General features: G+C 72.5%; 72 protein-coding genes (2 of these 72 running past the window's edge). 49 read left to right on the plus strand and 23 right to left on the minus strand.

The features are described from left to right. Positions 1 to 276 carry the 3' portion of a hypothetical protein gene (locus ADL03_RS13590; RefSeq protein WP_053733715.1) on the plus strand. Its footprint begins 243 nt before the window's first position, so 276 of the gene's 519 nt are visible here — the last part of the coding sequence; its start codon lies off the left edge, out of view; the stop codon is at positions 274 to 276. A gap of 95 nt (positions 277 to 371) precedes the next feature. On the opposite strand, the gene ADL03_RS13595 is transcribed toward ADL03_RS13590, so the two are convergent. Continuing rightward, positions 372 to 1,352 carry a zinc-dependent alcohol dehydrogenase family protein gene (locus ADL03_RS13595; RefSeq protein ID WP_053733716.1) on the minus strand — a complete coding sequence of 327 codons (981 nt, stop codon included), beginning with the start codon at positions 1,350 to 1,352 and terminating at the stop codon, positions 372 to 374. Positions 1,353 to 1,440: 88 nt separating this feature from the next. Between ADL03_RS13595 and ADL03_RS13600 the strand changes: the two genes are divergently transcribed. From ADL03_RS13600 to ADL03_RS13620, 5 genes are all read left to right on the plus strand, one after another. Next, positions 1,441 to 1,815: a helix-turn-helix domain-containing protein gene (locus tag ADL03_RS13600; RefSeq protein ID WP_053733717.1), complete on the plus strand. Its 375-nt coding sequence runs from the start codon at positions 1,441 to 1,443 to the stop codon at positions 1,813 to 1,815. A gap of 105 nt (positions 1,816 to 1,920) precedes the next feature. Then, on the plus strand, positions 1,921 to 2,748 hold the full coding sequence (locus tag ADL03_RS13605) for a DUF4097 family beta strand repeat-containing protein (protein WP_053733718.1): 828 nt from the start codon (positions 1,921 to 1,923) through the stop codon (positions 2,746 to 2,748). Positions 2,749 to 2,799: 51 nt separating this feature from the next. After that, complete coding sequence (locus ADL03_RS13610) at positions 2,800 to 5,925, plus strand: BTAD domain-containing putative transcriptional regulator (protein ID WP_053733719.1); 3,126 nt, start codon at positions 2,800 to 2,802, stop codon at positions 5,923 to 5,925. A 116-nt stretch (positions 5,926 to 6,041) separates the two neighbouring features. Next, the gene (locus ADL03_RS13615; protein WP_053733720.1) at positions 6,042 to 7,256 is read left to right on the plus strand and encodes a cytochrome P450; all 1,215 of its coding nucleotides are present in this window, start codon (positions 6,042 to 6,044) and stop codon (positions 7,254 to 7,256) included. A 55-nt stretch (positions 7,257 to 7,311) separates the two neighbouring features. Next, a complete protein-coding gene (locus ADL03_RS13620; RefSeq protein WP_053733721.1) occupies positions 7,312 to 8,100 on the plus strand; it encodes an alpha/beta fold hydrolase in 789 nt (262 codons plus the stop codon). 57 nt (positions 8,101 to 8,157) lie between these two features. Here ADL03_RS13620 and ADL03_RS13625 read toward each other — a convergent pair whose 3' ends face one another. Together ADL03_RS13625 and ADL03_RS13630 are read right to left on the minus strand one after the other, a co-directional pair. Next, complete coding sequence (locus ADL03_RS13625; protein ID WP_053733722.1) at positions 8,158 to 9,114, minus strand: zinc-binding dehydrogenase; 957 nt, start codon at positions 9,112 to 9,114, stop codon at positions 8,158 to 8,160. Between the two features lie 148 nt (positions 9,115 to 9,262). Continuing rightward, entirely contained in the window at positions 9,263 to 9,997 is a 735-nt protein-coding gene (locus ADL03_RS13630) for an SDR family oxidoreductase (RefSeq protein WP_053733723.1), read from the minus strand. A gap of 191 nt (positions 9,998 to 10,188) precedes the next feature. On the opposite strand from ADL03_RS13630, the gene ADL03_RS13635 reads away from it, so the two are divergent. Beyond that, a complete protein-coding gene (locus ADL03_RS13635; protein ID WP_053733724.1) occupies positions 10,189 to 11,106 on the plus strand; it encodes a LysR family transcriptional regulator in 918 nt (305 codons plus the stop codon). Between the two features lie 145 nt (positions 11,107 to 11,251). Next, positions 11,252 to 12,439 (plus strand): glycosyl hydrolase family 28-related protein, encoded by a 1,188-nt coding sequence (locus ADL03_RS48385; RefSeq protein ID WP_197288297.1) that lies wholly within the window; start codon positions 11,252 to 11,254, stop codon positions 12,437 to 12,439. A 33-nt stretch (positions 12,440 to 12,472) separates the two neighbouring features. Here the strand turns inward: ADL03_RS48385 and ADL03_RS13645 are convergent, their stop codons facing one another. Next, a complete protein-coding gene (locus tag ADL03_RS13645; RefSeq protein ID WP_053733726.1) occupies positions 12,473 to 12,715 on the minus strand; it encodes a three-helix bundle dimerization domain-containing protein in 243 nt (80 codons plus the stop codon). 132 nt (positions 12,716 to 12,847) lie between these two features. Between ADL03_RS13645 and ADL03_RS13650 the strand changes: the two genes are divergently transcribed. After that, on the plus strand, positions 12,848 to 13,156 hold the full coding sequence (locus ADL03_RS13650; RefSeq protein ID WP_197288298.1) for a hypothetical protein: 309 nt from the start codon (positions 12,848 to 12,850) through the stop codon (positions 13,154 to 13,156). A 156-nt stretch (positions 13,157 to 13,312) separates the two neighbouring features. Here the strand turns inward: ADL03_RS13650 and ADL03_RS13655 are convergent, their stop codons facing one another. Both ADL03_RS13655 and ADL03_RS13660 read right to left on the minus strand, forming a co-directional pair. Beyond that, complete coding sequence (locus ADL03_RS13655) at positions 13,313 to 13,618, minus strand: STAS domain-containing protein (RefSeq protein WP_053733727.1); 306 nt, start codon at positions 13,616 to 13,618, stop codon at positions 13,313 to 13,315. A 112-nt stretch (positions 13,619 to 13,730) separates the two neighbouring features. Further along, the gene (locus tag ADL03_RS13660; RefSeq protein ID WP_197288299.1) at positions 13,731 to 14,786 is read right to left on the minus strand and encodes a pentapeptide repeat-containing protein; all 1,056 of its coding nucleotides are present in this window, start codon (positions 14,784 to 14,786) and stop codon (positions 13,731 to 13,733) included. A 175-nt stretch (positions 14,787 to 14,961) separates the two neighbouring features. Here ADL03_RS13660 and ADL03_RS13665 point away from each other — a divergent pair, with 175 nt between their 5' ends. Genes ADL03_RS13665 through ADL03_RS13680 form a run of 4 tightly spaced genes read left to right on the plus strand, consistent with a single transcriptional unit; the run spans position 14,962 to position 17,300 of the window. After that, a complete protein-coding gene (locus ADL03_RS13665) occupies positions 14,962 to 15,672 on the plus strand; it encodes a transglycosylase SLT domain-containing protein (protein ID WP_053733729.1) in 711 nt (236 codons plus the stop codon). Between the two features lie 7 nt (positions 15,673 to 15,679). After that, complete coding sequence (locus tag ADL03_RS13670; RefSeq protein WP_053733730.1) at positions 15,680 to 16,717, plus strand: CHAP domain-containing protein; 1,038 nt, start codon at positions 15,680 to 15,682, stop codon at positions 16,715 to 16,717. Continuing rightward, a complete protein-coding gene (locus ADL03_RS13675; RefSeq protein WP_053733731.1) occupies positions 16,714 to 16,995 on the plus strand; it encodes a hypothetical protein in 282 nt (93 codons plus the stop codon). Before ADL03_RS13670 ends, ADL03_RS13675 begins: the two co-directional genes overlap by 4 nt. Further along, on the plus strand, positions 16,992 to 17,300 hold the full coding sequence (locus ADL03_RS13680) for a hypothetical protein (RefSeq protein WP_053733732.1): 309 nt from the start codon (positions 16,992 to 16,994) through the stop codon (positions 17,298 to 17,300). Before ADL03_RS13675 ends, ADL03_RS13680 begins: the two co-directional genes overlap by 4 nt. On the opposite strand, the gene ADL03_RS13685 is transcribed toward ADL03_RS13680, so the two are convergent. Then, a complete protein-coding gene (locus ADL03_RS13685; protein ID WP_053733733.1) occupies positions 17,297 to 18,070 on the minus strand; it encodes an ESX secretion-associated protein EspG in 774 nt (257 codons plus the stop codon). The two genes, ADL03_RS13680 and ADL03_RS13685, sit on opposite strands and share 4 nt — an antisense overlap. Before the next feature lie 28 nt (positions 18,071 to 18,098). On the opposite strand from ADL03_RS13685, the gene ADL03_RS13690 reads away from it, so the two are divergent. Then, positions 18,099 to 18,875, plus strand: a complete 777-nt coding sequence (locus tag ADL03_RS13690; protein WP_197288300.1) for a helix-turn-helix domain-containing protein — start codon at positions 18,099 to 18,101, stop codon at positions 18,873 to 18,875. On the opposite strand, the gene ADL03_RS13695 is transcribed toward ADL03_RS13690, so the two are convergent. The 5 genes from ADL03_RS13695 to ADL03_RS13715 are packed head-to-tail and all read right to left on the minus strand — an operon-like array spanning position 18,790 to position 21,982. After that, the gene (locus ADL03_RS13695; RefSeq protein ID WP_197288301.1) at positions 18,790 to 19,359 is read right to left on the minus strand and encodes a hypothetical protein; all 570 of its coding nucleotides are present in this window, start codon (positions 19,357 to 19,359) and stop codon (positions 18,790 to 18,792) included. The genes ADL03_RS13690 and ADL03_RS13695 overlap by 86 nt on opposite strands. 35 nt (positions 19,360 to 19,394) lie before the next feature. Further along, the gene (locus tag ADL03_RS13700; RefSeq protein WP_053733736.1) at positions 19,395 to 20,066 is read right to left on the minus strand and encodes a hypothetical protein; all 672 of its coding nucleotides are present in this window, start codon (positions 20,064 to 20,066) and stop codon (positions 19,395 to 19,397) included. Then, positions 20,059 to 20,331, minus strand: a complete 273-nt coding sequence (locus tag ADL03_RS13705; RefSeq protein WP_053733737.1) for a hypothetical protein — start codon at positions 20,329 to 20,331, stop codon at positions 20,059 to 20,061. Before ADL03_RS13705 ends, ADL03_RS13700 begins: the two co-directional genes overlap by 8 nt. After that, positions 20,328 to 21,563, minus strand: coding sequence for a PPE domain-containing protein (locus ADL03_RS13710; RefSeq protein WP_053733738.1), 1,236 nt, complete (start codon positions 21,561 to 21,563; stop codon positions 20,328 to 20,330). Before ADL03_RS13710 ends, ADL03_RS13705 begins: the two co-directional genes overlap by 4 nt. Continuing rightward, positions 21,560 to 21,982 carry a hypothetical protein gene (locus ADL03_RS13715; RefSeq protein ID WP_157528575.1) on the minus strand — a complete coding sequence of 141 codons (423 nt, stop codon included), beginning with the start codon at positions 21,980 to 21,982 and terminating at the stop codon, positions 21,560 to 21,562. The genes ADL03_RS13710 and ADL03_RS13715 overlap by 4 nt, the downstream gene beginning before the upstream one ends. 293 nt (positions 21,983 to 22,275) lie before the next feature. Here ADL03_RS13715 and ADL03_RS13720 point away from each other — a divergent pair, with 293 nt between their 5' ends. Both ADL03_RS13720 and ADL03_RS13725 read left to right on the plus strand, forming a co-directional pair. Beyond that, positions 22,276 to 23,853 (plus strand): hypothetical protein, encoded by a 1,578-nt coding sequence (locus tag ADL03_RS13720; protein WP_157528577.1) that lies wholly within the window; start codon positions 22,276 to 22,278, stop codon positions 23,851 to 23,853. A gap of 158 nt (positions 23,854 to 24,011) precedes the next feature. Continuing rightward, positions 24,012 to 25,256, plus strand: a complete 1,245-nt coding sequence (locus ADL03_RS13725; RefSeq protein WP_197288302.1) for a hypothetical protein — start codon at positions 24,012 to 24,014, stop codon at positions 25,254 to 25,256. A 17-nt stretch (positions 25,257 to 25,273) separates the two neighbouring features. Here the strand turns inward: ADL03_RS13725 and ADL03_RS13730 are convergent, their stop codons facing one another. Beyond that, a complete protein-coding gene (locus ADL03_RS13730; RefSeq protein WP_053734000.1) occupies positions 25,274 to 27,154 on the minus strand; it encodes a glycoside hydrolase family 44 protein in 1,881 nt (626 codons plus the stop codon). 274 nt (positions 27,155 to 27,428) lie between these two features. On the opposite strand from ADL03_RS13730, the gene ADL03_RS46895 reads away from it, so the two are divergent. The 6 genes from ADL03_RS46895 to ADL03_RS13760 all read left to right on the plus strand — a co-directional run bounded on the left by ADL03_RS46895 (position 27,429) and on the right by ADL03_RS13760 (position 35,327). Beyond that, entirely contained in the window at positions 27,429 to 28,103 is a 675-nt protein-coding gene (locus ADL03_RS46895; protein WP_157528578.1) for an AraC family transcriptional regulator, read from the plus strand. Continuing rightward, the gene (locus ADL03_RS13740; protein ID WP_082373098.1) at positions 28,093 to 29,181 is read left to right on the plus strand and encodes a cytochrome P450; all 1,089 of its coding nucleotides are present in this window, start codon (positions 28,093 to 28,095) and stop codon (positions 29,179 to 29,181) included. The genes ADL03_RS46895 and ADL03_RS13740 overlap by 11 nt, the downstream gene beginning before the upstream one ends. A gap of 120 nt (positions 29,182 to 29,301) precedes the next feature. Then, a complete protein-coding gene (locus ADL03_RS13745) occupies positions 29,302 to 30,516 on the plus strand; it encodes an FAD-dependent monooxygenase (RefSeq protein ID WP_053733744.1) in 1,215 nt (404 codons plus the stop codon). Positions 30,517 to 30,848: 332 nt separating this feature from the next. Continuing rightward, a complete protein-coding gene (locus ADL03_RS13750; RefSeq protein WP_053733745.1) occupies positions 30,849 to 33,599 on the plus strand; it encodes a LuxR family transcriptional regulator in 2,751 nt (916 codons plus the stop codon). A gap of 79 nt (positions 33,600 to 33,678) precedes the next feature. Beyond that, positions 33,679 to 34,512: an alpha/beta fold hydrolase gene (locus ADL03_RS13755; protein ID WP_053734001.1), complete on the plus strand. Its 834-nt coding sequence runs from the start codon at positions 33,679 to 33,681 to the stop codon at positions 34,510 to 34,512. An 8-nt stretch (positions 34,513 to 34,520) separates the two neighbouring features. Continuing rightward, positions 34,521 to 35,327 (plus strand): alpha/beta fold hydrolase, encoded by an 807-nt coding sequence (locus ADL03_RS13760; protein WP_053733746.1) that lies wholly within the window; start codon positions 34,521 to 34,523, stop codon positions 35,325 to 35,327. Between the two features lie 61 nt (positions 35,328 to 35,388). Here the strand turns inward: ADL03_RS13760 and ADL03_RS13765 are convergent, their stop codons facing one another. Both ADL03_RS13765 and ADL03_RS13770 read right to left on the minus strand, forming a co-directional pair. After that, positions 35,389 to 35,631, minus strand: coding sequence for a hypothetical protein (locus ADL03_RS13765; protein ID WP_157528579.1), 243 nt, complete (start codon positions 35,629 to 35,631; stop codon positions 35,389 to 35,391). Between the two features lie 232 nt (positions 35,632 to 35,863). Then, the gene (locus ADL03_RS13770; RefSeq protein ID WP_053733748.1) at positions 35,864 to 36,877 is read right to left on the minus strand and encodes an NADP-dependent oxidoreductase; all 1,014 of its coding nucleotides are present in this window, start codon (positions 36,875 to 36,877) and stop codon (positions 35,864 to 35,866) included. 95 nt (positions 36,878 to 36,972) lie between these two features. Here ADL03_RS13770 and ADL03_RS13775 point away from each other — a divergent pair, with 95 nt between their 5' ends. Next, complete coding sequence (locus ADL03_RS13775; protein WP_231641817.1) at positions 36,973 to 37,839, plus strand: LysR family transcriptional regulator; 867 nt, start codon at positions 36,973 to 36,975, stop codon at positions 37,837 to 37,839. Between the two features lie 9 nt (positions 37,840 to 37,848). Here the strand turns inward: ADL03_RS13775 and ADL03_RS13780 are convergent, their stop codons facing one another. After that, the gene (locus ADL03_RS13780) at positions 37,849 to 38,385 is read right to left on the minus strand and encodes a TetR/AcrR family transcriptional regulator (protein ID WP_053733750.1); all 537 of its coding nucleotides are present in this window, start codon (positions 38,383 to 38,385) and stop codon (positions 37,849 to 37,851) included. A 110-nt stretch (positions 38,386 to 38,495) separates the two neighbouring features. On the opposite strand from ADL03_RS13780, the gene ADL03_RS13785 reads away from it, so the two are divergent. The 7 genes from ADL03_RS13785 to ADL03_RS13815 all read left to right on the plus strand — a co-directional run bounded on the left by ADL03_RS13785 (position 38,496) and on the right by ADL03_RS13815 (position 54,421). Then, the gene (locus ADL03_RS13785; RefSeq protein ID WP_053733751.1) at positions 38,496 to 39,290 is read left to right on the plus strand and encodes an ABC transporter permease; all 795 of its coding nucleotides are present in this window, start codon (positions 38,496 to 38,498) and stop codon (positions 39,288 to 39,290) included. A gap of 15 nt (positions 39,291 to 39,305) precedes the next feature. Beyond that, positions 39,306 to 40,325 carry a glycine betaine ABC transporter substrate-binding protein gene (locus ADL03_RS13790; RefSeq protein WP_053733752.1) on the plus strand — a complete coding sequence of 340 codons (1,020 nt, stop codon included), beginning with the start codon at positions 39,306 to 39,308 and terminating at the stop codon, positions 40,323 to 40,325. Next, a complete protein-coding gene (locus tag ADL03_RS13795; RefSeq protein ID WP_053733753.1) occupies positions 40,318 to 41,112 on the plus strand; it encodes an ABC transporter ATP-binding protein in 795 nt (264 codons plus the stop codon). Before ADL03_RS13790 ends, ADL03_RS13795 begins: the two co-directional genes overlap by 8 nt. Beyond that, positions 41,109 to 41,984: a TauD/TfdA family dioxygenase gene (locus tag ADL03_RS13800; protein ID WP_053733754.1), complete on the plus strand. Its 876-nt coding sequence runs from the start codon at positions 41,109 to 41,111 to the stop codon at positions 41,982 to 41,984. Before ADL03_RS13795 ends, ADL03_RS13800 begins: the two co-directional genes overlap by 4 nt. A gap of 87 nt (positions 41,985 to 42,071) precedes the next feature. After that, a complete protein-coding gene (locus ADL03_RS13805; RefSeq protein ID WP_053733755.1) occupies positions 42,072 to 42,872 on the plus strand; it encodes an NAD(P)H-dependent oxidoreductase in 801 nt (266 codons plus the stop codon). 178 nt (positions 42,873 to 43,050) lie between these two features. Beyond that, positions 43,051 to 52,164, plus strand: coding sequence for an RHS repeat-associated core domain-containing protein (locus tag ADL03_RS13810; RefSeq protein WP_053733756.1), 9,114 nt, complete (start codon positions 43,051 to 43,053; stop codon positions 52,162 to 52,164). Positions 52,165 to 52,204: 40 nt separating this feature from the next. Then, positions 52,205 to 54,421 carry a hypothetical protein gene (locus ADL03_RS13815; RefSeq protein ID WP_157528580.1) on the plus strand — a complete coding sequence of 739 codons (2,217 nt, stop codon included), beginning with the start codon at positions 52,205 to 52,207 and terminating at the stop codon, positions 54,419 to 54,421. A gap of 68 nt (positions 54,422 to 54,489) precedes the next feature. Here ADL03_RS13815 and ADL03_RS13820 read toward each other — a convergent pair whose 3' ends face one another. Further along, positions 54,490 to 55,665, minus strand: a complete 1,176-nt coding sequence (locus tag ADL03_RS13820; protein WP_053733758.1) for a zinc-dependent alcohol dehydrogenase — start codon at positions 55,663 to 55,665, stop codon at positions 54,490 to 54,492. Beyond that, positions 55,662 to 56,204: an SRPBCC family protein gene (locus ADL03_RS13825; protein WP_053733759.1), complete on the minus strand. Its 543-nt coding sequence runs from the start codon at positions 56,202 to 56,204 to the stop codon at positions 55,662 to 55,664. The genes ADL03_RS13820 and ADL03_RS13825 overlap by 4 nt, the downstream gene beginning before the upstream one ends. A gap of 139 nt (positions 56,205 to 56,343) precedes the next feature. On the opposite strand from ADL03_RS13825, the gene ADL03_RS13830 reads away from it, so the two are divergent. Genes ADL03_RS13830 through ADL03_RS13845 form a run of 4 tightly spaced genes read left to right on the plus strand, consistent with a single transcriptional unit; the run spans position 56,344 to position 58,498 of the window. Further along, positions 56,344 to 56,832 carry a TetR/AcrR family transcriptional regulator gene (locus ADL03_RS13830; protein WP_082373099.1) on the plus strand — a complete coding sequence of 163 codons (489 nt, stop codon included), beginning with the start codon at positions 56,344 to 56,346 and terminating at the stop codon, positions 56,830 to 56,832. Between the two features lies 1 nt (position 56,833). Further along, positions 56,834 to 57,187, plus strand: coding sequence for a hypothetical protein (locus ADL03_RS13835; RefSeq protein WP_053733760.1), 354 nt, complete (start codon positions 56,834 to 56,836; stop codon positions 57,185 to 57,187). Beyond that, positions 57,184 to 58,227, plus strand: a complete 1,044-nt coding sequence (locus ADL03_RS13840; RefSeq protein ID WP_053733761.1) for a S9 family peptidase — start codon at positions 57,184 to 57,186, stop codon at positions 58,225 to 58,227. The genes ADL03_RS13835 and ADL03_RS13840 overlap by 4 nt, the downstream gene beginning before the upstream one ends. Positions 58,228 to 58,252: 25 nt before the next feature. Further along, positions 58,253 to 58,498 (plus strand): hypothetical protein, encoded by a 246-nt coding sequence (locus ADL03_RS13845; protein ID WP_157528581.1) that lies wholly within the window; start codon positions 58,253 to 58,255, stop codon positions 58,496 to 58,498. Positions 58,499 to 58,586: 88 nt separating this feature from the next. Here ADL03_RS13845 and ADL03_RS13850 read toward each other — a convergent pair whose 3' ends face one another. Beyond that, the gene (locus tag ADL03_RS13850; RefSeq protein WP_053733763.1) at positions 58,587 to 59,747 is read right to left on the minus strand and encodes an ROK family transcriptional regulator; all 1,161 of its coding nucleotides are present in this window, start codon (positions 59,745 to 59,747) and stop codon (positions 58,587 to 58,589) included. A gap of 190 nt (positions 59,748 to 59,937) precedes the next feature. Between ADL03_RS13850 and ADL03_RS13855 the strand changes: the two genes are divergently transcribed. The 5 genes from ADL03_RS13855 (at position 59,938) to ADL03_RS13875 (ending at position 67,334) form a co-directional block, all read left to right on the plus strand. Further along, the gene (locus ADL03_RS13855; RefSeq protein ID WP_063798548.1) at positions 59,938 to 61,221 is read left to right on the plus strand and encodes an ABC transporter substrate-binding protein; all 1,284 of its coding nucleotides are present in this window, start codon (positions 59,938 to 59,940) and stop codon (positions 61,219 to 61,221) included. Between the two features lie 25 nt (positions 61,222 to 61,246). Then, complete coding sequence (locus ADL03_RS13860) at positions 61,247 to 62,194, plus strand: carbohydrate ABC transporter permease (protein WP_053733765.1); 948 nt, start codon at positions 61,247 to 61,249, stop codon at positions 62,192 to 62,194. After that, the gene (locus ADL03_RS13865) at positions 62,181 to 63,083 is read left to right on the plus strand and encodes a carbohydrate ABC transporter permease (protein ID WP_082373101.1); all 903 of its coding nucleotides are present in this window, start codon (positions 62,181 to 62,183) and stop codon (positions 63,081 to 63,083) included. Before ADL03_RS13860 ends, ADL03_RS13865 begins: the two co-directional genes overlap by 14 nt. A gap of 19 nt (positions 63,084 to 63,102) precedes the next feature. Further along, positions 63,103 to 64,860: an alpha-glucosidase gene (locus tag ADL03_RS13870; RefSeq protein WP_053733766.1), complete on the plus strand. Its 1,758-nt coding sequence runs from the start codon at positions 63,103 to 63,105 to the stop codon at positions 64,858 to 64,860. A 176-nt stretch (positions 64,861 to 65,036) separates the two neighbouring features. Continuing rightward, complete coding sequence (locus ADL03_RS13875) at positions 65,037 to 67,334, plus strand: family 49 glycosyl hydrolase (protein WP_197288303.1); 2,298 nt, start codon at positions 65,037 to 65,039, stop codon at positions 67,332 to 67,334. A 197-nt stretch (positions 67,335 to 67,531) separates the two neighbouring features. Here ADL03_RS13875 and ADL03_RS49580 read toward each other — a convergent pair whose 3' ends face one another. Further along, positions 67,532 to 67,693 (minus strand): hypothetical protein, encoded by a 162-nt coding sequence (locus ADL03_RS49580; RefSeq protein WP_231641819.1) that lies wholly within the window; start codon positions 67,691 to 67,693, stop codon positions 67,532 to 67,534. A 119-nt stretch (positions 67,694 to 67,812) separates the two neighbouring features. Between ADL03_RS49580 and ADL03_RS48390 the strand changes: the two genes are divergently transcribed. The 4 genes from ADL03_RS48390 to ADL03_RS13895 all read left to right on the plus strand — a co-directional run bounded on the left by ADL03_RS48390 (position 67,813) and on the right by ADL03_RS13895 (position 69,837). Further along, positions 67,813 to 68,067, plus strand: a complete 255-nt coding sequence (locus tag ADL03_RS48390; protein WP_053733767.1) for a hypothetical protein — start codon at positions 67,813 to 67,815, stop codon at positions 68,065 to 68,067. After that, the gene (locus ADL03_RS13885) at positions 68,064 to 68,489 is read left to right on the plus strand and encodes a DoxX family membrane protein (RefSeq protein ID WP_053733768.1); all 426 of its coding nucleotides are present in this window, start codon (positions 68,064 to 68,066) and stop codon (positions 68,487 to 68,489) included. The genes ADL03_RS48390 and ADL03_RS13885 overlap by 4 nt, the downstream gene beginning before the upstream one ends. Before the next feature lie 200 nt (positions 68,490 to 68,689). After that, a complete protein-coding gene (locus ADL03_RS13890) occupies positions 68,690 to 69,112 on the plus strand; it encodes a DoxX family protein (protein WP_053733769.1) in 423 nt (140 codons plus the stop codon). A gap of 59 nt (positions 69,113 to 69,171) precedes the next feature. Beyond that, positions 69,172 to 69,837, plus strand: a complete 666-nt coding sequence (locus tag ADL03_RS13895) for a lytic polysaccharide monooxygenase (RefSeq protein ID WP_053733770.1) — start codon at positions 69,172 to 69,174, stop codon at positions 69,835 to 69,837. A 234-nt stretch (positions 69,838 to 70,071) separates the two neighbouring features. Here ADL03_RS13895 and ADL03_RS50195 read toward each other — a convergent pair whose 3' ends face one another. Then, positions 70,072 to 70,197 (minus strand): hypothetical protein, encoded by a 126-nt coding sequence (locus tag ADL03_RS50195; RefSeq protein WP_255353357.1) that lies wholly within the window; start codon positions 70,195 to 70,197, stop codon positions 70,072 to 70,074. Between the two features lie 87 nt (positions 70,198 to 70,284). Between ADL03_RS50195 and ADL03_RS13900 the strand changes: the two genes are divergently transcribed. Further along, positions 70,285 to 70,884 (plus strand): hypothetical protein, encoded by a 600-nt coding sequence (locus tag ADL03_RS13900; protein WP_053733771.1) that lies wholly within the window; start codon positions 70,285 to 70,287, stop codon positions 70,882 to 70,884. Positions 70,885 to 70,934: 50 nt separating this feature from the next. Next, a complete protein-coding gene (locus ADL03_RS13905) occupies positions 70,935 to 71,717 on the plus strand; it encodes a carbon-nitrogen hydrolase family protein (RefSeq protein ID WP_053733772.1) in 783 nt (260 codons plus the stop codon). Between the two features lie 49 nt (positions 71,718 to 71,766). Here ADL03_RS13905 and ADL03_RS13910 read toward each other — a convergent pair whose 3' ends face one another. Both ADL03_RS13910 and ADL03_RS13915 read right to left on the minus strand, forming a co-directional pair. Next, a complete protein-coding gene (locus tag ADL03_RS13910) occupies positions 71,767 to 73,431 on the minus strand; it encodes an NAD(P)/FAD-dependent oxidoreductase (RefSeq protein ID WP_053733773.1) in 1,665 nt (554 codons plus the stop codon). A gap of 113 nt (positions 73,432 to 73,544) precedes the next feature. Then, entirely contained in the window at positions 73,545 to 74,471 is a 927-nt protein-coding gene (locus ADL03_RS13915) for an ACP S-malonyltransferase (protein WP_197288304.1), read from the minus strand. A 364-nt stretch (positions 74,472 to 74,835) separates the two neighbouring features. On the opposite strand from ADL03_RS13915, the gene ADL03_RS13920 reads away from it, so the two are divergent. The 4 genes in view from ADL03_RS13920 to ADL03_RS13935 are tightly spaced (at most 43 nt apart) and all read left to right on the plus strand, a layout consistent with a single transcriptional unit that may run on beyond the window. Beyond that, the gene (locus ADL03_RS13920; protein WP_053733775.1) at positions 74,836 to 86,562 is read left to right on the plus strand and encodes a type I polyketide synthase; all 11,727 of its coding nucleotides are present in this window, start codon (positions 74,836 to 74,838) and stop codon (positions 86,560 to 86,562) included. Between the two features lie 43 nt (positions 86,563 to 86,605). Next, positions 86,606 to 92,041, plus strand: coding sequence for a type I polyketide synthase (locus tag ADL03_RS13925; protein ID WP_053733776.1), 5,436 nt, complete (start codon positions 86,606 to 86,608; stop codon positions 92,039 to 92,041). Next, positions 92,041 to 96,492 (plus strand): type I polyketide synthase, encoded by a 4,452-nt coding sequence (locus ADL03_RS13930; RefSeq protein WP_053733777.1) that lies wholly within the window; start codon positions 92,041 to 92,043, stop codon positions 96,490 to 96,492. Before ADL03_RS13925 ends, ADL03_RS13930 begins: the two co-directional genes overlap by 1 nt. A 38-nt stretch (positions 96,493 to 96,530) precedes the next feature. Next, positions 96,531 to 115,343: the 5' portion of a type I polyketide synthase gene (locus tag ADL03_RS13935; protein ID WP_053733778.1), read on the plus strand. 3,321 nt of this gene lie beyond the right edge of the window; only the first 18,813 of its 22,134 coding nucleotides appear in the window; its start codon is at positions 96,531 to 96,533; its stop codon lies beyond the right edge, outside the window.

The raw sequence follows: 115,343 nt of genomic DNA on the forward strand, positions 1-115,343 counted from the left end.
CGCAAGCACGTCCTGGCGATCGGCGAGGTCGGGCACAGCTTCCGCAACCCCGCCCTCGCGCGGCGCCTGTGGAACCCCGATCCCGGCAAGTGCGTGTGGAGCAACGTCTACAGCCTGCGCGGCTATCGGCCCACCCACATCCCCTACGAGGAGGTGTGGGCGTTGCCGGGGTTCACCGCCGGGGACAACTTCATGGGCCTGCGCTTCCTCGACCCGGCGAAGACCGCGGCCGTCCTGGCGCTCCTCGCTCCCGAACGGCGCGGCCTGGCCGGGTGACGGTCCGCGCGGCCGCGCCGCGGGCAGAGCGTGCTTCAAGATCCCGCCGGTGAAGCGCGCCCGGGACCGGGTCGTGCCCGCGCAGGAGCACGGCCCTACACCGTGACGACGACCTTCCCGGCGTGCAGCCCCTGGTCGAGGTGGTGGTGTGCGCCGGCGACATCGGCGAGGGTGAAGACCCGGTCGATCGCGGGCCGCAGGGTGCCGAGGCGCACCCCCGCGGTCAGGAACGCCGCCATGCGCCGCACCACAGCGGGGTCGAGGGTGTGCTCGAAGCTCCGGTAGCTGTGGACCGTCACACCGGCGGTCGCCGGGAAGGGCGTGGGCCGCGGGTCCAGGAAGCCCGCGGCGACCAGCGTCGCGCCGGGGCGGGCCGCCCTCAGCAGGTTGGGCTGGCCGGGGCCCATGACGAGGTCGAGGACGATGTCGGCGCCGGTGCCTGCGGTGTGGTGGTGGACGGCCTCGGCGAGGTCCGCGCGGTCCGTGGCGATGACCGCGGCGGCGCCGGCGGCGACCAGGTCGTCCGCCTTGCCGCTGTGCCGGGTGACGGCGATGGGCACGGCGCCGACGTGGCGGGCGATCTGCAGCGCCGCGCGGCCGACGGCGCCGGACGCGGCGGTGACGAGGACGTGGTCGCCCGGTCGCATCCCGGCCTTCTCGACCAGCGCGCCGTAGGCCGTCGAGAACGCGACCCAGACCGCCGCCGCCTCGGTGACGTCCAGTCCGGCCGGCCGGGCGATCACCCGCTCGGCCGGGACCGTGATGTGCTCGGCGTGGCTGCCCCTGGCGCTCGCGTCCGGAACGGCCGCGAGGATCACCGGGTCGCCGATCGCCAGCGCGGTGACCCCGGCGCCCACCGCGTCCACGACACCGGTGCCCTCGACGCCGAGGCGGGAGTGTGGCAAGTGGACGGTCGACGGCATGGCGCCGGAGCGCATCATCCGGTCGAGCGGGTTGACCGCGAACGCCTCGACCCGGACGCGCACCTCGCCGGAGGCGGGTTCGGTGACCGGTTCGTCGACGACGCGCAGCACGTCCGGCCCGCCGAACTCGTCGAACACGACAACTCGTGACATGGGGTGGTTCCTCCGCAATCGGTGCTGTTCCAGTGCTCGCGGACGACGTTACGAAGCGCTGAGGTACCTCCTGGTACCTTCGGCCGCCATGCGGAACCCGGCCGGCCACGTCTTCCTCGCCGACTGCCCCACGCGGCTGGCGGTCGAGATCATCTCCGACAAGTGGGCCGTGCTCGTGCTCTTCGGTCTCAGCCAACGGCCGCACCGGCACGGCGAGCTCGCCGAGCTCATCGGCGGCATCTCCCGCAAGGTCCTCACGCAGACGCTGCGCCGCCTCCAGCAGTACGGGCTGGTCGAACGGCACGCCGAGGCGCCGAAACGGGTTCGCTACAGCCTCACCGAACTCGGCCAGACGCTCGTCGAGCCCATCGAGGTGCTCACGAACTGGGCGCGGGACCACGGCGGTGCCGTCGCCGACTTCCTGGAGGCGGCGTCCGCCCGCGGCGAGGGCGCACGGCCCTGACACCGGTCGTGCCGGTGATGTCAGCGCCGTGACAGCCGCGTGTCCGGCCCGCTGGCCACAGTGGTCCCCAACAGCCACGAAGGCCGAAGACAGGGGAGACACGACATGTCCACGTTCACCACGCCGCAGCCCATCACCGCCATGCTGACCACTGCGGGAGCCCGTGTGCGGATCGCCGCGAGCGAGCGCACGGACACGGTGGTCCGGGTCAGCCCGGTCGACGGTGCCAACCCCACCGACGTGAAGGTCGCCGAGAAGACCAAGGTGGACTTCTCCTGCGGTGTCCTCGCCGTCAAGACGACCAGGTCCGGCGCCCAGGCCGGCTCCGTCGACATCACGATCGAGCTGCCCGCCGGTTCCAGGCTGGTGCTGAACACGGCGTGGACCGAGGTGCTGGCCGACGGGCCGCTCGGCGACTGCGAGGTCAACACCGGGTCCGGCCAGGTGCGGCTCGACCGCGTCGCGACGCTGCGGGGCAACCTCGGCGGGGGTGGCCTCGCGGTCGGGCACGTCGCCGGGACCGCGGTGATCGAGGGCGGCTCGGCCGGTGTGCGGATCGGCGAGGCCGGGGGTGCCGTTCGGTACCAGGGCACGACCGGCGAGGTGTGGATCGGCCACGCCCGCTCCGACGTCGACCTGGGCGGTTCGAGCGGCAGCTTCGACGTGGACCGGGCCGACGGTGGCGTCGTCGCCAGGGCGGCCGACTGCCCCATCCGCATCGGCCGGGTCACGCGCGGCCGGTTGGAGCTGATGAACGCCTCCGGGGGCATCGAGGTCGGTGTCGGCGAGGGCGTCGGCGCCGAGGTGGACGCCAAGAGCACGAAGGGATCGGTGCGCAGCTCCCTGCCCGCGCAGGACGAGCCCGGCACCGCCGTCGTGATCTACGCCCGCACGCGGCTCGACGACATCGTCATCCACCGCGCCGCGGCCTGAGCCCGGCAAGGGTGGCGCCGGCCCGGTCACCCGAATGGCAGGATCACGCAGGTGGAGATCAAGATCCTGGGCCCGTTCGAGGTTCGTGCGAACGACGGCACGCTCGCCGACGTGCCGGGCGCGCGCCTGCGCGGGTTGCTGGCCGCGTTGGCGCTCAGCCCGGCCCAGGTGATCCCGAAGGCCGCGCTCGTCGACTGGATCTGGGGCGAGCAACCGCCCGCTGACGCGGCGAACGCCTTGCAGCGCTTGGTCTCCCGGTTGCGCAAGGCACTTCCGGACGCGTCGGTCGAGGGGCTCACCGACGGCTACCGCCTGAAGGTCGATCCCAACGCCGTGGACGCCGTGCGGTTCGAACGGCTCGCAGCCCAGGCACGCGCCGACGAAGGGTCACTGCGGGTGCAACGGCTCCGTGACGCCCTCGCGTTGTGGCGCGGCCCGGCGATGCAGGACATCGGGCTGCAGGACAGCGAGGCGTTCGACGCGGCCGCCACCCGGCTGGAGGCGCTGCGCCTCACCGCGCTGGAGGAGCGGTTCGACGCCGAGGCCGGGCTGGGCCACGGCCAGGACCTGGTCGGCGAGCTCACCGACCTGGTGGCCGCGCACCCGGTGCGGGAGAAGCTGGTCGGGGCGCTGATGCGGGCGCTGGTCGCCGCGGGCCGCACCAACGAGGCGCTGCTCGCCTACCAGCACACGCGGGAGGTCCTGGCCGACGAGCTGGGCGTCGACCCGTCGCCCCAGCTGTCGGCGTTGCACCTCGCGCTGCTGCGCGGCGAGGTGGGGCGGCGCCAGGAGAACCGCAAGACCAACCTGCGCGCCGAGCTGACCAGCTACGTCGGCAAGGAGGCCGACGTCACCGCGGTCAGGGCGCTCGTCGCCGGCCACCGGCTCACCACCCTGACCGGCCCCGGCGGCTCCGGGAAGACCAGGCTGGCGACGGAAACCGCCCGCACGCTGCTCGGCGACCTGCCGGACGGGGCGTGGCTGGTGGAGCTGGCCGCGATCAGCCCGGACGCGGACGTGGCGCAGGCGGCGTTGTCGAGTTTGGACCTGCGGGACGCGCTGCTCGGTGAGGCGTCGAACCTGGAGCCGGCCGACCGGCTCGTCACCGCGCTGCGCGACCGGGAGACGGTGCTGGTCCTGGACAACTGCGAGCACGTGGTCGAACGCGCGGCCGTGCTCGCCCACCGCCTGCTCGGCGAGTGCCCGAGGCTGCGGATCCTGGCCACGAGCAGGGAACCGCTCGGCATCACCGGCGAGGCGCTGTGGTCCGTCGAACCCCTTGCCCTGCCGGGGGAACGCGATGGCGCCGAGTCCTCACCGGCCGTGCGGCTGCTGATCGACCGGGCCGTCGCCGTGCGCAGCGACCTCACCGTCGACGCCGCGACCCTGGCGACGATGGCACGGGTCTGCCGTGCCCTGGACGGGATGCCGCTCGCGATCGAGCTGGCCGCGGCCCGGTTGCGCACCATGTCCATCGACCAGCTCGCCGACCGGCTGGACGACCGGTTCCGGCTGCTGACCGGCGGCAGCCGCACCGCGCTGCCCCGGCACCGGACGTTGCGCGCGATGGTCGACTGGAGCTGGGAGCTGCTGACCGACGCCGAACGGGTGGTGCTGCGCAGGCTGTCGGTGTTCGCCGGCGGTGCGAGCCTGGCGGCGGCCGAACGGGTCTGCGCGGGCGAGCTCGTGTCCCGGTACGAGGTCCTCGACCTGCTCACCGCGCTGACCGAGAAGTCGCTGCTGGTCGCGGCCGGTGACGGCGAACCGCGCTACCGGATGCTCGGCACGATCAAGGAGTACAGCGCGCACCGCCTTGCCGAGGCGGGGGAGTCGGAGCTCGCGCGGCAGGCGCACCTGGCGTCCTTCACCGAGCTCGCCGAGACCGCGGACCCGCACCTGCGCCGCGCCGACCAGCTGGAGTGGCTCGCCGTGCTCAGGGCGGAGCACGACAACATCGCGTCGGCGATGCGCGGCGCGCTCGCGGCCGGTGAGGCGCACGCGGCGATGCGGCTCGCCGCGGCCGCCGCCTGGTACTGGTGGCTCGTCGGCCGCAAGGCGGAGGGCATGGAGCTGATCAGCGCCGCCATCCGCACGCCCGGCGACGTGCCCGACGAGATCCGCGCCGTCGTGTACGCGCTCACCTCGATGTTCGTGACCTCCGGCCCCGGTGACGTTCCCGAGGCCGCGGAGTGGATCCACCGCGCCTACGAGTTCGGCCGCGCCAACCGGCACCACCACCCCGGCCTGCGGCTGGTCGTGCCGCTCGAACACCTGCTGCGGGAGCCGGACACCGTTCTGCCCGCGTGGGAGTCGCTGCTCGCCGACGAGGACCCGTGGGTGCGCGCGCTGTCCCGGCTGCAGATCGGCAAGATGCGGATCATGCTCGGCCACGGCGAGGACGCCGAGTCGTGGTTCGAGGAGTCGCTGGTCGAGTTCCGGGTGCTCGGCGAGCGGTTCGGGATCTCCTTCGCGCAGACCGAACTGGCCGATCGCGTCGCAATGCGCGGTGAGCTCACCGAGGCGTGCGAGCACTTCGACCAGGCGATCGCGGTCGTCACCGAGCTCGGCGCCGTCGACGACGTCGTGCAGATGCGCGTGCGCCAGGCACGGCTGTACTGGCTCATGGGCGACAAGGACGCGTGCGCCGCGGCCGTGGCCGAGGCGGAGCACCGTGCCGACGGGATCACCTGGCCGGGCACCGTGGCCGCCCTCGCGCTGGCCAAAGCCGAGCTGGCCCGGTGGAACGGCAACGCGCGGGAGGCGTTCGAGCAGCTCGCCGTCGCGGCCGGGGCGCTGGGAGAAGAGGCGCTGCAACCACACGTCCGCGCGGCCACCCACGACCTGCGCGCCTACTTCGCCGACGACCTCACCGAGGCCGCAGAGCACCGGGCGGCGGCGTGCCGGGCAGCGGCCGAGACGGGACACGCGCCCGTGATCGCGCAGATGCTCGTCGGGGTCGCGGACCTGGCGCTGCGCCGGGAGGAGCACGAGCAGGCCGCGCGGCTGCTGGCGGCGAGCGCGGGCGTGCTCGGCCTGGCCGACCGGTCCAACCCGGACCTGGCGCGGATCGAGCAGGCCGCACGGCGTCACCTCGGCGACGCCGCGTTCGACGCCGCGGCGCTGCAGGGTGCCGCGGCGGACTGGAACGCGCTGGTCACGGCCACGCTCGGGGCGTGAACCGGCCGCACTGACAGCGATCGCGCCGCCGGTTCCCGCCGTGTCAGCGCCGTGTCAGCCCGGTGTCCGGGTGATCGGAAACAGTGGTGGCAACACACCACCACGAAGGGAATCCGATGAGCCAGAAGGCTTCCGTCCCGCAGGGCCTGCCGGTGGAGCGCGACGCGGGACCGTTCGACCCGCCCAGCCGGATCACCCGGCTGCGCGAGACCCGCCCCGTCAGTCCGCTGGCGTTCCCGGACGGTCACGAGGGCTGGCTGGTCACCGGCTACGAGGCGGTGCGCCAGGTCATGGCCGACGCCAGGTTCAGCAACCGCCAGGACATCGGCGTGCTCCACGTGCCGTACGAGACGCCCGGCATGCCGGCCGCCACCGAACCGTCCCCGCAGGTGCCGGGCCTGTTCATCAGCATGGACGCGCCGGACCACACCCGGTTGCGACGCAAGCTGACCGGCGCGTTCACGGTCAAGCGGATGAAGCAGCTCGAAGACCAGATCGTCGCGATCACCGAGCAGCAGCTCGACGCGCTCGCGACGCTCACACCGCCGGTCGACCTGGTCGCCGAGTTCGCTCTCCCGGTGCCCTCACTGGTGATCTGCGCGCTGCTCGGCGTCCCCTACGAGGACCGCGCGAGCTTCCAGGCCAACTCCGCCCGGTTCATGGAACGCGACATCGGCCTCGAAGACAAGATGGCGGCGTTCGGTGCCATGTTCGGGTACCTGGCCCAGCTGGTCACGGGCAAGCGCGCCGACCCCGGCGACGACATCCTGTCCGACCTCGCCCGCGACGAGGACCTCACCATCGAGGAACTGTCCGGCATGGGCTTCCTGCTGCTGCTCGCCGGGCACGAGACGACCGCGAACATGCTGGCGCTGGGCACCTTCGCGTTGCTGGAGCACCCCGAGGCGCTGGCCCGGCTGCGGTCGGACCCGGCACTGATGCCCGGCGCGGTCGAGGAGCTCCTGCGCTACCTGTCCGTCGCCGACATCTTCTACCGCTACGCCACCGAGGACGTCGAGCTCGGCGGCGAGACCATCCCCGCGGGCTCCACCGTCGTCGTGTCGCTGCTCGCGGCCAACCGCGACCCGCGGAAGTTCGAGCACCCCGACGTCCTGGACGTGCGGCGCGAGGTCCGCGGCCAGGTGGCGTTCGGGCACGGCATCCACCAGTGCCTCGGCCAGCAGCTGGCCCGCATCGAGATGCGCGCCGGTTTCGCCGGACTGCTGCGCCGCTTCCCCACCCTCGCCCTCGCCATCCCGGCCGACGAGGTGAAGCTCCGGACCACCACGCACGTCTACGGCGTCCACGAGCTCCCCGTCACCTGGGCCTGACGCATCGTCCACTCCGGACACATCAATCCACTGCAGTCCACTGAGGAGAAACGCCATGAGCTCGTCCGCATGGACCGGAATGCTGCCCGTCGACGACACCGAGCTGTTCGTCCGCGACACCGGCGGCACCGGCCGTCCCGTGGTCTACCTCAACGGCGCCTACGCCGACCAGAAGCACTGGAAGCGCGTCATCGCCGAGCTCGGCGACGACTACCGCCACATCACCTACGACGAGCGGGCCCGCGGCAGGTCCCGGCGTTCCGCGGACTACTCGTTCGAGGCCTGCCTGCGCGACCTCGACGCCGTCCTCACCGCCAGGGGCGTGGAGCAGCCGCTGCTGGTCGGCTGGTCCTACGGCGGTGTCCTCGCCTGGCACTGGGCCGACCGGCACCCCGACCGGGTCGCCGGTGTGGTGACCGTCGACGCGTTCCCCGTCGGCCTGACCGGGGAGGCGGGCCGGGAGCGGATCCGCAAGCTCTTCCGCGGCTACCGGCTGGTGCTGCCGATCGCCGCGCGGCTCGGCCTCGGCGCGCGGATGAGCGCCGACGAGCACGCCGACGTCAACATCGAGCTCAACGAGATCTCCGCCGCCAGCGTGCCGGTGCTGAGCCGCGTGACCCGGCCGGTGCGGTTCGTCCTGGCCACCGGTGACAGCCTGGGCAGTGAGGCGGGGGAGATGGAGGACGGCAGGAAGGTGCTCGACGAGGTGCTCGCCGCCAATCCGAACGTCGTGCTGAGCGCCAAGGTCGCCAGCAACCACAGCAAGATCCTGCGCAACGACTCCCCGGCCGTCGCGCAGGCCGTGCGCGAGCTGACCGTCCACCAGGGCCACACCGCCGGCTGACGCCACGTGCTCCCGGACCAGGCGTCACGCCCGCCGCGGTGTGACACGCCGTCGGGGTCAGACGACCAGCGCGACCCGGCCGAACACCTCTCCGGCCGCGAGTGCCCGGTGTGCCTTCGAGGCCTCGGCCAGCGGCAGCACCTCGTGCACCACGGAGGTCAGCTCACCGCGTGCGGTGGCGGCGAACAGCTCCGCCGCCACCGCGCCCTTGGCCGCCGCGGGCACCGTGTCCGCGCTGAAGGTCGACACCGACAGCGACCGCTGGAAGTGCCGGTACAGCACCGCGCCGAGGTCCCCTTCCGGCATGCCGCCGACCGCGCCGATCGACACGAGCCGCCCGTTCGGGTTCAGCCACGTGAGCAGTGCCGGCACACCGGTGCCGCCGACGACGTCGATGACGACGTCGAACCCGTCCGGCCGCTCGCCCGCACCGGAGCGGTCCAGCAGGTGGGTGGCACCGAGCTCGCGCAGCCGCTGCCCGCGGTCGGGTGAGGAGGTCGTGGCCGTGATCGAGGCGGCACCCGCCCGAGCGGCGAGCTGCACCGCCATCACCCCCAGACCGCCGCCCGCGCCCCGCACCAGCACCGCCTCGCCCGCCGCGAGGTGCACCTGGCGCAACGCGAAGTGGGCCACCACCCCCGACCCGCCCAGCGTCACGGCGTCGACGGCGGAGGTCTCCCCGGGCAGCTCCACGAGCAGGTCCGCCGCGACCAGCGCCTGCTCGGCGTAACCGCCACCGGCACCCGTCATGCCCCACACGCGCTTTCCGAGCCACGCGGGGTCCACGCCCTCGCCGGCCGCCGACACCACACCGGCGACCTCGCCGCCCAGCACGTGGCCGGTGGCGAAACCGAAGGCGGCCAGCGCGCCACTGCGGACCAGCGCGTCCACACCGCCCACTCCGGCCGCCTCGGTGGTCACCACCACCGTGCCCGGCACGGGTTCCGGCGCCGGCAGGTCGACCACCGCCAGGCCTTCCGGGCCACCGAACTCTTGCACCACAACGGCTTTCACCAGGTCCTCCGCTTTCTGCCGGGTTCTTGGCCGACGTTAACGGACGCACCCGTCCGGTTAACGCGATGTGAGAGCACGACCGGCTTTTTGCCTCGCCTGCGCCGTTGCCGGGGCGGCCGGTGGCGTTGCGCGAGCCACGACGGCACCGTCACGCCGCGACTCCGCTGCCTCCCGCGACGGTGATGTTCTCGCCGGTGATGTAGCTCGCGGCGTCGGACGCCAGGAAGGCGACGACCTCGGCCACCTCACGGGCGGTGCCGAGCCGTCCGAAGGGGATCCGGGCGGCGACGTGCTCGGTGACCACCTCCGGTGGCATGCCGGCCTTGGCCCAGATGGGCGTGTCGACGGCTCCCGGGCTCACCGCGTTGACGCGGATCCGCCGCGGCGCCAGTTCGACGGCCAGTGAGGGGACCATCGCGAGCAGCGCACCCCGGCTGGCGGCGGTGACGCTTCCGCCCGCCAGCCCGCGGGTCGCGCCGATGCCGACGGTGAAGACGACCGACGCCCCGTCGGTCAGCAGCGGGAGGGCGTGTTGCAGGGTGAAGAACTGCCCCTTGGCGTTGGTGTCCATCAGCTCGTCGAACGTGGCCTCGTCGACCGCCCCGACCGGTGCCGCGCGGCTGATCCCGGCGTTGAGGAACAGGGTGCTGAGCGAGCCGAAGCGCGTGCGCACCTCCTGCGCGACCCGGTCGGCGTCCGCCACGGAACGCGCGTCCGCCCGCAGCACGACCACGTCCGCGGGAAGCGATTTCCGCGCGGCCGCGAGGGTGTCGGGGTTCCGGCCGGTCACCACCACCCGGTGGCCTCGCTCGTGCAGCAGCTCGGCCGTCGCCTTGCCGATGCCGCTGGTTCCGCCGGTGATCAGGGCGGTGGGTGCGGGCATGGGAACTCCAGTCGGTGGGCGGATCCCCTCCGGACCCGCGCTGACCCCACTCTGGGCGCGGATCCCGCTGCCACGCCAATGAAAGATTCACATCGGCGCATGCCGCCCGCGCATCACCGCAGGCCGCTCGCCCGCCGGGTTGGGCTCCGCATCACCGCGGGCCGCTCGCCCCAGCCGGTTAGGCTCGCAGGATGCACCGCGCGTCGCTGCCCCCGGTGGACCTGGACCTCCGGCTGGTGCGCAGCTTCACCGCCGTCGCCGAGCACCGGCACTTCGGCCGCGCCGCCGCCGCGCTGCACACCACGCAACCCGCGCTGAGCCGGCAGATCCGCCGGCTCGAACGGGAGCTGGGCGTCGGGCTGCTCGACCGCACCCCGCGCGGCACCGACCTCACCGAGGCGGGCGAGGTGTTCCTCCCGCTGGCCAGAACACTGCTGCGCTCAGCGGAACAGGCCGTGGCACTCACCCGTGCCGCGACCCGCGCACCCCGCATCGCCGTCGGCTACACCACGAACCTGGTCGTGACCCAGGCCGTGGCCGAGCTGCGCCGCCGCCACCCCGAGGCCGACGTGCGGACCCGGCACCTCGGCTGGAACCGGGCGCGCACCGCCCTGCTCGACCGCCAGGTGGACGTGGTGCTGGCGCGGATGCCGTTCGACACCGACGACCTCGACGTGACGGTCCTCTACCGGGAACCCCGCGTGCTCATGGTTCCCACCGGCCACCGCCTGGCCGGCAAGGACTCCGTGACCGTCGCCGACTTCGCCGACGAGCCCCTGCCCCGCGTGGCCGACGAGCGGTGGAACGCCTTCTGGCGCATCGACCCCCGGCCCGACGGACGCCCGGCGCCGGACGGCCCGCTGGTCGAGGACGTCGAGGACAAGGTCGAGCTCGTCGCCTCCTGGCAGGCGCTCGCCATCGTCCCGGCCGGTGAGCACCTCGACCGCCTGCGGCCGGACCTGACCTCCGTGGCCCTCGACGGCGTCGAACCCGCCGAGGTCGTCCTGGCCACCCGCGACGGCGACCGCAACCCGCTGCTGGCCGCGTTCCGGGAGGTCGTGCACCTCGCGGTGGCCCCGGACCTCCGGCAGGGACCCGGCGAGCGGTGAGGACCTGCGGGCCGGTACCGGTCCGGCCCGTCACCACATCGGGCGAACTACGCAAAGTTTCGGTCGTTCAGCCATCGAGGTGGTCCTTCGGCGTGGCGGAACCCCATGTGGTGCCACAAATTGACGCCGGTCGATGATGTCGATCATGCTCTCGCCCATGATCGAAGCGGGCGAGCACGCGAGCCGTCGCCTTTTCCTGCGCGCCGGGGCGGCCGCCGCCGGTGGTGCCGGTCTGCTGGCCGCGACCGCGCCCGCCGCCGAGGCCGCCACCGGGTCGCACGTCTTCCGGGTCGCGCACTTCGGCGCCAGGGGAGACGGGCGGACCGACGACACCGCCGCCGTCCAGCGTGCGATCGACGCGGCGTGTGCCTATGCCGCACGGGCCAACGGATACGCGCGCGTCGAGTTCGACGCCAGGACCTACCGGCTGGCGGCACCGCCGGTGCGCCCGCGGCCGGGCAGCACCCACGCGGCCGCCCAGCTGCTGTTCCCGGTGCGGATCTCCGGGCCGCAGATCACGGTCGAACTCGCCGGTGCGGGCACCCAGCAGGGGCTGCAGTTCATCCCGGACGGGCAGCAGACGGCGGCGGGCACCATGCTGAGGTCGACCGTGTCCGCCACCTGGGACGGCCTGTCCACCGGCATGCCACCGGCGGTCATCGCGTCGCCGAAGGGTGACGTGTGGGGCGGGTTCAACCGGGTGGCCGTGGCGATCACGAACATCGCCGTCCAGGTGCCGTCGAACCCGTCGTTGGCCGGCCTGAACCTGTTGTGGGCGCCGCAGGTCCGGCTGCGGGGCGTGCGGGTCTGCACGCCGGCGCCGCTGCCCGCGGTGATCGAGCCGAAGATCCCGTGGGCGACCGGGATCGTGCTGCCCGGCGGCGGCAACAACGCGGTGGTCTACCTGCGGGACGTGCACGTCGGCGGCTTCTACACCGGTCTGCTGTTCGGCGAGCACACCGACGCGTCCAGCGTCGTGATCTTCGCGTGCAAGGTGGGGCTCGCGCCGTTCGGCAAGCGCCTGCACACCGCGCGCTTCGGCCTGGTCACGGTCGAGTGCTGCCCGACGGTGCTCTCGCAGGTCGACTGGGAGGTCGGCCGCGTGGCCGCCAAGGAGGGCGACAGCCTCAAGATCGACCTGCTCGACGTCGAGGAGTTCAACGGCTTCAGCAGGAGCCTGGGCTGGACCACGCACGACTGCCACGTCTACGACCCGAACAACGTCCTGCGGGGCTGGATCTGGATGGCCCGCTCGGGCGCGGACTACCTGAACATCCCGCTCACCCTGCAGGGCGCCAAGCACCTCCAGATCGCCGAGATCCAGCAGACCTGAGCACCGTCTCATCCGGACGGTGCCGGCCTCGGTTCACCGGCCGCACAGGTCCTGGTGTGCGGCCCTGGCGGCCAGGATCGGCAGGAAGTTGTGGAACTTGGCGTGCCGCGACAGCCGGTGGTAGGCCTCGGAAACGGCCCGCCGGACCGACGGGTAGTCCGCCTCGCCCTTGCAGCGCCGGGTGGCCTCCTCGGCGGCGATGTCGAGCTGCGCCTCGACCTCGGCGTGCAGGTCGTGCGGATCGCGCACCTTGTGTCCGTTGAGAGTCGTGGCCATCGCTCTTCCTCCCCGGTTGTCCGACCGCACCTCGGTTGCCCTGGGTCACGACCGCCCAAACGGCCGGGTGTCACACCGGCGGCCACCTGAGTCGGGGATGTGTGGGCCATCTGGCGGGGTTAGGTTGGGCGGGTGATCAGCAGAGGTCCTGGGCCGGACGGAGTCGGCGCCGCGCCGCGGTCGGTCGCCGAGCTGGCGGCGACGTCGGCCGGGTGGAAGGTCGAGCTGGGTGAGTTCGGCAGGTGGCTCACCGCGGAGCACCAGGTCGTGCGGGGCGGTCGCCGCTGGCTGGTCGGCCTGACGCCGGTCGGGCGGGAGGTCGTCGCGATGGTGGTGTGGCGGGACGACGCCCTCGTGGACCACGCCCGCGGCACGGAGCGGGAGATGGCCGTCCTGGCCCACCGGACGCTGATCGGCATCGTGGAGGACCGCGCCGGGTAGCGACCGTCCGGTGTGGAGGAACCGCGGACGGCTTCGTGGCGTGAAGGACACGTCCGGGTGCACGTGCGGTCATCCGGCGTGGAAACCCGGCCGGGCACGGAGGCCGTGGTGGTGACCCGTGGCGCCGCGAGCGTCTGGTTGGCGACGGCCGGGGCTTCACCGCTCGAACATGCGCGCCAGGCCGGTGATGTCCAGGACGCGCCGCACCGCCGGGCTGGGCGAGACCAGCCGCAGCGACCCCGCCGCCTCCACCGCCCTGGAACGGCTGCGGACCAGCGCGCTGATGCCGCTGGAGTCGCAGAACGTGATCCCGGAGACGTCGACGACGAGGTGGCGGCGCCCGCCGTCGATCAGCCGGTCCAGGTGGGTGAGCAGCGTCGTCGACCCGGTCACGTCCAGCAGCCCGGCCACCTCGACCCTGGTCTGCGCAGCCGACGTGCCGGTGACCCGGATCCGCAACACGATGCACCGCCCTCACCCACGGATGTGATGGCAGGGGCTACCCGCTGATCGCCGGAATATGGCTGGGCGTACCGCGGAGGTCTGTCCCGTGAGCGTGCGCGAGGCCGGCTCGTCACCACCACGCGCCCTTGGTGCTCGCGCTGGTCAGAGCCGATCTGACGACGGTGGTGCCGTCGTGGGCCGCGTCGGAGAGGTTCGCGCCGAACAGGTCGGCGTGGGAGAGGTCCGCGCCGATGAGTTTCGCTCGCGTGAGATCCGCGACGACGAGGTTCGCGTCGGTGAGGTTCGCGCCGACCAAGGTCACCTCGCGGAGGTTCGCTCCGAAGAGGTCGGCGTGGGTGAGGTTCGCGCGGTTGAGGTAGGCGTGGACGAGGGTGACATCGCTGAGCTCCGCGTCGGTGAGGTTCACGGTGGCCATCAGGGCGTTGCTGAAGTCGGCGGCGTAGGAGTCCACGGCGGAGAGGTTCGCGCCTTCGAGCCGCGTCCAGGTGAGGTTCGCGCGCACGAGGTTCGCACGCACCAGGTTGGCCCCGGTGAGGTCCGACTCGGCGAGGTCCACGCCGGTGAGGTCCGCCTGGGCGAGGTCGGCGCGGGTGAGGTTCGCGCGGTGCAGGCAGCTCCCGCGCAGGTCGATCCGGGCGGTCTGGTCGCGGCCGGTGTCGCGGCGGCCCAGGACGGTGAGTGCGGCCTGGACGTCGGCGGCGACGTCCTGCTCGGGGCAGTTCACGGCCGCGGTCTTCGCGGTCGCGGTGGTGCGTTGCGGTGTGGTCGTGCGGATGAACGCGGACAGGACCTCGACGATGGTCGGGTGGTCGCGTGGTGAGTCGCGGGCCAGGCGTTCCAGGCCGTAGATCGCGCCCAGACGGGCCTGGAGGTGGTCGGCACCGGCCCGGTCGAGCTGGTCGACCGCTTTGGTGAACCGGTCGGTCAGCTGCGCCTGCTCGGCCATGGCGTTCTGCGTGCGGGTGGCTTCCAGCGACCGGCCGGTGAAGTACACGCCGGCCGCGGCCGCCAGCGCGGCGATCACCGACGCGATCGCCGTCCAGTTCCACGACCGGGTGGAGCGTGACCGCCGAGTCGGCGAGCGCAGGGACGCGGGCCGGGCGACTCGCGTGGACGTCCCCGCGGGCCGCGGCTGACGGGAGCGACCGGAGAGGTGGTGATCCATGCGCCAAGGTTGGCAGCCCCGGCCCGCAGGCGGACGGCGAACGTCGTGACACGTGGGCGGAATCGCCGGAATGGCGGCGTGGCAACGGCGTCGGGCTGGTCCACCCGCGCAACGCTGCTGCCTCACCGCGCAACGCCCATGTCGCCACGCCGTGCGAACGGCCAGGCTGACCCGCATGAGCAGGTTGAGCCCCGAGCAGATCGCCCAGCACGCCCGCGCCGCCGGGTTCGACGGGCAGGGCCTCACGATCGCGGTCGCCGTCGCCCTGGCCGAGTCCAACGGGGACCCGCGGGCGCACAACGGCAAGCCGCCGGACGACTCCTACGGGCTCTGGCAGATCAACATGCTCGGTGCGATGGGGCCGGAGCGGCGCAGGCAGTACGGACTCGACTCCAACCAGGAGCTGTTCGACCCGCGCGTCAACGCCGAGGTGGCCAACTCGCTCTCCCGCGACGGCAGGTCGTGGACCCCGTGGTCCACCTACACCAACGGCGCCTACCGCAAGTACCTCGACGTCGCGCGCCGGGCCGCGCGGGGCACGGGCAAGGGGACGCCGCCGCGGCGGGGAGGCGGGGCGCAGAGTGGCGGGTTCGCCGTGGACCCCGGCGCGCTGGACCACTACGTCAAGCAGGGCAAGGGCATCGCCGACGACCTCGCGTCGATCGGGACCAGGCACGTGCGCCAGGTCGGCAGGATCGCGGACGACAGCTTCGGGCGGATCGGGCGGGAGACCGGGTTCGCCTCGGCGCTCGAAGCGTTCGGGGGCGCGCTGCACCGGCAGGTCGACGGGGTCGGCCGCAACGCTGACCGGCTGGCGAGGTCGACCGGGCGGCTGGCACGGGCGTACCGCGCGCAGGACGACGCGATCGCCGACGACTTCAAGTGAGGATGACGTGGACACACGAGCCGTCGCGCTCCAGTTCGCCAAGAGGATGATCGCGCACCGCAACGCGTTGGCGGGCAAGGCCGACGACGCGGTGCGGGTGCAGTTCGCGTTGCACCAGGCGAGCAGTGCGCTGGAGGGACAGCAGGACGCCACGCGCAAGGCCGCGGGCAAGGCGCTCGGCCACTGGGACGGTGCCGCCTCGGAGCAGTTCGAACGGCGCTCCGACCGGCTGGCGAAGCAGATCCGGATGACGGCGTCCGTCAGCACCGAGGCCGAGAAGGTGGTGGCGGGTGCGGGCAGCGCGCTCGTCACCGGGCACACGGCCGCGCAACGGCTGATCGACGAGTACGTCACCAAGGCCGTCGCGTTGCTCGACACGGCCGTCGCGAGTGGAACCCAGGCCGCACTGATGAAGGCGGTGGCCGCCGCGGCGGATCTCGAACCGCGGTACACGCGCGAGTCGGTGCGCAACGTGCGGCGGGTCAAGGCCGAGCTCGGTGCGGCGAAGCGGAAGCTCCGCGCGCTGGAGAGGGAGATCGAGGACGACGGCGTCGCCGATCCCCGCGTGGCACGGCGCGGCGGTGGTGGTGGCGGTGGTGGTGGCGCGACCAAGACGTCCGGCACGAAGGTGCGCAAGATCGTGTCCGCCGCCCGCGGAGAGATCGGCACGCGGGAAAGTCCGCCCGGCAGCAACCGCAACCCGTACGGGCCCACGACCTACTGGTGCTCCTCGTTCGCCACGGCGATGTGGCGCAAGGCCGGTGTGGACATCCCGATCCTGCCGTTCACCGGCGACGTCTACCGCTGGGGCCAGCGGCACGGCAAGGCGTACGGCAACGGTGACCTAAAGGGGAACGTGCGGCCCGGCGACGTGCTGCTGTTCGGCACCGGCCCGCAGAGCCCGGCCACCAGCAAGCACATCGGCATCGTGGAGAAGGTCGACGGCGGCACGGTCACGTTGATCGAGGGCAACTCCGGCGACCAGGTCCGGCGCAACACCCACCAGCTCAGCGGCACGAAGTTCTACGGAGGAGTGCACCCGTGATCACCGGACACGCGCACCACGACACCGGCATCGCGATCGAGGTCGGCGCCGGCGGCGGGCTGCGCTCCATCGCGCTGACCGAGCGGTCGATGCGGCTGGGCCGCGCCGCGCTGGCGGACGAGATCCTCACCCTGGTGCGGCTCGCGACCGCGCGGGCCAACGAGCGGGCCCGGCACGTGCTCGGCGCCGAGCACCTGGAGGCGCTCGGCATCCACGCCGACACCGAGCTCGCCGAGGAGATCGAGTCCACCACACCGCAGAGCTGGATGGTCCGATGACGCACGAGCCGCAGACCATCGAGGACATGCTGGCAGCGGACGAAGAACGCGAACCACTCGACGTGCGTGCGGCGTTGGACGCGATCACCCGTTCCGCGCGGGAGGGCGACGTGGTCGTGACGGTCGACCTGCACGGCAAGCTGGTCGGGCTGGAGCTGGGTCCGCGTGCGATGGCGTTGCGGCCCGCCGCGCTGGCGTCCCGCGTGCACCGGCTGGTCGACGAGGCAGCCGAGGCCGCGCTGGCCGCGGGTGCCGAGGTCCTGGCGGCGGTGCTGGACGAGCCGGTCGGGCTGGGACTGTCCTAACCGGCCTCGGCGAGCATCTCGGTGACGCGCCGGGTGATCCACGTCAGGTCGGCGGGGACCACCCGGACCCACTGCTCGTCGCGGACGTCCTCGGTCGTGATGACGTACCGGCCCGCCCTGGTGTCCGACCAGGTGAGCACGGGCGAACGGCCGCGGCTGCCGGTCACGGCCAGCTGCCCGGCGCCGACCCGGCCCGCCTCCGCGATCGTGATCAGCGGCCGCATCGCGCTGCCGCGCACACCCGCGTCGGCCAGCACCCGTTCCAGGCCGTGGTAGCCGGTCTCCACGTGTGCCCGCAGCGCCGCCGAGTACGCCGGTCGCGGCAGCCGCATCTGCTCGCCCGGCCCGGCGGGGTGGTCACCGAGCAGCCTCACCACCGCCCGCACCAGGTCGGCACGTGCGATGGGTTCGAGCGCCAGCTCCTCGTTGTTGAGCACGGCCAGCACACCCCGGCTGCCCCGGACCGCGGCGAGCACCCGCCACGGCTGCTCGCCGAACGCCAGCGCGTCGACGGACGCCGTGTGGTGGCGGAGCATGCCGAGCAGTTCCTCGAGCTCGGGTGCGACGTCACCGTGCTCGTCGATCAGGCCGGCGTCCGCCAGCGACGTGGACACCTCGCCGGCCAGCCGGTCCCGCTCGGCCTCCGTGGCGCCGTGGGACGGCACGTCCAGCGCGGGCGGCGGCTCACCGAAGCCGAGGTCCTCCCACACCAGGTCGAACTCCAGGTGGGACAGGACGACTGCACCGGTTGCGGGTAAACGCCGTGCCATGAGTGCTCCCGTGGTTAATCTTGACCGCGTGCAGCACGACGCAGAGGTCGCGAGCGGTGTGCTGGTCGTGCGTGCTTCCGGTGCGGCAGCGGCGAAAGCCGCGCTGACCGGCTCGCCGTCCGTGCGGACACCCGAGTCCATCCAGCTGCTGATGCGGTGCCCGGTGCACCGCTCGTTGCCTGAGGGCACCCACGTCTTCGGCGACTGCTCGCTGCACGTCCTGCCCGTCGGCGCGATCATGCTGACCGTGCCGGAAACCAAGCTGTCGACCGGTTTCAGCGAGCTGCACCCGCTGATGTTCCAGCCGGTCGAGGTGGCCGCCGGTGTGCGCGACGTGTTCTCCGGCGCGGTGGGCCACGTCATCGCCGCGCGGGCCGTGCTCGACCCCCTCGGCGTGGCGCACCACCTGGTCGGGCTGGCGGAGCTGGTGCTGCGCAGCGCGTTGCGGGAGGAGCTGCAGCGGGCCGACATCGCCACCGGGCACCGGCGTGCCGCGCTGGAGCACATCCGCGCGCACCTCGGTGACCCGTCCCTGACACCGGGCCAGGTGGCCAAGGCGCTGAACATCTCGCTGCGCCGGCTGTACCAGGTGTTCGAGGGCGAGCCGAACGTCGCCGAGCGGATCAAGGTGCTGCGCATCGAGCGCGCGAAGGCGCTGCTGGCCGACCCGGCGAAGGCCGGCCGCGGCGTCGGTGAGATCTCCCGCGACTGCGGGTTCGTCAGTGCGACGCACTTCTCCCGTGCCTTCCGCGCGCTGGTCGGCCAGCCACCGACGGAGTACCGCCGCCGCGCTCTGCCGAGGTGAACTCCACGCCGTCGACGAACCGCCCGGTGATGCCCGCCAGCTCCAGCCAGCCGCGGCCGCTGGGGGAGTGCAGGGTGAACACGGCGATCCTCGGGTGCGCGGGATCGGGCACGACGATCTGCAGCTGCGCGCCGACACCGGTCACCGGAACCCGCTCGACGATCACCACCGCATAGCCGGTGCCGGTCGTGGCGGTGGTCATCTCCCTGATGCCGGGACCACCGGCGTCGGCGAGGTGGAAGCACAGCTCCTCGGCGGCCGCCGGTGTCAGCACGCGGTCCACCGCGACCAGACCGGCCACCAGGACCGCGGGATCGGCGCCGGGGTGCTCGACGACCGCCACCACGCTCGCGTTGTGGCGCAGGGCGAGCTCAGCGGCCTGCGTCGCCGCGACCTCCAGACCCGGATCGCGCGCCCGGTCGGGTCCACGCGTGCGGCGCAGCAACGACAACAGCTCGGCGGACGTCGCGTCGACCGAGCTCACGGGAACCGGGGTGACGCCCCGCACCGGCGTGAGTCTCACCGCTCACCGAGTGCCGACGCGAAAGCGGCCGCCCCACCGGCGGGTGCGCCCGCGGTGCGCGGTGCGGCGACCAGCACCCCGGCCAGTTCGCTGCCCAGCGCCGAGTAGTCGGTCAACGCCCGGACGACGCCGCCGAACAGGTCCTCGCGGCTCGGCACCCGCCCGGCCGCCTCGACCCCGCCGGTCACGAGCCGGCGCAACCGCTCCGCGACCCGCCGTGCGGCGCTGCGGTGGTCGGCCTCCAGGTCGCGGGCGCTCGCCAGCACGCCGTCGAGCTCACGGCGCAGCTCGTCCAGCCGTGCCGAGGCCGCCACGTGCTCCGGCCCGCCGCGGAACGACGCGAGGACCACGGCGTTGTCCGCGTCGTCGATCGCACGCCGCAGCTCCCGTGCGCGCCTGTCGAGCTCTTCCGCCCTGCGCTGGTTCGCCAGCACCGTCCCCGCCCAGTCGTCCAACGTGTCGGCCGCCGCGCTCACAGTGCGCTGCGCCGTCTCCAGTTCGTCGCGGACCTCCGCCAGCCGGGCCGTGAACGCCTCCGCCGCGGCACCCGTCCAGCCCGCGGGCGGCGCCGGGACCTCCACCCGGTGCCGGCAGCGTTCGGCCGCCGCGGCGACGGCGCCGGGGTCGCCCGGCACCGGGTCGAAACCCAGGCCCCGGTAGTCACCCATGGCGCAGCTCGTCGGCGTCGCGGTAGGCCGCACCGGCCGCGCGGAGCTCGTCGGCGGCCTCCGCGAGCGTGGCGCGCAGCGCGGCCGTCCGGTCCGCCCACGACCGCAGCAGCTCGTCGGCCGCCGCCGTGACGCCCGGTCCCAGGTCCCCGCCGGAGCCCAGGTCGAGCGCGGCGGCCACCGCGGCGACCTCGTCGGCCGTGTCGGCCAGCCGCTGCGCCGTGGTGGCCACCGCGGCGACGTCGGCGGCGTACCCGTCGCTCATTCGCCCAGCACCGGCGGCGCACCCGGTGGGATGTCGTCCAGGAGGTCCATCTTCTCGGCGTACCGGTTGGAGTGCTGCCGGTCGTCGTCACCGTTGCCGCCGTACGGCGGCGCCATGCCGTAGCCCGGCGCTCCTGGCGTGCCCGCCACGCCGCGACCGCCCATGCCCGCCGCGGTGCCGCGGCCGGGCTGCTGGCCGAGCACACCGGTGGCGCCGCCCGGAACCCCGGCTCCGGCGGCCCCCCGTGACCCCGGCGTGGCGCCGCCCGCCGAGCCGCCGTAACCGCCTTGGCCGCCGTGGCTGCCGAACGGTCCGCCGAACGCCGTCGCGCCGTTCGGGGTTCCCGTGGTGGTGGGGCTGTACGAGGCGGTGGGGCTGTAGGAGGCCGTGGGGCTGTACGAGGCGACTGCCGTGTCGTCGGTCTTGCCCGGCAGTCCGTCGTCCGACCCCGGTGCGTGCTCGGGTGGCCGCGGTGCCGGGTCCGGCTCGTGCGGCGGCGGGCCGTAGTGGTCGAGCGTCGGTGGCGGCGGTGGTGGTGGCGGGGCGGCGGGACCCGGTTGCTGCGCGGTCGGCGGTGCCGTGTCGAACACCGGCAGGGTGCTGCGGGCGTTCCTGCTCTCGCTCTCGTACATCTGCATGACGGCCACCGCCTCCGCCTTGGCGTTGCGCGCCTCCAGCTTGGTCGGCATGTGGTCGTCGGTCAGCTGTTCGAGCAGGGCGAGTCCCTGCGGCCCGTCGGCCACCTTGACGTCGTAGCCCTCGCGGAAGTGCCGCTCCGCCCAGTAGTGCACGGGCTCCGGCAGCCGCCGCTTGGTCTCCTGGAGCACCGTCGTGTAGTTCTGCATGCCGGCGGCGACCTTCTCGGCGGAGTCGCCGACCGTCTCGCCCCACGACGTCAGCGCCGTCGCCGCCTGGGCCGCCAGCTCCGCCGACGGGCCGCGCCACGACGCGGTGAGCCGGTTGACGACGTCCTGCACCGAGCGCGACGTGCCGCGCAGCTTCGGCGCGAGGTCCTCCCACTGCCCGGTCCGCACGGACATCCCCGGCAGGTCCGCGGTGTGGACCATGTCCCACATCTGCTGGTGGGTGTACGCGTCCCAGCGGATGGTGCCGGAGTCGAACGCGTCCTCACGCAGGTTCGCGCGGCGCTGGTCGCTCAGCTTCTTCGCGCGTTTGAGCTGCTTCGCGGTCGGCTTGTGCTCTTCGGAGAAGTAGCCCCGGTCCCTGCTCATGCCTGCGCCTTGAACGCCGCGGCGGTGCTGTCGTCAACGGCGACATGCATTTTCTTCACGTTCTCCAGTGCGTCGATCACGAGGTCGAGCTGTGCGACGTAGGACTGCAACGCGGCACGGACGCCACCCTCCACGTCCCTGGCCCGCAGCCCGAACGCCTTGCGCATGTGCACCGCGACCGGCCCTTTGCCGTCCGGCAGCGGCGTGGCCAGGGCGGCGCTGTCCGCCAGGTAGCCCGCCAGTTCGTCACGGCGCCGGTAGAGGTGCCGCACGGCCTGGTCGAAGTCGGCCGGGTCGATCTCGATGTGGTCCGCGCCGGTCGCGGGAATGCCCACCAGACCACCGGTTGTGGCCGGCCCCACGACCGTGGCGACGTGCCCGTCCCGCAGCGACTTCTTCAGCCGCTCGGCCTCGTCCATGCTGTCCACCCTGACCACGGGCGCACACTCCCTCGTTTCGACGGCTCGGAACATGGTGGCCGGAGGTGGCCGAGAGATCCAGTACCCGGTGCACGGATGGTCACAAACGGTGCGTGCCCAGGCAAGTCCACGCCGTTTCCGGCCGAAGGTCGACATCGTATTTTCGCAGCGGCACATTCACACCGCTTATGGCATTTCGAGAACCAATTCGCAGTTCTACCGCGCACCGAGCCGGCCCACGGCCTTTCGCGCGTGTCCGGCGTTGGGAAGGATGCCGGCAGGGGGTGGTGCCGGTGGGTGGGGACGAGTTCACCGCGGCGGAGGTCGTGGCCGCCGCGCTGGCGAAGTGGGACGCGCTGCGGCAGGAGGCCGGACGGGCCGGCGATTCGGAGTTCCGCGGCTGGTACTTCGACGTCGTGGCGGCCCACGGCGATCCGGACACCTTCGCGTTCCTGACGTTCGAGGCGGCGGTCGAGCTCTCCCGTCGCGACCGCGTGCCCGACGGCTTCCTGCTGCTGGGCTGGCTGGGGCAGCACATCGCGAGCAACTTCGGCGGTGACCTCGCCGCACGCGCGATCATGGCGCTGACCGACACGTGCGCCGCGTGGTCCGTCGACCGGCAGACAACCGCCCAGGCGGTCCGGGTGCTGCGCGACCTGGTCGACGCGATCCCCGCACAGCAGGACGTGCGGGTGGAACACGCGGTGTGCCGGGCGTTGTCGAGCCTCGCGCACCTGAGCGGCCGCCACGTCACGGTGGACCGCGCCAAGATCGCCGACCTCGGCGCGCTGTGGCGTGAGCTGGCCGCGCGGTGCAGCGACAGCACGGACCCCGATCTGCGCGGGTGGCGGGCACACGGTCTGGGCAACCACGCGCTGATACTGGTCCAGGGCGGCCACGAGCACACCGCACGCCAAGTGCTCGCCACCATCACCGCCGAGTTCGGCACGGACCCGCCGGGCTCGTCGGAGGACGTGGACCTGTGGCTCTCCCGGGCCCGGCACGCCGTCGAGGTGCTGGACCGGTTCGACCTCGGCGAGCCGGAGCTGAAGCTCGACTACCTGCATCGCCAGCGGTACTGGGACCGGCGCCGCCGCTCCACCGCGCGCGGGTTCTTCTCCTGGCTGCGGTCCGGCGCGCCACGCAACCGGATGCGCGAGCTGGTCCGCCGCGCCCGCGCCCAGCACCGCAGGTCCGCAGGCGCGGTGCGCAGCTGGCTGTGCGCCGGTGAGCCGTTCGTCCTGCTGCTGCGCAACTTCGAGCTCACCGAGCGGTCCGGCACCACCTCGTTCCTGCTCGATCCCGACGACCCGGCCGACCACGTCCAGGTGATCAACCTGAACGACGGCGCACCCGCGCTGAGCGAGCTGGCCGCCTCGGTGCCGCTGGTCCTGGTGGCCAGCACGACCGCGGGCGAGCTGGAACTGGGCCAGAACTGGGGCCAGTTCACCGCACCGGTCCGCCTCCACCTGCCGGACGAGACGTGGTTCGACACCGTCTCGACGTTGATCGCGGTCGCCGACCAGGTGGTCGTCTGGGCGGCGGAGCTCAGCCCGGGTCTGGCGCGGGAGCTGGACTTCCTGACCTCACAACGGCGAACCGACGACACGCTGGTGGTGCTCGACGGCGTGGAGAGCCCCTTCGCGCAGGCGGTCCTGCCCCGCACCGGCGGCGAGCGGCTCACGAAGGACCACCCGGCGCTCGCCCCGTTCCCCCACGTCGTCGACGCGGGGGAGCTGAAGGGCAGGCGCATGGCCGAGTGCCCGTCGCTCGTTCGCGTGCTGGACCGCCTGGATGAGGCCCACCGTGCGCCGCTCGGTGAGCGGCTGGCGAGGATCAGTGCTCAGCTCGGTGCACGGCGAAGCCCGTAGGCGTTGCGGATCCCGCGTGGGCGGGGGAGGACGACAACGCCTGGCAACACCGTCCACATCGAACGCGGTGCCGGTGCGGAGTGCACAAGCGGTGATGGGCGGAGGCATTGCCTGCCGCCTCCCGCTACTGTGACCTGCAGTAGTCCGGGGGTGACAGCGTGGTGGCGCGGCCAGACCGGCTCGCGGAGAAGCGCGAGCAGCAAGGAGACACCCAGGAGTCCTTCGCGAAGACCGCCGGGGGAGGTGCGAACACGACGGCTGACGCCGACATCGCCGGCCATGTGCGGAAGAGCCAGCAGGAATGGCTCCGCGTCCGTCATGCCGCGAGCAACCACGGCTGTCAGCTGTCCGAGCTGGCGGCCTGGCTGTACCCACCCGGTCAACGCGCGCCAGGTGGACATGTCCTCACCGGCCCAGGCTGGCTCCTGGACGAACCCGTCGCACTCGACTCGGTCCATCTCACGTTCTCCGATGCCGGACACCCAACGCCTGGCCTGGGCCCCACCGACCACGTGCTGCCGTTGACCTCACGAGGTGACCGCTACTCCAGTTACAGCCGCGCGGTACGTGATCTGGTACGACCGCGGCTGCTGGAGAACCGCCGCAGCTACCGCCTGCTCGACGTCTCCACGGACAACGGGCTCGCGCTCACGTTCGGCACCACCACGTTCTTCGAGGTCTTCGACATCAAGGAGTACCTCTCGCACGAGTTCAAAGCAGCCTGGCTCGCCGCACGCGGACCCGCACCCGACTGGGCGGACCTGCCCCTTCGCGCCTCGATCGGCGACCCTTTCGATCCCGAGCGACTGCTGATGTCGCCCGGCATCAGCACGTTGACCATCCGCAAGGACAACTGCGGCGAACACCGCTTCATGATGCACCAGCGCGACGGCCGTGCCGTCGCGGACGGCGGAGGTATGTGCACGGTCATGCCCTCCGGCGAGTTCCAGCCGTCATCACTGGCCGAAAGTGACCTGCACAACGACTTCTCGTTGTGGCGCAACATCATGCGCGAGTACTCCGAGGAGTTTCTCGGCAACCCCGAACACGACGGCGCCGGCGCGCGCTCCATCGACTACGCGCGAGAAGAACCCTTCCGATCATTCGAACAGGCGCGTGCCGGCGGCCGGTTCCGGCTGTGGCACTACGGCCTCGTCATGGACGCACTCACCCTCGGCGTGAGCCAGCGAACCGTCGCCGTGATCGATGGCGACGTCTTCGACCGGCTGTTCAGCGGCCTGGTCGCAGTCAACGACGAAGGCCTCGTCGTGGGAGAGGCCGGCCGGACCGGCTTCCCGTTCACCGGCGAGGCGATCGACCGCCTCGAGCGCCGGTTGTCCGCCAGCTCGCTGACGCTGCTGCGCATGGCTTGGCGAGATCGTCAGCTCCTGCTGCAGGACTGAGCGCACTCAGCAGCACCTCAGATCGGGCTGCAGCTCAACGCCGGCGCCGCCGCCGCGCCGCTGGCCTGGAGCCCGAACGTGGTGCTGCCACCCGCCCCGACGGAGCCGTTCCACCCGGCATCCGTGGCAACCACACGGGCACCGTCCTGCTTCAGGCTCGTGCCCCACGAGCGCGTGACCTGCTGACCGGCGGGCCACGTCCAGCCGACCCGCCACCCGGCCAACGCCGTGCGGCGGTCGTTGGTGACGGTCACCGTCGCGACGTGCCCGGTGCCCCAGTCGCCGTTGACGTGCAGGCTCGCCGAACACCCGGCCCGCGGCAGGACGAGCAGCGTGATGGAGTTCGCCGGATAGGTCGCGTCGACCCGGCCGCCGCTCACGGCGACATCGCTGCGCACGATGGCGCTCAGATCGGCTGGGCCGTAGGTGAAGCGCTGTGCCGTCGCGGTGCCGTCGAACCCGGCCACCGACAGCGGTGAGGTCAGGTCCTCGCCGGTCTTGTTGACGACCATGACGGTCAGCGCGTCGTCGGACGAGCGTTGTGCCGCGTACACCGACAGCCGGCCCTGGTCGGCGGACGTGGCCGAGACGCTGACGTCGCCGAAGCGGCTGCCCGCGCCGTCGTAGTTGCGGTACATCCGGAACGCGTAGGCGCCCGGATCGGCCGGCTTGGGCTCGCCCCACATCGTGGCGAGGTCGAGGCCCTCACGTCCGAAGATGCCGAGGACGTCGGCCTGGGCCAGCGCGCCGTTGATGTCGTCCAGCGCGCCCCAGCTGTACTCGGTGATGGCGGTCTTGGTGCCGGGGTAGTGCTGGGCGATCCACGACTTCATCGTGCGGATGAACTGCAGCGGCGGCGCGTTCACCCCGCCGGGGCCGATCCACGACTCCTCGACGTAGGTCGGGTCCCACAGCGAACGGACCGACCGCAGGCGCAGCTCGTTGCTCTCCGGGTCCTTGCCGCCGCTGATCTGCGGGTAGAAGTGCTGGTCGAAGTAGTCGAGGTAGCGCTTGCCGCCGTGGGCGTCGCTGTAGTCCTTCATGTTCTTCAGGTACCACTGCGAGAGGTTGAGCCCGCCGTGCGCGGCCGCGTCGGCGCCCGGCCCGCAGCCGTCCAGCCCGGAGGCGACCCATTCGCAGTACCCCCAGCCGGACGGACCGAGGACCGCCGCGCTCGGGTCGGCGGCCTTGATGGCCGCGGCCGTCGCCGTGCCCTTGCCGCCCAGCTCGTCGTAGGTGACCGGCTCGGGGTGCACGTCGCGGTGCGTGCTCGACCACAGCACCGGCTCGTTGTCGAGCTCGTAGATCGGCACGCCGCCCTGCGCGGCCGTGCCGAACCGGCTCACCAGGTGCGCCACCATCTCGCCGGCGAACGCCGCGTCGGCCCTGATCGAGGTGTCGGTGGGGACGCCGCTGAGGTTCGTCCCGTCGAGCTTGCCGTTGCCGCAGTTGGGATCCCACTGGTCGAAGCTGTCCTGCCGCGGGTACCGGGTCGCCGGGAAGCCGCAGGCGAACGGGTGCGATGACGGCGAGTCCTTGGCCACCCAGCCGGACATGGGCACGGTGACGACCGGCTTGATGCCGCGGTCCAGGTTGGACTTCACCACCGACTCGACGGTGTGCTGCTCGTCGGCGACGATGTTCTCGAAGAACCAGTCGCTGCCGGTGTTGTAGGTGTGGTTCTTGAAGTTGTACCGGCTCGACGCGTTGCCGCCCCAGCGCGCCACCGACTGGCCGATCTCGGCGTTGAACGCGGGATCGCCACCGTTCAGGCCGTAGATGCCGGGGCTGATCGCGTGCCGGGCGGCGGACACGTCCACCGCCAGCTCAGGCCCGGCCGCCGCCGGGCTCGCGGTCGCCTGGGCGGTGAACGACGCGGCTATGAGGGACGCCGCCAAGCCCGTGGCCGTGATCGATCGCGCCTTCTGCCATCGTCCGATGCCGACCACAGCCGCCCCGCTTCCCTGCGTGGATGTGTGCCCACCGGACGGTTGCGGGGAAAGCGAGAGGCGTCAAGCGCGGCAGGATCGATTCGACGTCGAAAAAGCGATCCCGGTGGGTGCGTTCACCCGATCATCGAACTTCGCGCCCCACAACGGTCTCGTGACCCGGTGCGGTGCTCCGGACGATTTCGGTGGCGCCGGTCGGCCCGTCCGGGGTTCACTCCGGTGCGTGACAGGTGACTACGCCCCGCCCGCCGACCTGGCCGGCCGCGTCAGCCGGGTGTGGTGGCGCAGCGGGGACCTGCCGCTCGCGTTGCCGCAACCGGCCGTGGACCTGCTGGTGTTCGCGGACGGCTCACTGTGGCTGAGCGGCCCGGAGACCGAGGCCAGGACCGGACGCTTGACCGCGCCGCTGACGGGGGTGCGGCTGCGACCGGGAACGTGTGCCGGGGTGCTGGGCATAGCCGCGGACGAGGTGCCGCTGGCGGGGATGCCGTTCCCCGGCTCGGGGCTGCGCGACGGGCTGCGGGCGTTGCGGGCACCGGCCCGTCCGGCCGATCGGGCGGTGGGTCAGGTGCTGCGGGCCATCCGCGCGGACCCCGGTGTGCCCGTGTCACGGCACGCGGCGGCGGCCGGGGTGTCCGAAAGGCAGCTGCGGCGCCGCTTCCTGGTCGCGGCCGGGTTGAGTCCCAAGGCGTACGCGCGCGTGGTGCGGTTGCATCGGGCGGTGGCCCTGGCGCGGTCGTCGCCGGTGCCGGACTGGGCGGAGATCGCTGTGCGCAGCGGGTTCTACGACCAGCCGCACATGATCGCGGAGTTCCGGCGCGCGGTCGGGACGTCGTGCGTCCGTTTCTTCCAAGCCGGCGGCGCGGGCGGGCAGCACCCTCGTCGGCATGTCACTTGAGGAGATCTTCGCTTTCCACCGGCAGGACGTGGGCCCGGTGCGGTACGTCGAGCCGATCGGCGGCTGGGTGGTCACGCGGTACGCCGACGTGGCCAGGGTGCTCACCGAGCACGCGGTGTTCTCCTCCGACGAACTGCGCTACAGCGCGCAACCGGTACCGCACGGCTCGAACCCGTTGCTGCGCAGTCTCTCCGCGACTGACCCACCGCGGCACCACGCGTTGCGCCGGATCGTCAGCCAGGTGTTCACACCGCGGGCCGTGTCGTCGCTGGAACCGTTGGTCGAAGCGCATGTCGGCGCTCTGCTCGCCGCGGCCGGCCCGACCTTCGACCTGGTCGGAGAGGTGGCCGGTCCCCTGCCGGTGCGCACGATCGCGGGTCTGCTCGGCGTGGAACCGGTGCGGTGGCCGGACTTCGTCCGCTGGACCGAGGACATCACGTCGTTCTTCGGCGCGTTCACCGCGGACGAGACCCGCCGGACCGCTTTTCACGCGGCGGTGGGGGAGATGCGCGCGTGTTTCCGCGCGGAGATCGAGCAGCCCACCGGCGTCATCGCCACCCTGGCGCGGTCGGGCCTCACCGCGGACGAGGTGCTCGACTTCTGCGCGCTGCTCCTGGTCAACGGCCACGAGACCACCACGACCCTGCTCGTCAACGCGGTGCTGTGCCTTGCCGACCGGCCGAAACCGGCCGACCTGCGACCGGCCGTCGAGGAGGTGCTGCGCTACCTGCCGCCCACGGGCGGAACGGACCGGTTCGTCACCCGGCCCACCACGCTCGGCGGCCAGGAGCTCCAGCCGGGCCAACGGGTCGTCGCGATGATCACGGCGGCCAACCGCGATCCCGACGTCTTCGCCGACCCGCACACGTTCGACCCGGACCGGACGGCCAACCCCCACCTGTCGTTCGGCCGCGGTGTCCACTTCTGCCTGGGCGCCCACCTCGCCCGCATGCAGGTCCGCGTCGCCCTCGCCGCCCTGCTCGACCGGCCGTGGCGGATCACCGGCGTCGACACCCGCCGATCCCCGGTCGGTGTCGACGTCCGGAAAGTCGCTTTGGCGACGAACAGGCGGTGTTGATCGCCCCTGACGGCAGATCGCAATGCCGAAATCACCGGCACGAAAGCGAATACGGCTCAGCGCCACGCTCGATCTCCGTACACTTCGGACCTTCATACAGACCGACGACAGGGGGCCGTGATGAGCGGGATCAAGGTGTTGGTGGCGGGGGCGAGCATCGCGGGGCCGGCGCTGGCCCACTGGCTGCGCCGGCGCGGTGCCGAGGTGACCGTGGTGGAACGGGCTCCCGGCTTGCGGCCGGGCGGTCAGGCGGTGGACGCGCGCGGGGTGTCCAAGGAGGTCATCCGGCGGATGGGGCTGGAGGAGGTGGTGCGCGCGGCGTGCACCGACACGGCCGGCGCGCACACCGTGGACGCCGACGGCACCGTGCTGGAGACGTACCGCGCGGAGGACGACGGTGGCGACGGGTACATCGCGGACGTCGAGATCCTGCGCGGCGATCTGTCCCAGGTGCTCTACGACGACACCCGCGACGGTGTCGAGTACGTGTTCGGCGACCGGATCGCCGAGCTCGCCCAGGACGCCGACGGCGTCGACGTGACCTTCGCGGGTGGCGACCGGCGGCGGTTCGACCTGGTGGTCGGAGCCGACGGGCTGCACTCGGCGTTGCGCGGGATGGTCTTCGGGCCGCGGGAGCGGTTCCTCCGCCACCTCGGGCTCGTGCTGGCCTTCTACAGCGTTCCCAACGAGTTCGGCGTGGACCGCTGGATGATCGACCACCAGGACCGGGAGACCGGTCGCTCCGCCGGCCTGCGGCCCCTCAAGGACGCCACCCACGCCATGGCGATGCTTTCCTTCCCGGCGGCCGACTTCACCGTCGACCACCGTGACGTCGAGGCGCAGAAGAACCTGCTGCGGGAGCGGATGGCGGGCCTGGGCTGGTGGACGCCGCGCATCCTCGCGCACCTCGACGACACCCCGGACTTCTACCTCGACCAGGTCGCTCAGGTCGTCATGGACCGCTGGTCGCACGGACGGGTCGGGCTGATCGGCGACGCCGCGTTCAGCTCGTCGCCGATGTCCGGTGGGGGCACCGGGCTGGCGCTGGTCGGCGCCTACCTGCTCGCGGGCGAGCTGGCCGCCGCCGACTGGGACCCCGAGGCAGGGTTCGCGGGCTACGAGGCGCGGATGCGGTCGTTCGTCGAGGCGAACCAGGAGATCGGCCGGTTGCACGTCCACAGCCTGCTGCCGCAGGCCGAGCCGGGCCAGGAACCCGAGGAGGAGCCCGACATGGAGGCGTTCACCGCGCTGATCCAGCGCGCGATCAACGGCGCCGAGCTGCCCGACTACGCCGGGTTGCCGGACGCCGGGGTGAGGGAGCCGGCCCAGCCGTAGCCGCGACGACGGTCGGCTGGCGCGGTCGCAGGACACCCACGTGAGTGCAGGCGCGTGACGCTGAGGTGGTGCCCCGTCACGGGGAGCTGAGCGCACAGGTGCCGGGCGTCCTGTGGCCGCGCCGACAGCCCCAATGTGAAGCGTGCCACCCCCGTGAGCACCCATTTCGTGGAACGGCGGGGCTGGTGCTCAAATACTCCCCGCAGGCACTGGAGCCCTCGCTTTCGGCGAAGCGGCGCGCGTGCCGATGCGCGGATAACGTCCCCTTTCCCGGCTCACGGGCGGCACGCGGAGGTGCGGCGGGGAGTCACACGGAGGAGGCGGAGCGCGGCATGCAACGACGGGTGCTGCTGGGTCGGGAGGCGGAGCGCCGCGCGCTGGCTGCCCTGGTCGAGCAGGCCGGCTCCGGGTCCGGCGGCGCGGTGGTCGTCCTCGGCGCCCCCGGGATCGGCAAGTCGGCGCTGGTCGCGGAGGCGGCGGAGCGGGCAGCGGCCCGCGGCACCAGGGTGGTCACGGCGGTGGGGGTGGAGTCGGAGGAGGACGTGGCCTGCGCCGGCCTGCACCAGCTGGTCCACCAGCTGCGCGACGGGATCGACGACCTGCCGGGACCCCAACGCGCCGCGTTGCGCGCGGCCGTCGGGCTCGACGACGAGGCCGTGCCCGACCTCTACCTCGTCGGCCTGGCCGCGCTGACCCTGCTGTCGGACGCGGCGGTGAGGGCACCGCTGCTGGTGGTCGTCGAGGACGCCCACTGGATGGACCGGGCCAGCCTCGACGTGCTCGGGTTCGTCGCGCGGCGCATCGAGTCCGACCCGCTCGCACTGGTCGCCGTCACCCGCTCCCTCGACGACCGCCTCGCCGGCGCCGGGCTGCCCGTGCTGCACCTGAACCCGCTGACCGACGAGGTGTCGGGCGAGCTGCTGGACGAGGTGGCCCCCGGCCTGGGGCAGCAGGTCAGGCGGCGGCTGCTGGTGGAGGCGGCCGGCAACCCGCTGGCGTTGACGGAGCTGCCGGTCGCGTTGCAGTCGGTCGGCGGGGCGTACGCGCTCACGCCGGGCCCGCTGCCGTTGACCGAGCGGCTGGAGCGGACCTTCACGGCACGGGTCTCCCGGCTCCCGGCCGACACCCGGACCGTCCTGCTCCTCGCGGCCCTCAACGGCGACGGCACGATGGACGAGTGCCTCGCCGCCGCCGGCCGGATGCTCGGGACACCGGTCGACGTCGCCGCCCTCGAGCCGGCGGTCGGCGCGCGCCTGCTGGAGCCGTGGGGGATGGTCTTCCGGCACCCGCTCGTCCGCTCGGCGATGCACCACGCGGCGACCGCCGCGGAACGGCAGGCCGCGCACGCCGCTCTCGCCGCCCAGCTCCAGGGACAGCCCGACCGGCAGGCGTGGCACCGCGCCGCCGCCACCGCCGGTCCCGACGAGCAGGCGGCACAGGACCTGGACCGCACCGCCGGCCGGGCCCTGCGGCGTGGCGGGGTCGCCGCGGCGCTGGCGGCGCTGCGGCGGGCGGCGGAGCTGAGCGCGGACCCCTCGGCCCGTGCGGACCGGCTGCTGCGGGCGGCCGAGCTCGCCCTGGAGTCGGGGCAGAGCGACGCCGCGGCGCACCTGCTGGCCCAGGCCCGTTCGCTGGACCTCTCGGTGCGGCAGCAGGGCCGTGCGGCCTGGGTCGGCATCGCCCTGGTCGAGGGGTCGGCGCAGGGCGAGGGCACCGCGACCGCCGAACTGGCCGAGCTGGCCGTCGAGATCGCCGCCGACGGCGAACGCGTGCTGGGGCTGCGCATGCTGTGGGGCGCGGTCCTGCACTGCTTCTGGGGCGAACCGGGGCCGGCCGCACGCCGTCGGGTCGCCGCCGCCGCGGACCGGATGCCCGTGGACGCGGACAACGCCGACCTGGTGGCGCTGCGGGCGTACTGCGCGCCGGTCGAACGCGGGCGAGCGGTCCTCGAGTCCCTGGCCGACCAGCTGGACCGGTCGTCCGAGGACGCCGAGGGGGACCAGCTCCTCGGTGCCGCCGCGGTGACGGTGGGCGCTCCGGCACTGGCGGGCCGGCTGACGGCCAGGTCGCTGGACGCACTGCGGGCGCAGGGCCGGCTGTCGATGCTGGCCAGGGCCCTGTGCGTGCAGGCGGGCAGCGCCGCGCGGCTCGGTGACGTGCGCGCCGCCCACCTCGCCGCCGAGGAGGCCGCCGAGCTGGCCCACGAGACCGGCCAGCCCCTCGTGCACGCCATGGTGCACGCCATCCGCGCCCAGCTCGCGGCCGTCTCCGGCGACCCGCAGGCGGAGGCGTGGGCCGCGGAGGCGGAACGCGTCGCGCTGCCCGGTGGGGCGCACCCGGTGCTGGCCATCGTGCAGATGGCCCGCGGCCAGGAAGCCCTCTGCCAGGGCCGTTACGGCGACGCCTTCGGGCACCTGCGGCGCGTCTTCGAGCCGGCCGACCCCGCCTTCCACCCGTGGCTGCGCTTCTACGGGCTCGCCGAGCTGGTCGAGGCGGCCGTGCGCAGCGAGTCCGCCGAAGCGGCGCGGGAGGTCCTGCGGGAGCTGGCGCCGCTCGCCGAGCCGACCCCGTCACCCGCCCTGCTCTGCGGCCTGCGCCTCGGCCGGGCCCTGCTCAGCCCGCCGGACACCGCCGAGCAGCACTACCGGGAAGCCCTCGACGCCGTCCCCGTCGACTGGCCGTTCGAACGGGCACGGGTGCACCTCGCCCTGGGCGCGTGGCTGCGGCGGCACCGGCGGCCAGCGGAGTCCCGCGTGGTCCTGCAGGCCGCGCGCGAGGTCTTCGACGCACTCGGCGCGTCGGCCTGGGCGGAACGGGCCCGCCAGGAGCTGCGCGCCGCGGGCACGTCGTCCCCGCGGCAGGACCCGGCCGCCGTCGACCGGCTCACGTCGACCGAGCTGCACGTCGCCCAGCTCGCCGCGCAGGGGCTGACCAACCGGGAGATCGGTGAGCGGCTGTACGTTTCGCCCAGGACGGTCAGCACGCACCTGCAGCGGATGTTCCCCAAGCTGGGCGTGACCTCCCGCGGCGAGCTCGCGGCGGTGCTGCGCAGTACGACTACGTACGTCGAAGACGTCGGCTGACGGACGCGAACGGCCCTGGTCGCTGCATAGGTTTCGTGCCATGCCCGGTCCGCACACGGCGGACGGGCGGGAAGGCACCATGGGAACCATCACCGTCGGCACCGAGGGTTCGACCGACGTCGAGCTGTACTACGAGGACCACGGCTCCGGCCAGCCGGTCGTCCTGATCCACGGCTACCCGCTCGACGGCCAGTCGTGGGAGAAGCAGACCGACGCGCTGGTCAAGGCCGGCTACCGGGTCATCACCTACGACCGCCGCGGCTTCGGCCGGTCGAGCAAGACCATGACGGGCTACGACTACGACACCTTCGCCGGTGACCTCGACAAGGTCCTGACCCAGCTCGACCTGACCGACGTCGTCCTCGTCGGCTTCTCGATGGGCTCGGGCGAGGTCGCCCGCTACCTCGGCACCTACGGCTCGCAGCGGGTGGCGAAGGCGGCTTTCCTCGGCTCGCTCCAGCCGTTCCTGCTGCAGACCGACGACAACCCGGCCGGTGTGCCGCAGTCGGTGTTCGACGGCATCGCCGAGCAGGCCGAGGCCGACCGCTTCGCCTGGTACGAGAACTTCTTCGTCGACTTCTTCAACACCGACGAGACGCTCGGCTCGCGCCTCAGCGACGCCGCGCTGCGGGCGAACTGGGTCACCGCCATCGGCTCGGCGCCCGTGGCGGCCTACGCGTGCGTCCCGGCGTGGCTCACGGACTTCCGTGCCGACGTGGAACGCATCGACGTGCCGTCGCTGATCCTGCACGGCACCGCCGACCGCATCCTGCCGATCGACGCCACCGCCCGCGAGTTCCGCCGCCGCCTGCCCGACGCGCGCTACGTCGAGATCGACGGCGCTCCGCACGGCCTGCTGCTCACCCACGCGGCCGAGGTCAACGCCGCCCTGCTCGCCTTCCTCACAGACTGAGAACTGACATGCACACCTTGAGAAACCGCATCACCGCTCTGCTGGCCGTGCTCGCCGCCGCCGGCGGCCTCGCCCTGCTCGGCATGTCGAACGCGGTGGCCGCCCACCCCACCACCGGCCAGAAGCCCACGATCGTCCTCGTCCACGGCGCCTTCGCGGACGGTGCGAGCTGGAACCCCGTCACCGAGCGGCTGCACCGCCGCGGCTACACCACCGTCGCCGTGGCCAACCCCCTGCGCGGGGTCGCCTCCGACGCCGAGGCCCTCGACACCCGCCTGGCCGCCATCGACGGCCCCGTGGTCCTCGTCGGCCACTCCTACGGCGGTGCCGTCATGACCAACGTGAAGGCACGCTCCCCCAAGGTGAAGGCGCTGGTGTACGTCGCCGCCTTCGCCCCCGCCGCCGGCGAGTCCGCGGCCCAGCTCGCCGCGAAGTACCCCGGCAGCACGCTGGGCGACACGCTGGCACCGGTCGCACTGCCCGACGGCTCGAAGGACCTCTACATCAAGCCCTCGGTCTTCCGCCAGCAGTTCGCGGCCGACGTCCCGGCACGGGAGACCGCTCTCATGGCCAGCACCCAGCGCCCCATCCGTGACGCTGCACTGAACGAGGCGTCCGGCACCCCCGCCTGGGCGAGCATCCCCTCGTGGTTCCTGCTGGCCGGCGCCGACAAGAACATCCCGGTGCGGGCGCAGAGGTTCATGGCCGACCGGGCCGGCGCACGCGCCACCGCGACCGTCGACGGCGCCTCGCACGCCGTGGCGGTGTCGCGTCCGAACGCGGTCGTGGACCTCGTCCTGCGCGCTGCGGCCTGATGTCGCGCCCCAGCTCCGTGATCCGGTGGATCGCGGGGCTGGGGCGGTTGCCGTGCCGGAGTCAGAGGGAGTTGCAGCGCGCCTGGGTGAACTGCAGGTATCCGGAGCGGGTGCCCGAGCTGACCGCACTGCCGTCGCAGTCGATCGACAGGAACCCGTTGAACTCCGTGTGCTCGCGGTCCGCCCACCACTGGTACAGGCACGCATATCCGCTCTTGCACGCGGGAATCGCCTGCGCCGGACCGGCGGGCATCACGACGGCAGCCAGCACGGTGGCGGCGACGAGCACACTGCGACGGATCACGACCGCACCCACTTCCGGAGTGTTCGCTGACGTGGCCCGGTGATCACGCCATCCTCTTCCAGCAGAATCCCATCGCGACCACCACGCGGACACCACCGACCGGGCCTCAGCGCGTTGGTGCGGCGGGTTCAACCCCGATGTGGTCGCCGGTACGGCGATCGGAGCTGTTCCCCGACGAGATGAAGTCGACCCGCCCCATGGCCGAGCCGCAGGGCGCCGACGACTTCTACGCCTACTGCGACAAGACAGAGACCTCGGCCTGGTCGACTGGTCGTGTGACGCGCACCAGCATCTTGCCGGTGTTGTCGCCGCGCAGAACCCCGAGGAACGCCTCGACGAGGTTCTCGAACCCGTCGACCACGGTCTCGCTGACGCGCACCGAACCGTTCCGCACGTGCGGCACGAGGAAGCGCTCGAACCGTTCGCGGAGGTCGAGGTGCTCGCGCACCAGGAAACCCTCCACGCGCAACGACTTGAACATCACGTCAGCGAGGTTGTGCGGCGCCGCGGGCGGAGCCGAGCTGTACTGCGCGATCGCGCCCGACCAGGCGACGCGGCCGTGCGGGCGCAACGCTGCGATCGCGGCGGCGAGGTGGTCGCCGCCGACGTTGTCGAGGTAGACGTCGATCCCGTCGGGGGCGAGCCGCGTGAGCTGCTCGGCGACCGGGCCGTCGTGGTGGTCGAACGCCGCGTCGAACCCGATCTCCCGCAGGTGCGCCACCTTCGCGGCCGAACCGGCGCTGCCGATGACGCGTCCCGCGCCCATCAGCCTGGCGATCTGCCCGGCCGCGCTGCCGACACCGCCTGCCGCGGCGGACACGAACAGGTCCTCGCCGGGCTCCAGCCGCGCGATCCGGGTCAGCCCGACGAACGCGGTCAGCCCGGTGCCGCCCAGCACGCCGAGGTAGGCGCTCAACGGCACCCCGTCCGCCTGGTGCACGCGCCGGACCTCCGCGGCGTCGGCCACGGCGTGCGTCGACCACCCGCGGCGGTGGAAGACCGTTGTGCCGACCGGGAGTTGTGGTGACCGCGACTCGACGACCCGCCCGATCGCCCTGCCTTCAAGCCCGGCCTCGCCCGTGTTCATCAGCTGCCGCATGTACGGGTCGACTGACACGTAGACGTTCTCGACCAGCACCTGCTCGTCGGCGAGAGCGGGCAGCGGCTCCGTGACGACGGTGAAGTCGTCTGCCACAGGTGTTCCGGACGGGCGCCGGACCTGGCGGACGGCGAGGAATGTGCTCATGGGCGGAAACGTAGGCAGCGAGGTCCCCGTGTGGGCAGCCCGTGGAGTTGATCGATGGCGCCGTTCCATGAGCGCGGTTCATGGATAGTGGGGATGTGGACCTCACGCCTGCCGACCTGCGCCTGCTGCTCGCCGTGGATCGCACGGGCAGCTTCACCGCCGCCGCGAGGGAGATCGGGCTGACGCAGTCCGCCGTCTCCCACGCCGTGCGCGAGTGCGAGCGCCGGGTGGGGGCAGTCCTGTTCGAACGCGGGCGGTCCGGTGCGCGGCCCACGCCCGCCGGCGAACGGGTGGTGGTGCACGCCCGGCAGGTCCTGCGCCAGCTGGAGCTCCTGCGCACCGAGGCCCGTGACGCCGCGGCCGGGTCGATCTCCGGGTCCGTGCGCATCGCGACGTTCCGCACCGCCGCCGCCCACCTGCTGCCGCCGGTGCTGGACCGCCTGACCACCCGGTTCCCCGCCCTGAAGCCGCAGGTGCTCGTGGTGCCGGAACTGGCGAGGGGTGCCGCGGGTGAGGTCGCCGACGGCCGCGCCGACCTCGCCATCGCCACCCTCGACGACAACGCGGAGCTCCCCGGCCTGCACCACGGCGAGCTGTTCACCGAGCCCTACCTGCTGGTCCACCCGGCCGGGCACCCCGACCCGCGCACACTGCCGCTGCTCGACTGGCCGGAGAACTGCTCCTCCTACACCAGGAACTGGTGGCGAACCCAGGACTGGCTGCCGCGGCGCAGGCTCGACGTGGCCGACGACAGCGTGGTGCTGTCGATGGTGGCGCAGGGCATCGGCATTGCCGTCCTGCCGCGGCTGACGCTGCACACGACCCCGACCGGCGTGCGGGTGGTGGAGCTGGGCCCTGACCAGCCGACCCGCAGGCTGGTGCACGTCACCACGACCGCGGCCCGGCACTCCCTGGCGGTGCGGGAGCTGATCCGCGAGCTGAGGGCCACCACCGCGGCCTGAGGTCGCGGGTCAGCGCAGCAGGCGGCGCAGCACCTGGTCGAGGTCGGCGTGCTTCGGCTTGCCCGGTGAGACCAGGGCCTGGAACAGCAACCCGTTGAAGAGCGCGGTGAGCGCCCGCGCGGTCGTGACGTCCACTTTGGACGTGAAGACGTCGGTGAGCATCTCGTCCCACGACGTGCTGGCGGCCCGCAGCGCCGGCCGCCGCAGGGCACCGCCGTACAGCTCGTACGCGAGCACGCTGGTCTGCCGGTGTTCGCCGGCCAGCAGGACGATGAAGCTCGCCAGCTCGGTGCTCAGGTCGGCGTCGGAGGGCAGGGACCGCGCCCAGTCGCGCAGGCGGGCGACGTTGCGTTCGGCGACGGTGTGGACGGCGGCGTCGAGGAGCTCGTCCAGGCTCAGGAAGTGGTAGGTGGTGGAGCCCAGCGGCACGTCGGCGCGGGCGGCGGCGGTGCGGTGGGTCAGTGCGGGCAGGCCGGACTCGGAGATCACCTCGACCGCGGCCTCGATGATCCGCTGCCGGCGGTGCGGGTCGTGCCGCCGTGCCATCGTCGCTCTCCTTACCGGTTCGCCGAGTCGTCGCGCAAGAGGCGTTCTCGCAGGGGACCACGATACGGAACGGTCCTGACCGGGGATGTGTACGTCAGTACATTCACGGCGTGTCCAAGATCCAGGCGTCACGGTGGTTGCTGGTGCGGCTGATCGCCATCGCCGCGCTGTTCCTGCTGTGGCAGCTGGTCGCGCTGGCCGAGATCTGGCCCGCCGCCGTCCTGCCCAGCCCCGGCCAGGTGTGGGACCAGCTGCTGTCCACATCGGCCGCGTCGAACGGCCAGGGCGGCTACGCCGGTTCGACGCTGGCCGAACGGCTCGGCGTCAGCCTGCGGCGGGTCGGCTACGGGTGCTTCTACGGTGTGCTGCTGGGACTTGTGCTCGGGCTGGCAATGGGGTTGGTCCCGGTCGTCAGGGCGGTGACCGAGCCCGCCGTGGCGTTCCTGCGCGCCCTGCCGCCGCTCGCCTACCTGAGCCTGCTGGTGATCTGGTTCGGCATCGACGAGGAACCCAAGGTCTACCTGCTGATGATCGCCGCGTTCCCGCCGGTCGCCGTGGCCGCCGCGGCCGCGGTGAGCGGGGTCAACCGGCAGTACGTCGAGGCCGCGCAGGCGTTGGGCGCCAACTGGTTCGACGTCGTCCGCGCGGTCGTCCTGCCGGCGTCGGGACCGGAGATCCTCACCGGTGTCCGGCTCGCCGTCGGCATCGCCTACAGCTCCGTGGTGGCGGCGGAGACCGTGAACGGCGCGGACGGGATCGGCGGGATGGTCCTCAACGCCCAGCGCTTCAACCAGACCGCGGTGGTCATCCTCGGTCTTTTCGTCATCGGCATCACCGGTCTGATCATCGACTCGCTGATCGTGGCCGCCCAACGTGCGTTGTCCCCGTGGCGCGGACGCGCCTGAGACCGAGGAGTCGTCGTGCCGATCTCGCGCAGGAACCTGCTGGCCCTGCTCGCTTCCGCACCGGTGCTGGCCGCGTGCGGGGTGGGTGGCTCGTCACCGGGTGGCGCCAAGGGCGTGCGGGTGGCGTTCCAGAACTTCGCCGACAGCACGCTGCTGCTGAAGGACCGGCAGACGCTGGAGAAGGCGTTGCCGGATCACAAGATCACGTGGACCGCGTTCGACTCCGGCGCGAGCATCAACACCGCGTTCCTGGGCGGTGCGATCGACCTCGCGGTGATCGGCAGCAGCCCGGCCGCCGCCGGCCTGTGCCCGCCGCTGAACATCCCGTACCAGGTGATCGAGCTGCTGAACGTCATCGGCGACAGCGAGGCACTCGTGGTGCGCAAGGCCAGTGGTGTCACCAAGATCTCGGAGCTGGCCGGCCGCAAGGTCGCCGCGCCGTTCAGCTCGACCGCCCACTACAGCCTGCTCGCCGCGCTGGAACTGGCCGGGGTGCCCGCGGGCTCAGTGACGCTGGTCGACCTCGAACCGCAGAACATCCAGGCCGCGTGGCAGCGCGGTGACATCGACGGCGCCTACGTCTGGACGCCGGTGCTGAGCGTGTTGCAGCAGGACGGCGTGACGCTCACCGACAGCGCGAAGCTGGCCGCCGCCGGCAAGCCGACGCTCACGTTCACCGTGGCGCGCAAGGAGTTCGCCGACGCCAACCCCGACGTGATCGGCAAGTGGCTCGCCGCGACGAACGACGCGATCAAACTGGTCAAGACCGACCCTGCCACGGTCGCGGCCGCCGTCAGCCGGCAGCTCGGCATCGGCGAGGCCGACGCACTGGCCCAGCTCAAGCAGAACATCTACCTGGACCACGACGAGCAGCGCGGTCCCGACTACTTCGGCACCCCGGAGGCGCCGGGGCAGCTGGCGAACCGCCTGCGTGACACGGCGGAGTTCCTGCGCGCGCAGAAGAAGGTCGACCAGGTGCCGGACCTGGCGGCGTTCCGGGCCGCGCTGCGGGCACCGGGGGCCGGCCATGCCTGAGGTGGGCGAGCTGCGCGGCGTCGAGCACGCCTATCAGACCAAGGCGGGCCCGGTGCCGGCGCTCGGCCCGCTGGACCTGACGATCGAGCCGGGGGAGTTCCTGGTCGTCGTCGGCCCGTCCGGGTCGGGCAAGAGCACGTTGCTGCGCCTGCTGGCCGGGTTCGAGCGTCCGTCCACAGGGGACGTCACGCTGCTCGGCCACCCGCCGGTGCCGGGCCGCGAGGTCGGGGTGGTGTTCCAGCAGCCGCGGCTGTTCCCGTGGAGCACGGTCGGCGGGAACATCGCCACGGCGCTGCGGTGGGCTAAGGTGCCGAAGCCGGACCGACCGGCGCGGGCGGCGGAACTGCTGTCGCTGGTCGGGCTCGACGGCCTCGGCCCGCGGCGCACCTGGGAGATCTCCGGCGGGCAGCAGCAACGCGTCGCCATCGCCCGCGCACTCGCCGCACGGCCGCGGCTGCTGCTGATGGACGAGCCGTTCGCCGCGCTCGACGCCCTGACGAGGGAACGGTTGCAGGAGGACGTCCGCACCCTCACCGATGACGGCAAGTCGGTCGTGTTCGTGACGCACAGCGTCGACGAGGCGGTGTTCCTCGGCAGCCGCGTCATCGTCCTCACCGACCGGCCCGGCCGGATCGCGCTGAGCCTGCCCGTCGACCTGCCCCGCCACGGCCTGACCGCCGACGAGCTGCGCGGCTCACCGCGCTACGCGGCACTGCGCGGCGAAGTGGGTGCCGCGGTGCGGGCGACCCTGACCTCCCGACCCGACCAGCTCGTGGAGAAGGCATGACGATCTCGTTCGACCCCTTGACGACCGCCATCGGCGCGCAGGTGTCCGGAGTGGACCTCGCGCAGGAGCTCACCCCCGAGCAGGTGGCGCAGATCCGGCAGGCGTTGCTGGACCGCAAGGTGCTGGTGTTCCGCGGTCAACACCTCGACCCGTCCGCGCACCGCGCGTTCGCCGCGTCGCTCGGCGAGCTGACGCCCGCCCACCCGGTGGTGCCCGGCCTCGACGAGGACCACCCGGAGATCTACGTGCTCGACAGCGGTGACGGCGGCAAGGCCCCGCAGTGGCACACCGACGTCACGTTCACCCGCACGCCGCCGCTGGGCTCCGTGCTGCGCGCGGTGGCCCTGCCGCCGACCGGTGGCGACACCTGCTGGACCGACCTGGAGGCCGCCTACCTCTGGCTGTCACCGCCCCTGCGCGAGCTGGCCGACAGGCTCGAGGCGGTCCACGACGGGCGCAAGGACTTCGAGGAGCTCCTGCACGTCCGGCAGTCCGGCGAGGGCAACGTCTGGGACGGCGAACGGGTCAGGTCGCTCGACCCCGTGACGCACCCGGTCGTGCGCGTGCACCCGGAAACGGGCCGCCGCAGCCTCTTCGTGAACCCCGGCTTCACCACGCACGTCAAGGACGTCTCCGAGACCGAGAGCCGTGCCCTGCTCGACCTGTTCTTCGCCGCCATCGGCCGCCAGGAGCACAGTGTCCGCCACCGCTGGGCGCCCGGCGACGTCGTGGTGTGGGACAACCGCAGCACCGCCCACCTCGCGGTCGACGACTACGGCGACCAGCACCGGGTCATGCACCGGATCACGATCCGCGGCGACCGCCCCACCGGCCCGCGGGCGGGCGCGGTCTCCGCGGACGGGCACGCATGAGCGTGAGACGTTCGCCTATTCCGCGGCCCGCCGGCCGTGGCTTCACTGGAGGTACGACCACGTAGACACGACAAACCGAGGTGACGCATGACCATCGCGCATCCGCCGAAGCCGGACACCGCCCTGTGGGTGTACGCGCACCCGCGCCGCGACTCGCTGAACGACCGCCTCCTGCAGGCCGGCACCAAGGCGTTGGCGCAGCGGTACGAGGTGACGGTCTCGGACCTCTACGCGCAGGGCTTCGACCCCGTGCTGTCCGAGCGCGACCTGGGGGATCTGGCGGACCGTCCCGGCAACATCGCCGAGCTTGCCGGTGACGCCTATGCCAACGGCCGGCTTCCGGCCGACGTCCGCGAGGAGCAGGCCAAGCTCGCGGCGGCCGAACTGCTCGTCGTGCAGTTCCCGCTGTGGTGGTACGGGCCGCCGGCGATCCTCAAAGGATGGTTCGACCGGGTGCTCACCAGCGGCTTCGCCTACGATGACACCGATCCCGAACTGGGCGTGCCGCGCCGGTACGGCGACGGCGGGCTGGTGGGCCGCAAGGCACTCGTCGTGGTCACGGCCGGCGAGGATGAGCGCTCCATCGGCCCGCGCGGGATCAGCGGCGACCTCGACAGCCTGCTCTTCCCGATCACCCACGGCGTTCTCTGGTACGTCGGGATCGAGGCGCTGGACCTGCACGTGGTCCACGACGCCGACTCGCTCGGCGCGGAAGGCGTCGAGGAGCAGGTCGACCGCCTGGTGGCCCGGCTCGACGGCGTTGCAGGGGAACGCCCGCGGCTGTTCCGGCGCCTGCGCGACGGTGAGTACGCGGGCACGCGGGCCTTGCGTGAGGACCTGCTGCCCGGCCGCACCGACCTGGGCATCCACCTCGCTGACCGGGGCTGACCCGCTCGGCCGATCGGGTCGCGAACACGACCGTGTAGGCGAAATGTAGGGGGTGTTGCTGGGCTGAGCCGGCAGGTCACCGCCACCGGGACGGCGAGCTGCCCGATCACCTGGTGGGGGAACCGTGGCGAAGCGACTTCGTGCTGTCCGTGTGCGCCGGTCCAGGTCGGTGCGGGCAGTGGCGCTCGCGCTCGTCGTCGTGCTGCTCGGCAGCATCGCCGCGGACGCGCAGCCGGGCGGGGACGGCCACCGGACCACCCCGGCGCCGGGGCAGCGGTGGGGCAGTGCCGCGGGGCTCTCACACCTGGCCGACGGCAAGGTCAACAGATCCCTGCCGGCCACGGAACGCGGCCGGTACCCCAGGGTGACCGGGGTGGTCGAGCCGGCCAACACCGCGGCGGTGGAGCAGGGGCCGGTTCCCGCGCGCACCGGGTTCGACCGGGCGGCCAGCAAGGAGGTCACGGCCGCCCGCAACGCCTTCGAGAAGAGCTACACGAACACCGACGGCACCGAGACAACGGAGATCTCGGCCACGCCGGTCCACTACCGCGGCGCGGACGGGGCCTGGCAGCCGATCGACACGACCGTGGTGCCGGGCAACGGTCGCTGGCGCAACGCCACCAACACCGCCACGCTCGAGTTCGCCGGCCGTGCCGACCACCCCGAGCTGGTGAAGGTGGGCGTCGAGGGCGGTTCGCTCGCCTACGGCCTGGCCGGTGCCGCGGCGGTGAGCGGTGCCGCGCAGGGGTCGACGATCACCTACGCGGGGGTGCGGCCCGGCGTCGACGTGCGGTTGGACGTCAAGCCGGGCGGTGTGAAGGAAACCCTGGTGCTGCACGGAAAGCCGGCGGACCACACGTTCACGTTCCCGTTGCGGCTCACCGGGTTGACGGCCAGGATGGCCGACGGCCAGGTGGTCTTCACCGACGCCACGGGAGCGGTCCGCGCGGTCATCCCGCGCGGCGACCTCACCGACGCGGCCGGCGTGCGGTCCACGGCCGTCGGCTACGAGCTCGTCGACGGCGGGTTGCGCGTGACCGCCGATCGAGACTGGCTCGCCGACCCGGCCCGCAGGTACCCGGTCGAGCTCGACCCGACCATCGGGCCACCGCTCAACTCCGAGGCCGCTGACGGCGCGATGTACGTGCGCGGCACCGGTTCGGCCTCCGGCGCGGACCAGCTCCAGGTCGGCAAGCTCGACGGCGTGTCGACGGCGTCCTACGTCGCGTTCGGCAAGGTGGTCGAGAACCTGCGGTTCCACACGATCTACAGCGCCCAGCTGGTGGTCGGCAGCTACTTCGCGAACTCCTGCCGGGCGCGGCCCGTGACCGTGCACCCGGTGACCCAGGCGTGGACGGCGAGCGGCAGCTACTCCTACCCGGGACCGCAGGTCGGCGCGGCGCTGGGGTCGAAGTCGTTCGCGCACGGGTTCGTCGAGCAGGGGAGCACCGGCTCGGCCTGCCCGCCGTCCGCCGAGCTGATCGACCTCGGTGCGGCGGGCGTCACCCTCGTGCAGGGCTGGGTCAACGGCACCACCCCCAACCACGGTCTCTCGCTGCGCGCCGACGTCTCCGACCCGTTGAGCGGCAAGCGGCTCACCGGCACCGCGGGCAGCAACCCGCCGCGGCTCTACATCACGCACAGCCCGTACAACGCCTCCTACGCCCTGCCCAAGCCGGTGCCGGACCCGCCGGTGCTGCAGAACCAGGACGGCAAGGTCAGGTTCACCGTCACCAACCGCGGCGCCGGGGACTGGACGCCGGGCAACCACTACCTCGCCTACCGCGTCTACAACGCGAAGACCGGTGCCGCCGTCGGCCAGCAGCGCTCGGCGAGCCTGCCCGGCACGATCGCGCGGGGTGCGACCACGACGCTCGACGCGACGATCAAGGCGTTGCCACCCGGCACGTACTTCCTGGACTTCTCGATGGTCGGTCCCGGCGGTGTCTTCTTCACCGACCACCTGGTGCCACCGCTGCGGCTCAGCCTGCGGGTCGTCGACATCCCGCCGGTCGTGCAGGAGCTGCACCCGCCCAACGGGTACCGCGCGCCGACGTTGACGCCGACGCTGTGGGGCAGGGCGCTCGACATCGACGCGCCGCCGGGCAGCTCGCTGTCGTTCAAGTTCGAGGTCTGCGAGTCCGGCGCGGCCGGGAGCCCGGTGAACTGCTTCGACTCGGGCTACCAGAGCGCGCAGTCGTGGGCGGTGCCCGCGGGGAAGCTGAGGTGGGCGAAGTCGTACCTGTGGCGGGTGTTCGTCAAGGACGCGGGCAACGAGGTGACCTCGCCGCGGTCGACCGTGCTCACCGAGGTGCCGCAGCCCGAGATCACCTCCCGCCTCGCCGGTGCGTCGAAGAGCGCCGACGCGCAGGACTTCGACGGGCAGTCCGGCAACGTGACGACCACGGCCGTCGACGCGACAGTCGCGACCGTCGGCCCCGACCTGGCGGTCGCGCGCACCTACAACAGCGTCGACCCACGCCGCGACGGCCTGTTCGGCGCGGGCTGGACCACGCGGCTCGACATGCGCCTGGTGCCCGACGACGACGGCTCCGGCAACGTCGTCGTCACCTACGCCGACGGCCAGGCCGTGCGCTACGGCCGCAACCCCGACGGCACCTACGCGACCGGACCGGGCCGCACCGCCGTGCTGACCCCGGTTTCCGGCGGCTGGACGCTCGACGACCGCTCCGGCACGGTTCACACGTTCTCGTCGAGCGGACGGCTCACCCGCATCACCGACAACGCCGGCCGCGCGCTCGTCCTGACCTACAACAACACCGACGGCAAGCTCGCCAAGGCCCAGGTCTCCACCAGCCAGACCAACACCGCCGGCCGTGCGCTGCGCTTCACCTGGACCGGCGCGCACATCACCTCGGTCACAACGGACCTGAACACCGTCTGGAAGTACACCTACACCGGCGACACGCTGACCTCGGTGTGCGCGCCGGACAACGCCTGCACCCGCTACACCTACGCGCAGGGTTCCCACTACCGCACGGCGGTGCTCGACGACCGGCCCGACGCCTACTGGCGCCTGGGGGAGGCCCAGGGCACGGCCGCCGGCAGCGACGTGGCCGTGAACCTGGGCAAGGACGCGGCCACCTACGCGAACGTCGCGCTCGGCACCACCGGCGCGGTCGCGGGGTCGGCCGGCACCGCTGCCACGTTCAACGGCACCTCGTCGCGGATGGACCTGCCGAAGGGCACCCTGAAGAAGAGCAGGGACGGCGCGGTCGAGCTGTGGTTCAAGGCGAACCCGACCGGCACCGGCGGGCCGTTGCTCGGCTACCAGGACAAGGCGTTCGACACCGCGCCCGGCCGTGGCGTGCCGGTGCTGTACGTCGGTACGGACGGCAAGCTGCGCGGCCAGTTCGGTGCCGCGGCCGTCGCACCGCTCACCTCGTCCGGCACCGTCAACGACGGCCGCTGGCACCACGCCGTGCTGTCGTCGATGGGCGCGACCCAGACGCTGTACCTCGACGGAGCGCAGGCCGCGCAGGCATCCGGTGTGGACGTCGACCACTCGCTGCTGACGTTCAACCAGGTCGGTGCCGCTACCGCGACCGGCACCTGGCCCGCGTGGGGGACCGCGGGCAAGCGGTTCTTCGCCGGCGTGGTCGACGACGTCGCCGTCTACGCGCACCCGCTCGGCGCCGCTTCCGTTGCCGCGCACCACCGTTACGGCACCGGCTCGGCCGACCAGCTCACCGCGGTCACGATGCCCGGCGGTGCCCAGGCGGCCGCCGCCACCTACGACACCGTGCTCGACCGCGTGGCCACCTACACCGACCGCGACGGCGGCACGTTCAAGATCGGTGCGCCGCTGGTCTTCGGCGACGACACCGACCTGCGCCGGACCGTCCAGGTGCTCGACCCGGCGGGCCGCCCGCTGCTCTACGAGTACGACGCGCTGACCGGCAAGCTGCTGCGCTCCGGCCTGCCGCTCGCGCTGGAGGTCCGCGACGAGGACCGGCCGGGTGGTCAGGTGCCGCCGCCGACGCAGGTGGAGAAGTGCGAGAAGCCAGATCCCGCCGATCCCTCGTTCTGCACGGTGATCCCCGGCGAGGCGGGTGGCCCGGTGTTCGTCACGCAGCCCACCGGTGGCCTCGCGATCCGCACGTACTCCTACGACGAGGCGGGCAACCTCTCCGTTGCCACCAACGAGAACGGCGACTCCGTCACGACCACCTACGACGGCGCCGGCCACCCGGTGTCGGTGAAGACCTGCCAGTCGGCCGGGGTCTGCCAGACCAGCTACACGACCTACCCGGCGAGCGCGCCCGACCCGTCCGACCCGCGCAACGACCTGCCGGTGGAGACCCGCGACGGCCGGTCGGCGAGCGCCACCGACACCACCTACCGCACCAGCTACACCTACACGTCCACCGGCAACCTGAGCACCAGGACCACGCCGGACGGCAACGTCGTGCGCAGCACCTACACGATCGGCGCCGAGTCGGCCGCAGGCGGCGGCGTGGTGCCGCCAGGGCTGCCGCTGACGAGCACGGACGCGCGCGGCAAGGTGACCGGGTTCGGCTACTTCGCGAACGGCGACCTGGCGCGGGTGACCGAGCCGTCGGGCCTGGTGACGAGCTACACCTACGACGCGCTCGGCCGGCAGGTGAGCGAGACGGAGACGTCCGACGCGTTCCCCGCCGGGGTGACCACGACGACGACCTACGACGCGATGTCCAGGCCTGTCACCGTGACCGGGCCCGTGACGACGAACGCCGTCGACGGCACCAAGCACCAGCGCCGCTCGGTCACGACCTACGACGTCGACGGCAACGTGACGCAGGTCGACGACATCGACCTGCTCGGCGGTGATGCCACGCGCACGGTGAAGACCGAGTACGACGGCAGCGGCAGGCCCACCAAGGTCATCGACCCCGAGGGCAACGAGACAACGGCGAGCTACGACCGGTTCGGCAACCAGACGTCCACCGTGGACGCGAACGGGAACCGGCACGACTTCGCCTACACGGCGCAGAACAAGCTCGCCGAGATCCGGTTGCGCGCGTACACCGGCGACACCGCGGGCGGCCTCACGGACGACTACCTGGTGCTGCGCTCCTACTCCTACGACCACGCGGGCCGGCAGGTGAGCGAGACCGACGCGATGGGCCGCCGGACCGAGTACCTGTACACCGGCGACGACAAGCTGCGCAAAGCCGTGCTGAAGAACTTCCACAACGCCGACGGTTCGACCCGCGACCTCGTGCTCGCCGACCTCACCTACGACGGTGCCGGCAACGTGGTCAGGCAGGTCACCGGCAACGGCACCTCGACCGTGACGTCGACCTACGACCGCGTCGGCAACCTGCTCACGTCCACAGAGGACCCGGACGGCCTCGCGCGCACCACCGCCCACACCTACGACGCCACCGGCAACATCACCAGGACCAGCCGCAACGGCAAGGCGTCCAACGTGCCGTGGTCGACGTCGCCGGACGCCGAGGTCGTCGACATCGCCTACGACGACAGCGGCAACGCGATCAGGCAGTCGACCTCCACCGGTGACACGACGCTGGTCACCACGTCCGCGTACGACCAGCGCGGCAACGTCGTCGCCGAGACCGACCCGCGCGGCAACCTGACCGGAGCCGACCCGGCGGCGTTCACGACGAACCACACCTACGACGAGCTCGGCCGCCAGACCGCCGTCACCGGCGCGCCGGTCAAGGCCGAGAACGGCGGCGCGACGCAGACCGTCCGCCCCGTCGCGACCACCGGCTACAACACGTTCGGCGAACCCGTCGCGGTCAAGGACGAAACTGGCGCGGTCTTCCGCACGGCCCACGACCGGCTCGGCCGCGTGGTCACGCAGACCAAACCCGCCTACACCCCACCGGGCACGTCGTCCGCGATCACGCCGACCACCCGCACCCGTTACGACGGCCTCGGCAACGTCGTCGAGCTGACCGACCCGCTCGGCAACTCCGAGCGCTTCGGCTACGACCAGCTGGGCCGCCAGGTGACGATCGACCGGCCGATGAAGAACAACAACGACCGCGCCCTCTGGAAGGCCACCTTCACCAGAACCGGCCAGCGACTGTCCACAACGGACCCGCTCGGCGGCAGGACCGAGGCGACCTACGACGACCTCGACCGCGCGATCACCTACACCCAGGTGGAACGCTTCCCGCGGCTGGACAACCTGACCACCCGGCTCACCTACGACGACCGCGGCGCCGTCACGGCGTCCACCCAGCCGTCCGGCGCGACCGACCGCAACACGTTCGACAGCCTGGGCCAGCTGGTCCGGCAGGTCGACGCGAACGGCGTCACCAAGCACTTCGGCTACGACAAGGCGGGGCGTGCCGTCCGCGAGAGCGACGCGGCCGGACGGACCGGCCAGACGAGCTACGACCGGATCGGCCGCGTGGTCGCCACCTCGGACCTGCGCCCGGACGGCACGACGGCTCGCATCGAACGCCAGACCCATGACGCCGCGGGCAACCCGACCTCCGTGACCGACGCGAGGGGCGTGGTCACGACGTTCGAGTTCGACGCGGCGAACCGGCTCCTCAGCCAGAGCGAACCGGTCGCGGCCGGCTCGGCCATCACCACCTCGTTCGGCTACGACGCGGCGGACCGCCGGACGCGCCACACCGACGGCAGGGGCAACTCGACGTACTTCACCTACAACGTCCTGGGCCTGCCGGAGTCGGTGGTCGAGCCGCCGACGCCCGCCCACCCCGCGGCCGCCGACCGGACGTGGACCGCCGGGTACGACGCGACGGGCGCCCAGGTGAGGACGATCATCCCCGGTGGCGTCTCGACGACCACCGTGTACGACGCGGCCGGTCGCGTGACCCAGCGCTCCGGCACCGGAGCCGCCGCGCCCACCGCCACGCAGAACCGGGCGTACGACGCACTGGGCCGGCTGACCTCGGCCGGCGAGAACACGTTCGTGTACAACGACCGCGGCCTTCCGCTGACCACGCGCGGCCCGGCGGGCAACTCCGACTTCGGTTACGACGCCGACGGCAACCTGACCGAGCGCACGGACGAGGCCGGCAAGGCCACCTTCACCTACACCGGCGGCCGCCTGAGCACCGCGACCGACGGCCTGACCCAGGTCACCGAGGTCCTCGGCTACGACACGACGGGCCGCCGGTCGACGATCGGCTACGGAGCAGGGCGCGTGCGCACGTTCACCTACGACGACCTCGGCCGCCCGGCCACGGACGTGCTGCGGGGTGCGAGCGGCCAGAGCGTCGCCTCGATCGAGTACGGCTACGACGAGACCGACAACCTCACCAGCAAGACGACCGGCGGGTTCGCGGGGTCGAGCACCAACACCTACGGCTACGACCTCGCCGGGCGCCTCACCTCGTGGACGACACCGGGCGGGACCGTCTCCTACGGCTGGGACGCGGCGAGCAACCGGGTGTCGGCTGCCGGCGTCGTTTCCTCGTACGACGCCCGCAACCGGCTGGTGTCACAGGGCGATGTGAGTTTTTCCTACAGCGCAAGGGGAACGCTGACGAACTCCGGCTCGCGGACGTACACGTTCGACGCGTTCGACCACAAGATCACCGACGGGTCGACCACCTACGCCCACGACGACCTCGACCGGCTGGCGTCCCGCGGTGGCACCAGGTTCACCTACTCCGGCACCAGCGACCTGCTGGTGAGCGCGGGGCAGGAGAAGTACTCGCGCGACCCGGACGGTGATCCCCTGGCGGTCGGCGACGGGGTGGTGCTCGCCGACGACCACGGTGACGTTGTCGGCGGTTTCGGCGCCGCCGACCCGCTCTCCGCGTTGCCCGACTCGACGACCTACGACCCGTTCGGCCGGGTGACGGCGTCACGGGGTGACGACGGTTCCCTTGGCTACCAGGGCGACTGGACCGACCCGGACTCCGGCGCCGTCGACATGGGCGCCCGCTGGTACGACCCGGCGACCGGCACGTTCCAGTCCCGCGACCGGGCCACCTACGCGGGTGGCGACTCCGCACTCGCCAACGAGTACGGCTACGGGGCGGCGAACCCGCTGAAGTACGTGGATCCGGACGGCAACTCCCCGTGGCCCAAGCTGGGCGGTCTGAAGAACCTCGTGAAGCAGGTCGGCAACGTGGCCGCCAAGGGCGCCGCAGCGGTCGTCAACGTCGGCAGGTCGGCGGTCAGGACGGTCGTGAACGTCAGCGCGAAGCTGATCAACAAGGGCAGGAAGGTCGCCGCCGGGATCGTCAAGGGCCTCAAGTCGGCCGGCCGGAAGCTCGGCAACGCCATCAAGAAGGGCTACCAGGAGTTCCGCAAGTTCGCACGCGACCCGGGCGGGTACGTCAAGCAGAAGGCCAAGCAGTTCTGGGGCTACGCCACGAAGAAGATCCACAAGGTGTCGGACGCCCTCCGCAAGGCCAGGGACGCGTTCGTGCGCAAGGTCAACGAGCAGGCCAAGCGGATCAAGAACCACAAGATCACCAAGACCGCGCTGGCCGCGATCGAGAAGACCGTCAAGAACGTCGTGTTGCGGCCGAACAACCCGATCGGCGCCGTCGTGTGGCTCGGTGGGCAGCTGGTGAAGGGGGCGCCGAGTCTCATCGCCCAGGGCAAGGCGCCGATCACGAACGTCGTCAACGACACCGTCAAGTCCTCGGAGGCCCTCTACAACAACCTCCTCGGCGACACCTGGGATCGGATGAAGGACCAGTTCGACGAGGCGATCGCGGGTTCCGGCCAGGTCGTCGGAGGGATCGGCGGCATCGTGATGGACCAGTTGATGCGGCGCGAAGTGTGCGAGAACTACTTCGGCTGCGCCTGGGAAGCCGGTTGGTGGGTGAACACCTCCGTGCCGGGCCTCGGCAGCCTGACCAGGAAGGTGGTCGGCCCCGCGAAGGGGGACAACGGCGCCCCCGACTACGTCAGCCTCGATCTCAGCAAGATCACCAACAGCCGGGGCAGCTCCTCCTTGGGCCTCGGGATCGACGTCTCGCTCACTCTGACCCGCAACGGCATGCTGGCCGGCGGCACCGGAGGGAAGTTCGGAACACCAGGAGCCGGAGTCGGGCTGAGCGCAGGCTGGTTCCTGCGCAAGGACATGACCGGTGCCGAGGTCGATGACGCGGTTGAAGGCAGTGACCTCACCGTTGGCGTCGGTGCCACCGGGAGGAGGGGATGGGGTCCCACCGCCGGCTGGTCGAGGTCACTCGGAGACGACCCGATCGAGGCCGTCGAGGTCGGTGTCGGCGCATCGATCCCCTTGGCGCGCCAAGCCGGCTGGGAAGGCGAGTGGAGCGTCGGCCAGCACAAGAGCTGGGAACTCTGGCACTGCTGCCGATGAGCCCGCAAATCAGTCCACTTCAGCCAGTGAGAGGTTGCAGATGCTCAGATCCAGGTTGGTGACCGCGGCGGTCGCGTTGACCGCCGCGGCGGCCACACTCGTGGTTCCGCAAGCAGCGCAAGCGGATGCGGCGGGCAAGGGCGGTGACTACGTCCCGTTCACGTCCTCGAAGATCGTCCTCGACAGCCGCACCGGGGTGGGTGCCCCGGCCGGTGTCCGCGGTGCCGGGAGCATCACGACGTTCCAGGCCCTCGGGGTCAACGGGATCCCGGCGTCCGGGGTGAGCGGGCTCGTGGTGCGGGTCGCGGTGTTCTCGCCGACGGCCGAGAGCTACCTGAAGGTCTACCCGAACGGCACGACCCGCCCCGCCCCGGCGACGCTCAACTTCCCGGCCGGGCAGTCGTTGTCGAACTTCGCGTTCGTCAAGCCCGGCGCCAACGGCAAGCTCGACGTCTTCAACAGCGCGGGTTCCACGCACGTCTACGTGGAGGTGCAGGGCTACTTCAGCACCGCACCGACCGGCACGACCGGCGGGCTGGTGCCGGTGACGCAGGTCCGTGCCGTCGACACGACCAGGGGCACCGGTACGACGAAGACGAAGATCGATCCGAAGAGCACCCGCACGGTGAGCCTCACCGCCGGGGGAGTGCCCGCGGACGCCGTAGCGGTCCAGGCGCACGTCACGGTGCCCGCGACCACGGCGGCCGGGTACCTCTCGACCACGCCGTTCGGCAACGCGACCGGCACCGCCCTGGTCAACTACGGCAAGGACATGGACACCTCGTCCGGCGGCGTGCTGCAGCTGGGCACGAACGGCCAGGTGACGCTGACCAACGGCGGTACCGCCGCGATCGACGTCGTCATCGACACCATGGCCTACTTCACCAGGACGCCGAACGCGGGCGCCGGGTTCCGGCCCGCCGTGAGCCGCCTCTTCGGCCAGTCGATTCCGGCCGGTGCCACGGTCGACGTGGTCGTCGGCGGCACGAACGGCATGCCCACCAAGGGGGTTGCCGCCGCGGCGCTGAGCTTCGAGGCGTCCGGCACCGCCCACGCCACCCTGAACGCGTACCCGGCCGGCACCACCCGGCCCGGCGTCGCGCTCACCCAGCACCCGCCGAACGGTCACCAGCGGTCCTCCGCGGTCATCCGGCCCGGTGTCGACGGCAAGATCAGCGTCTACAACAGCAGCACGTCGGCGACCTTGGTCTACGTCGACCTGGAGGGCTGGTTCGCCGACCCGCTGCCGGTGCTGCCGGTCGCGCAGAACACCCCGATCAGCGTCGTGCAGGCGGCCCCGACCGCGGGACAGGCCGCCGGGACCGTCGAGTACGCCTACGTGGACAACATCGGCCGGGTGGTGATCGGCCACCAGACCCAGCTGGACAACTTCTGCTGCACCCAGTTCACCACGATCTCCGGCAACGAGGCGTTCACCGGGCAACCGGCACTCGTCGCGCGCCCGGACGGAACGGTCCAGGTGTCCGCTCAGCACGCCGACGGCGGTGACGTGTGGACGAGCACGACGACCGCTCCCAGCGGCAGCACCTGGACGCCGTTCACCGGCATCGGCGGCTCACCGGCCACGCCACCGGCGAGCACCCGGCTCAGCAGCGGCGTCACCGCCCAGTTCGGCGTCGACTCCGACGGCGAGCTGTGGACGTACGCGCAGACCGGCGCGGTTCCGTTCTGGCGCAACCTCGGCGGCACCGCACTGACCGGGACGCCGGTGCTCACCACCGTCCGCGACGGCGTGCAACTGTTCCTGCGCACCACCGGCGGCACCATCACCACGGCCACCTACCGCACCGACGGCTCGCTGTCCGCCTGGACCGACCTCGGCGGTGCCGGCACGGGCGCACCCGCGGTCGTGCTCTACCCCGGCTACCGCCAGCGGGTCTTCGCCCGCGCCGCGGACGGCACGATCGCGACCAAGCTGCAGGACACCTCCGGCACGTTCCCGCAGGCGTGGGAGCAGCTCGGGACGTTCACGTCACCCGGCAACCCGGTGGCCATGCTCGATCCGGTGAGCGGCCTGACGATCGTGCTCGCCCGCGCCACCGACGGGATCATCCACAAGGCCGTGGAGACCGGGCAGGGCACCGGCGTGTTCAAGGACTGGACGTTCGCGCAGGTGGACCAGCCCGCACCGGCGGCGGCGACCGACCCGACGTTCGCGACCATCAACAACGGCAACGGGCAGACGACGTTCTTCGTCTACCGCACGCTCAACGGGACGCCGATCTTCGCGGTGTGACGGATGTCGGTGCGCAACGCCGCGTCCGGCCACCGCGCGTGCCGCGGTGGCCGGATGCGGCGTTGCCGTCAGGGCTTGAGGACGACCTTCTCGCAGTTGTCCTGCTTGTTCTTGAAGATGTCGAAGCCGTGTTCCGCCTCGTCCAGCGACAGCGTGTGGGTGATGATCCGCGTCGGGTCGAGCTCGCCGCGCTCGATGCGCTCCAGCAGCGGCTTCATGTAGCGGTGGACGTGGCACTGGCCGGTGCGCAGGGTCAGCGACCGGTTCATCCACGCGCCGGCCGGGAACTTGTCCAGCAGGCCGCCGTACACGCCGACCACCGAGACAACACCGCCGCTGCGGCACGACATGATGGCCTGGCGCAGTGCGTGCGGCCGGTCGGTTTCCGACCGCACGGCCTGCTTGACCCGGTCGTAGGCGGAGATGTGCGCGCTGCCGTGGGTGGCTTCCAGGCCGACCGCGTCGATGCACTTGTCGGGGCCGCGGCCGCCGGTCAGCTCCAGCAGCCGGGAGCGCACGTCGACCTCGTCGAAGTTCACGGGCGTGTGGCCTGCCTGCTCCGCCATCCGCAGCCGGTAGGGCTCCTTGTCGATGGCGATGACCTTCGCCGCGCCGAGGACCCTGGCGCTGTCCATGGCGAACTGGCCGACCGGGCCGGCACCCCAGACCGCCACCACGTCGCTGGGCTGGATGTCGCACATCTCGGCGCCCATGTAGCCGGTGGGCAGGATGTCGGAGAGGAACAGCACCTGCTCGTCGGTCAGGTCCGACTCGATCTTCAACGGGCCGACGTCGGCGAACGGCACCCGCGCGTACTCCGCCTGACCGCCCGCGAAGCCGCCGGTCAGGTGCGAGTAGCCGAAGATCCCCGCGACCGGGTGGCCGAACATCTTCTCCGCGATCCCGGCGTTCGGGTTGGAGTTCTCGCAGCACGAGTACAGCTCGGCGGCGCAGGCGGCACACGCGCCGCAGGCGATGGGGAACGGCACCACGACCCGGTCCCCGACGCGCAGGCGGTCGGGGGAGACCCCGGAGCCGACCTCGACGACCTCGCCCATGAACTCGTGGCCCAGGATGTCGCCGTCCTGCATGGTGGGCACGTAGCCGTCGACCAGGTGCAGGTCCGAGCCGCAGATCGCGGTGGAGGTGATCCGGACGATGGCGTCACGGGCGTTGAGGATCCTCGGGTCCGGCACGTCGCGGACCTCGACCTTGTTGCGGCCGGCCCAGGTGGTCGCCCTCATGCGTCCGATCCCTTCTCCAGTTCGGCGTCCGACAGCGGTTGCGCCGGGTGCTGCGGGAACTCCGCCCGCGCCCGCTTGCCCCACGGGGCACCGTCGGAGCGGACGACCTCGCCGGTCTCCAGCACCTGCTTGAGCCGGCGCAGGTCGTCGTCGAGCTGCTGGTGCGGTTCCTCACCGAAGTACTTCGCGACCGCCTTGCCGATCGCGCCGCCCGGGATCTCGTACACCAGGCCGACGTGGACCTCGGTGCTCTCGCCGTCCGGGGCGGGCGTGAACCGGACCGTCCCGGCGTTGGGCACGTCGGCGTCACCGGCCGACCGCCAGGCGATCTTCTCGCCGGGTATCTCGTCGATGATCTCGGCGTCCCACTCGACGTCCGCACCGAACGGGGCGTCGGCGACCCAGTGGCTCGTCCGGTCGCCGGTGGTGCGGACCTCCTGGAGATGTCCCATGAACGCCGGGAGGTTCTGCAGGTCGCGCCAGAACGCGAACACCTCGGTCACGGGTTTGCGGATCGTGGTCGTAGCCGTCAGTTCCATGGATCCTCCTCAGCGCCCGAACTACCCCTCGCGGCTCCGCCTAACCCCGCAACTCGCCGAAACCCCGAGGTGGGGGCGGCCGAAAATTTAGGAACGATTGTTCTTGACTGACCGTTCCCGAAAAAGCTACGGTTCTCGCATGGGACGACGGCGGTCATTCGACGTGGACGAGGTCGTAGCCGCGGCCGCGGAGCTGTTCGCGCGCCGCACGTACGACGGTGTCTCGATCGACGACCTGGTCACGCACCTCGGAGTGCACCGCAACAGCCTCTACGGCGTGTTCGGCAGCAAACGCGGCCTGTACCTGGCGGCGTTGCGCCGGCACGTGGAACGGGACGTGCGCCCGCACCTGGACCGTGCGGCCCGCTCGGAGCACGCGCTGACGTGGGACCTGCTGCTGCTGGCCGCGGTCGACCGGGCGCCCGACGACGCCGAGGTCGCCGAGCTGGTGTCGTCGGTGTTCACCGAGCTCGACGCGACGACGGGCGACCCGGCGGTCACGGAGGCGTTGCTGGGCCGGTGGCTGCGTGGACGGCCCGAGGTCGGACGCCACCGGGCCAGCGGGTCCGACGGTGATGTCCCAATCGGACAGCAGGCGCCCGAAACGGTGCCGGACAAGGAGATCTGACATGGCGGTGGTCAGCGTGCAAGGCACCGACCTGGTGGTGGAGATGGAGGGACTGGACAAGCTCTGGGCGCTCAAGAGCAAGCTGACCATCCCGCTGGCGAACGTGCGGGGAGCCACGGTGGACCCGGGCATCGTGGCCGAGCCGAAGGGCATCCGGGCACCGGGCACGCACCTGCCCAAGGTCATCACGGCGGGCACGTTCCACCACGACGGCGAGAAGGTCTTCTGGGCCGTGCGTGACGCGCAGAAGGCCGTGGTCGTGGAACTGGCCGACGAGAACTACACCCGGCTGGTGGTCGAAGTAGACGACCCGCGCGCGGTGGTGGCCATGGTCGAGCAGGCGACGGGCCGGTGAACGTCAGACTCGCGGTGGCGCTGGCGACGGTGGTCTCCACGGCGGTGACCGGCGTCCCGGCCGCTGTCGCCGCCTCGGCGCCCGAACCCGGTCGTGGCCACCACTCCGGGACCTGGGCGCCGGCACGGGACGAGGAGGTGTCCTTCGTCGTCGACGGCACGACCACCTACGGGACGCTGCACGTGCCGGCCCGCCGCCGCGGCGAACGGCTGCCCGCGGCCCTGCTGCTGCCCGGCAGCGGGCCGACCGACCGCGACGGGAACCAGCCACCGGCGGTCACGCCGAACACGATCCGGGACCTGGCCGGTGTGCTGGGCGGCAACCGGGTGGTGACCCTCCGGTTCGACAAGTACGGAACCGGCCGCACGGGCCCGGGGGAGTGGGCCGGGCACCCGCAGGACATCGACCACCCGGCGTTCGTCCGGCAGGCCGCGGCCGCCCGTGACCTCCTGCGGGGCCGCGAGGAGGTGGCCCCCGGCCGGGTGGCGCTCGCCGGTCACAGCGAGGGAGCGGTGACGGCGCTGGTGCTCGCCGCCGACGCGCCACGTGACCGGCGGGCCGCCGCGCTGATCCTGCTGCAGCCGCTCGCGGTGCGGATGCTGGACCTGCTGGCCATGCAGCTGCACGACCAGATCCGGCAGCTGGTCGAGTCCGGCGGGATGACCGGGGCCGAAGGGCAGGCGGTGGACCGTGCGGTCGACGGCGCCGTGGCCGACCTGCGGGCCGGCCGGCCGGTCGACACGACCGCCATGCCGGCGGCGCTCGCCGCGTTGTTCCAGGCACTGGCGGGGCCGAGCCGGACGTTCGTGACCTCCGTCGACGCCGTGCACCCGCCGGACGTCGCACGGCGGCTGCGGCCGATGCCCGTGCTGCTGACCTGCGGCACGCTGGATCCCCAGGTGCCCTGCCACACCACCGACCAGCTCGCCTCCGTCGTGCGCCACCGCGTCGTCCTGCCCGGTGTGGGCCACGCGATGACCACCGCCGACGGGACGTTCTCACCGGTCCTGACCCGTCACCTCCGCGCTCTGCGGTGGTGAGGTGGCCGGCGGATCAGGGGGAGTGGTGGTAGCGGAACTGGTGCGGTCGTGGCAGGCCGAGATCACCCGGCTCGACCCGCGGCTGCGGGACCTGGTGATCACCGCCGACCACGGCGACTTCTGGCACCTGTCCTTCGAGCTCGGGGAGACCTGGCACGAGGCCGTCTCCGGCGACCTGGGCACGTTCGCGTTCCCAGACCACGCCGGGTACTTCGAGGACGAGGTGCCCGCGGCCGGTGTGCCGCGGCGGGTGGTCGAGCTGTTCGCGTGAGGTGGGGAAACCGGCCCGTCAGGACACGTCCTGGCGGGCCGGCCTTCTGCGCGCCGTGAGGGTGGTGGTCGTGCGACGACGCGCGGTGTCAGGGTGTGCGCTGGGGTGCGGTGGCGAGCACCGTGCGCTGGATGGCCACGGCCGCGGCGCCGCGGGCCCAGAGCGTCGGGTCGTCGTTGATGAAGCGCAGGTCGATCGGTGACGCCTCGGCGTGGCGGGCCTGGGCGATGGCCGCGCGGACGCGCGACTCGGCGACCTGGGCGAGGCGGATGCCCTCGCCGGTCAGGATGATCCGCTCGGGCTGGGCGATGTTGGCGACGGCCGCTATCAGCGTGCCGAACGCGTGCGCGGCCCGGCCGACGATCTGGTCGGCCACCGGGTCCCCGGCTTCGGCCAGGTCCAGCACCTCGTCGTAGGTGACGGGCCGGCCCAGGGTCAGGGCGGCCTGCGACCGGATGGCGTCGGTGGTGAGCAGGGCCTTCACGCAGCCGCGGTGCCCCTCCGGGCAGGACGGGCCGAGCGGGTCGACGGGGAAGTGCCCGAGCAGGCCCAGGCCGGAGTCCGGGCCGCTGACGAGGTGGTCGTGGATCACGAGCCCGCCACCGACACCGGCGCCGATGGTGAGCACGGCGAAGCTCTGCACGTCCTTGCCGTCACCGAACCAGTGCTCGGCCTCCAGCAGGGCGTCCAGGTCGTTGGACACCACGGCCGGCGTGCCGGTGGCCGCGGTGACCGCCGCCCCCAGGTCGACCTCGCCCCAGTGCAGGAACACCGCACGCTGCACGCGGGAGAAGTCGCGGACCACGGCGCCGATGCCGATGCCGATCGCGGTGGCCGGACGGGCCGGGTCGTCCAGCGCGGCGACCAGCTCGGCGATCCTGGCCACGACCGCTTCCGGGCTGTGGTCGGTGACGTCGGCGGTGGCGCTGCCGAGGATGTCCGCGCGCAGGTTCGTCAGCACACCGTACGCGCGGAAGCCGGCGAGCTTGATGCCGATGAACCGCTGCACGTCCGGGTCCACGTCGAGCGGTTGCAGCGGTCGTCCGCCGCCGCGCAGGTTCGGCGTCTCCACCTCGCGCAGCAGGCCGACGTCCATCAGCGGCTTGGTCAGCCGGGTCAGGCTCGCCGTCGACAGCCCCAGCCGGTCCGCCAGCTCCGAACGGGCCAGCGGGCCGTGCAGCAGCACCTCCAGCGTCACGCGGCGGGCTGAGGGCAGCAGGGGTGCCCAGGGTGATGCGGCGTCGAGCACCGTGCGCTCCTCGCGGGGTCGGGGATAACCGAGCCGCAATAGTATCGCCGCAAAACCGGCTGACAAGACCTCCTGCGTGACGAAAACGTGACTAGCTGCGGGTTGACGGGTTACGGTCGTGTCGCCCTTAATGTTGCGACAAAGAAAACCCCGGTAGGCGACGCCGCCGTCGCGGCTCTGGAGGATCGAGATGCGCAGACACCCCATGAGGCTGGTCACCGCGGTGGCCGCCGCCTTGGCGCTGGTGATGACCGGGTGTTCGAGCGGAGGTGGCTCCGGTGACGCGGGCACGCTCAAGGTGTGGTGGTGGGAGACCGACGACAGCGCGCTGTCGGCCGCCTGGAAGCAGGCCGTCTCGATCTTCGAGAAGGAGCACCCCGGCGTCACGGTCAAGCAGGAGCTCAAGACCTACGAGCAGATGCAGCAGTCCGGCCAGCTCATCCTCGACTCGAACGACACCCCCGACGTGCTGGAGTACCTCAAGGGCAACGCCACCGCCGGCGTCGTCGCCAAGGCGGGCCTGCTCACCGACCTGACCGAGGTCTCCAAGACCCGAGGCTGGAAGCTGGACAACTCCGCCCAGGACGTCGGCCTCTACGACGACAACGGCCTGATGGGTTCGGGCAAGCGGTACGGCGTCACGAACTACGGCGAGTACGTCGGCGTCTGGTACAACCAGGACCTGTTCGCCCAGCACAACGTGCGGGTGCCGACAAACCTCGCCGAGTTCGAGAACGTGCTGAAGACCTTCGCGGACAAGGGCATCACGCCGCTCGCGCTCGGCTCGGCCGACTACCCCGGCCCGCACCTGCTGTACGCGCTCGCGCTCGCGCACATGGACCAGCGGTCCCTGGCCGCCTACCAGCGGTTCCAGGGCGCGGTCGACTGGTCGGCCTGGGAGAAGGCCGCCACCACCATGCGCGAGTGGGTGGACAAGAAGTACATCAGCACCGACTCCACCGGCATCCCCGCTCAGGACGCGGGCAACGCGTTCATCGCGGGCCAGTACCCCGTCTTCGTCTCCGGCACCTGGTGGGCGGGTCAGATCGCCGAACAGCCGAAGTTCAAGACCGGCCAGTTCCTGTTCCCCGGCAACAAGCTGCACCCCGGCTCGGGCGGCAACCTGTGGGTCGTGCCCGCGAAGGCGAAGAACAAGGACCTCGCCTACGACTTCCTGCAGATCACGCAACGGCCCGAGGTGCAGAACCTGCTGGCGGACAAGGGCGGCGTGCCGGTCGCGGCCGAGCCGGGGGCGGCGAGCTCGCCGATCGGCCTGCTGGTCGGTGACCGGTTCACCGAGCTGCTGTCCGGTGACCAGGGAGGGGGACTGGCCCTGTACCCGGACTTCCCCGTGGCCGGCCTCAACGACGTGCTGGTCGCCGGCACCACCAACCTCGTCGGCGGTGACGCGAGCCCGAAGCAGGTGGTCGAGTCGATCAAGGCCGCCTACGACGCCGGCAAGCCGGCCGCCTAGTACCGGCCGGGCCGAAAGGATCGCCATGTCCACGCACATCAACGCGCCACGCCGGGCACGCAAGGCAACATCCGAACGCCGGGGCGGCTACTGGTGGTACGTCCTGCCGGGCGCGGCCGGGTTCCTGGCCGTCGTCGCCGTGCCGTTCGGGATGAACCTCTGGTACAGCCTCACCTCCTTCCGCGGCGTCGGCGACCCGGTGTTCATCGGGTTCGAGAACTACCAGCGGCTGCTGGGCGACCCGCTGTTCTGGGCGTCGTTCCGGCACAGCGTGGCGTTCATCGTGGCCATGGCGATCCTCCCGACCGCCATCGGCGTGGTGGTCGCGGCCGTGCTGTTCAACTACATCTCGCCGAAGTTCGGGACGAAGGTGGCGAGCTTCCTGCGCGCCACCTACTACCTGCCGCAGATCCTGCCGATCGCGGTCGCGGGCGTGCTGTGGAAGTGGATGTACCAACCGCGGTACGGGATCATCAACACCACCCTGCGCGACCTCGGCCTCGACGGCTTGGCGCGCAACTGGCTCGGCGACTCCGGCCTCGCCCTCTACGCCGTGATGAACGTGCTGGTGTGGCTGCAGATCGGCTACACCGTGGTGGTGTTCATGGCCGGGCTCTCCCGCGTCGACCCCGCGCTGTACGAGGCCGCCGAGCTGGACGGCGCGACCTGGCTGCAGCAGTTCCGCACGATCACGCTCAACCAGCTGCGGCCGGAGATCGCGGTCGTGCTGATCACCACCTCGGTGGCGGCGCTGAAGGTGTTCGCGCCGATCTACGTGCTCACCCGCGGCGGGCCGGGCACGAGCACGATCGTGCCCGCCTACTTCTCGTTCTCCAACTTCTTCACCACCACCAAGGTCGGCTACGGCGCGGCGGTGGCGTCCGTGCTGGCGCTGATGATCTCGGTCGGCGCGGTCGCGCTGCTGCGCTACCAGACCCGCAACTCCGAAGGGTTCGAAGATGGTCGTCGATAGCCTGGAGAAGCCGGCCGTGGCCGTGGCGATCCCGTCCACGCCACCGGTGCGCCGGGTCAAGCGCCGCAAGCGCGGCGTCAGCGGCTGGGTGGTGCTCGCCCTGGTCGCCGGGATCGGCCTGCTGATGCTGTTCCCGTTCTGGATCGCGATCATCAACGCGTTCAAGCCCGCGCCCGACTACGTCGCCAACGGACCGGTCTCGCTGCCCACTGAGCTGGACTTCTCCGCACTGGCCGAGTTCTGGGACGGCGTCGACTTCAACCGCAAGCTGCTCAACAGCGTCGTGATCAGCGGCAGCGTGGCCCTGATCGCGGTGACGCTGAGCCTGCTGTCCGCGTTCGCCATCGGCATCGGCCGCATCCGCGGCCGGGTGTGGATCCTCGCGCTGTTCATGCTCGCGTTCACGATCCCGCAGGAGGCCCTGGTCTACCCGCTGTTCGTGCTCACCCGCGACCTCGGGCTCTACGACACGATGGCCGGGGTGGTCATCATCCTGGCCGTGCTGCAGAGCGCGTTCGGCACCTACATGCTGTCGTCGGTGCTGGGCACCTTCCCGCCGGAGGTGCTGGAAGCCGCCCGGCTCGACGGCGCCACCCGGTTCCAGGTGCTCCGGCTCGTGGTCCTGCCGCTGACCAGGCCGACGATGGCGGTGCTGATGACGTTCTTCTTCATCTGGACCTGGAACGACTTCTTCCTGCCCCTGGTGCTGCTGCCCTCCGCGGACAACCAGACCGTGTCGGTCGCGCTCGGCGCGCTGAGCGGCCAGTACACCAGCGACCCCACCGCGCTGGCCGCCGCGTCACTGGCGGGCATCCTGCCGGCGCTGGTGTTCTTCCTGCTCTTCCAGCGCACGCTCATGCGCGGCGTGAACCTCGGCGCGGTCAAATAACACCCCACGAAGGAAACCGATGACTCCCGACCAGACGGTCACCCCCTCCCCGGCCACGGCCCCGTGGTGGACCTCGGCCGTGGTCTACCAGGTCTACCCGCGCAGCTTCGCCGACTCCAACGGCGACGGGGTCGGCGACCTGCCCGGTGTGATCACCCGGCTGGACCACCTGCAACGGCTCGGCGTCGACGTGATCTGGCTGTCCCCGGTGTACGCCTCGCCGCACGCCGACAACGGCTACGACATCTCCGACTACCAGGCGATCGACCCGGTGTTCGGCACCCTGGCGGACTTCGACCGCCTGCTCGCCGAGGTGCACGCGCGCGGGATGAAGCTGGTGATGGACCTGGTGGTCAACCACACCTCCGACGAGCACCCGTGGTTCCTGGAGTCCCGCTCCTCCCGCGACAACCCCAAACGTGACTGGTACTGGTGGCGCCCGCCGCGTGAGGGTTTCGAAGCCGGGCAGCCGGGAGCCGAGCCCACGAACTGGGAGTCGTTCTTCTCCGGGCCCACGTGGACCCTCGACGAGGGCACCGGCGAGTACTACCTGCACCTGTTCGCGCCCAAGCAGCCGGACCTCAACTGGGAGAACCCCGAGGTCCGCCAGGCCGTGTACGAGATGATGCGCTGGTGGCTCGACCGGGGCGTGGACGGCTTCCGCATGGACGTCATCAACCTGATCTCCAAGGACCCGGCCCTGCCCGACGGCGCCACCACCGGCACCGGCGGCCGCGGTGACGGTTTCCCGCACTACGGCACGGGTCCGCGCATCCACGAGTTCCTCCAGGAGATGCACCGCGAGGTCTTCGAGGGCCGGTCGCAGGAGCTGCTGACGGTGGGGGAGATGCCCGGCGTCACGTGGAAGGACGCCCGGCTCTTCACCGACCGGCGACGGCACGAGCTCGACATGGTGTTCCAGTTCGAGCACGTCTCCCTCGACCACGGCCCCGGCGGCAAGTTCGACCCGAAGCCGCTGGACCTGCGTGACCTCAAGGCCTCGCTGGGCCGCTGGCAGGCCGCGCTGGGCGAGGTCGGCTGGAACAGCCTGTACTGGAACAACCACGACCAGCCCCGCGTGGTGTCCCGCTTCGGCGACGACGACAAGTTCTGGCGCGAGTCGGCCACCGCGCTCGCGACCGTGCTGCACCTGCACCGCGGCACGCCGTTCGTCTACCAGGGCGAAGAGCTGGGCATGACCAACGCGCCGTTCGCCGGCGTGGACGAGCTGCGCGACGTCGAGTCGCTCAACCACTACGCCGAGGTCGTCGCCGCGGGCGGTGCACCGGAACCGGTGTTGCGCGGACTGCGCGCGATGGGCCGCGACAACGCCCGCACGCCCGTGCAGTGGGACTCGACACCCCATGCCGGGTTCACCACCGGTGAACCGTGGATCACGGTCAACCCCAACCACACCTGGCTCAACGCCCACGCCCAGTACGACGACCCGGACTCCGTCTTCCACCACTACCGCCGGCTCATCGAGCTGCGCCACTCGCTCCCGGTCGTGGCCCTGGGTGACTTCCGGATGCTCCTGGCCGACGAGCCGTACCTCTACGCCTACGAACGCGGCCTGGACGACGACCGCCTGCTCGTCGTGGCCAACCTCAGCGGCACACCCCACACCGCCACCCTGAACGGTGAGTGGTCGGTCACCGACCTGGTGCTGTCCAATGTCGGCGAACCATCGGTCAGCAATGGCCGGATCGCCATGGAGCCGTGGTCCGCGCACGTTTTTCTGCGCTCATTCCGCGACGGCGGAGGAATCATGCCGTAATTGGACCCTCTGCATTGACCTGAAAACTGCCGACGGCTAGCCTGGAATAGCAGCGTTCCCGCGCTCACCGCGCCTTGGAATCGTCATTCTTCTTGTTCTGTGACGTCTGCGCTTCCGCGTCCCCGGTCAATCCAGAACGACGCACCCCTTCCCAACGATGAGAAGAGGAATTCGCCATGCCCGCAGCAAGAATGAGCCGACCGGCGGCGCTCGCCGCCGGTCTGGTGCTCGCCCTGGTCGGCGTCGTCGCGCCGGCCGGGGTCAGCACGGGGACACCCGCGGCCCAGGCCGCCGTCTCCACCGCCGACAGCGACCAGCTCAAGACGTGGTGGCACGACAACCACGAGCTCAACACCACCAGCCCGGTGGCCGCGGACAAGGTCCGGCGCTCGGCGTTCTACGACGTCCGGGTCGCCACCGCCGCGGCACCCGCGACCAGGTACGACTCGTTCGCGTACATGAGCATCGCGCGCAGCGGGAAGGGCAAGGTCGGCTACTCCGAGGAGGACGGCGCCGAGTTCTCCTCGGCGGCGAACCTGACGATGAGCTGGTCGTCGTTCCAGTACGCCACCGACGTGTGGGTCGACGTCTCCCTGCGCACCGGCCAGACCATCTCCTCCGCGGACCAGGTCAAGATCAAGCCCAGCAGCCTGGACTTCGCCAAGCAGCTCGTCGACGGCGACACGGTCCGCATCAAGGTCCCCTACAGCGCGGCCGGTCACCGCTTCTCCGTGGAGTTCGACCCGCAGCTGTACACGGCGTACAACGACATGTCGGGCCCGGCCACCGACGCCGGCCGGCTCACCACCGATCCGGGCAGCGGCAACCGCGCCATCCACACCGAGCCGCGCAACTCCATGATGATCTTCGCCGAACCGGCGCCCACCGGGGCGGAACGGGACCGGCTGGTCCCCACCGCGGCCTCGGGGAGCACCTACTACCCGCCGCAGGGGCAGGTCACCAACCTGAACACGATCAGCGAGGAGATCGTGTACTTCCGGCCCGGCACCTACTACATGACCTCGAAGTACCACGCGCTGCTGCCCAAGCAGGTCAAGTGGGTCTACCTGGCGCCGGGGGCCTACGTGAAGGGCGCGATCCGCTTCCCCGACGACAGCCAGGGCCTGTACAAGGTGACCGGCTACGGCGTGCTCTCCGGTGAGCAGTACGTCTACGAGGCGGACACGGCCAACAACTACGACCACCTCTCGGGTGCGTCCAACTGCCACAGCACCTGCGTGAAGATGCTGCAGTTCGCCTCGGCGCAGGGCCGGCAGCAGCACCTGGACCTGCAGGGCGTGACCATCAACGAGCCCCCGTACCACTCGTTCGTCGTCTACGGCGACGAGCAGACGTTCAGCATGCGCGTCGAGAACTACAAGCAGGTCGGCTCCTGGTACTGGCAGACCGACGGCATCGAGCTCTACCGCGGCAGCACCATGAAGAACACGTTCTTCAACGCCAACGACGACGTGCTGAAGATGTACCACAGCGACGTCATGATCGACAACACCGTCATCTGGAAGAACGAGAACGGCCCGGTCATCCAGTGGGGCTGGACTCCGCGCAACATCGACAACGTGCGGGTGAGCAACACCAGTGTGATCCACAACCGGATGTACTGGAAGGACGTCAAGTACAACACCTGCGTCCTCAACTCGTCCTCGCACTGGGAGAACATGGGCTCGACCACCACGGCCGACCCCGGCACGTCGGTGAAGAACATGACCTTCGAGAACATCACCGTCGAAGGCATGACCAACTGCGCGATCCGCGTCTTCGCCCTGTCGAACACCGAGAACATCCACGTCAAGAACCTCAGGATCGGCGCCTGGAGCCAGCTGGACCCGTCCTCGCAGGTCAGCCTGCTCAAGCGGTACAGCAACAGCGGCGGGCAGAAGGTGAGCCTGGGCAACGAGACGCGGGACAGCCGCGGCCTGAAGCTGGAGAACTACACCGTCGGCGGCACGGTCATCGACAAGGCCGGCTCCAACTGGGCCGCGGACAAGCTCGGCCGGCTCGGCTTCGACGCCGACACCTGGGACAACTGGAACGCCTGGGGCCCCGGCGGCACCACCCCGGACCCGGTCACCGGAGGCAGGATCGTGAACGGGGCGACCACCAGGTGCGTCGACCGCGCCGGTGGCGGCACCGCGAACGGCACCGCCGTCCAGCAGTGGACCTGCGCCGGCACCCCCTCCATGACGTGGTCGCTCGACGGGCAGCAGCTGAAGTCCGGCGGCAAGTGCCTCGACGTCGAGGGCGGTGCCACCGCCAACGGCACCAAGGCCCACCTGTGGGACTGCGGTTCCTGGGACAGCCAGAAGTGGGCCTTCCAGCCGGACGGCACCCTGAAGAACCTCAGGTCCGGCCGCTGCCTCGACGTCGAGGGCCAGAGCACGGCCGACGGCGCCCGGCTGCACCTGTGGGACTGCGGTAGCTGGAACAGCCAGAAGTGGACCCTCACCGGCTGACCGGCCCGCGTGGTGGCCGCCGGTGCACCCGGCCGGCGGCCACCGGCCCCGTTCCGCGCAATCGACGAGCGATCCACCGGTGACAGGTGGGGCGCCGTGCGACCATGCCCGAAAAATCTCCCCGGTGAATTCCGGAAATGGTCTGGTCTGATCGGGTGGCGCCCATTGTCGCCGTTGACATGAAAAAGCTCGTCTCTCTAATCTGAAGAAGCCGCCGCCACGGTGTTCCCTTCCGATCCTGACGGAGGCACACCCATGAAGAAATCGGCTGAGACGGCGTTGTCCGTCACCGGAACCGCCGCCTTCCCATTGCCCGCGGCCTTTGTCGTGTCCTCGCCGTCCGCGAGCGCGAACGTCATCGCGGCAACAACCGGATCTCCCGCTACGGCACCCAGCGCCTGGGCAGCTGACGCCAGGTGAGGTGGCGGTCCCGCAACGGCGCGGGACCGCCACCCCGGCCAACTCGGGGAGGATCCGCATGAAAACCCTTGCCCTGACCGCCGCGGTCGTCGCCGGATGCGCGACCGGCGGACCAGACCACTCCCGCCACGAGCACCACCCGATGACAGCGGAGGACGCCGCACCGCTGCGCGGGGCCGCCACCACCTGTCTCAGCCTGTCGTCGGGCGGCGACCCGGCGAACGCCTGGGGCACCGGCGAGCACCGGTTGTGTGCGCGCGACGGGCAGTGGCGCCTCGATCCCTTGAACACCACCACCTGTGGTGCGCCGTGATCGCCCGCGCGGTGACGCTGCTGCGCGGCTCGCTCGGCCTGGTGTTCGTGTGGTTCGGCGCCCTCAAGGTCGCCGACGTGACACCGGTGGCCGACCTGGTCGCCCGCACCGTGCCCTGGCTGGACCGCGACCTGCTGCTGGTCGCGCTGGGATCGGCGGAGATCGCGCTCGGCGCGGCGCTGTGGCTCGGCCGGTGGCTGCGCTGGGTCGCGGGGGTGGCGCTGGTCCACCTGCTCGGCACGTTCCTGGTGCTGGTCGTCCAGCCGCAGGCGGCGTTTCAGGCGGGCAACCCGTTGCTGCTCACCGCCGAGGGCGAGTTCGTGGTCAAGAACCTCGTGCTGATCACCGCGTGCCTGGTGCTCATGACCGCGCCTCGGTCACGACAGCCCGGCCACCTGACGGCCGACGGCACACCCGCCTGAACCGCCCGGGACAACCCCTGCCGGACTCGGACCGCGCAGGGGTGAGCGGGGTCGCCGGTGGCGGCCTGCGGCCCCGCTCCGCCAGAGCGGTGGCGTCGTCACGGACCAACCGGGGCGACGCCACCGTGGCCGGCCCCGCCGCCTCCTCACGAGCCGTTCGCGCTGTCCCGCGACGGCACCCACCGCAGAAGGGAACCACCGTGGAACCGACGGCCGACCACCGGCAACTGGCACTGGGCCTGTTCAGGCTCGTGGTGGGACTGCTCTTCGCCTGTCACGGCGCTGCCGCCCTGTTCGGCGTGCTCGGCGGGCCGCACGGTGGCCGGGCACCCGGCTTCGCGCAGTGGCCGGGCTGGTGGGCCGCGGTCATCCAGCTCCTGGGCGGCGCACTGGTGCTGCTCGGACTGGCCACCCGTGCCGCGGCGGTCGTGTGCTCGGGCTCCATGGCCTACGCCTACTTCACCGCGCACCAGCCCCACGGCCTGTTCCCGATCGAGAACGGCGGCGAGCCGGCCGCGTTGTTCTGCTGGGCCTTCCTGCTCGTCGCCGTCCTCGGCCCCGGCCGGTGGGCGCTGTCCGGGCTGGTCGCCCGTCCGCCGGTCGGCACGCGGCGGGGGAGGTGATCGCCACAGCACTCGTCCCGCTTCGCACGGCACACATCGAGTACACGGAGGACTGATCCATGCACGTCACCCCTTCGGCGCCGCGGCGCCGGACAGCCCTGCACCTCGCCGTCCTGCTGTCCGTCGTCGCCTCGCTGGTCACGTTCCAGCCGACCCGCGCCTCGGCGCACGGCACCGTCATCGACCCGCCGACCCGCAACTACGGCTGCGCCACCCGCTGGTCCGGCCCCGACGCTCCGGGCATGCAGGAGCAGGACCCCATGTGCTACATCGCGTGGCACCAGAGCCCCGGCGCGATGTACAACTGGAACGCCCTGTACGCCAACAACCTGGGCGAGGACATCGAGCGCGTCGTTCCCAACGGCCAGATCTGCAGCGCCGGGCGTGCGGAGATGGGCCGGTACGGCCCGATGGACAACCCGGGGCCGTGGCGGATGACCAGGGTCGGCGGCACGTTCACCGTCCAGGTCCAGGACGTGGCCCGGCACGGTGCCGACTACCTCAGGATCTACGTGACCAAGCAGGGCTTCGACCCGGCCACGTCGACGATCAGCTGGAACAACCTCGACCTCGTCCAGCAGACCGGGAGGTACCCGTCCCAGCTCGACTACCGGACCGAGGTCAACACCTCCGGCTACAGCGGGCGCCACGTCGTCGTCACGATCTGGAAGGCGTCGCACATGGACCAGAAGTACTTCCTGTGCAGTGACGTCGACTTCGGCTGACCCACGGCAACGGCGCGTGCTGTTGGTGGCCCGATAGCGGATTGTTGGTCCAGGGGAGTCGAATCCCGTGATCGGGGTTGCGCCGGGTGTCCATTGTGGAGGTGGCGCCCGCTGTCTCCGCTCCGCGCGATGCCGAGCAGGCTCCGGCCTGCGGGACCGACATCGACGAGAGGAGGGTTCCTTGGAGGAGTACGGGAGTCTCGCCGACGAGGACGGGCACGTTCGTGGCTACGACTAGAGGAGTGCGCCACGGGCGTCGATGACCGGCAGGTCCACGGCGATCCGGCGCTCCGCTGCGACCGCGTTCTCCGCCTTGTCCGTCCTCGACCGCTGGGGGAGTGCCGGTTCGCGAGCCGGCACTCCCCCAGGGCGGGAGCGGGTCACCCGGCAATAGCGGAAGAATAAGACAATAAGGGAACAATAGATCGTGCTGCCAGCATCGAGGCCATGACGGAGATCCTCGGGTACGTCCGCGAGAACGCCATCCTCGCGCTGATCATCGGATGTGAGATCGGGTTCTGGCTCTTCCTGCTCGCCGGGCTGGTCGCGCGCTATCCGCTGCGGAGTCCCAGGGTCGGCGGCGCGCTGCTCCTCTGCACACCGCTCGTGGACGTGGTGCTGCTCATCGCCACGGTGTTCGACCTGCGCGCGGGTGGCGAGGCGACGTGGCCGCACGCCGCGGCCGCCATCTACCTCGGGCTCACCCTCGGCTTCGGGCACAGCATCATGCGGTGGACCGACCAGCGCTTCCACCACCGCTTCGCGGGCGGTCCGCCACCGGTCCGGCCGCCGAGGTACGGGCGCGCCAAGGTGCGGTACGAGTGGGCGCAGTTCGGCAGGTTCGCGCTCGCGTGGCTCATCTCAATGGTCATCATGGCCGCGTTGGTCCTCTTCGTCAGCACGCCCGCGCAGACCGGGCTGATGTGGAAGGTCGCCATGCCGATCATGACGGGCACCGGTGCGGCCTGGTTCGTCCTCGGCCCCCTCATGACCACGGTTCGCCCGCCGCGTCCGCGCCGCGGTGCCCACGAGACGTACGTCGGCTGATCGCCTGTCACCGTGCTGGCCGCGGTGGTGTGGTGTAGGAGGAGTTCGCAATGAGAATCGCCTGTTGGCAGGCCGCGACGCACCCGTCCGACGTGGCGGGCGCCCTCGCGCGTCTGCGGGTGCGCGCGGAGCAGGCCGCCGCGGCCGGCGCGCGGGTGCTGGTCACGCCGGAGATGTCGTTGTCCGGCTACGACCTCGGCAGCCGGCGGCTGCGTGAGCTCGCCGAGCCGGAGAGCGGCCCGATGTGCGGCGAGGTCGCGCGGATCGCCTCCGAGTCCGGGATCGCGATCGTGCACGGCTGGCCCGAGCTGGCCGGGGAGCACGTCTACAACTCCGTGCGCCTGGTCGACGCCGATGGAACAGGGCTGGCGACCTACCGCAAGACGCACCTGTTCGGCGCCATCGACCGGTCGAGCTTCAGCGCCGGGGACACCGGGGTGGTGCAGGCCGTCGTCGACGGCCTGACCATCGGCCTGATCATCTGCTACGACGTGGAGTTCCCGGAACTGGTTCGCGCACATGCGTTGCGTGGCACCGAGTTGCTGGTGGTGCCGACCGCTCTGATGTCCCCGTGGCACTTCGTCGCCGAGACGCTGGTGCCGGCCCGCGCCTGTGAGAGCCAGCTGTTCATCGCCTACACCAACTGGACCGGCCGGGAACGCCGGCTGGAGTACTGCGGTCTCACCAGGGTGGCAGGACCGGACGGCCGGGTCGTCGCGATCGACGCCGGCACCCGGGACGGGCTCCTGGTGACCGATCTGGACCCGTCGCTGATCGCCGAGGTCCGCAAGGAGACCCCGTACCTCACCGACAGACGTCCGGAGCTGTACTGAGTCGGTCCCGGGTCCTGGCCGGGCCGGCGGCCACGACCCGGGACGCGTCTCAGATGACCACCGGCGCCAGTTCGTCGAAGAGATCACCGGGCCCGGGGTTGTCGGGGTGGGTCGCGCCACCGAGGTGCCGCACCACGCCCCAGACCGCGTTCAACGCGGTTTCCACGGCGTTCTCCGCGAACCCCCCGAGCCACGAGATGTCGTCCCCCGCCATGAGGAAACCGCGGTGCTTCTCCTCGAACCCGTCCTGCATGAAGTTGGTGAACAGCGCGCGTTGATACCGATATTGGCCCGGGAGGCTGGACTTGAACGCTCCCATGAAGTTCGGCTCGGTCTCCCAGGTGACCGCGACCGGCGGCGCGATGATGTGCGACCGGATGTCGACGTCCGGGTAGATCTGGGCGAGCGACGCCAGCACCACCTCCAGCCTCTCCTCGGCGGTGAGGGTGGCGACCTTCAGCGAGTCGTCGTTCCACGTGTACGACAGGCACATCACGCCGGGCTCGTCGGGCCCGTCGTCGAACAGGTAGACGCCGCGCGGCAGCCGGTCGGTCAGCGTCATGCCCATGACGTGCCGGCCGGTCCGCTCGTCGCGGTCGCGCCAGAACGGGCGGTCGGTCAGCACGAAGAGCTTCGACGAGCCCTGGTAGTGAGTCCGTTCCACGGCGGTCCACAGGTCGGACGGCAGCAGGTCGGGGTCGCATTGGATGCGGGACAACAGGTTCCAGCTCTGGGCCGTGAAGACGGCCACCGGGTACTCGCGCACGCCGCCGGTCACGTCCTCGACCACGTACCCGTCGCCGCAGCGGCTGATCCGGCGCACGCCCGGCATCGGTGTCCCGTCGTGCAGCCCGGCGAGCGAGGTGCCGGCGGGCCAGTGCACGAGGTCGTCGGGTTCGTGCCGCCACAACCCCGCCGGGACCTGCTGGCTGCCGCCGACGATGCGGTACTGCTTGTCGCCGGCCTCGGTGTAGACGACCCGCAGGACGTCGAGCACGGAATTGGTGAAGTCGGTGTCCCACCCGCCGCAGCCGAAGCCCACCTGGCCGAAGATCTCCCGTTGCTCGAAGGACGAGAACGCCGCCGTGGAGGTCAGGAAACCGTAGAACGACTGGTTCTCCAGCTCGCGGACCGTGCGGTTCCACAGGGCCTTGATCACGGAGATGTCGCGGCGCTCCATCGCCCCCATCATGACCGGCAGGTCGGCCTTCTCGTGCAACGCCTTGGACCACGCGTCGGAGACCTGCTGGAACGTCAGGGGGAGGTCCTCGGGACCGCGTGCCCAGTGCGTCTCACCGCGCAGGTTGATCACGGTGCTGGGAGTGGCGTCGGCGAGCGGGTTGGGGAACGCCACGGCTTTGAGGCCCAGCTTGTTCACGTAGTGGAAGAGCGTGGCCGAGGGCGAGAAGCGCATCGAACCCAGTTCCGCCCTCGGTTCCGGGTGTCCCTCGAACCCGACGGTGCGCATCCGGCCGCCGAGCTGCTCGATCTCGTACACGACCGGGCGCAGCCCCAGCTTCATGAGCTCGTAGGCGGTGACCACGCCCGAGATCCCACCGCCGATGACGGCGACCTCGGTGCCGTGCCGCTCGGCCGGGACGGCACCGAGTCCCGCCCGGTGGTTCAGCCAGTCGCCGTAGACGAAGGGGAAATCCGGGGACAAACCCGTTGTCGGTGCCGGCTCGTCATCTGTGATAATCGACGTGAATCCCATTTTGAAACCTCGATGATTCGTCGGATCTCAGCGGTGTGACGGAACTGCGGTCAGCGGGTGGTGGGCCCGGTTCGGTGAACGTGTCGTGATCCGGCCCGATCCGCGGTCGAGGCCTATCCGGCCGGTCGGCGGGATTTCAGGGCGTCCTTCGGGGCGGCCGTCACCACCTCGAAGTTCTTCCTCAGCAGTTCCAGCCGGTGGATCAGGAAGTCCGGGCCCGCCACGCAGATCTTCGTGATTCGCTCGTTCACCAGCCGGTCGTGGATGTGCCCCCAGTGCACCGGGGTGACGGTGGACGCGTCCAGCAGCGCGCCGACGTCGGCTCCTTCGCCGACCAGCGCGCCGTTCTGGTCCGAGATGATCGGAATCGCCGTCGCGGTGAACGAGAACCGCGCGAAGACCTCTTCCCGCATCCGGGCGCGCAACGGCGCCAGAACAGGGGCGTGGGCCGCCGGGCGCATCGTGGTGAGGGAGTAGCCGCCGCGCTCGCTGATCCTCTGCTTGAACGCCGCGAGGTGCTCCTCGTGCATCGTGACGAGGTGGACGCCGTGGTCGAAGTACCCGGAGACCTCGTGCCACTCGCCGGCCCGCGCCATGGTGGTGAGGACGTCGTCCAGCTGTTCCTGAGGCGTGCGGACGACGAGCTGGCTGACCAGGTCGCGGTGTTCCCGCTCGAAGTAGTCGAGCTCGCACCGCGCCAGCTCGGCGGTGAGCCGGACGACCTCCGCGAACGGCATCGCGCCCGAGTAGGCGACCGCGGCGCGCTCGCCGAAGCTGGACCCCACGCACAGCTCCGGGCGCAGGCCGAGCGTCCTCTCCATCCAGTCGGCCATCGCGACGGAGTTGACCAGGAACGCGATCTGCTGTGCCGCGCTGTACTCGTCGGGACCGGAGCGCAGGTCGTCGAGCAGCGAACGCCCGAGCGCGGCGTCCGCCTCGGCCAGCCTCCGCCGGGCGAACGGGCTGACCGTCATGAACCGGCCGACATCGCTGAACTTCGACGGACCCATTCCCGGGAACACGACTGCTGTGCGGGTCACGGCGGCGCCTCCATGCACATGTGGGTCTACCTCGTCTCGACCTGTGCCGCGGCAACGGAAAACTGCATTTCGCGGCTGGGGGAAATAGGAATGGAGCCTATGTTCCGGCGAGCGCGGGGAGTAATGGAGCGTTTCCGCACACCGGTCATCGCCGAGTAATCCCGGTGGTGGTAACCAGGGCGCGTGCACCGCGCTGAGGGGAAGTTCTTGCCCGGTGGTCGGCGAGTGGAATCTGCACATCCCGCGGGTGGCCGAGCTGTGATTACGTTACCGCAGTTCTGCGTCCCGATGTGTTTCGACGGGATCGCCTTGCACTGTTGTTCGCCATCACTGACGTCCCACGGAGTAGTTGGGGAGTGCGCACTTGAGCGAGTTCGATGACCTCCGTCCTGCCACCGGCGAGGTGGTGGACCGGGGAAACGAGCTGCCCGCGGGAAACTCGGGCGAGGCGGCACACGCACTGCGCGATCTCGTCATGCGGGTGACCGCGGAGGTCCTCGCCGACATGGTGCCCGGCGCACCGGCGGTGGGCAGCGGCACCCGGTCGTTCCTCGACCTGGGGTTCGACTCGCTGGCGTCGGTCGAGCTGCACGCGCGGCTCGTCGCGGCCACCGGCCTCGAACTGCCCGTGACCATCGTCTACGACCACCCGAACCCGCTGGCACTGGCCACGCGCCTGGGAGCGGCCGGTGACCACGAGGCCGGGGCCGTGTCGGCGTTCCGGCCCATCGAGCACGACGACGACGTGGTGGTCGTGGGCATCGGCTGCCGGTTCCCGGGGCTGGCCGACTCGCCGGAACGGTTGTGGCGCCTGGTCGACGAGGGCGTCGACGCCGTGACCGGGTTCCCGGCCGACCGCGACTGGGACGTCGAGGGGATCTACGACCCGGACGCGGGCAAGGCGGGCAAGACCTACAGCCGGCACGGCGGGTTCCTCGACGCGGCGGGCGAGTTCGACGCCGAGTTCTTCGGGATCTCGCCGCGCGAGGCGACCGCCATGGACCCCCAGCAGCGCCTGGTGCTGGAGGTCTCCTGGGAGGCGCTGGAACGGGCGGGCGTGGACCCGACCTCGTTGCGCGGCAGCCGTTCCGGCGTGTTCATCGGCGTGGAACCGCAGGAGTACGGCCCGCGGCTGGCGGACGCTCCCGAAGGGCTGGAAGGACATCTGCTGACCGGCAACACGCCGAGCGTGGTGTCCGGCCGCATCGCGTACGTCCTCGGGCTCGAAGGTCCTGCCCTGAGCGTGGACACGGCCTGCTCGGGTTCCCTCGTCGCACTGCACCTCGCCGCGCACTCGCTGCGGTCCGGTGAGTGCGACCTCGCGCTGGCCGGTGGCGTGGCGGTCATGGCCGGCCCCGGCACGTTCGTCGCCTTCTCCCGCCAGCGCGGGCTCGCACCCGACGGGCGGTGCAAGTCGTTCGACGAGTCGGCCGACGGCACCGGCTGGGGCGAGGGCGTCGGAGTCCTGGCGCTGGAACGGCTTTCCGACGCCCGGCGCAACGGCCATCCCGTGCTCGCGGTCGTGCGCGCGTCGGCCATCAACCAGGACGGCGCCTCGAACGGCCTGACCGCACCGAACGGTCTCGCGCAGCAGCGCGTCATCCACCAGGCGCTGGCCAACGCCGGGCTCGGCGCCGCCGACGTCGACGCCGTCGAGGCGCACGGCACCGGCACCCGCCTGGGAGACCCGATCGAGGCGCGGGCGATCCTCGCCACCTACGGCCGCGACCGCGCGGTGGACACACCGTTGTGGGTCGGTTCGATCAAGTCGAACATCGGCCACGCCCAGGCGGCCGCCGGTGCCGCCGGTGTGATCAAGATGATCATGGCGATGCGGCACGGAACGCTGCCGCGCTCGTTGCACCTCACCCGGCCGACGCCGCACGTGGACTGGTCGGCGGGCAACGTCTCATTGCTCGCTGAAGCACAGCCGTGGCCGGTCACCGGCCGCCCGCGTCGTGCCGGCATCTCCTCCTTCGGCATCTCCGGCACCAACGCCCACGTGATCATCGAGGAACCCCCGGCGGTGGAGCGCGCGCCGAGCCGTGCCGCCCAGGACGCCGAGGACATCGCCGTTCCCTGGGTGCTGTCCGGCAAGACGCGGGACGCCCTGCGCGCCCAGGCCGAACGGCTGAAGGCCTTCGTCGCCGCCGACCCGGCGCTCAGCCCGGCCGACATCGGACTGTCCCTCGCCACCACCCGCGCCGCCCTCGACCACCGCGCCGTCGTCGTCGGCCGCGGCCGTGACGAGCTGCTCGCGGGACTTGACGCCGTGATCGGCACGACCACCCCGGCTCTGCGCGACGTCGCGGGCACCGGCGGCCTCGCCTTCCTGTTCGCGGGCCAGGGCTCCCAGCGCCGCGCGATGGGACAGGAGCTGTACGGGTGCGACGAGGTGTTCGCCCGTGCGCTGGACGACGCGTGCGGCTACCTCGACATCCAGCTCGACACCCCGTTGCTGGACGTGCTGTTCGCCGAGGAGGGCAGCGAGGACGCGGCCCTGATCGACCAGACCTCCTACGCCCAGCCCGCGTTGTTCGCCATCGAGGTCGCGCTGTACCGGATGTTCGAGTCGTGGGGCCTCACCCCCGACTACGTCAGCGGCCACTCCATCGGGGAGATCGCCGCGGCCCACGTGGCGGGCGTCTTCTCCCTGGAGGACGCGGCGACCCTGGTGGCCGCGCGCGGGCGGCTGATGCAGGAACTGGAGGTGCGCGGCGCGATGGTGTCGTTGCGCGCGACCGAGGACGAAGCGCTGAGCTTGCTGAGCGGGCATGAGCACACCGCGGGCATCGCGGCGGTCAACGGGCCGCGCTCCGTCGTGCTCTCCGGCGCCGAGGACGTCGTCCTCCGGCTCGCCGACCGGTGGGAGGGCCAGGGCGGCAAGGCCAAGCGCCTCAACGTCAGCCACGCCTTCCACTCGCCGCTGATGCTGCCGATGCTGCACGAGTTCCGCCAGCTGCTGGAGTTCCTCTCGTTCTCCGCTCCGGCCATCCCGTTCGTCTCCACGGTCACGGGCCGTCTCGTGACGCCGGCCGAACTGTCCACTCCGGACTACTGGGTCGCACACGTCAGCGAGGCCGTGCGGTTCCACGACGCGGTGCGGGTCATCGAGTCGGCCGGCGTCACGACGTGCCTGGAGCTGGGCCCCGACGGTGTGCTCTCCGCGATGGCCGCCGACTGCCTCGCGGACGAGGACGGTGTGCTGTTCCGGCCCGTGCTGCGCCGTGACCGCCCGGAACGGGTCGAGGCGCTCAGCGCGCTGGGTCACGCCCACGCGCGGGGCGCCGGGGTCGACTGGCCCGCGGTGTTCCCGGCCGACGCGACCACCGTCGAACTGCCCACGTACGCCTTCCAGCGCGAGCACTTCTGGCTGTCCGGATCAGCCGTGCAGGACGCGGCCACGCTGGGCCTGGAGCCCGGTGACCACCCGGTGCTGGGCGCGACGGTCGCACTGGCCGGCGGAGAGGGCCACGTGCTCACCGGACGGCTGTCGCTCGCGACGCACCCGTGGCTGGCCGACCACGTCGTGTTCGGCCGCGTCGTCGTGCCGGGCGCCGTGCTGCTCGACCTCGCGGTGCGAGCCGCCGAGGAGGTGGGCTGCGCGGCGGTCGAGGAGCTGACCCTGCACGCACCCCTGGTGCTCGCCGAGGCCGACTCCGCGCGGTTGCAACTGCGGGCGACCCCCGTCGACCCCGCCGGACGGTCCGCGATCAGCGTGCACTCCAGGCTCTCCGAGTCCGGCGAGTGGGTCCTGCACGCCTCCGGCACCCTGGCCGTGCGGGCGCAGACACCGCACCCGTGGTCCTCGACGTCGTGGCCACCCGCCGGGGCGCGCGAGGTTCCGCTCGACGGCGTCTACGCCGACCTGGCCGCCACCGGCCTGGCCTACGGCCCCGTCTTCCGCGGCCTGCGCGGCGCGTGGGTGGCGGGTGACGACGTGTTCGCCGAGGTCACCCTGCCGGAACAGACCGGGATCGCGGCGACGGCGGACTTCGCCGTCCACCCCGCGCTGCTGGACGCCTCCCTGCACGCGATCGCGTTCGGCGGAGCCGGTGACGACGACGGCCGCGCCCGGTTGCCGTTCTCCTGGTCCGGCGTGTCGGTGCACGCGACCGGCGCGACCTCGCTCCGCGTCAAGATCACGGTCAAGAGCGCCGACGAGGTCGCCCTGCACGCCGTCGACCCGGCGGGCGCACCCGTTTTCACGGTCGACTCGCTGGTGTCCCGGGCGCCGGCCGCGCAGAACGGTGCCTCCGCCAATCTGTACACAGTGGACTGGGTGCCCGGACCGTCCGGGAGCTCACCGGCGTGGACGACCTACGGCACGGCCGACGCCGCCCCCGGTGTGCTCGCCCTGGTCGTCTCGCCGGAGAACGACGGCCCGGCGGGCGTGCGTGAAGCCACCCGCACCGTTCTCGCGGCCATCCAGGACTTCCTCGCCGACGCCCGGTACGCGGACTCCCGTCTCGTCGTGGTGACCCGTGGAGCGGCCGGGCCGGACGTGACCGGCGTCGCCGCCTCGGCGGTGTGCGGCCTGGTGCGTGCGGCGCAGGCCGAGCACCCGGGGCGGTTCGTCCTGCTCGACGGTCCCGAGGAGTACGTCGGTGCCGCCGCCGGGTGCGGTGAGGCGCAGGTGGCCGTGCGGGAAGGCGTCCTGCTCGTGCCCCGCGTCGTGCGTGCCACCGCGGCGGACGGCGACGAGCAGGTCCTCCCGGCCGGGGGGACCGTCCTGATCACCGGCGGCACCGGGGGACTCGGTGCCGCACTGGCCAGGCACCTGGTGTCGGCCCGCGGTGTCACGAGCCTGGTGCTGGTCAGCCGCAGCGGTGCCGAGTCGCCGGGAGCCGGCGAGCTGAGCGCCGAGCTGACCGCGCTCGGTGCCCACGTCACGATCAGCGCGTGCGACGTCGCCGATCGCGCGGCCCTGGAATCCGTCATCAGCGCCATCCCGCAGGACCGCCCCCTCGTCGGCGTCGTGCACACGGCGGGCGCACTCGCCGACGGCGTCGTCACGGCGCTCGACGACGAACGCGTCGAGAGCGTGCTCCGCCCGAAGGTCGACGGTGCCTGGCACCTGCACGAGCTGACGAGCCACCTCGACCTGCGGATGTTCGTCCTGTACTCGTCCACGTCCGGCCTCTTCGAGGGTGCCGGGCAGGGCAACTACGCCGCGGCCAACAGCTTCCTCGACGCGCTCGCGCTGCACCGCCACGCCAGCGGCCTCCCGGCCCAGTCCCTCGTGTGGGGGTTGTGGGAGCTGGGCATGGGCGGCGGCCTGACGCCGGCGGAAGCGGACCGGGCGGCCCGGCAGGGCTTCCCCGCGCTGACGGAGCACGAGGGCCTCGCGCTGTTCGACGCGGCGTTCGCCTCCGGCCTGCCGCTGGCCGTCACCGCGCGGTTCGACCTCACCGCTCTCGAAGCACGGGCCCGCGACGCCCTCCTCCCGCCGTTGCTGGAGCGACTGGTCAGGACCAGGCCGCGCCGTGTCGCCGCCGGTGCCGCACCCGCGTCGGGCTCGCTGCTGGCCGGGATCTCCGGGCCGGATCAGAAAGCGGTGCTGCTCAACCTGGTGCGCTCCCAGGTCGCCGGTGTGCTCGGGCACGCCTCCGCGGACCGCGTCGAGCAGGACAAGGCGTTCACCGACCTGGGCTTCGACTCGCTGACCGCGATCGAGCTGCGCAACAACCTGAGCGCCGCCGCCGGTGTGCGGCTTCCGGCCACGGTGGTGTTCGACCACCCGACGCCCGCGGCGCTCGCCGCGTTCATCCACGTCCTGCTGACCGGCGACGAGGACGACCTGACCGCGCCGGTCGCCACCTCCGCCGCGACGGACGAGCCGATCGCGCTCGTCGGCATGGCGTGCCGCTACCCGGGAGGCGTGCGCTCGCCCGAGGACCTGTGGAACGTCGTCGCGTCGGGCACGGACACCATCTCGGGCTTCCCGTCGAACCGCGGCTGGGGCCTGGACACGCTGTTCCACCCCGATCCCGACCACCGCGGCACCTCCTACGCGGACCAGGGCGGGTTCCTGCACGACGCCGACGCGTTCGACGCCGAGCTCTTCGGCATCTCGCCGCGCGAGGCACTGGCGATGGACCCGCAGCAGCGGGTGCTGCTGGAGACCGCGTGGGAGTCGCTGGAGAACGCCGGCCTCGACCCGATGTCGTTGAAGGGCAGCAGGACCGGTGTCTTCGCCGGGGTCATGTACTACGACTACGCCCACAACCTGGCCTCGATCCCGGAGGAGGTCGAGGGCTACATCGGCACCGGGACCTCGGCCAGCGTGCTGTCCGGCCGGGTGGCCTACGCGCTGGGGCTGGAGGGACCGGCGGTCACCGTCGACACGGCCTGCTCGTCCTCGCTCGTCGCCCTGCACCTGGCGGCGCAGGCGTTGCGCTCGGGGGAGTGCTCGCTGGCCCTCGCGGGCGGCGTCACGGTCATGGCGACACCCGAGACGTTCGTGGACTTCTCCCGCCAGCGCGGCCTGGCCGCCGACGGGCGCAGCAAGTCCTTCGCCGCCGCCGCCGACGGGACCAGCTGGTCCGAGGGCGTCGGCGTGCTCGTGCTGGAACGGCTGTCCGACGCACGGCGCAACGGCCACGAGGTGCTGGCCGTGGTCCGCGGCTCCGCGGTGAACCAGGACGGCGCGTCGAACGGTCTGACCGCTCCGAACGGTCCGTCGCAGCAGCGGGTGATCCGGCAGGCGCTCGCCAACGCGGGTCTGTCGGCGTCCGATGTGGACGTGGTGGAGGCGCACGGCACGGGCACCCGGCTGGGGGACCCGATCGAGGCGCAGGCATTGCTCGCGACCTACGGCCAGGACCGGCGGGAGCCGCTGTGGCTGGGGTCGGTGAAGTCGAACATCGGCCACACCCAGGCGGCCGCCGGTGCCGCCGGTGTGATCAAGATGGTGCTGGCCATGCGGAACGCGACACTGCCGGCGACGTTGCACGTGGACACCCCGACGCCGCACGTCGACTGGGAGTCCGGTGCGGTGTCGCTGCTGACCGAGCAGGTGCCCTGGCCCGCGCCGGACCGGCCGCGGCGGGCCGCCGTGTCGTCGTTCGGCATCTCCGGGACCAACGCGCACGTGATCCTCGAAGCTCCGGATGAAGCGGACGTCCGCACGACGGGCGGTGCCGCGACGGTCACCGGTTCCAGGACAGCCTGGGTGCTGTCGGGCAAGACGCCCGCGGCGGTGCGGGAGCAGGCGCGGCGGTTGAGCGCCTTCGTCGGCGCCGACGCGGACCTGTCCCCGGCGGACGTCGGCTTCTCATTGGCCACGACCCGTGCCGCGCTGGAGGCGCGGGCCGTCGTGACCGGAGCGGACCGCCGGGAACTGATGGCAGCGCTGGACGTCCTGGCCGGCGGCGGTGCCGGTACCGCGGTGGTGGAGGGATCTGTCCTCAGTGGACCGGTGGCGTTCCTGTTCGCCGGTCAGGGTTCGCAGCGGGTCGGGATGGGACGCGGGCTGTACGACGCGTTCCCGGTCTTCGCGGCCGCCTTCGACGAGGTGTGCGGGTTGCTGCCCGGTGTGCGCGAGGTCGTGTTCGGCGCTGACGCGGAAGCGGTGAACCGGACCGGGACGGCGCAACCGGCGCTGTTCGCGGTCGAGGTGGCGTTGTTCCGCCTGGTCGAGTCGTGGGGTGTCCGGCCGGATCTGCTGGTGGGGCACTCGATCGGCGAGATCGCGGCGGCGCACGTGGCCGGTGTGCTGTCGCTGGCTGACGCGGCCCGGCTGGTGGTGGCGCGCGGCCGGTTGATGGAGGCGTTGCCGCCGGGTGGCGTGATGGTGGCGGTGCGGGCCGGCGAGGCGGAGGTCGGGGAGTTCCTGTCCGGCCACGTGTCGCTGGCCGCGGTCAACGGTGCCGGTTCGGTGGTCCTGTCCGGTGCGGAGGGTCCGGTCCTCGCGGCGGCGGCGGAACTGACCGCGCGCGGCCGGAAGTGCACGCGGTTGTCGGTGTCGCACGCGTTCCACTCCGTGCTGATGGACCCGATGCTCGACGGGTTCCGCGCGGTCGCGGAGTCGATCGAGTACCGCGAGCCGGTGCTCCCGATGGTGTCCACGGTGACCGGGGCGCTCGTGCAGGCCGGTGAGGTGACGTCGCCGGAGTACTGGGTCCGGCACGTGCGGCAGACCGTGCGGTTCGCGGACGCGGTGGCCGTGTGCGCGGAACGCGGGGTCATGCGGTTCGTCGAGCTGGGGCCGGACAGCTCGTTGTCCGGTCTGGGCGCGGAGGGCGCGGGTGAAGGCAGCGTCTTCATCCCGTTGCTGCGCAAGAAGGACGATGAGGTCGAGTCGTTCACCACGGCGCTCGCGCGGTTGCACGTGCACGGCGTGCCCGTCGACTGGGCCGCGATGTTCCCCGGCGCCCGGCGGGTGCCGTTGCCGACGTACGCCTTCCAGCACGGCAGGTACTGGCTGGAGGCGCCACGCACGAAGGCCGGCACGGCCGGGCTCGGGCTCGCCTCGGCCGAGCACCCGCTGCTCGGCGCGGCGGTCGAGTTCGCGGAAGGTGACGGGTTCCTCCTCACCGGAAGCCTGTCCCGGTCGGGCCACGGCTGGCTGACCGACCACGTCGTGCTGGACCAGGTGATCGTCCCCGGCGCGTGCCTGGTCGAGCTGGCCGTGCGCGCCGCGGACGAGGTGCGCTGCGGCACGGTCGAGGAGCTCACCCTCCAGACCCCGCTGGTGCTGCCGGAGTCGGGCGCGGTGGACCTCCGGGTGCAGGTCGGTCCCGCTGCCTCCGACGGTCGTCGCTCGATCGGCGTGCACTCGCGCCCGGCGGGCTCGCTCACCGGAGACCCGTGGACGCGGCACGCCACGGGCTCCCTGGTCCCCGGCGCACCCGTGCCGGACTTCGACCTGCGGGAGTGGCCGCCGGCCGGAGCAGAACCGGTGGCGGTCGACGGGCGGTACGAGGAGCTCGCCCGCACCGGGCTCTCCTACGGCCCCGCGTTCCAGGGGCTGACCGCGGCGTGGCGGCGGGGTGACGACGTCTTCGCCGAGGTCACGGTCGCGGAGGACACCAGCCACCCCGACTACGGGCTGCACCCGGCTCTGCTGGACGCCTCGCTGCACGCGATCGGCCTGGCGGAGGACACTGCGCTGTCGCTGCCCTTCGTGTGGAACGGCGTCGCCCTGCACGCCTCCGGTGCCGGTGCGCTGCGGGTCAAGCTGCACGAGGAGGACGACGGCAGCTGGTCGATCCGGGTGGCGGACAACTCCGGCGAGCCCGTGCTGACCGTGGCGTCCCTGGTGCTGAAGGAGATCTCCGCCGACGGGCTGCGGCCGCAGCGGCAGAGCGACTGGTCGTTGCGCGTGGAGTGGGTGCCGGCGGTGCTCGGCGACGCCGTCGAGTGGACGGAGTACGAGGCCGTCGGCGGCCAGGCTCCCGCGCACGTCGTCCTCCGCCTGCCCCGCGACCACGGCGTGGCGGTACCCGAGTCGGCGCGCGGGCTGTCCCACCGCACGCTCGACGTCATCCAGCGCTGGGTGGCGGACGACCGCTTCGTGAGCTCGAAGCTCGTCGTGGTCACCGAGGGCGTCGTCGCCGTCGAGTCCACAGTGGACGATCCGGCGACCGCGGTCGTCTGGGGCCTCGTCCGCACCGCGCAGCAGGAGTACCCCGGCCGCTTCCAGCTCGTCGACGCCGAACCCGGCACCGCGATCGGGCCCGAGCTGCTGGGCCGGCTGATCGGGTCGGCGGAGCACCAGGTCGCGGTGCGCGGCGAGCAGGCCTTCGCGCCGCGGATCGTGTCCGCGGCCAAGGAACGGCTGTCGCCCCCGCCGGGAGCCGCCGCGTGGCGGCTGGGCATGGCGGGCAAGGGCACGCTCGACCACCTGGTCCTGACGCCCAACCCCGCTGTGCTGGAGCCGATCGCGCCCGGTGACGTGCGCATCGGCGTCCGTGCCGCCGGGCTGAACTTCCGCGACGTGCTGACCGTGCTCGACATGTACCCCGGTGACGCCGGGACGATCGGCAACGAGGCCGCCGGCGTGGTGCTGGAGGTCGGTTCCGAGGTGACCGACCTGCGTCCGGGCGACCGGGTGATGGGCCTGGTCATCGGCGGGATCGGCCCGGTCGCCGACGCCGACCGCCGGCTGGTCACCCGGATGCCGCGGGGCTGGACGTTCGACCAGGCCGCGGCCGTGCCACTGGTGTTCCTGACGGCGTACTACGGCCTGTGCGACCTCGGCCGCCTCGAAAAGGGCCAGTCCGTCCTGGTCCACGCCGCCGCGGGCGGGGTCGGCATGGCGGCGACCCAGCTCGCGCAGTACCTCGGCGCGGAGGTGTTCGGCACCGCGAGCACCGGCAAGTGGGACGTCCTGCGCGCGGCCGGGCTGGACGACCCGCACATCGCGTCGTCGCGTGACCTCGACTTCGAGGACATCTTCCACGCGGCGACCGTGGGCCGCGGTGTCGACGTCGTGCTCAACGCGCTGTCCGGCGAGTTCGTGGACGCGTCGCTGCGCCTGGTCACCCCCGGTGGCCACTTCGTGGAGATGGGCAAGACGGACGTCCGCGACGCCGCCGAGGTCAGCGCACGGCACCGGAACGTCACCTACCGGGCGTTCGACCTGATCGACGCCGGACCGGACCGGATCGCGGAGATCTGGGCGGAGCTGGACGGGCTGTTCGCACGCGGAGCGCTCGTGCCGCTGCCCACCAAGAGCTGGAACGTCTTCCAGGCGCAGGAGGCGTTCCGGTTCATCAGCCAGGCCAAGCACGTCGGCAAGGTGGTGCTCACCCTGCCCAGGCCGATCGACCAGGAGGGAACGGTCCTCGTCACCGGTGGCACCGGTGCGCTCGGTAGCGCGGTGGCACGTCATCTCGTCGCCGAGCACGGTGTTCGCCACCTCCTGCTGACCGGCCGGCGTGGAGCGGACGCGCCGGGAGCGGAGCGGCTCCGCGCCGAACTGACCGGGCTCGGGGCCACCGTGACCATCGCCGCCTGCGACGCCGCCGACCGCGACGCGCTGGCCGGTGTGCTGGACGGCATTCCGGCGGATCGGCCGCTGACCGCCGTCCTGCACACCGCCGGTGTGCTCGACGACGGGCTGCTCGGCTCGCTCACGCCCGCACGACTGGACGCGGTGCTGCGCCCGAAGGTGGACGCCGTCTGGCACCTGCACGAGCTGACCGGGCACCTCGACCTGGCGCGGTTCGTGGTGTTCTCCTCGATCACCGGCATCACCGGCACGGAGGGGCAGGCCAACTACGCGGCGGCCAACGCCTTCCTCAACGCCGTCGCCGAGCACCGCCGCGGCAGCGGCCACGTCGGGCAGGCCCACGCGTGGGGCCTGTGGGAGGACGGCATGGGCGCCGGCCTGTCCCGCGCCGACCTGGACGTGATGCGCCAGGAGGGCTTCGGGGCACTGGCCACGGCCGAGGGCATGGCCCTGTTCGACGAGGCGCTGAACGCGGACGAGCCCGTCGCCGTCCTGGTGAAGCTCGACCGCGGCGCACTGCGCAAGCACGCCAGGCACAACGAGATCAACCAGGTCTGGCACGACCTGGGACGTGCCACGCCCCGGCGGGTCACCGAGGCGGCCCAGTCGTCCTCACTGGCGGAACGACTCGCCGCGCTGACGGCGACCGAGCAGGACGCCCTGCTGGTCGACCTCGTGCGCGTGCACGCCGCGGCCGTCCTCGGCCACAGCGACGTGACGGCGCTGGAGACGGCAAAACCGTTCACGGACATCGGTTTCGACTCGCTCACCGCGGTCGAGCTGCGCAACCGGCTCAACGCGGCGGCCGAGGTGCGGCTGTCCGCGACCGCCGTCTTCGACCACCCCACGACGACCGCGCTCGCGGCACACCTGCGGCAGCTGCTGGCTCCGCGGGCGGCCGCCGGGCTGTCCGCGGCCGCCGTGCTCGCGGAGCTGGACCGCCTGGAGGCGAGCCTGCTGGCGGTCGACGGGAACGGCGGCGGCCACCTGACGATCATGCTGCGACTGGAGGAGCTGCTGTCGACGTTCTCGGCGGCCACCTCCGGGCCGGGGGACGCCGCGGACGGCGACCTGGCGGACGCCTCCGTCGACGAGGTCGTCGACTTCCTGGAACGAGAGCTCGGCCTTTCCTGACCGAGCCCACCCTGTCCCGGCCGACATTCTTTGAGGTTGTGAAATGGCGGATCAAGAGAAGCTGGTCGGTCTGCTGAAGAAGCTCACCGCGGACCTTCAGCAGACCAGGACGCGCCTGCGCCGAGCGGAGTCCCGTGACCGGGAACCGATCGCGATCATCGGCATGGCCTGTCGCTACCCCGGTGGCGTCGAGAGTCCCGAGGACCTGTGGCGACTGGTCGACGAGGAGCGGGAGGGGATCTCCGAGTTCCCGACCAACCGCGGGTGGAACCTGGAGGGGCTGTTCGACGCCGATCCGGAGAGCTCCGGCCGCAGCTACGTCAACACCGGCGGTTTCGTGCACACGGCGGACCAGTTCGACGCCGAGTTCTTCGGCATCTCACCGCGCGAGGCGCTGGCGATGGACCCGCAGCAACGCCTGCTGCTCCAGGTCACGTGGGAGACGATCGAACGGGCGGGCATCGCCCCCGGCGCGCTGGCCGGCACCAGGACCGGCGTGTACGCGGGCGTGTCGTCGCAGGAGTACGGGCCGCGGCTGCACGAGCAGGCCCTCAACGTCGAGGGGTACCTCCTCACCGGCACCACGTGTTCCGTGCACTCCGGCCGGATCGCCTACCACCTCGGCCTCGAGGGCCCGGCCGTCTCGGTCGACACCGCGTGCTCGTCGTCGCTGGTGGCGATCCACCTCGCGGTGCAGGCCCTGCGCAGCGGTGAGTGCGACTTCGCCCTGGCCGGTGGCGCGAACATCATGGGCGGGCCCGGCGTCTTCGTCGAGTTCTCCCGCCAGCGCGGCCTGTCACCCGACGGGCGGTGCAAGTCGTTCGCGGAGGCCGCCGACGGCACCGGCTGGTCCGAGGGCGTCGGCATGGTGATGCTGGAGAAGCTCTCCGACGCCCGGCGCAACGGCCACGAGGTGCTCGCGGTCGTCCGCGGATCGGCGATCAACCAAGACGGCGCGTCGAACGGGCTCACCGCACCCAGTGGTCCCGCCCAGAAGAGCGTCATCACGCAGGCGCTCGCCGACGCACGACTGTCCACGAGGGACGTCGACGTGGTCGAGGCGCACGGCACCGGCACCCGCCTCGGCGACCCGATCGAGGCACAGGCGGTCCTCGCGACCTACGGGCAGGACCGCCCGGCCGACCGGCCGCTGTGGCTGGGCTCGCTGAAGTCCAACATCGGCCACACCCAGTGCGCCGCAGGCGTCGGCAGCGTCATCAAGATGGTGATGGCGCTGCACAACGACACGCTGCCCAAGACCCTGCACGTCGACAACCCGACGCCGTTCGTGGAGTGGGAGTCGGGTGCCGTCGAACTGCTGACCCAGGCGCAGGAGTGGCCACGGCACGACCAGCCGCGCCGCGCCGCCGTGTCGTCGTTCGGCATCTCGGGCACCAACGCCCACCTGATCCTCGAAGAGGTACCCGCCGAGGCCGCCGCCGGGGAACGGTCCGGCGGCCGCGAGCACCCGCCCGTTCCCGTCGTGCTGTCCGGGACGAACCGCGAAGCGCTCGCGGCGCAGGCCCGGCGATTGCGGTCCTTTGTGGACGAAGATCCCGCCGCGAGCCCGCTCGACCTCGCGTACTCGCTCGCCACCGGCCGGACCGCGCTGGCCGAGCGGGGTGTCGTCCTCGCCACCGACCGGGACGGCCTCCTCGACGGCCTGGCCGTCCTCGCCGACGGGGGCAGGAGCGACCAGGTCCTGCACGGCAGTGTGAGCAACGGCAAGACCGCCTTCCTGTTCACCGGCGGAGGGGCGCAGTACCTGGGCATGGGCCGCGGCCTGTGCGCGGCCTCGCCCTCGTTCGCCGCCATCTTCGACGCCGTGACGGCGGAGTTCGACGCCCACCTCCCACGGCCGCTGCGCGAGGTCCTGTTCGCCGAGGACTCCGTCCTGCTGGACCGGATCGACTACATGCTGCCCGCGTTGTTCGCCATCGAGGTCTCGGTGGCGCGGCTGCTGGAGTCCTGGGGTGTCGTCCCGGACTTCGTCGCGGGGCACTCGATCGGCGAGTTCGCCGCCGCGCACCTCGCCGGCGTCTGGTCGCTGGCCGACGCCGCCCGCATCGTCGCGATCCGCGGCCGGTTGATGAACTCGTTGCCGCCGGGCGGTGCGATGGTGGCGATCCAGGCCTCGGAGGAGGAGATCGCGCCCGAGCTGACCGGCCTGGTCGGGTTCGCGGCGCTGAACGGGCCGACGTCGGTCGTGATCTCCGGTGACGAGGAGACCGCCACGGCCATCGCGCAGCGGTTCAAGGACCGGGGGCGCAAGGCCAAGAAGCTCGCCGTCAGCCAGGCGTCGCACTCGGCGCTCATGGACGGCATCCTCGACGAGTTCGGCCGCGCGACCGCGGAGCTCACGTATTCCGCGCCGCGCATCCCGATCGTGTCCACCCTGACGGGCAAGCAGGTCAGCGCGGCCGAGGTGTGCGATCCGCAGTACTGGGTCCGGCACATCCGCCGGCCCGTCCGGTTCGCGGACGCCGTGAACGTGCTCGAACGCGAAGGCGTCACCCGCTACGTCGAGGTGGGGCCGGGCGGTGTGCTGACCGCGGCCGCGCTGGAGGTCGTGGAACGGCCGGACGCCGCCGTGTTCGTCTCGTCGCTGCGCAAGAACCACGCCGAGGACCTGGACCTGGCCACCACGGTGGCGCGGCTGCACATCAGCGGAACGCGGATCGACTGGGCGGCGGTGTTCGGCGGCACAGGCGCCCGTCGCGTCGACGTCCCCACCTACGCGTTCCAGAACAGCCCGTACTGGCTCGCGAACGACGACGGCGGTCCCGCCGACCTGAGCGCGATCGGGCTCACCTCGGCCGAGCACCCGGTGCTCGAAGCGTCGATCCTGCCCGCGGCCGGGGACGGGGCGCTGTTCGCCGGACGGCTGTCGCTGTCCTCCCACGCCTGGCTGGCCGACCACGCCGTCCTGGGCACGGTGATCGTGCCGGGTGCCGGGCTGGTCGAGCTGGCGATCCGTGCCGGTGACGAGGTCGGGTGCCGGACGGTCGAGGAACTGACCCTGCACGCGCCGGTACTGCTGAGCGCCGAGACCTCCCTGGCGCTGCAGGTGGTCGTGGGCGACGCCGACGAGGACGGCCGCAGGCCCGTCTCCGTCCACAGCCGGCCCCGGAACGCTCCCGCGGGCCAGCCGTGGACCCGCAACGCCGACGGCTGGCTGCGGCCCACCGCTCCGGCCGGCCACTGGGTGCCGGCGGAGTGGCCGCCCCGCGAGGCCGAGCCCGTGGCTGTCACCGACCTCTACCCCCGCCTGGCCGACTCCGGGTTCGACTACGGCCCGCGGTTCCAGGGGCTGCGGGCGGCGTGGCGGCGGGGCGACGAGATCTACGCCGAGGTCGTCCTGCCCGAAGCCGATGCCGACGGGTTCACGATCCACCCGGCCCTGCTCGACTCGGCGCTGCACACCCTGTTCCTGGTTCCCGGCGCGGAGGAGTCCGCCGCCCTCCCGTTCTCCTGGGGCGGTGTCTCGCTGCACGCCACCGGTGCGCGCACGCTGCGGGTGCGGCTGACCGGCGCCGGAGGGAGCGGCGGAACGCTCGCCGCGGTGGACGACGCCGGCGAGCCGGTGATCACCGTCGAGTCGATCGCCGTCCGCCCGGTGACCGCGGACCAGCTGCGGGACACGGCAGAGCGGGAGCACCTGTACACGATCGACTGGCAGCGCCGGCCGGTGCGGGAGGCCGCGTCCTGGACGGACCACGCCGACCTGCCCGCCGTCGGCGACGTCGAGGGGCACGTCGTGTTCTCGGCGGAGGCCGGCGACGACCCGGTCGCCGACGCCCACCGGCTCACCGCGAGCGTGCTGGACGTCCTGCACGGCTGGCTGCGGGACGACCGGTTCGCCGCGGCGACGCTGGTCGTGCGGACGAGCGGTGCGAGCGGTGCGAGCGAACTGTGCCTGGCGGCCGCCGCGGTGTGGGGCCTGGTCCGCTCCGCCCAGTCCGAGCACCCCGGCAGGGTCGTCCTCGTCGACGGTCCGGCCGAGGCGGTCGGTGCGGCCGTCGCGACCGGGGAGTCCCAGGTCGTCGCCCGCGGGGGTGAGCTGCTCGTGCCACGCCTGGTGCCCGCGGCCGCCGCCACCGACGCCGCGGCCTCGTGGGACCCGGACGGCACCGTGCTGATCAGCGGTGGCACCGGAGACCTCGGCGCACTGGCCGCCCGGCACCTGGTGACCGAGCACGGCGTCCGGCACCTGGTCCTGACCAGCCGGCGCGGGATCGACGCGCCGGGAGCGGCCGAGCTGCGCGACGACCTCACCGCCCTGGGCGCCCACGTCGTCGTGGAGCGCTGCGACGGTGCCGACCGGCAGGACCTCGCCGCCGTGCTCGGCCGCATCCCGGCCGCGCACCCGCTGACCGGCGTGGTCCACGTCGCCGGTGTGCTCGACGACGGCGTCGTCACCGCGCTCACCCCCGACCGGCTCGCCGGGGTGCTCGCCCCCAAGGTCGACGCGGCGTGGCACCTCCACGAGCTCACGGAGGACATGGGCCTGGAGCACTTCGTCCTGTACTCGTCGGCCGCCGGCGTCCTCGGCTCCCCCGGACAGGGCGCCTACGCCGCGGCCAACTGCTTCCTGGACGCGCTGGCCGCCCACCGCCGTGCCCGCGGTCTCGCCGCGCGGTCGCTGGCGTGGGGACCGTGGCAGCAGGACCGGGGGCTGACCGCCCACCTGGACGAGACCCAGACGGGCCGCCTGGACCGGGACGGCTTCGCCTCGCTGGACCGCGCGGAAGGCATGCGCGCCTTCGACGCGGCGCTGGCGCTGGACGAGGCCCTCGTGGTCCCGGTGAAGATCGACCTGACCGCCCTGCACCGCCAGGCGCGCGGCACCGAGGTCCCGGCGGTCCTGCGCGGTCTGGTGCGCACGACCGGCCGGCGCAACGCGACGATGAGCGAAGCACGGGAACTGTCGCTCGTCGACCGCCTGGCCGCGCTGCCCGGCGCCGAACGGCCGGACGCTGTGCTGGAGGTCGTGCTCGACCAGGTCGCCGACGTGCTCGGGCACGCGTCCGGAGCGGTGATCGCCCCGGAACGCGCGTTCACCGAGCTGGGGTTCGACTCGCTCTCCTCCGTGAACCTGCGCAACCGGCTCAACTCGTTGTTCGGCCTGCGCCTGGCCGCCACCGTCGTGTTCGACCACCCGTCGCCACGCGCGATCGCCGCCTTCGTCCTCTCGCAGCTGCCCGGACTCGACGAGCCGCTCGACGCCGGTGCGGCGGACGAGGACCAGGTCCGCCGCCTGCTCGCCACCGTCCCGTTCGACCGGCTCCGTGCGGCCGGGGTGCTGGACGCGCTGGTCCGGCTGGCGAACGACCCCGCGATCCACCCCGCCGACCCGGTGCCCCCCGCGGACAGCGCCGACCTGATCGACGAGCTGGACGCCGACGAACTGGTGAAACGCGTCATGGCGGCCACCGAGGACAAGCTCGTCTCACTCGCCCCCGGTTCGGAGAACTCCTGATGCCCTCCAACGAAGAACTTGTCGCGGCACTGCGGGAGTCGGTGAAGGAGACCAGCAGGCTGGCCGCACGCAACCGGAAGCTGGTCGACGACGCCCACGCGCCGATCGCGATCATCGGCATGGCCTGCCGGTACCCCGGTGGCGTCGACTCGCCGGAGACGCTGTGGGACCTGGTCGCGAGCGGCACCGACGCGGTGTCGCAGTTCCCGGCTGACCGGGGCTGGAACCTCGCCGAGCTGTTCCACCCCGACCCCGACCACCGCGGCACCTCGTACTCCCGCGAGGGCAGCTTCCTGCACGACGCCGCCGACTTCGACCCGGACTTCTTCGGGATCTCGCCGCGCGAGGCGCTGGCCATGGACCCGCAGCAGCGGCTGATGCTCCAGATCAGCTGGGAGGCCGTGGAGCACGCGCGCATCGACCCGACGACGCTCAAGGGCAGCGCGACCGGGGTGTTCGCCGGGCTCATGTACGGCGACTACGGCACCGGTGTCGAGGTGCTGCCCGAGGGCGTCGAGGGCTTCCTGGGCAACGGGACGCAGGGCAGCGTCCTGTCCGGTCGCGTGGCCTACGCGCTCGGGCTGGAGGGGCCGGCGCTGTCGGTCGACACCGCCTGCTCGTCGTCGCTGGTCGCCGTCCACCTCGCCGTCCAGGCGCTGCGCACGGGCGAGTGCTCGATGGCGCTCGCGGGCGGCGTGTGCGTCATGACCATCGCCGACACCTTCGTCGAGTTCTCCCGGCAACGCGCGCTCGCCCCGGACGGCCGCTGCAAGTCCTTCTCCGCCACCGCGGACGGCACCGGCTTCGGCGAGGGCGCGGGCGTGCTGCTGCTGGAGAAGCTGGAGGACGCCGAGCGCAACGGTCACCGCGTGCTCGCGGTGGTCCAGGGCACCGCGGTCAACCAGGACGGTGCGTCCAACGGCCTCACCGCGCCCAACGGCCCGTCGCAGCAGCGCGTCATCCGGGCCGCGCTCGCCGACGCCCGGCTGCCGGCGGGGGAGGTGGACGTGGTCGAGGCGCACGGCACCGGGACCAGGCTCGGCGACCCGATCGAGGCCGACGCCCTGCTGGCGACCTACGGCCAGGACCGGGCGGAGCCGTTCTGGCTCGGCTCGATCAAGTCCAACATCGGTCACACGCAGTCCGCCGCCGGGGCCGCCGGGATCATCAAGATGGTCGAGGCGCTGCGCCGCGGCGAGCTGCCGCGCACGTTGCACGTCACCGAGCCCTCGTCGGCCATCTCCTGGGACTCGGGCAACGGGCGCCTGCTCACCGAGCACCGCGACTGGCCCGCCGCCGGCCACCCGCGCACCGCGGCGGTGTCGTCGTTCGGCATCAGCGGCACCAACGCCCACGTCATCCTCCGCGCGGCGCCGGAGCCCGCGGCCCCCGTTCGCACGACGGCACCGCCGGCCCGCGTCCCCTGGGTGCTCTCGGGGAACACCACCGAGGCCGTGCGCCGGCAGGCGGACCGCCTGCTGCGCCGGGTGCCCGGACTCGATCCCGTGGACGTCGCCCTCACCCTGGCCACCGGTCGCGCCGCGCGCACGCACCGTGCGGTGGTCTTCGGGGAAGAGGGGCTGGCCGCGCTCGCGTCCGGCGGACAGGGCCCGGACGTGGTCACCGGCACGCAGGGCGCCGGCAAGGTCGCGTTCCTGTGCACCGGCCAGGGGGCGCAGCGGCTCGGCATGGGCCGCGAGCTGTCCGCCTACCCGGTGTTCGCGGAGAAGCTCGCCGAGGTGGCGGCCCACCTGGACCGGCACACCGGGTTCTCGCTGCTGGACGTCATGCACGGCGACGAGCCGGAAGCGCTCGACCAGACGGCCGTGACCCAGCCCGCGCTGTTCGCGTTCGAGGTGGCGCTCGCGGAGCTCGTGCGGTCGTGGGGCGTGCGGCCCGACTACCTGCTCGGCCACTCCATCGGCGAGCTGACCGCCGCGCACCTCGCGGGCGTGTGGTCGCTGGCGGACGCGGCGAGGCTGGTCGCCGCCCGCGGCAAGCTCATGCAGGCGTTGCCCGCGGGCGGCGCGATGATCGCGGTCAGGGCCGCGGAGTCCGACATCGAGCTGCCGCCGGGCGTGAGCATCGCGGCGGTCAACGGCCCCGGGTCGGTCGTGCTGTCCGGTGACGACGAGACCGTCACCCGGCTGGCCGCCCGCTTCGAGCGCTCCAAGCGGCTCGCGGTGAGCCACGCCTTCCACTCACACCTCATGGACGGCATGCTCGACGGGTTCCGGGAGATCGCCCGTGCCGTCACCTACGCCGCGCCACGCATCCCGCTGATCTCGAACCTCACCGGCGCGGTCGCCACCGCCGAGCAGGTCACCGACCCGGAGTACTGGGTGCGGCACGTCCGCGGCACGGTGCGTTACGCCGAGGGCGTGGCCGCGCTGCACGCCGCGGGCGTCCGCCGCTTCGTGGAGATCGGCCCGGACGCGGCGCTGTCCGCGCTCGGGGCCGACTGCGTGGCCGACGGGGTGTTCCTGCCCGTGCAGCGCAAGGACCGCGACGAGGTCACCGCCGCCGCGCACGCGCAGGCCACCCTGTTCACCCACGGCGTCAAGCTCGACTGGCCCGCGATCTTCGCGGGCACCGGCGCGCAGCTGGTCGACCTCCCGACCTACCCGTTCGAGCGGGAGCGGTTCTGGCTCGCGGCCGAGCCGGCGAAGCGGGCGAACGGCTGGCGGCACCGCATCCGGTGGTCACCCATCCCGGTCGCGGCAGGCCCACCGGCCGGGCCGTGGACCGTCGTGGCGGACCGGGACGACGCCTGGGCGCGGGCGGCCGCGGAAGCACTGGGGACCGAGGTCGTCAGCGCCGCCGACGCCCGCGAGGGCAACGTCCTCGCCTTCCCCGGCAACGGCATGGCGGCCGCGGCCCTGCTCCGGGAGGGCACCCGGTTGTGGTGCGCCACGCGGGGCGCGGTCGCGGTCGGCGGGCACGAGCGGGTCGCCTCACCCGAGCAGGCCGAGGTCTGGGCGGTCGGCCGGATCGCGGCGATCGAGCAACCCCGGTCCTGGGGCGGCTGCGTCGACCTGCCGGAGACACCGGACGCCCGGTCCGCCGCGTGGCTGCGGGAGGTCCTGTCCGGCAGCGAGGACGAGGTCGCGATCCGCGGGTCCGGCGTGCACGCCCGGCGCCTCGTCCCCGCCGAACCCGCTGCGGGCACGTGGACCACGAGCGGTACCGCGCTGGTCACCGGTGGCACGGGTGCGCTCGGGGCGCTGGTCGCCAGGCGGCTGGTCGAGGCGGGCACGCAGCGCCTGGTCCTGCTGTCGCGGCGCGGCGAGGACGCCCCCGGCGCGCGTGAGCTCGCCGCGGAGCTCGCCGGTCTCGGCGCCCGGGTGAGCATCCGCGCCTGCGACGTGGCCGACCGCGCCGCGCTGGCGCCGGTCGTGGCGGAGCTGGACGACCTCCGGGTCGTCGTGCACACCGCCGGAGTCCTCGACGACGGGCTGATCGCGGGCCTCACCCCGGAGAAGTTCGCCGCCGTCGCCGCGCCCAAGGTCGGTGCCGCGCACCACCTCTCCGAGCTCACCGCAGACCTCGACCTGGACGCGTTCGTCCTGTACTCCTCGCTCGCCGGGGTGCTCGGCAACGGCGGCCAGGCGGCCTACGCCGCGGCCAACGCGCACCTCGACGCCCTGGCCGAGCAGCGGCGCTTCGACGGGCTGCCCGCCACGGCGGTGGCGTGGGGCCCGTGGGCCGAGGGCGGCATGGCCGGCTCGCTCGACGCGGACGTGCGCAGGCTGGGGCTGCGGCCGATGGCCCCGCACGCCGCCGTGGAAGCGCTGTTCGAGTCGCTGGCCGCGGCCGACGCGGCGGTGACCGTGGCGGACTTCGACTGGCCCGCCTACCTCGACACCTCGCGGCAGGCACCGGTCCTCGCGGAGATCCCGCGGCCGCGTGCCACCGGGCCCGCCGCGACGGCGGGACCGGACCTGCGCGACCGGCTCGCCGGGCTCATCGAGCCCGAGCAGCGTCGCCTGCTGCTCGACCTGGTCCGCGACGTCGTCGCCACCGTGCTCGGCCACCAGAGCAGCGCGACGGTCGAACCGGACCGCGCCTTCAGCGAGCTGGGGTTCGACTCGCTGACCGCGGTCGAGCTGCGCAACCGCCTGGACGCGGCGGCGGCGCTGTCGATGCCGTCGACCCTGATCTTCGACCACCCGACGCCGCTGGCGCTCGCCGACCACCTGTGGGCGGAGGTGGCAGGTCCCGAGCACGCGGCGGACGCCCTGCTGCGCGACCTCGACAGGGCCGGCGACGTGCTCGGCGTCCTCGGCGACGACAGCGAGGCGCGCGCCGCCGTGCTGGAGCGCCTGCACGCGCTCGTCGCCGAGTTCGGCACCACACCGGCACTTTCCCGGGGAGCTGTGGCGCGGACCGACCTCACCGAGGCGTCCGACGACGAGCTCTTCGCCTTCATCGACCAACAGCTCGGCACCTGAGCCGGCGCTCGTGATCTTGACCAATGAGTGGGGCAACAATGGATGAGAACGCCAAGCTGCGCGACTACCTGACCCGCGTCACCGGAGAGCTGCAGCGCACCCGCAACCGCCTGGCCGAGGTCGAGGACCGCGAGGCCGAGCCGATCGCGGTCGTGGGCATGGGCTGCCGCTTCCCCGGCGGCGTGCGCACACCCGAGCAGTTCTGGGACCTGCTGGTCACCGGCCGGCACGGGATCACCGAGTTCCCCGGCAACCGGGGCTGGGACGTCGACGGCCTGTTCGACCCCGACCCCGACCACCTGGGCACCAGCTACGTGCGGCTCGGCGGCTTCGTGCACGACGCCGACGAGTTCGACCCGGAGTTCTTCGGCGTCTCCCCGCGCGAAGCGGTGTCGATGGACCCGCAGCAGCGCCTGCTGCTGGAGACCTCGTGGGAGGCGCTGGAGCGGGCGGGCATCGACCCGTCCTCGCTCAAGGGCAGCCGCGCCGCGGTGTTCATGGGCACGAACGGCCAGGACTACGCCCGCGACCTGCCCAGGGGCGTCGAAGGCGTCGAGGGCTACCTGGGCACCGGCACCGCCGGCAGCGTCCTGTCCGGCCGGATCTCCTACGTGCTGGGCCTGGAGGGCCCGTCGGTCACCGTCGACACGGCGTGCTCGGCGTCGCTGGTGACCCTGCACCTCGCGGTCCGCTCGCTGCGCGCGGGTGAGTCCGACCTGGCGCTGTCCGGTGGCGCCACGGTGATGTCGGACCCCGGCGCCTTCGTCGAGTTCTCCCGCCAGCGGGGACTGGCCCGTGACGGCCTGGTGAAGGCGTTCGCCGCGGCCTCCGACGGCACCGGGTGGGGCGAGGGCGCGGGCGTGGTCGTGCTCGAACGGCTGTCCGACGCCCAGCGCAACGGCCATCAGGTCCTCGCCGTCATCCGCGGCACGGCGGTCAACTCCGACGGCGCGTCCAACGGCCTCACCGCACCCAACGGGCCGTCGCAGCAGCGGGTCATCCGCGCCGCGCTCACCGACGCCCGGCTGTCCGCGAAGGACGTCGACGCCATCGAGGCGCACGGCACCGGCACCACCCTCGGCGACCCCATCGAGGTGCAGGCGCTGCAGGCCGTCTACGGGCGGGGCCGCGAGACCGGCCGTCCGCTGCACCTCGGCTCGGTCAAGTCGAACATCGGTCACACGCAGGCCGCCGCCGGCGTCGCCAGCGTGATCAAGATGATCCTGGCCCTGCGCAACGCCGTGCTGCCGGCGAGCCTGCACATCGACGCCCCCACCCCGCAGGTCGACTGGTCGTCCGGCGCGATCTCCCTGCTCACCGAGAACCGCACGTGGCCCGCCGGCCGCGTCCGCCGTGCCGGTGTGTCGTCGTTCGGCATCAGCGGTACCAACGCCCACGTCATCCTGGAGCAGGCACCGGAGAGCGCGGAGCTGCCCGAGCGCGGGCCCGTTCCCGCGCTGGTCCCGTGGGTGCTGTCCGGCCGGACCGACGCCGCACTGCGGGCGCAGGCCGAGGCGCTGCTGTCCGTCGAGGGGGAGCCGGCCGACATCGGCTACTCGCTCGCGGCGACGCGGGCCACCGGGCAGTGCCGCGCCGTCGTCACCGGCACCGGCACCGACTCCCTCCGCGCGGGCCTGCGGGCCGTGGCCCAGGGGACCGGTGCGCCCGGCGTCACCACCGGTGTGGCCGTAGGTGGCCAGCTCGCCGTCATGTTCACCGGTCAGGGTTCGCAGCGGCTGGGTATGGGGCGTGAGCTGTACGCGGCGTTCCCCGTCTTCGCCGAGGCGTACGACGAGATCGCCGCGCTGTTGCCCGGAATCCGGGAGATCGACGACGCCGAGGTGCTCAACCAGACGGGCAACGCGCAACCGGCGCTGTTCGCGCTGGAGGTGGCGCTGTACCGGCTGGTCGAGTCGTGGGGCGTGCGGCCGGACTTCCTGATCGGCCACTCGGTCGGTGAGCTGGCCGCGGCACACGTCGCCGGTGTCTGGTCGCTGGAGGACGCGGCGAAGATCGTGGCAGCGCGCGGCCGGCTCATGCAGGCGCTGCCCTCCGGCGGCGGCATGGCCGCGATCCAGGCCGGTGAGGACGAGGTCAGGGCCGCGCTGCGCGACGGCGTCGACATCGCCGCGGTCAACGGTCCCGAGGCGGTCGTGATCTCGGGCGCCGCGGACGCCGTCGCCGAGGTGGCCGCGCGGTTCGCCGCTGCCGGCCGCAAGACCAAGGCGCTCGCGGTCTCGCACGCGTTCCACTCCGCGCTGATGGACGGCATGCTCGCGGAGTTCGCCGAGGTCGTGCGCGGGGTGACGTTCCAGACCCCGAAGATCGCCCTGGTCTCCAACGTGACCGGGCAGCTCGCCCGCACCGAGGACGTCTGCGACCCCGGCTACTGGGTCCGGCACGTCCGCGATGCCGTCCGGTTCGCCGACGGCGTCGGAACCCTGGCTGCGGCCGGTGTCACGCGGTACCTCGAACTCGGGCCGGACGGCGTGCTGTGCGCCGCCGGGCAGGACTGCGCGGACGGCCGGTTCGTCCCCGTGCTGCGCCGCGACCGCGACGAGGTCGCCACGCTCCTGGCCGGTCTCGCCGAGCTGCACGTCCACGGCGGCCGGGTCGACTGGTCCGCGTACCTGCGCGGTGGGCGTGTGGTCGACCTGCCCACCTACCCGTTCCAGCGCGACCGCTACTGGCTGCCCGTCACCGCGCCCGCGGGCGACGCGTCCGGGCTCGGCCTCAGCTCGCTGGACCACCCGCTGCTCGGTGCCGCCGTCTCGGTCGCCGACGCCGACGGGTTCCTGTTCACCGGCGTCCTGTCCACGCGGACCCACCCGTGGCTGGCCGACCACGTCGTCATGGGAGCGGTGGTCGTGCCCGGCACGGCCCTGGTCGAACTGGCCGTGCGCGCGGCCGACGAGACGGGGCTGACCGGCGTCGAGGAGCTCACCCTCCAGGCACCGCTGGTGCTGCCCGAGAACGCGGGCGTGCACGTGCAGCTGTGGGTGGGTGCGCCGGACGAGGCCCGCCGCCGTCCGCTGACCCTGCACTCCCGTCCCGGTGGCGCCGCGGTCGACGCCCCGTGGACGCTGCACGCCTCCGGCTCGCTGGCCGCGGCGCCCCAGGCCACGTCCTGGGACCTCACCGAGTGGCCACCGGCCGGCGCCGAGGCGGTCCCGCTGGACGGCCACTACCGGGAGCTCGCCGCCCTGGGGCTGGACTACGGCGAGACCTTCCAGGGCCTGCGCGCGGTGTGGCGGCGGGGCGAGGACACCTTCGCCGAGGTCGCGCTGCCCGACGCGGCACGTGACCAGGCGGGCCGGTTCGGCCTGCACCCGGCGCTGCTCGACGCCGCGCTGCACGCACTGGCACTGGACGAGGGCGGCCAGGCCCGGCTGCCGTTCGCCTGGACCGACGTGGCCCTGCACGCCTCCGGCGCCGCCGACCTGCGGGTGCGGCTGTCCCCGGCGGGCACCGACGCGGTCACCCTGAGGGTCGCCGACGGCGAGGGCACGCCGATCGCCACGGTCGGCTCCCTGGCGGTGCGGCCGGTCTCGGCCGAGCAGATCCGCACGGCCGCCGACCAGAACGGGCTCTACGAGCTCGCCTGGAAGCCGGTCACCCCGGCCGGAGGTGACGCACCGGAGTGGGTGCGGTGGGACGACCTGGGCGAGGCCGTCCCGCCGGTCGTCGTGCACCGCGCCGAAGGCGAGGACGTGCACGACACGGTCGCCGCGACGCTCGACGTGCTCCAGCGGTGGCTGGCCGACGAGCGGTTCGAGACCGCGAAGCTCGTCGTCCAGACCGTCGGCGCCGTCTCCACCGGAGTGGACGACCTCGCCGTCGGCCCGGCCGTGGCCGCGGTGTGGGGCCTGGTGCGCTCCGCGCAGTCCGAGCACCCCGACCGCTTCGCACTGGTGGACGCCGACGAGATCACCGACGCCGTTCTCACGTGCGACGAGCCGCAGCTGGCCGTGCGCGGAGACCAACTCCTGGTGCCGCGCCTGGTCGCCACGGAGACCACCGGTCGCCTGGTCCCGCCCGCCGGTGACTGGCGGCTGGGCATGTCGGGCAAGGGCACCGTCGACCACCTGGTGCTGGAACCGGTGGCGGCGCGGCCGCTCGCGCCGACCGAGGTCCGCGTCGCCGTGCGCGCCGCCGGGCTGAACTTCCGGGACGTGCTGAACGTCCTGGGCATGTACCGCGGCGAGGCCGGGCTGCTCGTCAGCGAGCTGGCCGGTGTCGTGACCGAGGTGGGCGCGTCCGTGACCGACCTCGCGCCCGGCGACGAGGTGATGGGCCTGGTCGCCGGTGGCGGTGGCCCGGCCGCGGTGGTCGAGCGCCAGATGATCACCCGCAAGCCCGCGGGGTGGACGTTCGAGCAGGCCGCGACCGTGCCGCTGGTGTTCCTCACCGCCTACTACGCGCTGTGCGACCTGGGCGAGCTGAAGGCGGGGGAGTCGATCCTGATCCACTCCGCCGCCGGCGGTGTGGGCATGGCCGCGACGCAGCTGGCCCACCACCTGGGCGCCGTGGTGTACGGCACGGCGAGCGAGGGCAAGCAGCACGTGCTGCGCGAGGCGGGCATCGACGGCGAGCGCATCGCCTCGTCCCGCACGCTCGACTTCGAACAGCGGTTCGGCCGGGTCGACGTCGTGCTCAACGCGCTGGCGGGCGACTTCGTGGACGCGTCGCTGCGGACGACGGCGCCGGGTGGCCGCTTCCTGGAGATGGGCAAGGCCGACGTCCGTGACGCCGACGACGTGGCCGCCCACCACCCGGACGTGCGGTACCAGGCGTTCGACCTGAGCGAGGCGGGACCCGAGCGCACGGCGCAGATGTGGACCGCCCTGGTCGAGCTTTTCGACAGGGGCGTGCTCGAACCCCTTCCCGTGCGGGCGTGGGACGTGCGCCAGGCACGGGCGGCGTTCCGCTTCCTCAGCCAGGCCAAGCACATCGGCAAGGTCGCGCTGTCGATGCCGAGGACCGCCGAGCCGGGCGGGACCGTGCTCGTGACCGGTGGCACCGGCGGCCTGGGTGCCGTGGTGGCCCGGCACCTGGTCACCGACCACGGCGTCCGCAGGCTCCTGCTCACCAGCCGGCGCGGCCTCGCCGCCCCTGGCGCGCAGGCGCTGGTCGAGGAGCTCACCGGGCTGGGTGCCGAGGTGTCGGCCGCGGCCTGCGACGTGGCGGACCGCGCCGCGCTCGCCGCACTGCTCGACGGCGTCGAGCTGACCGGCGTGGTGCACGCGGCCGGTGTGCTCGACGACGGCACGATCGACTCGCTGACCCCGCGGCGGGTGGCGGGCGTGCTGGGCCCCAAGGCCGACGCCGCCCGGTACCTGCACGAGCTGACCACGCCCCACGACCTGGCCTTCTTCATCACCTTCTCCTCAGCCGCCGGTGTGCTCGGCGCGCCGGGACAGGGCAGCTACGCCGCCGCGAACGCCTACCTCGACGCGCTCGCCGAGCACCGGCGGGCCCTCGGCCTGCCCGGCCAGTCGATGGCCTGGGGCCTGTGGGCGGCCGGCATGGGCGAGGCGCTCGGCGACGCCGACCTCGCCCGGTTGCGCAACGGCGGCACGCCCGCGCTGACCGTGCCGGAGGGGCTGGCGCTGTTCGACGCCGCGCTCGCGGCCGACGCGCCCGTGGCCGTCCCGATCAAGCTGGACCTGCCCGCGCTGCGGGCCTCCGCGCGCGGCACCGCGCTGCCCGCCGTGCTCGGTGGTCTCGTGCGCACGCCGGGCAGGCGGGCCGCGCAGTCCGGTGCCGGGCGGGGCTCCTCGCTCGCGCGCCGCCTCGCCTCGCTCACCGAGGCCGAGCAGGACCACGCGCTGCTGGACCTGGTCCGCACCGAGGTCGGGCTGGTGCTCGGGCACGTGACCGCGGGCGGCATCGAGCCCGGCCGCGGGTTCACCGACCTCGGTTTCGACTCCCTCACGGCGGTCGAGCTGCGCAACCGGCTGAGCGCGGCGACCGGCCTGCGCCTGCCGTCCACGGTGACCTTCGACCACCCGACCCCCGTGGCGCTGGCGGGTTTCCTGCGCGCCGAGCTGCTGGGCGAACTGGGCCTGGCGGGCACGCCGCAGGTGCGGGCGCAGGTCGCCGCCGGCGACGACCCCATCGCGATCGTCGCCATGAGCTGCCGGTTCCCCGGCGGCGTGCGGTCACCGGAGGACCTCTGGGCGCTGGTGTCCGAGGGCCGCGAGGGCATCTCCCCGTTCCCCGACGACCGCGGCTGGGACCTGGCGGCGCTGTTCGACACCACACCGGGCAAGCAGGGTGTCTCGAACACGCGGGTCGGCGGGTTCCTGGAGGACGCCGGCGACTTCGACCCGGAGTTCTTCCGGATCTCGCCGCGCGAGGCGCTCGCCATGGACCCGCAGCAGCGGTTGCTGCTGGAGGTCTCCTGGGAGGCGTTCGAACGGGCCGGGCTCAAGCCGGTGGACCTGCGCGGCAGCACGACGGGCGTGTTCGCCGGCGCGATCTACCACGACTACGCGTCGCAGCTGAAGACGATTCCCGACGACGTCGAGGGCTTCCTCGGCACCGGGACCTCCGGCTCGATGATGTCCGGGCGGATCGCCTACACCTTCGGCTTCGAGGGTCCGGCCGTGTCGGTCGACACCGCCTGCTCGTCGTCGCTGGTGGCGTTGCACATGGCGGCCCACTCGCTGCGTTCGGGTGAGTGCGATCTGGCCCTGGCCGGCGGTGTGACCGTGATGTCCACGCCCGGTCCGTTCATCGACTTCAGCAAGCAGCAGGCCATGGCGCTCGACGGCCGCTGCAAGGCGTTCGCCGACGGCGCCGACGGCGTCAGCTGGGGCGAGGGCGTCGGCATGCTGCTGCTGGAGCGGCTGTCGGACGCGCGCCGCAACGGCCACCCGGTGCTGGCGCTGCTCAAGGGTTCCGCGGTGAACCAGGACGGCGCGTCCAGCGGCCTGACCGCGCCGAACGGTCCGTCGCAGCAGCGGGTGATCCGGCAGGCGCTGGCCAACGCGGGGTTGTCGGCGTCCGATGTGGACGTGGTGGAGGCGCACGGCACGGGCACCCGGCTGGGTGACCCGATCGAGGCGCAGGCGCTGCTCGCGACCTACGGCCAGGACCGGCGGGAGCCGTTGTGGCTGGGGTCGGTGAAGTCGAACATCGGCCACACCCAGGCTGCGGCGGGTGTCGCCGGTGTCATCAAGATGGTGCAGGCCATGCAGAGCGGTGTGCTGCCGCGCACCCTCCACGTCGACGAGCCGTCCGGCCAGGTCGACTGGGACCGGGGTGCGATCCGGCTGCTCACCGAGCAGGTCGAGTGGCCGCGGACCGGTGCGCCGCGCCGGGCGAGCGTGTCGTCGTTCGGCTTCAGCGGAACTAACGCGCACGTCGTGCTCGAACACGTCCCGGCACCCGCCGCCGCGCAGGCCGAGCCGAACCCGCCCGCGGTGGTGCCGCTGGTGCTGTCCGCCCGGTCCGACGAAGCCCTGCGGGAGCAGGCCGGCCGGCTTGCCGCCGACCTGGGCTCGAAGTCGTTGCTGGAACTCGGCTACTCGCTCGTGACGACCCGCCAGGCGCACGAACGGCGTGCCGTCGTGGTCGGCGCCGACCGGGAGAGCGCGCTCGCCGGGCTGTCGGCCTTCGCCACGACCGGCCAGGCGGCCACCGTGGTCACCGGTCTGGCCGCCCCCGGCAGGCTGGCGTTCCTGTTCGCCGGCCAGGGAACCCAGCGGCTGGGCATGGGTTCCGGGCTGTACGAAGCATTTCCGGTCTTCGCGCAGGCCTACGACGAGGTTTGCGGTCAGCTGCCCGGTATCAGGGACATCAGCGACGCAGAGGTGCTGGCGCAGACCGGCAACGCCCAGCCCGCGATCTTCGCGTTGGAGGTGGCGCTGTTCCGGTTGATCCGGTCGTGGAACGTCACGCCGGACTTCGTCGCCGGACACTCGATCGGTGAGATCGCGGCGGCGCACGTGGCCGGCGTGTTCTCGTTGCAGGACGCGGCGACGCTGGTGTCCGCACGCGGCCGGCTGATGCAGGCGCTGCCCGCCGGTGGCGCGATGGTCGCCGTCGAGGCGACCGAGGACGAGGTGCGCGAGCACCTGTCGCCGGAGGTCTGCCTGGCCGCGGTGAACGGCCCGAACGCCGTGGTGCTCTCGGGTGCGGCCGCGCCGACCCTTGAAGTGGCCGGGAGGTTCGAGCGGCTCGGCCGCCGCGCCAAGCGGCTGGCGGTCTCGCACGCGTTCCACTCGGCGCTCATGGAGCCGATGCTGGCGGAGTTCCGCGCGGTGGCGGAGTCGGTCGAGTACCGCGAACCGGCGGTTCCGATGGTGTCCACCGTGACGGGTGCGCTGGTGGGACCGGGCGTGGTGACGGCACCGGAGTACTGGGTCGAGCACGTGCGCGAGCCGGTCCGGTTCGCCGACGGCCTGACGGCACTGGCCGGTCTGGACGTCACCCGGTTCCTGGAGATCGGCCCCGACGCCGCCCTGTCCGGCCTCGGGCAGCACACCGTCGAGGCGGTGTTCGTCCCGTCCCTGCGCAAGGACCGCGACGAGTCCACCTCGCTGGTGACCGCGCTGGGCACCCTGTTCAGCCACGGCGTCGACGTCGGCTGGCAGGAGTACTTCGCCGGCAGCGGCGCGGCGGTCGTCGACCTGCCGACCTACCCCTTCCGGCGCCAGCGGTTCTGGCTGCACTCCACGCCCGGAGCCGGTGACGCCGCGAGCCTGGGCCAGGGCGCGCTGGACCACCCGCTGCTCGGCGCCACCGTCACGCTCCCGGACAGCGGCGGACTCGTGCTGACGGGCCGGCTGTCGCTGGACGCACAGCCGTGGCTGGCCGGGCACCGGGTGATGGGCACGGTCCTGCTGCCCGGCACGGCGTTCGCGGAACTGGCCGTCCAGGCGGGCGACGAGGTCGGCTGCGACACCGTGGAGGAGCTCGTTCTCCAGGCACCGCTGGTGCTCGGCAGCGCGGCACTGCAACTCCGGGTGTCCCTCTCGGACTCCGAAGTGGACGGACGCCGCACGGTGACCGTCCACTCGCGGCCCGAGGGCGCCGACGACGAATGGACGTTGCACGCCACCGGAACGCTGATCCCCGGTGGTGGCGGGCCTGGGGCGGAAGAGACCGGGTGGCCGCCGGAGAACGCCGTGCCGGTCGACCTCGACGGCTTCTACGCCACCCTCGCCGAGGCCGGACTGGACTACGGCGGCGTCTTCCGCGGCCTGCGGGCCGCCTGGCGCCGGGGTGAGGAGACGTTTGCCGAGGTCGAGCTGCCCGAGGGCACCGACGTCAGCCGGTTCGGCCTGCACCCGGCGCTGCTGGACGCCGCGTTGCACGCCGTCGGGCTGTCCGGTGGCCAGGCGCGGCTGCCGTTCTCGCTGGCCGGTCTGACGTTGCACGCGGCCGGCGCGACCGCCCTGCGGGTCCGGCTCGCCCCGGCGGGATCGGGCGCGCTGTCGCTGCGGGTGGCCGACGGCACCGGTGCGCCGGTGCTCTCGGTTGACCGGCTCGCGTTGCGGGAGATCAGCGAGGAGCAGCTCCGCCCGGTCGACCAGGCGGAGCGCGACGCCCTGTTCACCGTGGACTGGGTGCCGGTCACGGCCAACGTCCAGCCACCCGGCCAGGAGGCCGCGGTCGTCCACTCCGTGCCCGAGGGTGCGGCCGACGTGGTGACCGCCGAGGTGCTGGGCCTGCTGCAGTCGTGGCTGGCCGAGGACCGCGAGGCCAAGCTGGTCGTGCGCACGACCCCGGGCCTTCCCGCGCACGCCGCGGTGAGCGGGCTCGTGCGCAGCGCACAGGCCGAGCACCCGGACCGGTTCGTGCTGGTGCACGGCGATGGTGATGTCGCCGCGGCGGTCGGCACGGGTGAGCCGGAGGTGCTGCTCGCCGACGGCGAGCTGCGGGTGCCCCGGCTGGTGCGCTCCAGGGCGACCGGTCGCGACGACTGGTCGCTCGACGGGACCGTGCTGGTCACCGGCGGTACCGGCGGCCTGGGCGCGCTCGTCGCCCGCCGCCTCGTCGAACGCCACGGCGTCCGGAACCTGTTGCTGGTCAGCCGTTCCGGCGGCGACAGCCCTCAGGCACCACAGCTGGTGCGGGAGCTGACCGAGCTCGGCGCGGAGGTGACGGTCGCCGCGTGCGACGTCTCCGACCGCGGCCAGCTCGAGACCGCGCTCGCCCTCGTTCCCGCCGACCGGCCGCTGCGCGGGGTCGTGCACGCGGCCGGTGTGCTCGACGACGGCGTGCTCGACGCGCTGACCCGTGACCGCGTCGAAGCCGTGCTGCGCCCCAAGGCCGACGCGGCCTGGCACCTGCACGAGCTGACCGGCGGCCTCGACCTGTTCGTCACGTTCTCCTCGATCGCGGGCACGCTCGGCGCGCCGGGGCAGGCCAACTACGCCGCGGCGAACGGCTTCCTCGACGGTCTCGCCGTCCACCGCCGCACGCTCGGGCTGCCGGCGACGTCGATCGCCTACGGCCTGTGGGACGAGGGCATGGGCCACGGCCAAGCGGCCGGTCCCGCCGGTTTCGCGGCGCTCTCGGCCGAGGACGGCCTGGCGCTGTTCGACCTCGTCGCGCTCGGAGAGGACGCGAACCCGGTCGCGATGCGGCTGGACGTCGCCGCTGTCAGGGAGGGCGCGAAGGCCACCGGCGTGGTCCCGCACGTCCTGCGAAGCCTGGTCAAGGTCCGCCCGCGGCGCACCGCGCGCACGGAGGAAGGTGCCGGGCTGCGCGAGCGGCTGGGTGCGCTGCCTCCGGCCGAACGACTGCGGCAGCTGCTCGACCTGATCCGCACCGAGGTCGCCCTGGTGCTGGGCCACACCAGCCCGGACGCGGTCGAGACCGACCGCGCGTTCGGCGACCTGGGTTTCGACTCGCTCACCGCGGTCGAGCTCCGCAACCGCGTCGACGCGGCCACGGGCCTCAGGCTGCCCGCCACCCTCACGTTCGACTACCCGACGCCCCTGGCGCTGGCCGAGTTCATCCAGGCCGAGTTCCTCGACGAGCTGGCCGGTCCGGCGACGCCGGTGTTCGCCTCCGTGGCGCTCGCCGACGATCCGATCGCCATCGTCGGCATGGCCTGCCGCTACCCCGGCGGCGTCGGCTCGCCGGAGGACCTGTGGGACCTCGTCACGAACGGCCGCGACGGCGTCACCCGCTTCCCCGAGGACCGCGGGTGGGACGTCGACGGCATCTACCACCCCGACCCCGACGCGCAGGGCAAGACCTACACGCGGGAGGGCGGGTTCCTGCACGACGCCGGCGACTTCGATCCGGAGTTCTTCGGCATCTCGCCGCGCGAGGCGCTGGCGATGGACCCGCAGCAGCGGTTGCTGCTGGAGGTCTCGTGGGAGGCGCTGGAGCACGCGCGGATCGATCCCGCGGGGCTCAAGGGCACGCCGACCGGTGTGTTCGCCGGGTTGATGTACCACGACTACGGTGCGCGCCTCGGCGCGTTGCCCGACGGTGTCGAGGGTTTCATCGGCACCGGGACGTCCGGCAGCGTGCTGTCCGGGCGCGTGGCCTACACCCTGGGCCTGGAGGGCCCGGCCGTCACCGTCGACACGGCGTGCTCGTCCTCCCTGGTCGCGATGCACTGGGCGATGCAGGTACTGCGCTCGGGTGAGTGCTCGATGGCCCTGGCCGGCGGTGTCACCGTCATGGCCTCTCCCGACACGTTCATCGGCTTCTCCCGGCAGCGCGGTCTCGCCGTCGACGGCCGGTGCAAGTCGTTCTCCGCCGACGCCGACGGCACCGGCTGGTCCGAGGGCGTCGGCGTGCTGGTGCTGGAGCGGTTGTCCGACGCCCGGCGCAACGGTCACCGCGTTCTCGCGGTGGTCAGGGGTTCCGCGGTGAACCAGGACGGCGCGTCCAACGGTCTCACCGCGCCGAATGGCCCGTCGCAGCAGCGGGTGATCCGGCAGGCGCTGGCCAGCGCGGGCATCGAGTCGTCCACTGTGGACGTCGTCGAGGCGCACGGCACCGGCACCCCGCTGGGCGATCCCATCGAGGCGCAGGCGCTGCTCGCCACCTACGGCCAGGAGCGTGCCGAGGAGCCGCTGTACCTCGGCTCGATCAAGTCGAACATCGGCCACACCCAGGCCTCGGCCGGTGTCGCCGGTGTCATCAAGATGGTCCAGGCGCTGCGGCACGGCGTGCTTCCCGCGACGTTGCACCTGCAGGAGCCGACCCCGCACGTCGACTGGGCGGCCGGTGAGGTCAGCCTGCTCACCGAGCAGCGCGCCTGGCCCGCGGTCGACCGGCCGCGCCGCGCCGCCGTGTCGTCGTTCGGCATCAGCGGCACCAACGCGCACGTGATCCTGGAGCAGGCCGAGGACGAGCTCGCGCCGCCGCGTGCGGACGTGGAGCTGCCCGTCGTGCCCTGGGTGGTCTCCGGGCGCAGCGAGCAGGCACTGCACGAGCAGGCGGCCCGGCTGCTGGAGATCGGCGGTCAGCCCGCCGACCTCGGCCTGTCGCTGGCCACCACGCGCACCTCGCACGACCACCGGGCCGTCGTGGTCGGCTCGACCCCGGAGGAGCTGCGTGCCGGTCTGGCGGCGCTGTCGGCCGGGGAGACCACGGCGTCGGTCACGACCGGCCGAGTCCTTTCCGGACGGACGGCGGTGCTGTTCACCGGCCAGGGTTCCCAGCGCGTGGGCATGGGTTCCGGGCTGTACGAGGCGTTCCCGGTGTTCGCGCAGGCCTATGACGAGGTTTGCGGTCACCTGCCCGGTATCAGGGAGATCACCGACGCGGAGGTGCTGGCGCAGACCGGCAACGCGCAGCCGGCGATCTTCGCGTTGGAGGTGGCGCTGTTCCGCCTGGTGCGGTCGTGGGGTGTCGTGCCGGACTTCGTCGCCGGGCATTCGATCGGTGAGATCGCGGCGGCGCACGTGGCCGGCGTGTTGTCGCTGGCGGACGCGGCGACGCTGGTGTCCGCACGCGGCCGGCTGATGCAGGAGTTGCCCGCCGGTGGCGCGATGGTCGCCGTCCAGGCGACCGAGGACGAGGTCCGCGAACACCTGTCTCCCAAGGTGTCCCTGGCCGCCGTCAACGGCCCGAACGCCGTCGTGCTGTCCGGCGCGGCGACCCAGACCCTCAAGGTCGCCAAGAAGTTCGAGAAGCTTGGCCGCCGCACCAAGCGGCTGGCGGTCTCGCACGCGTTCCACTCGGCGCTCATGGAGCCGGTGCTGGCCGAGTTCCGCGCGGTGGCGGAGTCGCTGACCTACGCGGCACCGTCGATCCCGGTCGTCTCCACGGTCACCGGGCAGCTCGTCACCGACCGGCTCACGGACGCCGAGCACTGGGTCGAGCACGTCCGGGAAACGGTTCGCTTCGCCGACACCGTCTCCTGGCTGCACGACCGGGGCGTCACCCGGTTCCTGGAGGTCGGCCCGGACGGCGTGCTGTCGGCGATGGGCGCCGACACCGCCGATGGCCTCTTCACCTCGTTCCTGCGCAAGGACCGCGACGAGGCCGCGTCCGCGATGACCGGTCTGGCCGCCGCGTACACCCGCGGTGAGCAGGTCGACTGGTCCGCGGTGTTCGCCGGGAGCGACGCGCGGATCGTGGACCTCCCGACCTCGGCGTTCCAGCACCAGCGGTTCTGGCTCGCCGCGGCCGCGACGGGCGCGGACGTCTCCGCCGCCGGTCTCGTGCCTGCCGAGCACCCGCTGCTCGGTGCGGCCGTGCCCTTCGCCGACGGCGACGGCTGGGTGCTCACCGGCCGGCTGTCGCTGGCCACGCACCCGTGGCTGGCCGACCACTCGGCGCTGGGCGCGGTGCTCATGCCCGGGACCGGGCTGCTGGAGCTGGTGGTGCGGGCCGGTGACGAAGCCGGCTGCGGCACCGTCGAGGAGCTGACGGTGCAGGCACCGCTGCTGCTGCCGGCGTCCGGTTCGCTGGACGTCCAGGTGCTCGTCGGCGCGGCCGACGGCGCCGACCGGCGACCGGTGTCGGTGCACTCGCGCAGTGCGCACGGTGCGTGGACCGAGCACGCCGTGGGCACGTTGTCGCCCGGCACGTCCGCACCGTCGTTCGACCTGGCGGCGTGGCCGCCCGCGGGCGAGGCCGTGGAGCTCGACGGCCTGTACGAGGACTTCGCGGCCGCCGGACTGGCCTACGGGCCGGTCTTCCAGGGACTGCGGGCCGCCTGGCGCGCCGGTGACGACGTCTGGGCCGAGGTCGCGCTGCCCGAAGCCGAGCACGACCAGGCGGGCCGGTTCGGCCTGCACCCGGCGCTGCTCGACGCGGCGCTGCACACGATCGGCCTCCTGCCGGGTGAGGGGACCCGGCTGCCGTTCGCGTTCGGCTCGGTGACCCTGCACGCCACCGGTGCGACCACGGTGCGCGTCCGGGTCACCTCGACCGGTACCGACCGGGTGGCGGTCCTCGTCGCCGACAGCACCGGCGTTCCCGTCGCCACGATCGGCTCGCTGGTCGTCCGCGCCGCCTCCGCCGAACAGCTCCGCACGACCGGCGAACCGCTGTACGAGCTGTCCTGGGTTCCCGTGCCCGCACAGGGAACCCCGGTCGAGCACGTGCCGCTGCGGGACGTCGGCGACGACGTTCCCGCGGCGCTGGTCCTGGACGTCCCGGCGGGCGAACCGCGGGAGGTCCTGCACGGTGCGCTGACGGCGGTCCAGGGGTTCCTCGCCGAGGAACGGTTCGCCGACGCACGGCTGGTCGTCGTGACCGACGGGTCGCTGTCCGGTGCGGCCGTGCGCGGCCTGGTCCGCAGCGCGGAGTCGGAGCACCCCGGCCGGTTCGTCCTCGTCGAGGGCGGCGACGTGGCTGCGGCGCTCGCGACGGGTGAGCCGCAGGTCCGCGTCCACGACGGCGAGACGCTGGCACCCCGGCTCGTCCGGGCCCGCACCGCGAGCCCGGCCACGTGGGGCGAGGGCACCGTCCTCGTCACCGGCGGCACGGGCGGGATCGGCGCCGCGGTCGCTCGCCACCTCTCGCGGGTGCACGGCGTCACGAAGCTGGTCCTCACCAGCCGCCGCGGCCTGGACGCGCCCGGCGCGGCCGAACTGGCCGCCGAGCTCGGCGCGGTGGTCGAGGCCTGCGACGTCTCCGACCGCGACGCACTGGCGGCGTTGCTCGACTCGATCCCCGACCTGACCGGGATCGTGCACGCCGCCGGTGTGCTCGACGACGGCGTCATCACGGCCCTGACGCCCGAGCGCGTGGACACCGTGCTGCGCCCGAAGGCCGACGCGGCCGTGGCGCTGCACGAGCTGACCCGCGACCGGCCGCTGAGCCAGTTCGTCCTGCTCTCCTCGGTCTCCGGCATCCTCGGTGGTCCGGGGCAGGCGAACTACGCCGCGGCGAACGCCGTGCTCGACGCACTGGCCGAGCAGCGGGTCGCCGAGGGGCTGCCCGCCCGGTCGCTCGCCTACGGGCTGTGGGCGGAGGGCATGGCCGACGGGTCCGATGTGGACCGACTGAGCCGTGACGGCTTCGGCGCACTGTCCGAAGAGGAGGGTTTGGCGCTGTTCGACGCCGCGCTCGCCGCGGAGACGGCGGTGCCGGTGCCGGTGAAGCTGGACCTCGCGACGTTGCAGGTCCACGCCCGCACCTCGCCGATCCCGGCCGTCCTGCGCGGCCTGGTGCGGGTCCCGCGCCTGCGCAGCGCCGTGAACGCCCAGGCGGTGTCCGCACTCCTGGACACCCTGTCGAGGCTCTCCGACGCCGAGCAGCGTGCCCACGTGACCGAGCTGGTCCGGGTTCGCGTTGCCGAGGTCCTGGGCCACGCCGGCACGGGCGCGGTGGAGGTGGGACGGGCGTTCACCGAGCTGGGCTTCGACTCGCTCACGGCGGTCGAGCTGCGCAACCGGCTCGGCGAGGCCACCGGCCTGCGGCTGCCCGCGACGCTGATCTTCGACTACCCGACCCCCCGGGCGCTGGCCGACCACGTCCGCACCGAGCTCCTCGGTGCGACGGCCACCGCCGCGGTTGTGCCGGCGCGGTCCGCCGCACCGGACGAGCCGATCGCGATCATCGCGATGAGCTGCCGCTACCCCGGTGGCGTCCGCTCGCCGGAGGACCTGTGGCGGCTGGTCGCCCAGGGCACCGACGCGATCACGCCGTTCCCCGCCGACCGCGGCTGGGACCTGGAGGACCTGTACGACCCGGACCCGGACCGCACCGGGAAGAGCTACACCCGCGAGGGCGGGTTCCTGCTCGACGCGGCGGACTTCGACGCCGAGTTCTTCGGCATCTCGCCCCGCGAGGCGATGACCGTCGACCCGCAGCAGCGCCTGCTGCTGGAGACCGCCCAGGAGGCCTTCGAACGCGCCGGGATCGACCCGGTCACGTTGAAGGGCAGCCCCACCGGCGTGTTCGCCGGGGTGATGTACAACGACTACGCCTCCCGCCTGACGAGCACCCCCGACGGGTTCGAGGGCCTGCTCGGCACCGGCAGCGCGAACAGCGTCCTGTCCGGCCGGGTGGCCTACACGTTCGGGCTGGAGGGTCCGGCGGTGTCGGTGGACACCGCGTGCTCGTCGTCGCTGGTGGCACTGCACCTCGCGGCGCAGGCGCTGCGGTCGGGCGACTGCGACCTCGCACTGGCGGGCGGCGCGACCGTGATGGCCACGCCGAACCCGTTCATCGAGTTCTCCCGGCAGCGCGGTCTGGCCGCCGACGGCCGGTGCAAGCCGTTCGCCGCGGCGGCGGACGGCACCGGCTGGTCGGAGGGTGCCGGGTTCCTGCTGCTGGAGCGGTTGTCCGATGCCCAGCGCAACGGCCATCGCGTTCTCGCGGTGGTCAGGGGTTCCGCGGTGAACCAGGACGGTGCGTCCAACGGTCTCACCGCACCGAACGGCCCGTCCCAGGTGCGCGTGATCCGCCAGGCCCTCGCGGCCGCGCGGCTGTCCACTTCGGACGTAGACGCGGTCGAGGCGCACGGAACGGGTACCGCGCTGGGAGATCCGATCGAGGCGCAGGCGGTGCTGGCCACGTACGGCCAGGACCGGGACGTGCCGCTGGTGCTCGGCTCGGTGAAGTCCAACATCGGCCACACCCAGGCCGCGGCCGGTGTCGCCGGGATCATCAAGATGGTCGAGGCGATGCGGCACGGGATCATCCCGGCGAGCCTGCACATCGACTCCCCGTCCCCGCACGTGGACTGGGCCGGGGGTGCGGTCGAACTGGCCACCGCGGCCCGGCCGTGGGCGAAGCAGGACCGTCCGCGTCGTGCGGCCGTCTCGGCGTTCGGCATCAGCGGCACCAACGCCCACGTCATCCTCGAACAGGGACCGGACGTCCCGGTGCCGGCCCGCGCGGTCAGGACGCCGGCGCTGCTCCCGTACGTCCTCTTCGGACGGACGGAGAACGCCCTGCGCGGGCAGGCGGAGCGCCTGCTCAACGCGGAGCTCGCTGAACCGGTGGACGTCGCGTACTCCCTGGTGACCACGCGTGCCGTGCACGAGCGGTGCGCGGTCGTGACGGGGAGTCCGGCCGACCTGCGCGCTGGGCTCGCCGCTCTGGCGGACGGGCAGCCCGCGGCGAACGTGACGATCGGCCGGGCCGGCACGGGCAAGCTCGCCGTGCTGTTCACCGGTCAGGGGTCACAGCGGCTGGGCATGGGCCGCGAGCTGTACGCGGCGTTCCCGGTGTTCGCCGCGGCCTACGACGAGATCGCGGCGTTGTTGCCCGCAATCCGGGAGATCGACGACGCCGAGGTGCTCAACCGGACCGGCAACGCGCAACCGGCGCTGTTCGCGCTGGAGGTGGCGCTGTACCGGCTGGTCGAGTCGTGGGGTGTGCGGCCGGACTTCCTGGCCGGTCACTCCATCGGCGAGCTGAGCGCGGCACACGTCGCCGGGGTGCTGTCGTTGCGGGACGCGGCGAAGCTGGTCGAGGCCCGTGGCCGGCTGATGCAGGCAGTGCCCGGCGGCGGCGCGATGGTGGCCGTCGAGGCCACCGAGGACGAGGTGCGCGACCACCTGACCGCCGAGGTCGGCCTGGCCGCCGTCAACGGTCCGTCCGCCGTCGTGCTGTCCGGCGTGGAGGCCCCGGCGCTGGCCGTGGCCGAGGTCTTCCGCGCCCGGGGCCGCCGGATCAAACCACTCGCGGTCTCGCACGCCTTCCACTCGGCGTTGATGGACCCGATGCTCGCCGAATTCGCCGAGGTCGCGCGCTCGCTGGACTACCGCGAGCCCGTGATCCCGGTCGTGTCGAACGTGACCGGCCACCTGGCGACGGAGCTGACCGACCCGGAGTACTGGGTCCGGCACGTGCGGGACACCGTCCGCTTCGCCGACGGGATCCGCGCGCTGGAGGCCGCGGGCGTCACCAGGTTCGCCGAGCTGGGGCCGGACGGCGTGCTGTCCGCGATGGGACAGGACTGCGCGAGCGACGCGGCGGTGTTCGTCCCGTTGCTGCGCAAGGACCGCACCGAGCCGCAGGCCGTGGAAAGCGCTTTCGGCCGCCTGGTGGCGGCGGGTGTGGCCGTGGACTGGGAGGTGTTCTTCGCGGGCACCGGTGCCCGGCGCACGGACCTCCCGACCTACGCCTTCCAGCGCGAGCGGTTCTGGCTCGACAGCGGCCCCTCGACCGGCGACGCCGCAGGGCTCGGCCTGACGACGACCGAGCACCCGCTGCTCGGTGCGACGGTGTCGACGCCGGGCGGGGACGGGCTGATCTGCTTCGGCAGGCTGTCGCGCGCCGCCCAGCCGTGGCTGGTGGACCACACCGTGTTCGGTGCGGCCCTGGTGCCCGGCGCGGCCCTGGTCGAGATGGCCGTCCGGGCGGGCGACGAGCTCGGCTGCCCGGAGGTGGCCGAGCTGACCCTCGCGGCGCCGATGGTGCTGCCCGACCAGGGTGGCCTGGCCGTGCAGGTCGTCGTCGGCGCCGCT

It is taken from the genome of Nocardia sp. NRRL S-836 (genome assembly GCF_001279525.1).
Classification (GTDB): domain Bacteria; phylum Actinomycetota; class Actinomycetes; order Mycobacteriales; family Pseudonocardiaceae; genus Lentzea.

What these genes read in the sequence shown, in the direction of transcription:
- ADL03_RS13595 (WP_053733716.1), bottom strand. Translation starts at nt 1,352, where the DNA reads ATGTCACGAGTTGTCGTGTTCGACGAGTTCGGCGGGCCGGACGTGCTG.
- ADL03_RS13600 (WP_053733717.1), top strand. Translation starts at nt 1,441, where the DNA reads ATGCGGAACCCGGCCGGCCACGTCTTCCTCGCCGACTGCCCCACGCGG.
- ADL03_RS13605 (WP_053733718.1), top strand. Translation starts at nt 1,921, where the DNA reads ATGTCCACGTTCACCACGCCGCAGCCCATCACCGCCATGCTGACCACT.
- ADL03_RS13615 (WP_053733720.1), top strand. Translation starts at nt 6,042, where the DNA reads ATGAGCCAGAAGGCTTCCGTCCCGCAGGGCCTGCCGGTGGAGCGCGAC.
- ADL03_RS13620 (WP_053733721.1), top strand. Translation starts at nt 7,312, where the DNA reads ATGAGCTCGTCCGCATGGACCGGAATGCTGCCCGTCGACGACACCGAG.
- ADL03_RS13630 (WP_053733723.1), bottom strand. Translation starts at nt 9,997, where the DNA reads ATGCCCGCACCCACCGCCCTGATCACCGGCGGAACCAGCGGCATCGGC.
- ADL03_RS13635 (WP_053733724.1), top strand. Translation starts at nt 10,189, where the DNA reads ATGCACCGCGCGTCGCTGCCCCCGGTGGACCTGGACCTCCGGCTGGTG.
- ADL03_RS48385 (WP_197288297.1), top strand. Translation starts at nt 11,252, where the DNA reads ATGCTCTCGCCCATGATCGAAGCGGGCGAGCACGCGAGCCGTCGCCTT.
- ADL03_RS13645 (WP_053733726.1), bottom strand. Translation starts at nt 12,715, where the DNA reads ATGGCCACGACTCTCAACGGACACAAGGTGCGCGATCCGCACGACCTG.
- ADL03_RS13660 (WP_197288299.1), bottom strand. Translation starts at nt 14,786, where the DNA reads ATGGATCACCACCTCTCCGGTCGCTCCCGTCAGCCGCGGCCCGCGGGG.
- ADL03_RS13665 (WP_053733729.1), top strand. Translation starts at nt 14,962, where the DNA reads ATGAGCAGGTTGAGCCCCGAGCAGATCGCCCAGCACGCCCGCGCCGCC.
- ADL03_RS13680 (WP_053733732.1), top strand. Translation starts at nt 16,992, where the DNA reads ATGACGCACGAGCCGCAGACCATCGAGGACATGCTGGCAGCGGACGAA.
- ADL03_RS13685 (WP_053733733.1), bottom strand. Translation starts at nt 18,070, where the DNA reads ATGGCACGGCGTTTACCCGCAACCGGTGCAGTCGTCCTGTCCCACCTG.
- ADL03_RS13700 (WP_053733736.1), bottom strand. Translation starts at nt 20,066, where the DNA reads ATGGGTGACTACCGGGGCCTGGGTTTCGACCCGGTGCCGGGCGACCCC.
- ADL03_RS13705 (WP_053733737.1), bottom strand. Translation starts at nt 20,331, where the DNA reads ATGAGCGACGGGTACGCCGCCGACGTCGCCGCGGTGGCCACCACGGCG.
- ADL03_RS13710 (WP_053733738.1), bottom strand. Translation starts at nt 21,563, where the DNA reads ATGAGCAGGGACCGGGGCTACTTCTCCGAAGAGCACAAGCCGACCGCG.
- ADL03_RS13715 (WP_157528575.1), bottom strand. Translation starts at nt 21,982, where the DNA reads ATGGACGAGGCCGAGCGGCTGAAGAAGTCGCTGCGGGACGGGCACGTC.
- ADL03_RS13740 (WP_082373098.1), top strand. Translation starts at nt 28,093, where the DNA reads ATGTCACTTGAGGAGATCTTCGCTTTCCACCGGCAGGACGTGGGCCCG.
- ADL03_RS13745 (WP_053733744.1), top strand. Translation starts at nt 29,302, where the DNA reads ATGAGCGGGATCAAGGTGTTGGTGGCGGGGGCGAGCATCGCGGGGCCG.
- ADL03_RS13750 (WP_053733745.1), top strand. Translation starts at nt 30,849, where the DNA reads ATGCAACGACGGGTGCTGCTGGGTCGGGAGGCGGAGCGCCGCGCGCTG.
- ADL03_RS13755 (WP_053734001.1), top strand. Translation starts at nt 33,679, where the DNA reads ATGGGAACCATCACCGTCGGCACCGAGGGTTCGACCGACGTCGAGCTG.
- ADL03_RS13760 (WP_053733746.1), top strand. Translation starts at nt 34,521, where the DNA reads ATGCACACCTTGAGAAACCGCATCACCGCTCTGCTGGCCGTGCTCGCC.
- ADL03_RS13770 (WP_053733748.1), bottom strand. Translation starts at nt 36,877, where the DNA reads ATGAGCACATTCCTCGCCGTCCGCCAGGTCCGGCGCCCGTCCGGAACA.
- ADL03_RS13780 (WP_053733750.1), bottom strand. Translation starts at nt 38,385, where the DNA reads ATGGCACGGCGGCACGACCCGCACCGCCGGCAGCGGATCATCGAGGCC.
- ADL03_RS13795 (WP_053733753.1), top strand. Translation starts at nt 40,318, where the DNA reads ATGCCTGAGGTGGGCGAGCTGCGCGGCGTCGAGCACGCCTATCAGACC.
- ADL03_RS13800 (WP_053733754.1), top strand. Translation starts at nt 41,109, where the DNA reads ATGACGATCTCGTTCGACCCCTTGACGACCGCCATCGGCGCGCAGGTG.
- ADL03_RS13805 (WP_053733755.1), top strand. Translation starts at nt 42,072, where the DNA reads ATGACCATCGCGCATCCGCCGAAGCCGGACACCGCCCTGTGGGTGTAC.
- ADL03_RS13815 (WP_157528580.1), top strand. Translation starts at nt 52,205, where the DNA reads ATGCTCAGATCCAGGTTGGTGACCGCGGCGGTCGCGTTGACCGCCGCG.
- ADL03_RS13820 (WP_053733758.1), bottom strand. Translation starts at nt 55,665, where the DNA reads ATGAGGGCGACCACCTGGGCCGGCCGCAACAAGGTCGAGGTCCGCGAC.
- ADL03_RS13825 (WP_053733759.1), bottom strand. Translation starts at nt 56,204, where the DNA reads ATGGAACTGACGGCTACGACCACGATCCGCAAACCCGTGACCGAGGTG.
- ADL03_RS13830 (WP_082373099.1), top strand. Translation starts at nt 56,344, where the DNA reads ATGGGACGACGGCGGTCATTCGACGTGGACGAGGTCGTAGCCGCGGCC.
- ADL03_RS13835 (WP_053733760.1), top strand. Translation starts at nt 56,834, where the DNA reads ATGGCGGTGGTCAGCGTGCAAGGCACCGACCTGGTGGTGGAGATGGAG.
- ADL03_RS13855 (WP_063798548.1), top strand. Translation starts at nt 59,938, where the DNA reads ATGCGCAGACACCCCATGAGGCTGGTCACCGCGGTGGCCGCCGCCTTG.
- ADL03_RS13860 (WP_053733765.1), top strand. Translation starts at nt 61,247, where the DNA reads ATGTCCACGCACATCAACGCGCCACGCCGGGCACGCAAGGCAACATCC.
- ADL03_RS13865 (WP_082373101.1), top strand. Translation starts at nt 62,181, where the DNA reads ATGGTCGTCGATAGCCTGGAGAAGCCGGCCGTGGCCGTGGCGATCCCG.
- ADL03_RS13870 (WP_053733766.1), top strand. Translation starts at nt 63,103, where the DNA reads ATGACTCCCGACCAGACGGTCACCCCCTCCCCGGCCACGGCCCCGTGG.
- ADL03_RS13875 (WP_197288303.1), top strand. Translation starts at nt 65,037, where the DNA reads ATGCCCGCAGCAAGAATGAGCCGACCGGCGGCGCTCGCCGCCGGTCTG.
- ADL03_RS49580 (WP_231641819.1), bottom strand. Translation starts at nt 67,693, where the DNA reads ATGACGTTCGCGCTCGCGGACGGCGAGGACACGACAAAGGCCGCGGGC.
- ADL03_RS48390 (WP_053733767.1), top strand. Translation starts at nt 67,813, where the DNA reads ATGAAAACCCTTGCCCTGACCGCCGCGGTCGTCGCCGGATGCGCGACC.
- ADL03_RS13895 (WP_053733770.1), top strand. Translation starts at nt 69,172, where the DNA reads ATGCACGTCACCCCTTCGGCGCCGCGGCGCCGGACAGCCCTGCACCTC.
- ADL03_RS13900 (WP_053733771.1), top strand. Translation starts at nt 70,285, where the DNA reads ATGACGGAGATCCTCGGGTACGTCCGCGAGAACGCCATCCTCGCGCTG.
- ADL03_RS13905 (WP_053733772.1), top strand. Translation starts at nt 70,935, where the DNA reads ATGAGAATCGCCTGTTGGCAGGCCGCGACGCACCCGTCCGACGTGGCG.
- ADL03_RS13910 (WP_053733773.1), bottom strand. Translation starts at nt 73,431, where the DNA reads ATGGGATTCACGTCGATTATCACAGATGACGAGCCGGCACCGACAACG.
- ADL03_RS13925 (WP_053733776.1), top strand. Translation starts at nt 86,606, where the DNA reads ATGGCGGATCAAGAGAAGCTGGTCGGTCTGCTGAAGAAGCTCACCGCG.
- ADL03_RS13930 (WP_053733777.1), top strand. Translation starts at nt 92,041, where the DNA reads ATGCCCTCCAACGAAGAACTTGTCGCGGCACTGCGGGAGTCGGTGAAG.